Raw genomic sequence first — 113,243 nt, forward strand, 5'->3', positions numbered from 1 at the left:
CAGCAGTGCGAAGGGCACCGGCGCCGGCGCGAAGGCCTTCAGCGCCAGGTGCAGCATGACGATGGAGTCCTTGCCGCCGGAGAACAGGATCACCGGCCGCTCGAACTCCCCCGCCACCTCACGGAAGATGTGCACCGCCTCGGACTCCAGGGCGTCCAGGTGCGACAGGGTGTACGGGTTCCCGGTGGTTCCGGTCAGTGCCGCGACAGTGGTGTTCACGCCAGTCCCCTCTCGACGAGCAGTGCGGTGAGCACCGCGGCGGAGTCCTCGACGGTGTGGTCCTGGGTCTGCAGCCGCAGGTCGGGCGTCTCGGGTGCCTCGTACGGGTCGTCGACCCCGGTCAGTCCGGATATCTCGCCGGCGGCCTGCTTGGCGTACAGCCCCTTGACGTCGCGTACCGAGCAGACCTCGACCGGGGTGGCGACATGGACCTCCAGGTAGGCGGTCCCCTCGGCCTGGTGACGCTTGCGGACGGCCTCACGGCTGTCGGCGTAGGGCGCGATGACCGGGACGAGGACCTTGACGCCGTGCGAGGCCAGCAGTTCGGCGACGAAGCCGATGCGCTGCACGTTGGTGTGCCGGTCCTCGCGGCTGAAACCGAGGCCCGCGGAGAGGAACTCGCGGATCTCGTCGCCGTCCAGCACCTCGACCCGGTGTCCGTCACCGCGCAGCCGCTCCGCCAGCGCGAAGGCGATCGTGGTCTTGCCCGCGCTCGGCAGACCCGTGAGCCAGACGGTGGCTCCGGTGTCTGTCACGCTCATCTGCTTCTCCCGATAGGTCTGGTCAGTCGTCATCAGCCGTGCAGTCCGCACTCGGTCTTCGCCGTGCCCGCCCAGCGGCCGGCCCGCGCGTCCTCGCCCTCCAGCACCCGGCGGGTGCACGGGGCGCAGCCCACGGAGGCATACCCATCCATGAGCAAAGGATTGGTCAGGACTCCGTGCTCGGCGATGTACGTTGCCACGTCTTCCTGTGACCACTTGGCGATAGGGGAGATTTTCACCTTCTGCCGCTTTTCGTCCCAGCTCACGACGGGGGTTCCCGCCCGGGTCGGGGACTCGTCGCGACGCAGGCCGGTGGCCCAGGCGTCATAGGCCGTGAGGCCTTCCTCCAGCGGCTTGACCTTGCGCAGGGCGCAGCACAGATCGGGGTCGCGGTCGTGCAACCGGGGCCCGTGCTCGGCGTCCTGCTCGGCCACCGTGCGGCGGGGAGTGAGCGTGATGACATTCACATCCATGACGGCGGCGACCGCGTCCCGGGTGCCGATGGTCTCCGGGAAGTGGTAGCCGGTGTCGAGGAACACCACGTCCACCCCGGGGGCGACCCGGGAGGCGAGGTGCGCCACGACGGCGTCCTCCATGGACGAGGTCACGCAGAAACGCGGCCCGAAGGCCGCGACGGCCCAGCGCAGGATGTCCTGCGCGGACGCGTCCTCCAGGTCGCGGCCGGCCTGTTCGGCCAGCTCCCTCAGCCCGGCGGCGGTACGTGCCTGAGCCGTGGTCATGTGCCTACCCCTTCGTCGGCGTCGCGCCGCAGGCCCTTGGCCAGCAGCCCGAGGAACGAGAGGCGGAACGCGCGGTTGCACGCGCCGCATTCCCACGCGCCGTGGCCCTCCTCGGAAGGCCGCAGGTCCTCGTCCCCGCAGTAGGGGCAGTAGAAGGGCGCCGCACGCTCACTCACGGCGTCCCTCCGTTCGCTTCTCCGCCCGCGCGGCGCAGAGGTGCGGCTGTCGTCGTTGTCCGCGGCCCGGTGGCCGCGCGTGCGTCGCTCACGGCGTCCCTCCGTTCGCTTCTCCGCCCGCGCGGCGCAGAGGTGCGGCTGTCGTCGTTGTCCGCGGCCCGGTGGCCGCGCGTGCGTCGCTCACGGCGTCCCTCCGTTCGCTTCTCCGCCCGCGCGGCGCAGAGGTGCGGCTGTCGTCGTTGTCCGCGGCCCGGTGGCCGCGCGTGCGTCGCTCACGGCGTCCCTCCGTTCGCTTCTCCGCCCGCGCGGCGCAGAGGTGCGGCTGTCGTCGTTGTCCGCGGCCCGGTGGCCGCGCGTGCGTCGCTCACGAAAGCGCCTCCTCGGTGGCCCGTGCCGCCCACGTGGCGAAGCGTTCGCCGTTCTCGCGTTCGGACTGGAAGCGCTTGAGGATCCGCTCCACGTAGTCGGGGAGTTCGTCGGCGGTGACCTTCAGGCCGCGGACCTTGCGGCCGAGGCCGGCCTCCAGGCCCAGGGCGCCGCCCAGGTGCACCTGGTAGCCCTCGACCTGGTTGCCGTCGGCGTCCAGGACCAGCTGGCCCTTCAGGCCGATGTCGGCGACCTGGATACGGGCGCAGGCGTTGGGGCAGCCGTTGACGTTGATGGTGAGCGGCTCGTCGAACTCCGGCAGGCGGCGCTCCAGTTCGTCGATGAGCGAGGCGCCGCGCGCCTTGGTCTCGACGATGGCGAGCTTGCAGAACTCGATGCCGGTGCAGGCCATCGTGCCGCGCCGGAAGCTCGACGGGGTGACCGTGAGGTCCAGCGCCTCCAGGCCCGCGGCCAGGGATTCCACGCGCGACTCGTCGACGTCGAGCACGATCATCTTCTGCTCGGCGGTGGTGCGCAGCCGGCCCGAGCCGTGCTCCTCGGCCAGTTCGGCGATCTTGCTGAGTGTCGCGCCGTCGACCCGGCCCACGCGCGGGGCGAAGCCCACGTAGAAGCGGCCGTCCCGCTGGCGGTGGACGCCCACGTGGTCGCGCCACTGGGCGACCGGCTGGGCCGGGGCCGGGCCGTCGACCAGCTTGCGCTTGAGGTAGTCGTCCTCCAGGACCTGGCGGAACTTCTCCGCGCCCCAGTCGGCGACCAGGAACTTCAGCCGGGCGCGGGTGCGCAGCCGGCGGTAGCCGAAGTCACGGAAGATCGAGATGACGCCCTCGTGGACGTCCGCGACCTCCTCCAGCGGCACCCAGGCGCCGAGCCGGACGCCGAGCTTCGGGTTGGTGGACAGGCCGCCGCCGACCCATACGTCGAAGCCGGGACCGCGGTCCGGGTGGTCCACGCCGACGAAGGAGACGTCGTTGATCTCGTGCGCGACATCGAGCAGCGGCGAGCCGGAGACCGCCGTCTTGAACTTGCGGGGGAGGTTGGAGAAGGCCTTGTTGCCCACGATGCGGGCATGGATCTCATCGATGGCGGGCGTGCCGTCGATGATCTCGTCCTCGGCGATGCCGGCCACCGGCGAGCCGAGGATGACCCGCGGGGTGTCGCCGCAGGCCTCGGTGGTGGACAGCCCGACGGCCTCCAGCCGCCGCCAGATCTCCGGGACGTCCTCGATCCGGATCCAGTGCAGCTGGATGTTCTGCCGGTCGGTGATGTCGGCGGTGCCGCGCGCGAACTCCTGCGAGATCTCGCCGATGATCCGCAGCTGTTCGGTGGTCAGCCGGCCGCCGTCGATACGGACCCGCAGCATGAAGTACTTGTCGTCCAGCTCCTCCGGCTCCAGGATCGCGGTCTTGCCGCCGTCGATCCCGGGCTTGCGCTGGGTGTACAGGCCCCACCAGCGCATCCGGCCGCGCAGGTCGGCGCTGTCGATGGCGTCGAAGCCGCGGTGGGCGTAGATCGTCTCGATGCGTGTCCGCACATTGAGACCGTCGTCGTCCTTCTTGAACTGCTCGTTGGCGTTGAGAGGCGTGAGGTGCCCGACGCCCCACTGACCCTCGCCACGGTGGCGGCTCGCCTTGCGGCGGGCAGCGGCGGCTGCGGGCTTCTCAGGGGTGGTGGCCATGGCGATGCAGTCCTTCTGACAGGCTGGATTGGTCTGTGGTAGCGCTGAAGCACCCTATGGCCTGCGAAATCACGCGGCGAGGCACTCACGCGTCCGCGGCGGCGGGGGCGGTGACAGCGGCGGCAGCGATGCTTACCGGTGCGTTCAGCTCACCGGACAGATGGAACTGGACATACGACCGAGGTCGACGTGCAGCCGACCTACCAAGGCGATTCCAGTGCGCGACATGACGAAAGCGTGTCACGGGGGTCTCGGGGGAGTCCACCGGCTTCCAAGATGTGGACGCTCACATCTCGACTGCTGAGACGACGCGGCTTGTCACCCCGGGTCGCCGCCCCCGTGCGGCCGGCCGTCGCGATCACCACCCGCTCGTCGGCTTCTCCTCCTCTTCCGCCACCGCGGTGTCGAACACGCGGAAGCCGCGCTTCTGGTAGTTCCCCAGCGCGTGCGGCCCGTCCAGGCTGCAGGTGTGCACCCACACCCGCGCCGTGGTCTCCCGGTCGCCGGGCCAGCGGTCCGCGAGGTCCCAGGCGCGGGCGATCCCGTACGACAGCAGATGGCCGCCGATCCGCCGCCCCCGGAAGTCCGGCAGCAGCCCGAAGTAGGAGATCTCGACCTGTCCCTTCTCCTGCGGGTCCAGCTCGATGTACCCGGCCGGGGTGCCCTGCTCGTACGCGACCCAGGTCTCGGCACCGGGCCGGCCGAGGAAGGCCTGCCAGCGGTCGTACGTCCACGGCAGCCGGTCGGTCCACGCGCAGTCGGCGCCCACCGACGCGTACAGGAAGCGGCTGAACCGCGGGGACGGCCGCTCGGCCCGAACGATCCGCACCTGCGGCGGGGCCTGCGCGGCGGACGGTACGAGATCGGAGGGCGCGGTCTGTTCCAGGGACCAGGTGGTCACGGTGACGGTGTGGCTCATGGCCTCACCCAATCACGGGCCGGGGGGCTCCTCGCGGGCGAGGCGGACCGCCGGGGCACTGGAGTGGGGGAGGAGGTCCATGGGGCGGGAGGGACGCAGCAGATCCACCGAGACGGCGTCGGCGAAGCGGTAGGGGCGATGGGCGAGGATGCCCGCCAGGGTGCGGCGCAGCCGTGACAGCTCGGCCCGGACGGTGACCGCGCGGCTGGCGTCGCCGAAGAGGTCCCGGGCCAGTTCGGCAGCCGTCCGGCCGCCCCGGTGGACGGCCAGCACGAACAGCAGCTCGGCATGGCGCGGGCTGAGCTCGTGCGACCAGCCGCCGGCCGCCCCGGAGACGGTGACCGACCAGTCGTGCGGCCGGCTCACGTCCACCACCACCCGGCTCGGCGCGTCCGGCAGGTCCCCCGCCCCGGCCCGGATCAGCCAGCCGCCCGGCAGCGGCTCCAGGGTGCACAGCCCCAGCGAGGGCAGCCACACCGGCCCCGCCGCCGGCGCGGTGGGCAGCGCCACCCGCTCCAGCGCGGGCATACCGGTCACCGCCGCCGTCCAGCCGTTGAAGTCCACCACCACCGCCCGGCCGGTCACCCGCGCCAGCAGTGGCGCGGCCAGCGACCGCAGCCTTTCGACCGACGCCCAGTGCAGGGCGCGCAGCTCCCCCTCGGCGACCCGGGTCACCGCCGTGACCAGCGACAGCGACGCCGGGTGCACGGTGGCGGCGGGACCGCTGATGTTCACCGCCCCCAGCAGCCGCCCGTCGCGCGGGTCGTGCAGCGGGGCGGCGGCGCACGTCCAGCGGTGGTGGGCCCGTACGAAGTGCTCGGCGGAGTGCACCTGCACCGGCCGCCGGGTCACCAGGGCGGTGCCGATCGCGTTCGTACCGACTGTGGTCTCCGCCCAGGAGGCGCCCTCGGCGAACCCCAGCCGGTCCGCGCTGCGGCGGATCGCCCTGCTGCCGTCCCGCCACAGCACCCGGCCCTCGGCGTCCGAGACGACCATGATGTGCCAGGCCACGTCCGCCACCGACACCAGCCCGTCGCGCAGCGCCGGCAGCACCGCCTGCAGCGGCGAGGAGTGCCGGCGCTGCTCCAGCTCGTCCGCCGACAGCAGCCCGGTGTGGCTGCCGCTGTCGGGGTCCACCCCGTGGTCCACGGCCCGGGTCCAGGAGTCGCTGATCACCGGGCGCGGGCCGGTCGGGGCCGCCGCGCCGCTCAGCGCGGCGTGCCGCGCGTTCGCCAGCAGCTGCAGGGACCTCCGTCGCTCCTGGGCGGACAGCGGTCCCAGGTCGTTCTCTGGCTGGCTCATGGCGCTCCTGCGTGCTTCTACGCGCTGTGCTGCGCAGCTGTGCCGAGGTCGTGCTTCGTACCGCACTGCCCATGGTGCCGCCGCCCGCCGCCCGCCGAAGGGTCAACGGCCACATTCCGTTGCAACGGTCTGCAACGGTTGCGCATCGTCGTACGCCCGGCGGACAGTGACGCCGCGCCACGCCACTCACCAGGTGAGCGCACGAACCCCCGAGGAGGCCACCGCCCGTGTCGCCCGTCCCCCCGCGCGTTGTCGTGGTCGGCTGCCCGGACGACGAGCGCGCCAGCCGCGCCTCCCGGCTGGCGAGCGCCTTCCGCGTCCCGCACCTGCGCTTCGGCGACCACCCGGCCGCCGTGCCGGACGCGGCCCGCGGATATGTCATCGACGGCTTCCCCGACTCCGTCGAGGGGCTCCAGGAGCTGCTGTCCCTCCCCGCCGACCTGGTGATCCATCTGCGGCCGCCGCGCGGCCGCCAGGACACCGGGCCGGGCCGGGTCCTGGAGTACCACGAGGCCCGGGGCGCGCTGGCCGGCTTCCCGCCGGACGCCGACGACGAGGACATCATCATCGCCGTCGAGGCGGCGGCGCGGACCCGCGACCGCACCGGGCCGCGCGCACGGCTGCACCGCTGACGCGTCACGGCCGGGGTACCCGAGCCAGGGGTGGCGCCGAGTCGGCGCGGCGCCGCCCCTTTTCCTTCGTGGGCCGGTCAGACCGGCCGTGCCCGGTCCACGATCGCGCTCAGATCCAGGGTGTGGGGCAGCGTGCCGAACGACATCCCCCAGTCGCCGCCGAGGCGCGACGCGCAGAAGGCGTCGGCGATCTCCGGGGGGCTGAAACGGACCAGCAGCGACCCCTGGAGGATCAGCGCCATGCGCTCCACCACCCGGCGGGCGCGGGCCTCGATGCCGTCGAGGTCGGCGAGTTCGGTGAGCAGCGACTTGATCGCGCCGTCCAGCCGGTGGTCGGCGCCCCGGGCCAGGCCGATCTCGGTGAGGAACGCGTTCAGGGCCGACGGCTCGCGCCGCAACGCCCGCAGCACGTCGAGCGCCTGGACGTTGCCCGACCCCTCCCACACCGAGTTGAGCGGTGACTCACGGAACAGCCGGGGCATCCCCGACTCCTCCACGTAGCCGTTGCCGCCCAGGCACTCCAGGGCCTCGGCGGTCAGCGGCGGACAGCGCTTGGTGATCCAGAACTTCGCCACGGCCACCGCGATCCGCCGGAAGTCCCGCTCCTGCTCGGTGCCGGTGTCGTACGAGGCCGCCAGCCGCAGCACCGTCGTCGTCGCCGCCTCGGACTCCACGGCCAGGTCCGCCAGGACGTTGCGCATCAGCGGCTTGTCGATCAGCGGGCCGCCGAACGCCGACCGGTGGGCGGCGTGGTGGACGGCCCGGGCGACGGCCTGCCGCATGACGGCGGCCGAGCCGACGGCGCAGTCCAGCCGGGTGGCGGCGACCATCTCGATGATGGTGGCCACCCCGCGCCCCTCCTCACCGACCCGGCGGGCCCAGGTGCCGTCGAACTCCACCTCCGAGGAGGCGTTGGAGCGGTTGCCCAGCTTGTCCTTCAGCCGCTGGATCGCGAAGACGTTGCGGGTGCCGTCCGGCAGTACCCGGGGGAGCAGGAAGCACGTCAGGCCGCCGGGCGCCTGCGCCAGCACCAGGAAGCCGTCCGACATCGGCGCCGAGCAGAACCACTTGTGCCCGGTGAGCAGATACGTCCCCTCCTCCGCCAGCGGCTCGGCCCGGGTGGTGTTCGCCCGGACGTCCGAGCCGCCCTGCTTCTCGGTCATCCCCATCCCGAACAGGGCCCCCGGCTTCCCGCCCGGCGGCAGCAGCTCCGGCTCGTACGCCCACGAGGACAGCCGGGGCTCCCATTCGGCGGCCAGCGCCGGATCCGCCCGCAGCGCCGGCACCGCGGCGTGCGTCATCGACACCGGGCAGCCGTGGCCGGCCTCGGCCTGCGACCACACCAGGAACCCGGCCGCGCGCCGGAGGTGTCCGTCGGGACGCGACCAGGCGTCGGTCAGCCCGGCCGAGACGGCGTGGCCCAGCAGCCGGTGCCAGGACGGATGGAAGTCCACCTCGTCGACGCGGTTGCCGTAGCGGTCGTGCGTGCGCAGCACCGGGGAGTACGTGTTCGCCTCCTCGCCCCAGCGCTGCGCCTGCGCGGAACCGGCCGCGCGGCCCAGCTCGCCCAGCTCCTGCTCGATGCCCGGCAGTGTCGCGGCTGACGCGTGCCGGGCGATCCCCTCGGTGAGGGCGTCGTCGGCGGCGTAAACGTCGTACGCGACCAGCGGCGGAACCTGGTTGATCACGGTGTGAGTACGAGTCCCCATGCCCTATACCGTAAGGATGTGAGCGCAGCCGAAGAAACACCTGAGCGGCCACGGGGTCGTCTCCACCGGGCACGGGCCCTGTACCGGAACGTGTCGAAGCGCAAGGTGGCCTGGCTGCTGCTCAAGGACACCGTCAACTCCTGCGTGGAGTACCGCATTCTGGGCCTGGCGGCCGAGGCGGCCTTCTTCGTGCTGCTGTCCCTGCCGCCGCTGCTGCTGAGCATGGTCGGCGCGCTCGGCTATCTCGACGAGATCATCGGCACCGACACCGTCGACAGCATCCGCCGCAACATCCTGTCCGCGGCCGGCACCGTCATGTCGGAGCACGGGATGCGCCAGGTGGTCAGGCCGCTGGTGCAGCACGTCTTCAGCGGCGGCCGGCCCGACCTGATCTCCATCGGGTTCATCATCGCCCTGTGGTCGGGCTCGCGGGCCGTCAACGTCTTCGTCGACACCATCACCGTGATGTACGGCCTCGACGGCAAGCGCGGCATCGTCTCCACCCGGATGCTGGCCTTCCTGCTCTACGTCGTCGCCCTCCTGGTCGGCGCGGTGGTCATGCCGCTGCTGGTGGTCGGCCCCGACGTGGTGGTGGAGCTGCTGCCGTGGAGCGAGGTCGTCATCCGGGTGCTGTACTGGCCGGTCGTGCTCGTGCTGTCCATCACCCTGCTCACCACGCTCTACCACGTGTCGGTGCCGGTGCGGTCGCCCTGGCTGGAGGACCTGCCCGGGGCGCTCATCGCCCTGCTGATGTGGGTCCTGTGCAGCGTGGTGCTGCGGGTCTACCTCGACCGCACCGTCGAGGGGCCGTCGATCTACGGATCGCTGGCCGCCCCGATCGCCATCCTGCTGTGGATCTTCGTGTCCGCCTTCGCGGTCCTGGTCGGTGCCGCGGCCAACGCCGCCGTCGACCGGGTCTGGCCCTCCGTGGCCACCGCCGCCGCCCGTGCGGAGAACGCCCGGGTCCGTGAGCAGGCCGCGGCCGCCGTCCTGGCCGAGGCCGCCGCCCGCCGCGCCGCGGAGACCGCCGGCCCCGACGACGAGGTCGGCCCCGACGAGCCCCCGGCCGAGTTCCCCGAACGCTGGGCCGGTTTCCTGCCCCACGAGGACCTGCGGTCCCGGCTGCGCGGCAGGCGGCCGACCAAGCCCAAGTAGCCCCGGAGCCCCCGCTCCGTGGCGGCCACGCCAACGGCAGAACCCGGCGGCGGTCTCGATCGAGTCGGACACGCCGCCGGGTTCCTGCCCCTCAGGGGCGGATGCCGCTCCGTGCGGTCAGGCGCAGTTCTTGCCCTTGTTGATGCAGTTGGTGGCGCGCTGCATCAGCTGCTTGCTCATGACCTCGATGAAGTCGTCGTGGTCGGTGATGGCCTTGTGCTGCTGTGCCTGGAAGCCGTCGACCGCGTAGTTGGCGCCGGCCGGGACGGTGTAGGTGAGGCGCATCGTGAGCTTGGGGATGGCCACGAACGACTGCGGGCAGGCGCCGGTGGTGGCATCGGGGAAGACCACGTGCGTGCGGTGGTTGGCGCTGTCGGTGTTCTTGCCGTCCCAGCAGCTCTGGAAGGCGAAGGTCCGGACGACCTTGCTGCCGCTGGGGCACAGCGGGTACTTGTCGGTCAGCTGGACCTTGTTCTCGAAGCCGGTGCAGCTCCAGTGGGCGTTGGCGTTGGCCGTGCCGTTGGTGACCGCCTTGGCGTCACCGGTGATGATCCGCAGGAACTGGGGCATCGCGGTGACCTTGGAGACCGGGCTGCCCTTGTACGTGATGGTGGCGGAGTTGGGCACCAGGATCGCGCCCACGTTGCCCTCCTTGCCGCCGCCGAGGTCGGAGTCGGCGTCCGCGCCGACCTTGGTGAGGTCACGCACGACGGGCCAGTAGTACGCGGACTGGTCGCCGTTGGTGCAGCTGGTGCCCTGGGCGAGCAGCGAGTCGTTGGTGGAGGCGCCGCTGACGTCCTTGTTGCCGACGTAGTCGTGGACGTGCTCCGCGCCGTCGACGACACCGGGGGCGACGATGACGTTGTCGGAGTTGTGCTGGCCCGCCTTGTTCGTGCCGCAGCGGGTGGTGAACGTACCGGTGGACGCGCCGGCCTGGTTGCGGACCTTGCTGACGTTCGGCTTCACCGTCGTGATGTCCACGAAGTCGGCGTCCACGGGCCCGGCGGGCCGGTTCTGGCCGGCGGCCTGGTCGCCGCCCGTGCTGGCGGAGGCGGCGGCGGACGCGGGCGCCGAGGCGGCGGCCGACGCGGAGGCCGACGCCGAGGCCGAGCCCGCGGCGGCGGACAGGCTGCACGCGGCGAGCGAGTCCAGGCCGGTCGGCTTGGCGGCGTTGCGGCCGATCGCGATGGCGATGCGGTCGATCGTGGACACCCGCTTGTCCTTCAGCGGGCCCAGGATCGCGTTGTTGACGAAGTTGGCGCCGCCCTGCCCCTGAGTGGACACCAGTCTGGCGTTGGCCTCTTTGATCTGCGTTTCCAGCAGAGCGAGATTGCGGTCCACCTCGGCCTTGGCCTGGGAGGGGATCGCCGGCAGGGACGGTGCTACGGCCGGGCAGACAATCTGCTGCGTGGCCGCCTTGGTCGTCCCGCTCTGCGTCTGATTCTGGTTCTGACCCGCCATGGCAGTGCCCACCACGGCCGCGGCGACCACGGCGCCACCGACTGCGGCGACGATAACGACCCGTCGTTGGAACAGACCCGGTCCGGCGTGCGACATCTGATCTCCTTGTTGCTGACATGACTGCAGTCGCGCCCGTCCAGGCCCCTGCGACGGACAAGTGCGCTGACCCCCACTGCCCCGAGTACGGCTCCCTGGCTGGCCGCGTTCAATCAAACCTGTGAATTTCTTTCCGTTGTCCTCACCCGGCCGCCACGGCTCCCGCCCGGGCCGGCCGCGCCGGGCCCTGTCCGTACTGACAAGTCGGCGCTGCGGGTGACACAGTGGGGTGATGCGCCCCAGTCCTCCGCCGCACTCGCAAGATCCGGCGATCACCGCTTCCGAGGTGGCTGGTCTGCTGGCGGTGCTGTGGGGAAGAGCGCAGGTCAAGGTCCCGACCGGCGCCATCTCCCCGTCGCAGCTGCGGGCGCTGCTGGTGATAGAGCGGCTGGAGGGCAGCAACCTCAGAACCCTGGGCGAGGCCCTGGGGTCGGGTCCCCCCGCCACCAGCCGGCTCTGTGACCGGCTGGAGGCCGCCGGACTGCTGGAGCGCCGGCTCAGTACCGCCAGCCGACGCGAGGTCGAGCTGTATCTGAGCAGGCCGGGACGAGTGCTGCTGGACGAGGTGCGCGACCGTCAGGTGGACGAGGTGCGTCCGGTGCTGGAGGCGATGTCCCCCGAGGACTACGTACACCTGGTGAAGGGGCTGACCGCGTTCCGTGACGCGGCGGCCGCCGGGGTCGAGGGAGCGGCCGTGACCGCTCCGGACATGCCCGTGGCGCGCCCTGCCTGATGCCGCCGGAACGGATCCGGCCGTGATCGGCATACGAACCATACATGAGCTGATGGCAAATGTTGTCAGAAGACAACTGATCGCCTTAGTCTCGTCACGGACGCATCCGGCGGCCCACGGGCCAGGAGGCCCTGTGGCGAGAGGAGACACGCAGCCATGGGGACCGGCCCCGAATCCGCCCTCGTGACGGGCGGCGGCGATCCCCTGCGGCCAGGTCCACCGCGTCCGCGGACCGTGGACGCCCGTGGGGTGGCCCCCTCGTACCCGCTGTGGGACGGGGAACTGCCGACCGTGCTGCTCATCGAGGACGACCCGGCGGACGCGCTGCTCGTCGAGGAACTGGTGGCCGACAGCGGCGTGGCCATCCGGCTGCGCTGGGCCCGGTCGTTCGCCGACGCGATGAAGGCGCTCGACGCCGAGGTCCCCCACTGCATCCTGCTCGACCTGCACCTGCCCGACGCCCAGGGCCAGGACGCCCTCGAACGGCTGCTGGAACGGGCCGACGTCTCCGCGGTGGTGGTGCTGACCGGACTCGCCGAGGAACAGGCGGCGCTCTCGGCGGTCGCGGCCGGCGCCCAGGACTACCTGGTCAAGGGCCGGGTCGAACCCGGCCTGTTCGTACGGGCGATCCGCTACGCGATCCAGCGCAAGCTCACCGAGCGGGCCGCCTCGGCCCTCCAGGCCGGCCAGCTGCGGGCCCAGGAGAACGCCCGGCTGGAGCGCGGACTGCTGCCCACCCCGCTGCTCGTCGACAACGACGTGGACGTCTGCGCCCGCTACCGGCCCGGCCGGGCGCAGGCACTGCTCGGCGGCGACTTCTACGACGTCGTACAGACCCCCGACCGGGCCACCCACGCCCTGGTGGGCGACGTCTCCGGGCACGGCCCCGACGAGGCGGCCCTCGGCGTCTGCCTGCGGGTGGCCTGGCGGTCGTTCGTCCTGGCGGGCGCCCGCGGGCAGCACCTTCTCGAACTGCTGGAACGCATGCTGGTCGCCGAGCGGTCCGGGCCGGAGATCTTCGCCACCCTGACCTCACTGACCCGCCCCCGGGGAGGCGGACACGTCGAGCTGATGCGGGCGGGCCACCCCGGGGTGCTCGTGCGCTCTCCCGGGGGCGGGGTACGGCTGGAGGAGGTCGCCGGCGGCCCCGTGCTGGGGCTGCTGCCCGGCACGGCCTCCTGGCCCGTGACCAGGGTGCCGCTCGCCGAGGGCGGGGGAGTCCTGATGTTCACGGACGGACTGATCGAGGGACGGACCGGGGAAGGTCCGGAACGTCTGGGCGAACGAGGACTGCTCGACATCGCCCGGGAGCACGCCCACCACCCGCCCGCCGTCTTCGTCGACAGCCTGATCCGTGCCGCCCAGGCCCTGGCCGCGAGCAGCGGCGGACTGGCGGACGACGTGGCGGTCCTGCACCTCGAATGGAAAAGCAGCACGTGACATCGGAAGAGCGCCGGACGAACCCGCCGGCCCGACCCGTGATCCGGGGACTGACCGTACGGGCCTGGTTCCTGCTCGCCCTGGCGGCCCTGGGCACCGTGACCCTGGCCGCCGCCGGGCTGGGCGTGACCGTACAGCTGCGCACCACCAGGGCGACGGACCACCTGGTCGACGACATCGCCCCGGCCCGGACCGAGGCGTACCAGCTGGAGTCGGCGCTGCTGGACCAGGAGACCGGCGTCCGCGGCTACCTCCTGACCGGCGACCAGAACCTGCTGGAGCCGTACGAGCGCGGGCTCCCCGCCCAGAAGCGGTCACGGGCCCGGCTGACCCGGCTGCTCGACGGCTCCGCGGCCTCCCGCGCCGACCTGGCCGCCCTGGACGTGACCGTGAAGGCCTGGCACGGCGACTTCGCGTACCCCGCCGTCGCCACCGGGCCGGACTACGGCTCCGCGGTCTCCGTCACCCGGGGCAAGAAGGAGTTCGACCGCATCCGCGTGCGGCTCAACACCCTCCACCAGGACCTCCGGCAGGAGCAGACCGACGCCCGCGCCGTCGTGGCGCACTCACGTACCCGGCGCGACGAGGCGTTCCTGGCCGTCCTGGTGATCTTCCTGCTGACCGGCGCCGCCATCAGCGTTCTCCTGCAGTTCGCGGTCCTGCGCCCGCTGTCCGCGCTGCGCGGCGCGGCCCGGCGGGTGACCGACGGAGACCTGGAACACCACATCCGCGGAAGCGGCCCCTCCGATCTGCGGGCCGTCTCCCACGCGGTGGAGGACATGCGGCTGCGCGTGGTCAGCGAGCTGAGCACCTCCCGGCGCAACGAGGCCGAACTCGCCCGGCAGGCCGCCGAACTCGACGCCCAGGCCGTCGAACTGCGGCGCTCCAACGCCGAACTCGAACAGTTCGCCTACGTCGCCTCCCACGACCTCCAGGAGCCCCTGCGCAAGGTCGCCTCGTTCTGCCAGCTCCTGGAGAAGCGGTACGCGGACAAGCTCGACGACCGCGGACTCCAGTACATCGCCTTCGCGGTGGACGGCGCCAAGCGCATGCAGACCCTCATCAACGACCTGCTCACCTTCTCCCGGGTGGGCCGCGTCCAGGAGCACCACGGCCCCGTCGACCTGGACGCGACCGTGAACCGGGCGCTGCGCAACCTGGCCGCCGCCGCCGAGGAGAGCGGCGCGCGCGTCGAGCGGCCCGCCGGACTTCCCCGGGTGGCCGGCGATCCCACCCGGTTCGCGATGGTCTGGCAGAACCTGATCGGCAACGGCATCAAGTTCCGCCACGAGGACCGGGCGCCGCGGATCGGCATCGCCGTGGGACCCGACCCGGAGGCGGACGGCTTCTGGCGGTTCACGGTCACCGACAACGGCATCGGCATCCCCGCCGAGTTCGCCGAGAAGGTCTTCGTGGTCTTCCAGCGGCTGCACAGCCGTGACAGCTACGAGGGCACCGGGATAGGCCTCGCCCTGTGCCGGAAGATCATCGAACACAGCGGCGGACGCATCTGGGTCGACCCGGAACACACCGACGGCACCCGCCTGGCCTTCACCCTGCCCGTCCTGCCCGATCCGCCCGCCACCGGCGCGGCGGACTCCCGCGAAGACTAGGAAGCGCGACGTGAACACTGCACAGCCCCAGCCGGTCGAGGTACTCCTGGTCGAGGACGACGCGGGCGACGAACTGATGACCCGCGAGGCCTTCGAGGACAACCGGATCGGCAACACCCTGCACGTCGTACGCGACGGCCTGGAGGCCCTGGACTTCCTCTACCGCCGCGAGCCCTACACCGACGCCCCCCGCCCGGACCTGGTCCTGCTGGACCTCAACCTCCCCAAGTACGACGGCCGGCAGGTGCTGGAGCAGATCAAGTCCGACCCCGAGCTCAAGCACATCCCGGTCGTCGTCCTCACCACCTCCGCGGCCGAGGAGGACATCCTGCGGAGCTACAAACTCCACGCCAACGCCTATGTGACGAAACCGGTCGACCTCGACCAGTTCATCCTGGCCATCCGCCAGATCGACGACTTCTTCGTCACGGTGGTCAAACTGCCCCGCACCTGACGCCCCTGCGGTTTTTTCCACGAGCCCCGAGACCGATCAAAAAGGCAGAATCACGTTGACAGACTTTCTTGCCGTGGAGCGCGCTCTGCGCGGGGCGGCACCGCACGCGCTGCTCGACACGGTGCGCTCCGCCCTCGTCGAGCACTACGCGGCCGCGCACGTCGAACTGCTCATGGCCGACTACGGCCTCTCGGCCCTCCAGCCGGTCGTCGCCCCGAACGAGGACGTCACGTCACTGCCCGTCAACGACAGCCCCCAGGGCCGGGCGTTCGGCAGTCAGGAGCCGTACGGGCGTTCCGCCGCTCCCGGAGAGGCCGTGGACCTGCACCTGCCGGTGACCGTGCGCGGCGACCGGCTGGGCATCCTCAGCGTGCGCCTGCCCGAGCACAGATGCACGCCCCGGACCGTCGACGAACTCGGCGACCTCGCCGAACTCCTCGGCCACGAGATCCTGGTCGCCGACCGCGACACCGACCTCTACCTCCAGGCACGCCGGGTGGGACGCCTCACGCTCGCCGCCGAGATGCAGTGGCAGCTGCTGCCCGGCCGGGCCTGCGCCCGCCAGGAGTACGCGATCGGCGCCCAGCTGGAGCCGGCCTACTCCATCCGCGGCGACAACTTCGACTGGGCCGCGACGGACGACACCCTCACCCTCACCGTCACCAACGGCATGGGCGAGGGAATCCAGGCGTCGCTGCTGACCAACCTCGCGATCAACGCGCTGCGCAACGCGCGTCGCGCCGGAATCGGTATCGCCGACCAGGCGGCCCTGGCCGACCAGGCGCTCTACGCGCAGTACCGGGGCGCGGAGTACGTGTCGACCCTGCTGCTCGCCTTCGACATCCCCACCGGCCAGGTGCAGGTGGTGGACGCCGGATCCCCGCAGCTCTGGCGGCAGCGCGGCAGGACGGTGGAGCACATCTCCTTCGAGGCGCAGTTCCCGCTGGGCATGTTCGACGAGACGCCCTATGTCACCCAGGATTTCTCGGTGCTCCCCGGCGACCGGCTCGTCTTCGTCAGCGACGGCGTCTACGCGGCCGCCACCCGCGGCGGCGAGGCCTACGGCGAACGGGCGCTCGCGCGCTCCATCCAGGCGGCCGGCCTGCTGCCGGCCGCCACCGTGCCGAGGGCCGTCCTGCGGGAACTGCGGACCTTCCGCGACATCGACGTGGACGCCGAGGACGACGCGCTGGTCGTCTGTCTGGACTGGACCGGACGGCCCGGCACCGGCCAGGAGCACGTCAGGCGGTGAGCCGCACCGCGGTGCCGGAGGACCCGTCCGGCACCGGCTGCTCCATCCGCTCCACCAGAAGATCGTCCAGCCGGCGCTCGGCGGCGCGCAGCGCGTCCCGCACCGTGCGGGTCCCGGTGGACACGCACAGCGTGTAGCTGACGTCCTCCAGGCGGCGACGGCACTCCGGCGAGCCGTTCCGTGCCCGCAGGACCTCAAGGGCCCGGTACTCCTCCACGAGCTTGCGCAGCACCACGGGATGCGCCATCAACACCGTACGTACCTCCACCGTCGAAAGACCGTCCGTTCTCGTCAGGGTGTGCCGTGCCGCGCGGGTCGCGCGGCGCCGCGCGGGCCTACTCCGTGGTGAGCAGCCCGGCGCGCAGCTTGGCGAGGGTCCGGGACAGGATGCGCGACACGTGCATCTGCGAGACACCCAGCTCGGCCCCGATCTGGGACTGCGTCATCTCGCAGCCGAAGCGCAGCTCGACGATGCGGCGCTCCCGCTCGTCCAGCTTGCTCAGCAGCGGCGCCAGCGCGTGGAAGTTCTCGACGGCCTCCAGGGCCGGGTCCGGCGCGCCCAGCACATCGGCGAAGGTCCGGCCCTTGGGGTTGGCCTGGCCGTCCTCACCGGAGTCGGCGGGCAGGTCCAGGGAGCCCGCGGTGTAGCCGTTGGTGGCGACGATGCCCTCGGTGACCTCTTCCTCGGTCAGGTTCAGGTGGGCCGCCAGCTCCTTGACCGTGGGGTTGCGGTCCAGCTGGGAGGCCAGTTCCTCCTTGGCCTTGGCCAGTTCGACGCGCAGCTCCTGGAGCCGGCGGGGGACATGAACGGCCCAGCTGGTGTCACGGAAGAAGCGCTTGATCTCGCCCACGATGTAGGGGACGGCGAAGGAGGTGAACTCCACCTCGCGCGACAGGTCGAAGCGGTCGATCGCCTTGATGAGGCCGATCGTGCCGACCTGGATGATGTCCTCCATCTCGCCGCTGCCCCGGTTGCGGAAGCGGCTCGCGGCGAAGCGCACGAGGGAGAGGTTCATCTCGATCAGGGCGTTGCGCGCGTACTGGTATTCGTGCGTGCCCTCTTCGAGGACCTGGAGCCGGTCGAAGAACAGCCGCGAGACGCTGCGTGCGTCCTTGGGTGCCAGCTTGGCGGGGGCCTCGATCCAGGGAAGTTCACCCACTGTCTCCGGTGCCTGCGTGACGGAGACGGATACCGCTTCCGCCCGCACCGTGTCAGTGGTCTGCGTGAACGTCGCTGCCATGACGGACCCTCCCTGGTAGTCATCCCCTGTACGTTGCCCCGCCTTTCCCCGATCCCGGGTTTTATGCGGACGGCTTAGGTCACGAAGTCATAACGTCGTGATTCAGGGGTTCCTCCGGGGTTCGCAGACTTCGGCGACCGGCTTCTTTTGGCCGCGCCGTGGCCGGGTATGCGTAGATCGTTACTGACCACCGAGGACACCTGCTACGGGGTGAAGCCATGTACCACCCGGACGTGATCGACGAACACACCGACGGCGACGGCCACGGCGGCGGTGACCGCCTCCCCGAGAGCACCTGTCGCCCCGGCCGGTCGTTCGAGGCACGGGAGGCGGCCGCGCGCTTTCTCGCCAGGCTCCGTCCCGCGCCCTCCGCGGAGGCCGGCCAGAACCTGCTGCTCGTGGTGTCGGAACTCGTGACCAACGCCATCCGGCACGCCGGCGGCGCCACCGTCCTACGGCTGAGCGCCGACTCCCACAGCCTGCGCGTGACGGTCGAGGACCCCAGCCCCGCTCTGCCCCGGCAGCGCACCCCCGACCTGACCGGCCGCACCGGCGGCTTCGGCTGGCCCATGGTCCAGCACCTGACCCGATCGGTGAGCGTGCACCCCGGGCCGTACGGCGGCAAGGCCGTCCAGGCCGTGCTGGCACGCTGAGAGCCGGCGCCCCGAGCCGCCGGCGCTCACCGCTCCCGCAGCCACTGCCCCGCCGCTCGGGGCGAGTCGAACCGTACGACGCTCAGCGGCGCGAACCGCGGATCGTGAACGCGCCGCCCGATCTCCGCCCGCCGGGCGCCGTGCTGCGACCAGGCCCACCACGCGGGATGCTCCCGGCTGAACCAGCCGGACAGGGTCTCCACGTTCCCGCCGAAGATCCGCTCCCGCAGTACCGTCCTGCGCAGCGACCTGCGCAGGATCCGCGGCATGACCACGGTTCTCGGGTAGTCCAGCCACACCACGGTGTCGGCCCGCGTCCACAGCAGATCCCGGACTTCCGGATACCCGAACGAGTCGAACACCCATCCCGGCCCGTCCGCGATCCCGGCCACCCGCTCCCGGAACCCCGGCTCCGACGCCCACCCCGGCCCGGTGAATTTCAGCGCGTCCATCTCATGGAACGGCAGCCCGAGCCGTCCGGCGAGCGACCGCCCCAGGGTGGTCTTCCCCGCCCCGCTGATACCGGCCACGAGAACGCGTTTCACCCGCGCACCCTACGGGACGGCCCTCAGCGTCCCCCGGACGCCCGCAGTTCGAGCACCCGCACCCCGTACACCGGAAGCGGTACGGAGTCCGCGGGCTCGCCGTCGAGTCCGTACAGCGCGCCGCCGCCGGCCACCACGGGCACCACGGTGAGCTCCTCGCGGGCCTGGCTGACCAGCCAGACGAAGGTGCGCCCGTCCTCGTGCTCCAGGTGGTCCACGGCCACCCGCGGGTCCGCCACCGTGACCGGCCTGCGCACCCCGGCGAACGCGCCCAGCGCGTCGTACAGCGTGGCCGTGTCCTCCGGGTTGACCCGGGGGGTGACCGCGGCCATGTGCTCCACCGGGTAGGTGCACAGCACCGTGCGGCCTTCGCCGACGCGGCGCAGCAGCAGCGCGGGGCGGCCGCGGCCGTCGACCGCGAGCACCTCGGCGTCGGTCGGCACCACCGGAAGGAAGGCCCGGCTGCTCTCCGTGCCGGCGGTCCGGAACGACAGCCGGGCGCCCTCGGGCAGGTTGCCGAACGGACGGGTGAAGGTGAAGGTCACCTCGTCGTCCTCGATCGGGTTGACCAGCCCGTACTCCAGCTGGTGCTCCACGCCGAACATCTCGTCGAGGTGGGCGTACCAGGGGCCGCGCTGCTCGTCGTGGTAACCGGGGCAGTAGGAGACGTACACCGTGGCGCCGGCCCGGGCCCGGTCCTCCAGCTCGTACCAGGTGGGGGACAGCAGCTGCTTGGTGGAGGGCACCAGGTACAGCAGGGCCTCGCCGGGCAGCCCGTCGCTCTCCCGGGTGACGGCGGGCGCGAGGCCCGCGAGCCGCCCGGCGACCCATGACTGGCGTGCCGTGCGGTAGATGTGGTCGGCGTCCTCGGGACGGGTGAAGGGGTAGGCGGTGTCGAGGTAGGAGGAGACGACCAGCGCGGTGTCGGTGGCGGACCGCCGGGTGCCGCCGAAACCGATCCGCTCCAGCAGGGCCGAGAACTCCTTCAGTTCGCGCAGTTGCGGCTTGGCCCGGCCGTCGGAGTCGGTGAGACCGAAGTGCATCTCGAAGGCGTGGTGCGAGTACGGGGGCTGGTGGCGCAGGTTGTCGTAGTCGGTGTTGTTCCAGGCGATCCAGCCGGTGGCGCCGGCCAGCAGACTGTTGTGCAGGACCTGCCGGTAGTAGTGGGCGGCGTTGGCGCCGGAGACGAAGTCGGAGCTGACGCCGAACTCCTCCAGGACGACCGGCCGTCCGAAGGTGCCGGTGAGCTCGCAGACCCAGGCGGCGGCGTGGTGCTGGCGGACCGGGTCGTCCTCCATGCGGTAGACGTGCGGGCCGAGGAAGTCGCAGATCTCGGCGGTGTCGCGGACCGAGAAGCCGTTGTCGTGACCGGTGTTCTCACGGCCCCAGGCGCCCTCGCCGAGCGACAGCGGCTGGGTGCCGCCCGCCGCCCGTACGGCGTCGGCGATGATCTGCGCCCAGGAGGAGACGGCCTCGCGGTCCTGGGTCCGGTCGCCGTAGATGGGCATCTCGTTGGAGACCAGCCAGCCCGCGACCGCCGGGTGGTCCTTGAAGCGGCGCACCATCTGGCCGGCGAACCAGGCCTGACGGGCCACCATCCAGACGTCGGAGTACAGGTCGCGGCCGCCGCGCCAGGACGGATCCCAGTTCTCGCCGGACATGTGGCCGACGATGAAGGTCGGGATGGTGGTCATGCCCTGGGCGTGGTGCCGGTCGAGGAAGTCGGCGAACAGGGCGCACTTCTCCTCGTCCACGGTGTACGGGGTGGGCATGAAGTCCGGCCAGTAGTAGAAGGACCGGGTGCAGTTCAGCCCGTGGTCGCTCAGCGCGCGCAGTTCCTCCTCGACCACTTTCGGGTCGTAGGAGCGCCACATCAGCGGGCCTCCGGTGCGCGACCAGTAGTTGGCGCCGAGCCAGGTGACCGGGGTTCCGGCGGAGGTCAGCCGGACGGAGGTGCGCTGCATGGGCGGGGTCCCTCTTCTGGAGTGGCGGCGGGTGCGCGGCCGGGCGCGGGGGCGGCGGACACGGGAGGAACACACCGTGCGCCGGGGGCTCCCGGACGGCGGGGACGATGGAACCACTGCACCGGTTTAGTGTCAACCCGTCACGGCGCGCTTAACCGGTTTCGTAAACCCGTTTATCCGGTGCCCCGATGAGGAATCCCTGGTCATCGCCGAGATGCCTTGCCTTACAGGGCCCTGATGCCCCGTCGGCCGCGAGCTCCGGCCGGCCATGGGGCCACAAAACCGGTTCAGCTGAAAACGTCACCTCGACCGGCAGACTTCCAAAGATCGATTGAGATATTTGTTTTCGGACTGTTGACACGGCATTACGCGCACTCTAATTATTGGCCCACACCGACGGCGGTGACCGCCGATCGGCCGCACGGTCCGCCGCACCGCCCCGGCACCATCCCGGCGTCAGCACAGCGCCGGCACAGCGCCACCGCCGCACCACCGCCGCACCACCCGGCTTCGGTCCGCAGGGCCCCTCAGGCCTGCGCCGACATCGTTGTCACACCTCATCCGCCCACCGATCAGGGGATCAGATGAACGTCACGAGACCGGCCCGGCGACGCCTCCTCGCCCTCGGCGCGGTACTGGCCCTGGCTGCCTCCACCGCCACCGCGTGTGGCGGAGGTTCGTCCTCCGACGCGGCCGCCACCGGCATGGTCACCGTCACGGGCAGCACCGGGAACTTCACCCGGAACTTCAACCCGTTCTCGCCGAACGCCCAACCGGGCACGCACGGCATGGTCTACGAGCCGCTGTTCCTGTTCAACGCGGTCAAGACCGGCGACATCCAGCCCTGGCTCGGCAAGTCGTACACCTGGGCGGACAGCGGCAGGACGCTGCACATCAAGATCCGGACGGACGCGACCTGGAACGACGGGAAACCCTTCACCAACAAGGACGTCGCCTACACCTACCGGCTGTCGCTCGAGAACAAGGACTTCAACAGCTACGCCCTCCCCCTGACCTCGGTCACCACCGACGGTCCGGACGGCGTCACCCTGAAGTTCTCCCGGTCGGCCTACACCAAGGAGTACTTCATCCTCGGCAAGGCCGACCAGCTGCCGGAGCACGTCTGGTCGAAGATCCCCGACAGCAAGAAGAAGACGGCCCTCAACAGCACCCCGGTGGGGACCGGCGCCTGGACCGTCAAGTCGGTCGCCGCCTCCTCGATGGACCTGCGGGCGCGCAAGGACTACTACATCGAGGGCAAGCCCAGCATCAAGACGCTGCGCTTCCTGTCCTTCAGCGGCAACAACAGCTCCAACGCCGCCATCTCCTCCGGCAAGGTGGACTGGGCCGGCGCCTTCATTCCCAGTGTCGACAAGAACTACCTGGCCAAGGACAAGAAGTTCGAGCTGGTCAACATCCCGCTCGCCGTCACCTTCTTCGTGCCCAACATCAACAAGGGCCCCACCGCCGACGTGAACGTACGCAAGGCCGTCAGCGCCGCGCTCGACCGCGACTTCATGAGCAGGACCGTCTACAGCGGCCAGGCGGGCCCGACCAACCCGATGGCGCTCCTGTCGCCGAACTACCGGTCGGTCCTCGACCCGTCGCTGAGGAACGCCACCTTCGGGACCGGCCAGGCGAAGGTGGACGCGTACCTCAAGGCGTCCGGCTACACCAAGGGATCCGGTGGCATCTACGCCAAGGACGGCAAGAAGCTGTCCATCACGCTGGAGACGGTGGCCGGCTGGACGGACTACATCAGCATCGCCCAGATGGCCAAGCAGCAGCTGGCCAAGGCGGGCATCGAACTGACCGTACGGGCCGAGGCGTACGCGCAGTGGGTGGCCAACCAGTCCTCCGGCAAGTTCGACATGCTGCTCAGCAACTACGGCTACACGCCGGTGCCCTACGCCTACTACGACCAGCTGCTCGACAGCCGGATCGCCCCGAAGGACGGGCAGAGCGAGACCATCGGCAACTACGGCGGCTACTCCAGCCCCGAAGTGGACGCCGCCCTCGACGCCATCGCCTCGACCACGGACCTCGCCGAGCAGAAACCGTACTTCTACAAGATCCAGCAGGCGTTCATCAGGGACATGCCGCTCATCCCGCTGTTCAACGCGCAGAACGAGCAGGAGTTCAACGGCAACCACGTCACCGGATACCCCACCAAGGACAACCCCTACGCCGGCTCCGCCATATGGCTGTCCCCGGACAACGGCTGGGTCGCCGCCCGGCTCCGGCCGGTGACCGGCTCGAAGAAGTAACGCGGCGCCTGACACCCGCCCCTCGCCGCCTCCCCAGGCGGGGGGACGGGGCACGCGCCGGTCCCCGGCCGACCCGGCAAGGAGTACTCCGGCATGCGGTACCTACTGAGAAAACTCGGGTTCTACGCGATCGCCGCCTGGGTGGCGGTCACCCTCAACTTCGCGCTGCCCCGGCTGATCCCCGGCGACCCGGTGCAGCTGATCATGGCGCGCCAGAGCCAGCAGGGCCCGGTGCCGCCGGGCGAGAAGGCGGCGCTGGCGAAGATGCTGGGGCTCGGCCACGGCAACATCGCCGTCCAGTACTGGGACTACCTGGTGGCGATGGGCCGGCTGAGGTTCGGCCTGTCCGTCACCTTCTTCCCCACCCCGGTGGCGTCGGTGCTGCGCTCCTGCGTGCTGTGGACCCTGCTGCTGGTCGGCGTGTCCACCCTGATCAGCGTCGTGATCGGCATCACCATGGGCACGGTCGCCGGCTGGAAGCGCGGCACCTGGCTGGACTCGCTGGTGCCGTCCACCACCTTCCTGGCGGCCATCCCGTACTTCTGGCTGGCACTCCTGCTGCTGTACGTGCTGACGCAGGTGTGGCCGGTCTTCCCGCAGAACGGCGGCTACGAACCCGGTCTCACCATCGGTCTGAACGGGGCGTTCATCCACTCCGCGGTGCAGCACGCGATGCTGCCCGCGCTCACCATCGTCGCGAGCTCGGTGGGCGGCTGGCTGCTCGGGATGCGGAACATGATGGTCTCCACGCTGTCCGAGGACTACGTGTCCGCGGCCGAGGCCAAGGGACTGCGGTCCCGTACGGTCATGATCGGCTACGCGGCCCGCAACGCGGTGCTCCCGTCGGTGGCCGGATTCGCCATCTCCCTCGGGTTCGTGGTCAGCGGCTCGCTGGTCATGGAGATGGTCTTCTCCTACCCGGGCATCGGCTACACCCTGTTCCAGGCGGTCAGCAACAACGACTACCCGCTGATGCAGGCCGTCTTCCTTGTCATCACCTTCGCCGTGCTGTCGGCCAACTTCCTGGTCGACATGGTGTACGGCTTCGTCGACCCCCGTACGAGGCAGGCCCGATGACCACCGCCGACATCACCTCGACCCTCCCGCCCGGCACCGCCCCGCGGCCCTCCGGCGGCACGGACCGGTCCCGGACACGCGACGCGTGGCGGACCGTACGCCGCTCCCGCCGGCTCACCGCCGGCTTCGCGATCATCGCGGTGTTCGTCCTGGTGGCGGTCTTCGGCCCGTACCTCACCGGCGACCCGGACACCTTCAGCCAGGACCTGTCCCAGGGACCGTCCGGCGCCCACCTGCTGGGCACCACCCAGACCGGGCAGGACGTCCTCGCCCAGCTCGTCGCCAGTACCCGGGGTTCGCTGCTGGTCGGCGCGGGAGCCGCGCTGCTGGCTACGGCCGTGTCGATCGTGATCGGTATCGGCGGCGGCTTCCTCGGCGGCTGGGCCGACGAGGCGCTGTCGCTGCTCAGCAACGTGTTCCTGGTGATCCCCGCCCTTCCGCTGGTGATCGTGATCGCCTCGTACGTCAGGGGCAGCAGCCAGTTCGCGACGATCGGCGTCATCGCGCTGACCAGCTGGGCCGCCTCCGCGCGGGTGCTGCGGGCCCAGACACTGAGCCTGCGCAGCCGGGACTACGTCCTGGCCGCCCGGCTGTACGGGGAGCGGCGCTGGCGGATCGTGCTGGTGGAGATCCTGCCGAACGAAGTGGCCATCATCGTCTCGCAGTTCATCTTCGCGGTGATCTTCGCGATCCTCACGCAGGCGGGCCTGGCCTTCCTGGGCCTCGACGACCCGTCGGCCATGACCTGGGGCAACATGCTGTACTTCGCGCAGAACGCCGAGGCGCTGGCCGGCGGTTCCTGGTGGTGGTTCGTCCCGCCGGGCCTGTGCATCGCGGTGCTGGGCGCCGCCCTGTCGCTGATCAGCTTCGGCCTCGACGAGGTCCTCGACCCCCGGCTGCGCGTGCACCGCCCGCGCGGCGCGAGGAAAGGCAGGACCGCCCGATGATCGACACCGCCGCCGGCCCGGCCGCCGATCCCCCGGGCTCCACCGCCCAGGACATCGTGCTGCGCGCCGAGAACGTCCGGGTGGAGTACGACGGTGAGCGCCCCACGCGCGCCGTCCGCGGAGTCAGCTTCGAACTGCGGCGCGGCGAGGTGCTGGGCATCGCGGGGGAGAGCGGCTGCGGCAAGTCGACCCTGGCGTACGCCGTGACCCGGATGCTGAAGCCTCCGGCGCGGCTGACGGGCGGCAGCGTCGTCTTCCGGGACCGCGCGGGCCACGAGACCGATCTGCTGGCCCTGGAGGGCGAGGAACTGCGCACCTTCCGCTGGAACCGGTTGTCGATGGTGTTCCAGAGCGCCATGAACGCGCTCAACCCCGTCACCACCGTGGGCAGGCAGTTCGACGACATCTACCGCGCGCACCGGCCGGACATGACGAGGGCCGGACGCGCCGAACGGACGCGGGCCCTGCTGGAGATGGTCGGCATCGACGCGGCCCGGGCCAGGGGCTACCCGCACGAACTGTCCGGCGGCATGCGGCAGCGCGTGGTGATCGCCATGGCACTCGCCCTGGAGCCCGACGTCGTCATCATGGACGAGCCCACCACCGCGCTGGACGTCGTGGTGCAGCGGGAGATCCTCGACGAGATCGAGCGGCTGCGCGAGGAGCTCGGCTTCAGCGTCGTCTTCATCACCCACGACCTGGGCCTGCTGCAGGAGATCAGCGACCGCCTCGCGGTGATGTACGCGGGCGAGATCGTCGAGTACGCCCGGGCCGAACGGCTGACCGAAGCCGCCCACCCCTACACCCAGGGACTCCTGCGCTCCTTCCCCGACCTCGCCGGCGAGCGCCGGGAACTGCGCGGCATCCCCGGGTCACCGCCGGACCTGCGGGGCGAGCCGGCCGGGTGCGCCTTCGCCGACCGCTGCGAGTACGCCTTCGAGCCCTGCCGCACGCTCACCCCGCGGCTGCTCGGCCTCGGGCACCAGGCCGATCCCTGGCGGGCCGCCTGCCACCTGAACGATCCCGCCCACCGCACCGAAGGACGGCCGCAGTCATGAGCGCGCTCGAAGTCCGCGACCTGGTCGTCGAGTACGCCCAGTCGCACGGCAGGCCCTACCGGGCCGTGGAGAGTCTGTCCTTCTCCCTGGAGGCGGGCCGGACCCTGGCCCTGGTCGGCGAGAGCGGCAGCGGCAAGTCCACCGTGCTCAAGGCGCTGTCCCGGCTGGTCACCCCCGCCTCGGGCAGCATCGCGCTCGGCGGCCGGGAGAAGGTCCGGGCCAGGGAGTACCGGCGCGCGGTCCAGATGGTCTTCCAGGACCCCTTCGCCTCGCTCAACCCGGCCCACACCGTCGACCACCACCTGCGCCGCCCGCTGCTCGCCACCGGCCGCGCCACCGGCGGCGCCGCGGCCGACGCCGGGGTCGCCGGACTGCTGCGCCAGGTCAATCTCACCCCGGCCGCCGACGTCGCCCGCAAGCGACCGCACGAACTGTCCGGCGGCCAGCGGCAGCGGGTGGCCATCGCCCGCGCGCTGGCCCCCGACCCGGACGTACTGCTCGCCGACGAACCCGTGTCCATGCTGGACGTGTCGATCCGGCTGGAGATCCTCAACCTGCTCGACGACCTCAAGCGGCAGCGCAACCTGGCACTGCTCTACGTCACCCACGACCTGGCCACCGCCCGGCACTTCTCCTCCGAGATCATGGTGATGTACCGGGGCCAGGTCGTGGAACGCGGCCCCAGCGACGAGGTCATCCTCAACCCCCGCCACCCCTATACCCAGTTGCTGGCCGCCGCCGCGCCGAGGACCGGCGCCACCCGGGAGGAGATCCGCGCCGCCCGCCAGGTGCGCAAGGACTCCCGTGCCCGGCGCGACGCCGAACGGCGGGAAGTGGTGGTCGGGGAGGGGTGCCGGTTCCGTCCGCGCTGCCCGTTCGCCACCGACGACTGCGCCCGCCGGCCGCCCGAGGCACTCGTCGGCGGCGGCCATCGCGTCCTGTGCTGGCTGTACGCTGACGCCGAGGCCGAGGCCGAGACCGACGACGCCGGTGTCGAGCCCGCCCGGCGATCGAGGACGCGACCCGCCACCGGACGGACCCCGTGAGCGAACCCGGTCACCGCCCCGGAGCGGCTGCTCGGACGTACCGGATCAACGGCCGGTCCCAGGAGGGGAGACCCAGGTGAAGCGCCTGACCATGGCGGACATCGCCCGCCGGGCGGGTGTGACCAAGAGCGCGGTGTCCTTCGCCCTCAACGGCAAGCCGGGCGTGTCGGAGGCCACCCGCGGGCGGATCCTGGCCATCGCCGAGGAGCTGGGCTGGCAGCCCAGCAGCGCTGCCAGGGCCCTGTCCGACGGCCGTGCGGGCGCCTACGGACTGGTGGTCGACCGCCCCGCCCGGACGCTGGGCGTCGAGCCGTTCTTCATGCGGCTGATCTCCGGTATCCAGGCCGAACTGTCGGGAAGCGGCATCGCGTTGCTGTTCACCCTCGCCGAGGACTCCGCCGACCAGATCGCGGTGTACCGCGCGTGGTGGGCCAGCCGGCGGGTGGACGGGGTGTTCCTGGTGGACGTGGCCGTCGGCGATCCCCGGATCGCCGCGCTGGAGGAACTCGGACTGCCCGCCGTGGTGCTCGGCAACCCCGCCGGTGCCGGAAGCCTGCCGACGGTGTTCAGCGACGAGGCCGAGGGCGTCCGTACGGCGCTGGCACACCTGGCCGCGCTCGGACACCGCACGGTCGCCCGGGTGGCCGGGCCGAGCGCCCTGCTGCACACGCGGATACGCGCCGAGGCCTTCGACACCGTCACCGCGGAGTTCGGTATGCGCGGCCTCATCGTGGAGGCCGACTACACGGGCGAGCAGAGTGCCGCCGCCACCCGCGCCCTGCTGGAGAGCGAGGACCGGCCGACGGCCATCCTCTACGACAACGACGTGATGGCGGTCTCCGGGCTGAGCGCCGCCCGCCGGATGGGCGTCCGGGTGCCCGACGACGTCTCCATGGCGGCCTGGGACGACTCCGCGCTGTGCGAGCTGATCGAGCCCGGACTCACCGCGCTCCGGCACGACATCGCCGACTACGGCGCGCAGGCCGCCCACCAGTTGCGGGAGTTGGTGGCCGGCAACGAGATCGGCCATCTCCAGGTCGCCGGGCTGAAGCTGGTCGAGCGGGGCAGCACCGGCCCCGCCGCCCGGGGCCCCGCCCGACCCACGGGCTACCAGAGCAGGGGAAGGGTGGCGAGGTAGTCGTCGAGCAGGCCGGAGATGATCCGGTGGTCGTTGAGCGAGGGGTGCCAGTCGCAGCCGAGGCGGTCCAGGCCCGGATCGTCGTAGTACCAGTAGCGGACCCGGTCGTCGCCCCGCCGGTCGCGCTCCTGGACGACGCGTCGCGCGGTTCGGGCGAACGCGGTGGTGTTGGACAGGTAGGTGGCGCTGACCACGATGAACGTCCCGGGCCCGTACCGGGCGCGCAGCTTGTCGAGGAAGGCGTGGTAGGCGGTCTCGTAGGCGGCGGCCAGCTCGTCCTGCGTGGTCCAGCGCTCGCCCGGGTTGAGGGGGGTCGAGAAGTCGTTGATACCCAGGCCGATCACGACGACCCGGGGCCGCCAGGTGCGCGGCTTGCGCCAGACGTCGCCGTCGACGTTCAGCAGGGCCCGGTCGTAGTAGGTGCGGAAGTCGGTACCGGGGCTGCCGCCGTTGTAGTTGCGGACCATGCCCAGGCCGGAGTAGGCGTTGAGCTGGTAGTCGGCGTCGAGGCGTCGGGCGGTGAGGGCGCCGAAGGCGAGGTCGGCGTTGCTGTTCCGGCTGACTCCTCCGTTGGCCGAACAGTCACGCGTGCCGGAGGCGTTGCCGTAACCGGCGGTGAAGGAGTCGCCGATGAACTCCAGCTGCCTGCTCCGCGCCCGGGGGCCGGCGAGGACCGCGCCTCCGGGCGCCGCGACGAACCCGCCGAACCGGCCAGCGGCCCATGGGCTCTCCGTGCGTTTGACGAGCCGCACGCTGTGCCCGGTGTCGGGGAGGCTGTCGACCCAGTAGGTGGTCCGGCCCGGGGTCACCAGTGTGGCGGCGGTCGTTCCGTCGATCTGGAGGTCGTAGTCGTTGTCGGAGTCGTCGAGCACGATGCCGACACCGGTACCGCGGAACCGGCCTTCGAAGTAGACGCCGGGCCAGCTGTACCGCACGGACCCGGTGGCGGTCCGCCTGACCCGGCCCGCGGTGTGGAACCGGGCCCACGCGCCGGATGCCTGCGAAGGGGAGGCGACGGCGGTGACGACGCCCGCGGCGGCGGCCGTGACCAGTGTCCTTCGGGAGAAACGACGACGCGTCCGCATACGGCCATCCTTCGGTGGGGGGTGGTGGGAGCGCTCCCACCTCTATTGAAGGTGGCCGCCGCACACGTCTTCGTCAACCCCTCGCGAAGGGCCGGGACCGGCCGGACCGGCGCCGGCCGTGGTGTGTTCGCGCAGCGCGGCCCGGGTGAGGGTACTCGCGGTGTGCACGGCGCTGGAGATGGCGTCTTCGGGGTCCAGCCCGCACAGGTCGGTCAGGGTGAAGAGGGCTTCGGCGCTGACGACGACGGCGAGGTCGTTCTTCAGCTGGGCCAGGGCGGCGGCGCCGAGGGTGCCGGCCAGGGGGGCGAGCGCGTGGTCGATCAGGCCGAAGCGCAGCGCGGGGCGTGCGTTGGTGGCCGCCGGCCGGGTGATGGTGGCGGCGATCATGGCGCGGGTCGCGCCCTGGTAGGTCAGGACCAGGCGCAGCAGATGCTCGGTCGCGGCGGCGACGCGTTCGACCGGGTCGCGCGAGTCGGCGACCGCTTCGAGTGCCTGCTCCGGGGTGGGCCACTGCCCGCTCATGGCCTCCTGCAGCAGGCTGGCCAGGTCGGGGAAGTAGCGGTAGGCCGTGGCCTCGGACACCAGGGCGGCCTTGGCGACCTCGGGCATGGTCACCTCGCGGCCGGTGCGCATCAGATCGACCGCGGCCTGCAGGATCGCGGTCCGGGTGCGGAGTTTCTGGTTGCTGCGGCCGGTCGTGCTCTGCGGTGCCATCGGTTCGCCCTTCCCCTTGCTGTGTGAGGCGCTGTACGAGGCCACAATAGCGACCTGACTCCTACGATGAGAGACTACTTGCACGTTTTCGGGCAAGTGCCCCTGCGGTCAGGCCGGTTCACTCCCGCGCTCCGACCGGCGTGACCGGTCGTGACGCGCGACGCGCGACGCGTGACGCGCGACGCGCGATGTGCGATGCGCGGTGCCGGCCGGAGCTCTCCTCGCGGAAGAGCGCGAGGCAACCCCCTTCGTGAGAGTGGGCTTGCATGAACGAGCGCGGGCCGTCTATGCTCACAATAGTTGACTCTCGCAAAGAGAGTTGACCGCAAGCGGTGTGGGGCCCAGCACCCCGACATGCGCTCGCAGCACCACCACCGGTATCAACGACAAGGAAATCCGCCCCATGACTGTCTCCGCCCCCACCAGCACCACCCGCACCGTCAACGTCCGCGGTGGCCTGACCATCACGGTCCAGGAGTACGGTGACGCCGCCGCCGGCCACGGCACCGGTGTGCTGGTGCTGCACGGCGGCGCCGGGCCGCGCTCGGTCGCCGGATTCGCCGCCGCGCTCTCCCAGCACGCCTATGTGATCGTCCCGACCCACCCCGGCTTCGACGGCACACCCCGGCCCGACTCGACCGACTCCGTCGCCGACCTGGCCGTGGCCTACCTGGACCTGATCGACGAACTCAACCTGGACGCGGTCATGGTGGCCGGCAACTCGGTCGGCGGCTGGATCGCGGCCGAGATGGGGCTGCGCGACAACCGCGGCCGGATCAGCGCGCTGGTCCTGCTCGGCGCGACGGGCATCACGCCCGAGCCCCCGCTGGAGATCGCCAACCCCGCGACCCTCGGACCGGTCAGGACCGGCGAACTGGCCTTCCACAAGCCGGAACTGCGCCTCGACCCGGCGTCGTTGAGCGAGCAGCAGAAGGCCGCGATGGCCGCCAACCAGCGCACCCTGGCGGTCTACGCGGGCGACCCGTTCTGCCACGACCCGAAGCTGCGCGGCCGTCTGCACCGGGTCACCGTTCCGGTGCTGGTGCTCGCCGGTGAGCAGGACGGGATCGTCTCGCCGGCGTACGGACGCGCCCTGGCCGACGCCTTTCCCCGCGCCACCTTCCGGTCCGTCCCGGAGGCCGGGCACTTCCCGCAGATCGAGCAGCCGGCAGTGGTCCTCGGGGCCATCGGCGACTTCGTCGACACCGAGGTCAAGCCCGAAGGCTGACCGCGGCCGGCCGCCGCGCCCCGCTGAGCACCGCCTCCCCGGGGCGCGGACAACACGCCTCCGGGGGACGGATCATGACGGCGCCGGACCCCGCTGCCCGGCGCGGGGTCCTCGTACCGGCCGTCTGCTGCCCGAGCCCGCTGCTCTCCGTGCTCGGCACCACCACCACGGCGAACGTCGCGCTGCCCGCCATGGGGCGTCACCCCGAAGTCCCCGCGCCCTCTCCCACGCCGTGCCGACGCCCGGCTGTCGGCGCGCCCCGGCCTCCGGTCAGCCGGCGGCGAGGAGTTCGAGCGTGTCGATCACGCGGTTCGAGAAACCCCACTCGTTGTCGTACCAGGCGACCACCTTGATGTGGCGGCCGTCGACGCGGGTCAGAGCCGAGTCGAAGATCGACGAGGCCGGATTTCCCGTGATGTCGGACGACACGAGCGGATCGTCCGAGTACTCCAGTACGCCGGCGAGCGGCCCCTCCGCCGCGGCGCGGTACGCCGCCAGCACGTCCTCGCGCGTCACGTCGCGGGCGACGGTCGTGTTGAGTTCGACGATCGATCCCACCGGAACCGGCACGCGGATCGAGTCGCCCGACAGCCTGCCTTCGAGGTTCGGCAGCACGAGGCCGATCGCCTTGGCGGCGCCCGTCGTGGTCGGCACGATGTTGACAGCGGCCGCGCGGGCGCGGCGGGCGTCGCGGTGCGGACCGTCCTGGAGGTTCTGCTCCTGGGTGTAGGCGTGCACCGTCGTCATGAAGCCGTGCTCGATGCCGGCGAGATCATCGAGCACCGCGGCCAGCGGTGCGAGCGCGTTGGTCGTGCACGAGGCGTTCGAGACGATCGTGTGCGCGGCCGGGTCGTACGCGTCGGTGTTGACGCCGAACGCGAGCGTGACATCGGCGCCGTCCGCCGGCGCGCTGATGAGTACCCTTTTCGCGCCCGCGTCGAGGTGGGCGCGGGCGGCCGCGGCCGAGGTGAAGCGGCCGGTCGCCTCCAGCACGATGTCGACGCCGAGCGCGGCCCACGGCAGCCGCGCCGGTTCGCGCTCGGCGAGCACCGCGATGCGGCGGCCGTCGACGACGAGGGCGTCCCCGTCGACCTTCACCGGGCGACCGAGCCGGCCCGCCGTCGTGTCGTAGGCGAGCAGCCGGGCGAGGGTGGCGGGCTCCGTGAGGTCGTTGACGGCGACGACCTCCAGGTCGCTGCCGCGTTCGAGCAAGGCGCGCAGCACATTGCGTCCGATGCGGCCGAATCCGTTGATGGCGATGCGAGTCATGAGTGGTGGTCCCTTCGGGTTCACATCAGGTTCTCGCGCGGCATCAGCGGGTGACAGTGGCGGGATTGCCACGGTCCGAAAGGATCGCGCCACGGTCGCCACATGGTGGCGGTGGACTACTCACCCCGGGCGAAGGTGCGCCGGTACTCGCTCGGCGTGGTGCCGAGGATGCGCTGGAAGTGCAGCCGCAGATTCGCACCGGTGCCCAGACCGACGTCGGTGGCGATCTGCTCGACACTCCGCTGCGAACGCTCCAGCAGCTCGCGGGCCACGTCGATGCGGGCGCGCATGACCCACTGCATCGGTGTGTACCCCGTGTCCTCGGCGAAGCGTCGAGAGAACGTGCGCGGCGACACCGCCGCATGCCGGGCGAGCACTTCGAGGGTGAGGGGCTCACCGAGCCGGTGCAGCGCCCACTCCCGGGTGGCGGCGAACCGCTCGCCGAGCGGCTCGGGCACGCTGCGCGGCACGTACTGCGCCTGACCGCCGCTGCGGTAGGGGGCCGCCACCAGGCGCCGGGCCGCGTGGTTCGACGCGGACACCCCGAGATCGCCGCGCAGGATGTGCAGGCACAGGTCGATGCCCGAGGCGGCGCCCGCCGACGTCAGCACGCTGCCCTCGTCGACGAACAGAACGTTCTCGTCGACCCGGACGAGCGGATGCTTCGCCGCGAGTGCCCGCGTGTAATGCCAGTGCGTCGTGGCGCGCTTGCCGTCGAGCAGGCCCGTGGCAGCGAGCGCGAAGGCGCCCGTCGAGATGGCGGCGAGCCGCGCTCCCCGGTCATGGGCGGCGATCAGCGCGTCACCCACGGCCTGCGGAGGGTCGTCGCGGTCCGGAAACCGGTAGCCGGGGACGAAGACGATGTCAGCCCACTCAAGCGCCCGGAGGCCGTGGGCCACGTAGTACGACAGGCCGTCGCCGCCGGCCACAAGACCGGGCGCCGCGCCGCACACCCGCACTTCGTACGGCATACTCGCGCGGGTCGTGAACACCTGTGCGGGAATACCGACATCCAGAGGCTTCGCACCTTCGAGCACGAGGACCGCGACGTGATGCGGGGGCGGGGGTGGCACGGGGAAGAGGCTACCGGCAGACGGCTGCCGGTATGCCGGCCCGATTTGCCAGGACAACAACAACGCGCACGCCGACTGTGTCCGGAGCAATGGACCTCGTCCAAGAGGTCCGAGGGCCAGGTGCTGGCGGCCGACGTCGATCACGCCGTGATCGCGGTGTCGCTGGCGGCTAGCAGCAGCGGGCGTCGCTTCGGGCCGGACCGCTCGTCAACACCCGTGTGATGAGCCGGTCGTCGCTGGGGCTCGGCCCGGGGCCGGCTGTCGTTAATTCGGTGGCGCCGCGTTCCGGTGCGGGGCTATGGTCCCGTCTACCAGGAGGCGGCGGTGTGCCGCTCCCGGGAGAGTGTCGTCGGTTCGTCGAGGACGCAGGAGGTGAGGATCTGATGACTGTCACGGTGACGGGCGCTGCCCGCATTCAGGAGTTCATCGTTTCCACCTCTGTGGCCTCCGGCTGACACCACACACTTCCGCGCGCCGAGCGCGCGTTGCCGGGGCCACCCTTTGAAGGGTTTCCCCTTGTTCGACACTTCTTCCGCATCAGCTCCTCAGCACGCCCTGGCCCGGTATGGCTGGGACGAGGACCGGGATGCCGAATTCACTCCTTACGCGGACCGTGGCCTGGTGCCCGGCCGTGTCGTGCGGGTCGATCGTGGCCTGTGCGATGTCGTCACCCCGGACGGGACGGTGCGGGCGGACACCGGGCCGGTGACGCCCCGGGATCCGCTTCGGATCGTGTGCACCGGGGACTGGGCGGCGGTCGATCCGGCCGCGGGCGCCGGGCCGGTGGTACGGGCGCTGCTGGAGCGGCGTACGACATTTGTGCGCTCGACCTCGTCCAAGAGGTCCGAGGGCCAGGTGCTGGCGGCCAACGTCGATCACGCCGTGATCGCGGTGTCGCTGGCGGCCGAACTCGACCTGGGACGGCTGGAACGCTTCCTCTCCCTGGCCTGGACGAGCGGGGCGCAGCCGCTGGTCGTGCTCACCAAGGCCGACCTCGTCGAGGAAACCGAGCACCTGCTCGCGGACGCCGAGGGCGCGGCGCCCGGCGTGGCGGTGTTCGTGGTGAGCGCCGAGACGGGGGAGGGGATCGATGTGCTGGCGGCGGTGCTGGCCGGCACGACCTCCGTACTGCTCGGGGTGTCGGGGGCGGGCAAGTCGACGCTCACCAACGCTCTGACCGGCCGTCAGGTCCAGGAGGTGCAGGCGAACCGGGACAGTGACGGCAAGGGCCGGCACACCACGACAACCCGGGATCTGATCCCGCTGCCGGGGGACGGCGGCGGGGTGCTGATCGACACGCCGGGGCTGCGCGGGGTCGGCCTGTGGGAGGCCGAGGCCGGGCTCACCCAGGCCTTCTCGGACATCGAGGGGCTGGCCGCCGACTGCCGTTTCCACGACTGCTCGCACAGCGCCGAGCCGGGCTGCGCGGTGCTGGCCGCCCTGGAGGACGGGGCACTGGCGCACCGCCGGCTCGACAGCTACCGAAAGCTGTTGCGCGAGAACGCCTGGATCGCCTCACGCACGGACCACCGGATGCGGTCGGAGATGCGCCGTGAGTGGAAGATGCGCTCGGCGGCCGGGCGTGAGATGTACGAGCGCAAGCGCGGCGGAGGTCACCGCAAGGCGTACTGAGCAGGGCAGGGCAGGGCAGAGCAGTCAGGGGCCTCGGGGGCCTCAGTGGTGCCGGGTGGCAGGTGGTGTCACCCGGCACCGTTGTGCCGGTGGCGCCGCCGGAACGGCAGCGGGCTTCCCTCGTGCCAGAAGGTGTAGATGACGGTGCCGGCCCCGAGCGCCACGATCACGACGCCGAGAATCACCGAATAAACCATGAGCTGACCCCTCCTTCGACCCTATGAGTCGTTCACCACGCCTTCACGATCGATTTCAATACGTGACCTTCCCGGGGGTGTCCCCTCCCAACCGTCGCGGGGGGACATCAGCAGTTAACAACTGCCGCAAGGGTTACCCCGCTTATGGGCAGGGGTTCCGCTGCCTAGCGTTGAGGCCGTTCCCCCAAGTCCCCCCACTCCCTTCCGGAGGACGCCTTGACGTCTCGTACGAGACCACTCGCAGGTCTGCTGGCCGTTTCCCTCCCCGTCGTCGCCGCACTCGCCGCCGCCCCCGCCTTCGCGGCCCAGGCGGACAGCCGGGTCGCACTGCGCGGCGATGTCATATCCGCTGTGAGCCACTCGGCCGAGACCGGCACGGTCTCCTCGGGCAAGCAGGTGCCCGTCACGGTCAGCCTGACCCCGCGCGACCAGAAGGGACTCGACGCCTTCATCGCGAAGGTGGGCGACAAGAAGTCCCCGCAGTACAAGCACTACTTGACGGTCCCCCAGTTCGCCGCTCGCTACGGCGCGACCGCCACGACCATCGGCAAGGTCTCCCGGTATCTGCGTTCGCAGGGCCTGACCACCGGCAAGATCTCGAAGAACCACCTCACCATCGGCGCCAGCGGCACCGCCGCCCAGGTCGAGAAGGCCTTCGGCACCACCCTCGCCAAGTACCGCGAGAAGGGCAGCGATCACTCCTACTTCGCCAACACCTCCGCGCCCCGGCTGCCGGCCGGCATCGCCGCCTCCGTCTCCGACGTCTCGGGGCTGAACAACTACGCGAAGTACCACCACAACAGCCAGGCCAGGGTGACCCCGAAGGCCACCCCCAAGGTCGCCGCGGGCCTGAACCCGACCACGGCCAAGAAGGCCTACAACCTCACCTCCACCGTCTCGGCCGGTTACAACGGCAGCGGAGTGACGGTCGGCCTGCTGGAGTTCTCGGCCTTCAAGCAGTCCAACATCACGTACTACGACAACTACTACGGCATCAGCACCGGCACCCCCACCGTGCGCACCGCCGGCGGCGGCACCACCGACCTGTCCGGCCAGGGCGAGGTCGAACTCGACATCGAGGTCGTGCAGGCCATCGCGCCCGGCGCCACCATCAAGGTGTACGAGGCCCCGAACAGCGACGCCGGTGAGACCGCCGTGTACTCGGCGCTCGTCAGCGACGACGTGCCGGTGGTCTCCATCAGCTGGGGCATCTACGAGTCCGGCGAGACGGCCTCCAACCGCACCGCGCTGAACACCGACTTCCAGGAGGCCGCGGCCCAGGGCCAGTCCGTCTTCGCCGCTTCCGGCGACAGCGGCTCCGACGACGCCGGCACCGGCGGCAAGTCGGTCGACTTCCCGGCCTCCGACCCCTACGTCACCGGCACCGGCGGCACCACGCTGACCACCTCCTCCGGCACCTGGAGCAAGGAGACCGCCTGGTCCGGCTCCGGCGGCGGCGTGTCCTCGATCTTCGCCCGCCCCAGCTTCCAGACCTCCTCGGAGAACAGCAGCTCCTACCGCGGCGTCCCGGACGTGGCCGCCGACGCCAACCCCAGCTCCGGCTGGGCGGTCTACTCGGCCGGCGCCTGGGCCGAGTACGGCGGCACCAGCGCCGCGGCGCCCAACTGGGCGGCCTTCACCGCCATCCTCGATGACGAGGCCGACGCCACCGGCGGCTACGAGCTGGGCTACGCCAACTCCACCATCTACGCCCTGGCGACCTCCTCCAGCTACAGCTCGGCCTTCCACGACGTCACCAGCGGCAGCAACGGCGGCTACAGCGCCGCCACCGGCTACGACAAGGTGACCGGCTGGGGCTCGTACAACGGCGCGAACTTCATCGCCGCGGAGCTCTAGCCCGACCGCGGTACCCCACCCCAGGAGCAGCAGCCCCGGCCGGTTCACCGGCCGGGGCTGTCCGCGTGCGTGAGGGCCTCCCACGCCACGAACAGCTCGTCGGTCCCGGCGGCACCGGTGCCCCCATCTCGTACCGCGCGTGGAACTCCAACGCCGCCCGCAGCCGTTCGTGGATCTCGCCCCACAGGTCCAGGCCCTGGTGGAAGGCGGTCTCGGCGATGTGCGCGGTGGCCGCCAGCGAGTACCCCACATGCCGGAAGTCGCGGCAGGTCTCCTGGGCGATGCCGTCCGGGTACTCCCGCTGCCCGAACCAGTACGCGGCCGTCTCGTCCGGCGTACGGATCGAGCTGCCCGTCGGAGCGAGATGGACGTAGGCCCGCACCCGGTCGCGGAAGCGGCCGACCGCCTCGTCGAAGGCCCGCCGGTCGTGGCCGCGTCCTCCATCGTCAGGTCCCAGTTGCCGTTGAAGTCCGGGGGCCCCGGCGTGCGCGCGGTCCCGGGTGATGTACCACAGCAGCGCCTGTGTACAGGCGGCCGGCGCGTCCTCGCGCTCCTCGACGCGGCCGCCCCCCGGCCGGTTGTCCCCGGGGCACACGACCACGTCGCGGGAGTGCGGGGTGTAGCCGGCCGACCCGTAGCGGCCGGCTACGCATCGCCTCGAAGGCCGAGGTCCAGGGCTGCCGCCGGGCGCGGACCCGGCGGCGGGATGCGCGGCACCCGGCGCGGCGGGGTGTGCGGTGGAGCGCGCCGGGGCGGGGGCGGCGGTCGGCCGCGGTATGACAAGCAGCGGCGCGACGAGCGCTGCGCGGGCAAGGCGGGCGGGACGGACGGCACGCGGTCCGGGACGGACGGCACGCGGTCCGCGCATGGGACCCTCCGGGGGCGAGTTCGCCATCGCGGCGTCGCCCGGCCGCGGCCGCCCGCGCAGAATCTGATACGCCGTTCAGGCCGCGGGTAGGAATGGACCGTGGTCATTCCCGTACACGACATCAACCCGCTGCGCAGGACGCCCTGGATCACCTACGCCCTCATCGTCCTCAATGTCGCGGTCTTCCTGCGCACGCCGGGCGTGACCTCGTTCACCGGCGGGACCACCCTGGACGCCCTCTGCCACCAGCAGGCCTTCGTCGAGCACTGGGGCGCGGTGCCGCGCGAGATCGTCCAGGGCCGGATGCCGCGCCTGGTGCCCACCGGCGCCACCGCCGGCGGCGTCGCCGGGCCCGGCTGCCTGCTCGGCCCGCCCGGCTACAGCAAGTCGCCCGCCCTGTCGGTGCTGACCGCCATGTTCGTCCACGGCAGCTGGACCCATCTGCTCGGCAACATGCTCTTTCTGGCGATCTTCGGCAACAACATCGAGGACCGCCTCGGCCGCCTCCGCTACCTGCTGTTCTACCTGGTGTGCGGTTACGCGGCCGCCTACGGCTTCGCCCTCGCCGACCCCTCGTCCTCCGTGCCCCTGGTCGGCGCGTCCGGTGCCATCGCGGGCGTACTCGGCGCGTACCTCGTGCTCTACCCCCGCGCCCCGGTCTGGGGTCTGGTCCCCTTTCTCTTCTTCCTCCCCCTGCGGCTGCCCGCCTGGGTCGTCCTGGGCATGTGGTTCGTCCTCCAGGCCTTCTACTCCGCCGGTTACGGCACCTCGGAGGCGGGCACGGTCGCCTACCTGGCGCACGTCGCCGGGTTCGCCGTGGGCGCTCTCCTGGCCGTCCCGCTGCGCGCCGGCACGCCCCCGCCGCCCACCGTCAGACCGGTCCGCCGCGGGCGATGACGTCCGCGTACCAGCGGGCGCTGTCCTTGGGCGTACGCCGCTGGCTCGCGAAGTCCACGTGCACCATGCCGAAGCGCTTGCTGTAGCCGTACGCCCACTCGAAGTTGTCCAGCAGCGACCACAGGAAATAGCCCCGCACATCGGCGCCGTCAACGATCGCCCGGTGCACCGCCGCCAGATGCGACCGCAGGTACGCCACCCGTTCCGGGTCGTGCACCGCGCCCTCCGGATCGGCGTAGTCGTCATAGGCGGCGCCGTTCTCGGTGACGATCAGCGGTACGCCCGGCAGGTCGTCCCGCAGCCGCACCAGCACCTCGTACAGGCCGTGCGCGTCCACCGGCCACCCCATCGCCGTACGCGGGCCCGGGGCCGGCAGGAAGCGGACGTGCCCGCCGGCGGCCGGCCAGGGGGAGGGCGCCGGATGGCTGCCCGCCGCGACCACGGTGGGCGTGTAGTAGTTCAGCCCCAGCGAGTCCAGGGGCCGGGAGATCTCGGCGAGGTCCCCGTCGCGTACGAACGACCAGTCCGTCAGCGGCGCGGTGTCCGCCAGCAGATCCTGCGGATACCGACCGCGGAACACCGGGTCCAGGAACACCCGGTTCGCCAGCGCGTCGATCCGGCGGGCCGCGTCCCGGTCGGCGGCGGAGTCCGTGAGCGGCCGCACCGCCGCCGGGTTCAGCGTCAGCGACACCTCGGCGCCGGCCGGCAGCCGGTCCCTGAGCACCCCCGTCGCCAGCCCGTGCGCCAGGTTGAGGTGATGCGCGGCGCGCAGCGCGGCCACCGGATCCGTACGGCCCGGCGCGTGCACACCCTCGCCGTAGCCCAGGAACGCGGCACACCAGGGCTCGTTGAGCGTCGTCCAGGACGTCACGCGGTCACCCAGGGCGCCGGCCACCAGCCCCGCGTACTCCGCGAACCGCTCGGCGGTCTCCCGCTCCGGCCAGCCGCCCGCGTCCTCCAACTCCTGCGGCAGATCCCAGTGGTAGAGGGTGAGCACCGGACGGATGCCCCGGTCCAGCAACTCGTCGACGAGCCGCCGGTAGAAGTCGAGCCCCTTCTCCACCGCCGGACCGCGCCCGGTCGGCTGCACACGCGGCCACGACACCGAGAAGCGGTAGTCGGTCAGGCCCAGCTCCGCCATGAGCGCGACGTCCTGGGGCATCCGGTGGTAGTGGTCGGCCGCGGTGTCCCCGGTGTCGCCGTTGCGCACCTTGCCGGGGGTCCGGCTGAACGTGTCCCAGATCGACGGCGTGCGGCCGTCCTCGCTCGCCGCGCCCTCGATCTGGTACGCGGCCGTCGCCGCCCCCCAGCGGAATCCGGGCGGAAAACCGGGGGCGGCTCCGCGGGGGCGGGGCTCGGCCCGGGAAACGGTGGTCATGGGGCTCCTTGAGGTGTGGGGGAGACGTGGTGCGCGACGCCCGGCCGGTCAGCCCTTGACCGCGCCCTGCATGATGCCGCCGACGATCTGCCGGCCCAGCAGCCCGAAGACCAGCAGCACCGGGAGCGTGCCGAGCAGCGTGCCGGCCATGATCACCGACTGGTCGTGCACATAGCCGCCGCCGAGCTGGCGCAGGGCGACCTGGACGGTGGGCTGCTGCGAGGTCAGCGCGATGATCGGCCAGAAGAAGTCGTTCCAGGAGGCCATGAAGGTCAGCATGCCGAGCACCGCCATGCCGGGACGGGCGATCGGTACGACGATGCTCCAGAAGATCCGGGCGGTGGACGCGCCGTCGACGCGTCCCGCCTCGATCAGCTCGTCCGGCAGGGTCTGGAGGAGGTACTGGCGCATGAAGAACACCCCGAACGCCGACACCAGCCCGGGCAGGATGACCGACTGCAGCTGGTTCACCCAGTGCAGCTTCGCGATGAGCATGAAGAGCGGGATGACGCCGAGCTGCGGCGGGATCATCATCGTCCCGACGGTGAGCGCGAGCAGCGCGTTGCGGCCCCGGAAGCGCAGCTTGGCGAAGGCGAAGCCGGCGAGCGTCGAGCAGAGCACGGTGCCGACGGTCACCGAGCCGGAGACGATCAGGGAGTTGAGCAGGGCCCTGCCGATGTCGGCCTGCTGCAGGACCTGCTGGAAGTTGTGGACGAGGTTGCCGCCGGGCAGCAGCGCGGGCGGCGACTGGGCCAGCTCCGCGTTGGAACGGGTGGCGGCGACGATCGTCCAGTAGAAGGGGAAGGCGGAGAAGAGCGCGGCCACGATCAGGATCACATAGGCCAGCACACCCCCGTGGTGCTGGCGGCCGGCCCGGCGGCCGCGCAGCGCCCTTGGCAGGGTGACACGGGCTCGCGGGGCGGCGGCGGTGACGGGGCGTGGCGGGGCCGTGGTCATCGGGAGTCCTCCTTACTGCCGCGGTGCCGGGCGATCGCCGCGTTGACCAGGACCAGCAGCACGATGAGGACGAACATCACCCAGGCGATGGCGGCGGCCCGGCCGAGGTGGAAGAAGCCCCAGCCCTGCTCGTACATGTAGAGGCCGAGGGTCTGGTACTGGTGCGAGATGCCGCCGGAGACGCTGTTCTCCAGCAGCAGCGGCTCGCCGAAGAGCTGGGTGGCGCCGATCGTGGACACGACGACGGTGAAGAGCACGGTCGGCCGCAGCCCGGGCAGGGTGACGTGCAGGAACTGCTTGAAGCGGGAGGCTCCGTCCAGCTCGGCGGCCTCGTAGAGATCGCCGGGGATGGACTGCATCCCGGCGAGGTAGATGAGCGCGTTGTAGCCCGTCCACCGCCACGTCACGATGGTCGACACCGCGATCTGCGAACTCCAGGTGCCGGACTGCCAGTCCACGGGGTGGACCCCGACCAGGCTCAGCACCCAGTTGACGAGTCCGTAGTCCCGGCCGAAGAGCTGCGCGAAGACCAGGGTCGCGGCGGCCACGGAGGTCGCGTACGGCAGGAGCATCGTGACCCGGAAGAAGGTGCGGCCGCGCAGCCGGTAGTTGAGCAGATGGGCGAGGCCGAGGGCCATCAGCAGCTGGGGGACGGTGGAGATGACGCCGATGGTGAAGGTGTTGCGCAGCGCCGTCCAGAAGTAGTCGTCGGTCAGCAGGGCCGTGTAGTTGTCCAGGCCCCGCCACTCCATCTCGCCGGGGGTCTGCAACTCGACGCGGTAGAGGGAGACATACGCGGTGTAGAGCAGCGGGAACAGCCCGAACGCGGCGAACAGGGCGAAGAAGGGCGCGACATACGCGTAGGGCGAGAGGGCACTGAGGATGCGGCGCGGCGGGCGCGGCGCGGGGGCGGCGGCCGTGGCGGCGAGGGTCATGGCGGAGCCTTCGGTCGGGGCCTTCGGTCGGGCTTTCGGCCGTGACTTCCGGCCGGGCTTTCGGTCTTTCGGCCGGGCTTTCGGTCGTGACTTCCGGTCGGCGGGGTGCCGGGCCCGGCACCGGAGGGGGAGAGGGGAGGTGCCGGGCCCCGGCGGGCGGGCCGTGATCAGCCGAGGGCGTTCCTGACGCCCTTCTCGGCGTGCGACCAGGCGGTCGCCGACGACACGCCCTTGCGCTCGACCTCGCCGAGGGCGTTGGTGATCTGGGTGTTCACGTCGTTGTCGTGGACGCCGAGGATCTGCACCGGGGACTGCTCGGCCGCCTCACCGAAGATCCGGCCGATGGGCGCGTCGCTGAAGTACGCGTCCGTGACGTCCTTGACGGCGGCGATGGCCCCGGTGTTGGAGGGGAAACTGCCCTGCTTCTTGAAGAGCTTGGCCTGCTGCTCCTTCGCCGTCAGCCACTTGACGAGGGCGAAGGCCTCCTTGGCGTGCGCCGTGCCCTTCGGGATGGCCAGATACGAGCCGCCCCAGTTGCCGGCGCCGCCGGGCAGGGTCGCCACGTCCCACCTGCCCTTGCCGCTGTCGCCGGCCTGGCCCTTGATGTAGCCGAGCATCCACGCCGGGCAGGCGATGGTGGCGAAGCTGCCGCTGCTGAAGGCCTGGTTCCAGGCGGGCGTCCATTCGGCGAGCCTGGCGCTCAGACCGTCCTGCGCGGCCTGTACCGAGGTGTCCCAGGCGGTCTTCACCGCGGGGTTGGAGGCGTAGACCAGCTTGCCGGAGGCGTCGTAGTACCGCTCCTTCTGCTGGCCGTTGATGACGGAGTACAGGCTGGCGACGCTGTCCGTCCAGTAGCTTTTCGCCGCCGCCTTGGCCTTGTACTGCTTGCCGAGGGCGAGGTAGCCGTCCCAGGACGCCCACTTCTTCGCCAGCTCCTCACGGTCGGTGGGCAGCCCGGCCTTCTTGAACAGGTCGGTGCGGTAGCACATCGCCTCCGGGCCGACGTCCGTGCCGAGGCCGAGGGTGCGGCCGTCGGAGGTGGTGGCCGCCGACCACTTCGCCGGTGCGAAGTCGGACTTGAGGTTCTTGGCGCCGAGGCCGTTGAGGTCCTCGAACTTGTCCGCCTGCTGCTGCGTCACGGCGGCGATCCGGCCGACCTCGATGCCCTGGACGTCGGCGAGACCCCCGCCCCCGGCCAGCCGGGTCTGGAGGGCCTTCCAGTAGTCGGCCTCGTTCTCGGTGCTGCTCTCCTTGATGGTGACGCCGGGGTGGAGCTTCTCGTACTCCTTGTACAGCCCGGCCTCCTTGTAGCCGAACGTACCGAACAGGTCGACGGTGAGGGTGACCTTCCCCCCGTCGGCGCCGTTGGCGGAATCCCCGGACGAGCCGGATCCGCAGGCAGCGAGCAGGGCCCCGGCGAGCGCCACCGCCCCGAGTCGGGTGGCGGCACGTCTGGCGGCTCGGGCGATCGGCATGGAAGCCTCCCATGGCTTCAAGGATGGGCATGGAGCGAGTTCTTGAGAGCGCTCTCAAGCGATGCAGAGGAGATTGCCCGCCGCTGTGGCCGCCGTCAAGAGTCGAACGCGTAACGTTCCGGTCGGGGCGGCGGAACGGGGGGGGGGGGGGGCTCTTCCAGGGGGTGACGGGTTTTTTGTGCCAGTTTGATGGCGTATTAGCTTTGAGAGCGCTCTCAAGGCCACGGAGTCCGGTTCCCGTCGAAGCACCTCCTCCCGCAGCGGTGACATCAAACGGTCGGGAAGGAAGAGAAATGGGCAGAAGAAAGTCGCAAAAGTGCGTCCTCCGCCAACTCCCGTGAATTCCCAGGTGCGTTACGGGCGGGCTGATAGAAATACCACCTGGCGTGACGGGCCGGTCGATTGTGCGATTCGCCGTGCGCCGAATGCCGGATCGGTTTGACGGGTGTGACAGGGGTGGAGCGATGCCGGAAATAAGCGCGTCCGGCATCCGGTGCGCCCGGGGGCGACCGTGACGTCCGGGCCCGCGGCGCTGTCCGAGTCCGCGCCGGCCGACCACCCGGCACCGGGACTGCTCGGCCGGGCCCTGGCACGGTGCGGGCGGGACGGACGCTCGGGCGTACTGCGCGTGGTCGGAAGCCCCGGCGGGGTCTTCCACCTGACCCGCGGCGACGTGGTGGCGGTGGAGAGCCCCGGGGCGCCCGGGGTCGGCACGCTGCTGCTTCGCTCCGGCAGAGTCGGCGAGGACGAGTGGCTCGCGGCCCATGACGCGAACGGCGACGGGCGTTGGCCCGGATCCGCCCTCGTGGAACAGGGCTGCCTCGGGGTGGCCGAGCACGAGGTGCTCTGCCTGGTCGCCGCCCAGGACGCCGCCTTCGCGGTCATCGCGGGCCGGATGGACGACTGCGTCTTCCTGGGCGACGGCCCCGACGGGCCGCCGCCCTTCGCCGGCCGGGCGATCGCCCCTGAGCTGCTGCTGGGGGAGGCCCGGCGCCGGCTGGAGGCCCTGGCCTCGCTGCCGGCGCGGATCTCACCGGAGCGGGAGCGGGTGGTCGCGCTGCCCCGGGACGCGGACGCCGAGGACGCGCTCAGCGGGGGCCGCCGCGCCATCCTGCTCTGCGCCAACGGCCGCCGCAGCGCCCGGGACATCGCCTTCACCCTCGGGCGCGGTGTGTATTCGGTGACGGTCGAGGTCTCCCGGATGCTGTCCGAGGGGCTGGTGGAGATCGCCGCCCCCGAGCCCGTCACAGCCGCCCCGCCGGTGACGGCCCCCACTGTCGGGGTGGCCCCCGCGGCCCCGGCGGCCCCGGAGCCGCTGCCGCTGGGGCCGCGCTCCGGTCCACCGGAACAGCCGTCGCAGCCGTCGCAGCCGTCGCAGCCGGATCTGCCGGGCCGGCGGCCGGTCACGCCGGAAGGGCTGCCCCAGCGGTTGCCGGGAGCCAGCGGCATCCACGAGGCGCTGGCCCCGGTACGGCATCCGGGGAGCTGGAAGGGACTGCTGCGGCCGCGCGGGAAAAGGCGGCCGGACGAACCGGAACTGGAACCGGAACCGGATGTGGATCAGGAATCGAATCCGGCAGCGGAACCGGATCGGTGAGGGTGTTTCGCCATGCGGGAAACCATCGTGAAAGGAACTGGTGTGCATGAACCACAATGTGCCGGCCCGTGAGACGCCTTCGGCGGGAGACCGTGCGGCCGAATACGTGATCGGTGACGCCGCGCCGACAGCCGTACCCGGCGACGGGGGAATCGACGCGATCCCGGTCCGCTCCGGAGAACCGCCGCGGTGAGCCCGGACGGCCCGGACGGCCCGGACGGCCCCGACACTCCTGCCGGCCCCGTCGGCCCTTCGCCGGCGGACCCCACCCTTTCCCCCATCGATCTCGGGAGCCTCATGAGCACCACCGGAAAACGCACGCAGAATCTGTCGGACCGGGTGATGCTGCTGGTCAAGAGCCTGCGGCAGGAAGTACCCGAGTGCCTGGCCTCGGGCGTCGTCGACATGGCCACCGGCATGCTGCTGTCCTTCGACACCAATGACAGCCATCCCCCGGAGGTGCTGGACCTCCTGGCCGGGGCGACCCTTGACATCTTCCAGGGGCGCAACGTCACGATGATCGAGGATGTCTTCAAGGAGCGCCGCGGCATCAGCAGCGATCAGCACTACTTCCAGGAGATCCTGGTCAACAGCGACAACCTGACGCACCTGTTCGTCCGCAACAACCACAACGAGGACGTGGTCGCGGTCGTGGTCTGCCGGCGTTCGGTGAACGTCGGCATGCTCTTCGCCCAGACCCGTCGCGTGATCAAGGAGTACGGCGGGCTGTGAACGGCCCGGTCACGCGCTGGCGCGCCGCACCAGGCGCGTCGGCGTGATCACCGAGGAGAGCGGGCGGCCGGTGCCGTCCCCGGAGGGTTCCAGGCCGCGCAGCAGCAGGCGGACCATCAGCCGGCCCATGCCCTCGATGTCCTGGCGGACGGTGGTCAGTGGCGGATCGGTGGCCTCGGCGACGGTGGCCATGTCGTCGAAGCCGACGACGGCGACGTCTTCGGGTACGCGGCGGCCCCGCTCGCGCAGCACGCGCAGGGCGCCGGTGGCCATCAGGTCGGAGGCGACGAAGACCGCGTCCAGGTCGGGCGCGCGGTCCAGCAGCAGGGCCATCGCGCGCTCGCCGCCGGCGGCGGAGAAGTCCCCTTCGGCGACGAGGCGGGAGTCGGAGTCGAGCAGGATGTCGTGGTAGCCGTCGAGGCGGTCGACGGAGGCGGTCTGGTCCAGCGGGCCGGTGATGGTGGCGACGCGTTCGCGGCCGAGGGAGACCAGGTGGCGTACGGCGTCCCGGGCGCCGCCGCGGTTGTCGGAGTCGACGTAGAGGATGCTGCGGTCGCCCTCCGCGCCCGACCAGCCGGGGCGGCCGCCGAAGACGGTGGGCAGACCGATCCGGCGGATGATGCCGGGCAGTGGGTCGTCGGCGTGCAGGGAGAAGACCAGCGCGCCGTCGACATGGCCGCCGCCGAGGTAGCGGCCGAGCCGGTCGTAGTCCTCGGTGCCCTCGACCAGGAGCAGGACGAGCTGGGAGTCGTGGGCGGTGAGTTCACGGCTGATGCCCAGAAGCTGCTGGGCGAAGAAGGGGTCGGTGAAGACCCGGGTCTCCGGCTCGGCGACGATGACGGCGACGGCTTCGTTCCTGCGGGTCACCAGGGTGCGGGCGGCCTGGTTCGGTACATAGCCGAGTTCGGCGACCGCCTCCTGGACCCGTTCCACCAGGGGTGCCCGCACACCCGCGCCGCCGTTCACCACGCGGGAGGCGGTGGCCCGGGAGACCCCGGCCCGCTCGGCGACGGCTTCGAGCGTCGGGCGTGGCGCGGCGGTACGGTCGGTCACGTCGGGCTCCCCTCCGGATCTCCGGGACGAGGACAGCGTATCCCGTGGCCAGAGGGAGAGAGAGCGCTCTCACCCGTCTCGCCCGCCTTTCCCCCATCGGCCGCCGGATCAGCGCACGGCCAGGCCCTCGGTCAGCGCACCGGGAAGCCGAATCCGTAGCCGTGCTGCTTCAGCCAGGGCAGCAGTTCGCGCAGCGCGGCCACGGTCTGGGCGCGGTTGCCGCCGCCGTCGTGGAAGAGGATGGTCGGGCCGTTGGAGACCTCGTTCTTGACGGTGGCGACCAACGCGGCCGTGCCGGGGCGTTCGAAGTCCTTGGAGTCGACGTTCCAGCCGAGCGGCCGCATGCCCTGGGCGGCGGCCAACTGGCGGCTGTACGGGGTGAAGGCGCCGCCCGGGGCGCGGTAGTAGAGCGGCTTCACCCCGCCCGAGGCGGCGGTGATCTGCCGCGCGGCCCGCAGCACCTCCCGGGACTGGTAGCCGGTCGATCTGGTGGCCATGCCCGTGTTGTGCGAGACGGTGTGGTCGCAGAGCCGGTGCCCGGCCGCCACCACCTGCTTCACCAGCGCGGGATGGGCGGCGGCCTGCGGGCCGATCATGCAGAAGACCGCCTTCACCCCGTTGTCCTTGAGGACCTTGAGGATCCGCGGGGTCCAGACCGGGTCCGGGCCGTCGTCGATGGTGATGTTGACGGCGTGCGCGCCGTGGTCGGAGGCGTGGGCGATGTCCATGTTCACGCGCGGGGCGGGCAGTTGCGGGTCCGGGGTCGAGGTCTGACCGGGAATCGGACGGGCCGGGGAGGTCTTTCCCGCCCCGGCGTGCGCGGGGGCCTGCGTGGCGCGAGGGGTGCGCGGAGCGGTGGGCGTGGCGGCGTGATCCTCGCCGGCCTGCGCCGTCCACACCGATGCCAGGGTGGCCAGGCAGGCCACCGCCGTCATGGCCGCCACCACCGCGATCCGCTCGCGCCGGTGGGTCCCCCGTATGCCGCTGTTTCGTGCCATGTCGCCCGCTCCCGTGTGCTCTCCGTGCTGGTGTCGCTCAGGAGAGGACGGATGGGAACGCGGTATGGATCCTTCCGCGCGGCTCTGTTACCGAGCTCGCACAAACGGCCGGACGACGCAGTCGTGGGCCGTTGACCGTGGGGCCGTTGACCGTTTGCCGTTGGCGGTACGAGGGTCAGCTCGCCACCAACGCGCCCAGCCAGGCCCCCGCCACCAGCAGGCAGCCGAACAGCTCGACCAGCAACCCGAGACCGACCGCCCGCATCGCGGTGCGCGTCGAGGCCCACGCCCCGCCGTGGCTGCCCAGCCGGACCCGCTCGAAGGCGTACAGCCCGCCGACGAAACCGATGACCGCCCCGGCCACCGGCACCACGAAGAAGCCCCCGATGGCCGACGCCCCGGCCGTGAACAGCGCCTGCCGCGACACGCCCGCGTCCCGCATCGAGCGGGGCGGCAGCAGCAGTTCGAGCACGAGATTGAGCAGCAGCACCCCGGTCGCCGCGGCCAGCACGCCCCACGACAGCGTGGTGTGCTCGCTGCTCGCCCACCACAGCACGGCCGCCCAGCACGCCAGGGGACCCGGTACTCCCGGCACGAGCACGCCCAGCAGGCCGAGCAGCATCACGACGCCGACCAGGGCGAGCTGTGCGGTCCCCATGCGCCCACTGTGCCGGAAGGGCGACCACCGCGGCCCCTGGTTTTTCCCCCGCCGTCAAGGCCCTCACCGGCCCTCACCGGCCCTCACCGGCCCTCACCGGCCGTCGCGGGCCACCCAGCCGAGCTCGTAGGCGTGCCAGCCGAGCTGGAGCCGGGTCGTGACCTCGGCGATCTCCATCAGCCGCTTCACCCGGCGCTGCACCGTACGCAGCCCCAGGTCCAGCTGCTTGGCCACGCTGGCGTCGGTCAGCCCGGCCAGCAGCAGCGACAGGATCTGCAGATCGACGCCGTCCGGGTCGCCCCGGTGCTCCTCCGCCGGCAGCCCGACGGCATCCAGGCGCAGCGGCACGGCGTCCCGCCACACCGCCTCGAACAGTCCCATCAGGGACTCCAGCAGCCCGCTCGCGTGCACCACGAGGGCCGCCGGGCCGACGGTGTTGCGGGCGATCGGCACCATCGCCAGCGAACGGTCCGCGACCACCAGCTTCGTCGGCACCCGCTCGATCACCCGCACCTGTTCGCCCCGGCCCAGCGCCGCCGTCAGCTCGGCCATGCCGGACGCCCCGGCGATGACCTCGCGTTCGACCACCACCCGGTACGCGACCCCGCGAGCCGACGCCTGTTCCTCGGCGACGTTCTCCACCCCCGTCACGGCCACCGGAACGCCGGTGACGAAGGCGCAGACCTCCTTCTCCGCGCCCAGCTGCAGCTGCGTGAAGCGGTTGGCGACCGCGCTCGCCCCGGTCACCACCTCCACCAGGTCGTGGACCTGCGACTCCTCCGCCTCCGCCCGGTACTCCTGGGCCAGCAGCGAGGCCGCCAGCTCCGCCTGCTCCAGGCCGTGCCGCCGCTGGGTCAGCAGTGCGGCCAGCGCGACCGCCGGGGGAGCCGCCACCCAGCGGCCCGAAGGGGCCGAGGAGGCCGTGGACTGGGCGACCAGGCCCTGCCGTTCGAGCAGCCGCAGCGCGCGTACGGTGACCTCCTCCGGCAGGCCGAGCCGGTGCGACAGATCACCCGCCTCGGCCGCGCCGAGCCCCACCAGGACGCGGTAGGCCGACTCCTGGTCCTCGTCCAGTCCAATGGCGCCGAGCACGGCCACCCCTTCCGGTGCTTGGGCGATCAAGAAATGGCGGAAATGAGCCATGGCGCAATCCCGCCGCCGACATCATCGCTGTTCGAACCCATGTCCTGGCAAGGTAGCTCTACCAAATCGTCCGACGTGCGGCCCGTGGAGGGGGCCGGCCGCCCGTCGGGCCATTGGCGTTTCCTGGTTTCCTCCCGCGTGTCGCGGTGGACAATAGGGGCATGAGCCAGCAGGGGGAGACCGGCCACCGTCAAGAGGACGAGTGGTGGGGGCAGTTGTACGGCGAGCGCGCGGAGCCGGCCGCTCCGGACCGGGGCGACACGGTCGACGACCGCTACGCCTCGGCTCTCGGCGCGATGGGCGCCGAAGGCGCCGGGAGCGGGCAAGCCGCCCGGAGCGGGCAGGGCACCCACCTGCCCCTGGACGCCCAGGATGCCGGGGGCGCCCAAGGTGCGAGCGGCACTCTGAGGGCGCAGGGCACGCACCCTGCGCAGGGCGCCCAGGACGCCCAGGACGCCCAGGACGTACAGGGCCCGCCCGTCGCGCACGACGCCGGGAATGCGCAGGGCGGTCAGGATTCGCACGTCGCGCAAGGCGTGAGCGACGCTGCCGGGACGCAGGGCCCGAGTGCCGCCCAGGGCGCGAGCGGCACCGTGGGGGCGCAGGGCGGCCGGGATGCCCAGGGGTCGCCGGTTGCCCACGGCACCTGGAGTTCGCAGGGTCCGCCCGCCGAGCCGGGCGCGCGGGATGCCTCGGGTGCGCAGGGCCTGCCTGTCGCGCAGGGCGCGAGTGACACCGGAAGTGCGCAGGGCGCGCACGTCGTCCAGGCCGAGCAGAACACCTCCGCCGCGCGGGATGCGCAGGGCGCCCACGATGTCCGGGATGCGCGGGGCTCGGGTGTCGCCCAGGGCGCGAGTGACACCGGAAGTGCGCAGGGCGCGCATCCTGCGCAGGGCGCGCACGCTGCCTGTGATGCCGTGCAGGGTGCGCCCGCCCACGACGCCTGGGATGCGCAGGGGCCGCACGGTGCGCAGGGCGGCCAGGGTGTGCCCGCCGCGCGGGGCGCGGAGAGCGTGCCGGGGCTGCGGCCCTGGCAGTATCAGGGGGCTCCGGCCGGGCCTACCGCGTCGGGTGACGGGCCGTGGGGCGGCGTTCCCGTGGAGCCACCGCCGCCGGCTCCGGGGCCCACTCCGGGGCTGCCGCCCGGGTGGGCGCCGGCCGAGACGGGCCCGGGGCGTCCGGCGGGAGCGGCCGGGGCCGGGTACGTCGGCGACGGGCCGCCCACGTACGAACCCGAGCCCTCCGCCTGGCCGCTGGCCGATCCCGGGCGCCTGGACGACCTCGTTCCCGACACCGTCCTCGACGGCGCGCAATACGGCGTGCTGACGGTGCGCAGCGCCTCCGTGCGCGGGGACTCGGCCCGCTACCGCGGCGAACCCCGGCGCGACGCGCTCCTGGCGGCCCGTTTCGGCGCCGGTGACGACGCCCTGCTGCTGCTGGCGGTCGCCGGCGGTCCGCGCGCCTCCGACGTGGCCCACCGCGCCGCGCAGGACGCGTGCCGGTGGATCGCCGGCGCGGTCGGCCGCAGCCACGGCCGCCTCGCCGAGGATCTGCGGGCCTCCCGCCGGGGCTCGCTCAAGTCGGGCCTGCACCGGCTCACCGACCGCTGCTACGGCCGCCTCCGTGCGCGGGCCGGCGAACTCGCCCTCGACCCCGCCCAGTACACCGCCTCCCTGCGCTGCCTGCTGCTCCCCGCCGACCCGGAGTGCCGGACCCGGCTCTTCTTCGGCGCGGGGGAGGGCGGCCTCTTCCGCATCCGGGCCGGCGAGTGGCAGGACCTGGAGCCGCTGCGCTCCGACGACGGCGAACCCGAGGACCGCATCCCGGGCCAGCCCGCCATACGCTTCCGCTTCCGCGCCTCCGTCGCCCAGCCCGGTGACACCCTGCTGCTCTGCAGCGGGGGCCTCGCCGAACCCCTTCGGGGCGAGCCGGGCCTCACCGCCCATCTGGTACGCCGCTGGGGCAGCGGACGGCCGCCCGGCCTGGCCGCGTTCCTGGGCGACACCCAGACCCGCGTCAAGGGCTACGCGGACGACCGTACGGCGGTCGCCGTCTGGGAGGGCTGAGCTTGTCGTTCAACCTCTGAGGCTTCGCGCATCGCTGATGCGGGATGGCGCTTCCTGGAGCCACGTGGTCTTCCCGGGCCGGGCAGTGCAGGTGCGGACGGAGGTTTCCGAAACCCTCGGCGGACGCGGGCTGGGGTGAGTCGTGCGGGCTCGGTCGGCCTCTCCCGGGGGCGGCGGCGATCGGTCGTGGCTCACGCGTGAGCCGGTGCTGGGTATGGGCGGCGATGACGAGCCACGTCCAGCGGTCACCAGCTTCGGGGGTACGGAGCTTGGGACGGGTCCAGCCGAGCGTCTGCTTGATCATGGGGAACGTGTGTTCCAGGTCGAACCCGCACAGGAACGCCTGCCGGCGCACGCTGCGCGTCGTTGCCGCCGGGCAGGCGGTCGGCCTGAAGGTGAATCAACGTGCTCTCGATGACGGGGAGTTCACCGGCGTGGTCGATCCATGCGGACCTTGCCGTCAGGCGGGGGCGGACGTGGTCCCAGACCATCGCGAGGGCGGTTCCGTACCGGCCGGTGACCATCCGGCGGACCTGGGCGGCGGTGACCTCGGCGACGTCGTCGCCCGGACCCAGGCGCACGGCGTCCAGCAGCTGGCACCAGGAGGCGTGACCGCGTCGGTGCTCGGCCACCAGGGTCAGGTCCACCGGCACCCTCACCGGCCTGTCCGCACACAGCAACCCGTCCACCAGCTCGTACCGTTCGTCCCCGCGCGCGGTCGGACAGTGTTCAGTCAGCTGGCGGAGCATCGGCGAGACTCACAGCGGGGCAGCCGAGTATCGCTGTCAGCACGCGACGTTGGCGCTTTGTCAGAGAGGCCAGGAAGACCGCCGCGTCGGCATTGGTCTGGTCACAGAGGGTGGCTGCTTCACGGACCTTTCCGTAGCTCAGGAGAGTCCGCGAGGAATAGGGCAGGGCCATCTTCCCGGCCCCGCCGTCCGAGACACCACGCCGTTGCACGATACGACCCGCGACCCGTGCACCGCGCTTCGTCACCTCCTGGGCCGCCGTGTCCATCAACGCGGCAAAGTCCTTCTGCCTGCCGGAGAAATAGCCAACGATCACGACGTCAGCACCCTCGACGGCCAAGGTCGGAGCCCGGTGCCGGGCCCGCACCAGCCCCACGCGGCGAACCGGTCGCCGGTCGCGCCTTCGATCCTGATGCATGACCTGCAGGCTGGACGCGCTGCCGCCTGCGGCGATACGAGTTATCCCTCCACGCGGTCCGCCTGTGTGCGCCGGCACGGGCGATCACGTTGGGCGACCCGGTGAAGGAGTTCCGTAACCCTGGGGCGGGTCGGCGGACGTCGTCCGGTGCCGTGCCGATCGCAGGGCGTCGGAAGGTCCTCGCAGCGGAGCCCCCGCCCGGCCGCCAGGCCGGGGGAGCGGTGGGCGCCCGGCCGGGGTCGGGACGCAGGCTCTGAAGCCGCCGGGGGCGGTGGCACCGGCCTCCGAGGCAAACGAGGCCCACCCCGTAACGCCCGGCAGGGGTGAAGGGTTTGCGGGGTATGACGAAACACGTGCGCCCCGGCGGACTCACCCGGCGCAGGCTGCTCGGTGGGCTCGCCACGCTGACGCCTGCCGCCGCCCTGACCGCGGGGGCCGGCTCCGCCTCCGCGGCGACCCCGGATCCCTATGCCGCCCTCGGCGCCGACGTGGTCACCGAGTTCCGTACGGCGTGGGACGCGTACCGCCAGGTGGCCTGGGGACGGGACGAGTTGCGGCCGGTGAGCGGACAGGGCTCGGACTTCTTCATCCCGGGCGGCACGCTGGGACTGACGATCGTGGAGTCGCTGGACACGCTGTACCTGATGGAGCTGGACAGCGAACTGGACACGGCCGTCTCCTGGGTCAGGAACGACCTCCGGCTGGACCAGCGGGCGCCGGTGCAGGTCTTCGAGGCCATCATCCGGCTCGTCGGGGGTCTGCTGTCGGGGTACGCGGCCACCAAGGAGTCCGTGCTCCTGGACCGGGCCCGCGAGCTCGCCGACCGGCTGCTGCCGGCCTTCCGGAAGTCGGCGACCGGGGCGCCCTACCGGTACGTCAACCTGGCCACCGGTGAGGTCGGCGGGGCCGAGGCGCCGCTCGCCGAGATCGGGACCTGCATCGCGGAGTTCGGGGAGCTGAGCCGGCTGACCGGGGACCACACGTACTACGACGCGGCCAAGAGGGCGTTGCGGGCGGTCTACGAGCGCCGCTCGCGGATCGATCTGGTGGGGACCACCCTCAATGTCGAGACGGGGGAGTGGGTCGGCCGGACGGCGACCCTCGATCCGCCGGTCGACTCGTTCTACGAGTATCTGTGGGACGGCTGGGAGCTGTTCGGGGACAGGGACCTGCGCGCCTGGTACGACCGGCTGACGGCGGCGGTCTTCGAGCGGCTGGCCGAACGGCGGGACGGGCGGCTGTGGTTCCGGCAGGCGGACATGCACACCGGGCGGCCGACCGGCCACTGCCAGTCGGAGCTGACCGCCTTCTACGCGGGGCTGCTCGCGCAGAGCGGCCGGCTGAGGGACGGGGAGCGCTGTCACGACGCGTGGGCGGGGGTGCTGGAGAAGTTCCGGCTGCCGCCGGAGTACCTGGACTACCGGACGATGCGCGCGCTGAGCCCGGCGTATCCGCTGCGCCCGGAGTACGTCGACTCGTGTCTGTTCCTGTGGCTGGCGACGGGCCGGGACCGCTACCGGGCGCGGGCCCGGGATATGTACGCCCGGCAGCGGCGGTACTGCAAGGTGGCCCGCGGGTACACCGTGGTCGACAACGTGACGACGCGTCCGATGCGGCTCGGTGACCTGACGCCGGGGTACTGGTACAGCGAGAACATGAAGTACTACTACCTGCTCTTCGCGAAGGCCGCCCGCTTCGACTACCGGGACAACTACCTGAGCACCGAGGGCAATGTGCTGCGGGGGCTCAGGTAGCGGTCACCACGGGCTCGTGACGGACCGGGAAGTTCACCGAGTTGGCGATGAAGCACACCCGGTGGGCGTCCTCGTGGAGCCGGGCGGCGGTGTCGGCCAGGGCGGCGTCGGCGATCTCGACGTGCGGGCGGAGCACGACCTCCGTGAAGTGGCCGCCGCCGTCCGGGGTCTGGGTCATGGTGCCCTCGGCCCGGTCGGTGTAGGCGGTGACGACGACCCCCGCGACGGCGCAGACATGCAGGTAGGACAGCATGTGGCACTGCGCGAGCGCGGCCAGCAGCAGTTGCTCGGGATTCCAGCGGGCGGCATCGCCGCGGAAGGCGGGGTCGGCGCTGCCGGCGATGGGCGGCACCCCGTCCGCAGTAATGTCATGAGCACGGTCGTAAGCGCGGTATCCGCTGGTGCCGGTACCGCGGTTGCCGGTCCAGGTGACGGTGGTGGCGTACGCGTGCGCCTTGGTGATGTCGGGCATGACTGGACAGCGTAGAGGCTGGGCATGCATCCCGCGAGAATGTTCGATGGGGGTACGACGGACACGGCCGGAGCGAAGCCGATGGAGCGTCAGCCTGCGGAGGCCGCTCAGGGGCGGCAGCTCCGCCGATTATTGCGCCACGCCGACCTTCCGGCGGTGGCGGAGGTGCGCAAGGTGCTGCGGGAGGCACTGCGCGGCTGGGGGGTGCCCGGACTGGCCGACACCGCCGAGCTGCTCACCAGTGAGCTGGTGACCAACGCGCTCCAGCACACCGAACACGGCGCCGAGCTGACCGCGACGCTCTCCGCCGAGGCGCACCGCTGCCACCGACTGCGCGTGGAGGTACGGGACTTCGTGTCCCGGCATCCGAAACTGCGGGCCCCGGGGGACCAGACGACGTCCGGGCGGGGACTGCTGCTGGTCCAGGCACTCGCCGACGCGTGGGGCGTGCACACGGAGGGCACCGGCAAGGTGGTGTGGTTCGAGCTGAGCATCGACGCGGCCTGAGAACGGGCGGCCGCCCGCGCGGCCCTGTTCTCGTACGACGAGAGCGGCGCGGTCGGCAAGGTCTCGGTGGACATCGCCTCGTGACGTCCGGTCGGTCGCCTGTTGCCTTCGCCGTAGTCGTACGAGAACGGGGCCGTGACCGGGGAACGCGCGGGCCCCGCCGACCAGATGGTCGCCGGGGCCCGTGGAACGGATTTCGCGGTGCCGGGATGTCAGCCGTACTGGCGCTCCAGGTCGGCCAGCTTGCGCTCCAGCGAGTCGAGCTTCGGCAGGGTCATGGTGTCGTCCTCCGCCGTGAGGTCGATGGTGGTGGAACCGGTGGTGCGCGGCGACTCACCGCGTACCGGCGACAGAGCCGGACGGGAGCGCATGGGGAGTTCGGCTGCGTCCGGCGAGGAGGTTTCTATAGCAGGCTCCGCGTTGGTCTGGCCGCTGCCGGAGGATCCGGCGGGCAGCTCGACCTGACGTCCTCCGCCACGGTTCCAGATGCGGTGCTGACGGCTTATCGCCTTGACCCGGGCGCGCTCCAGGCGCTCGTGGTCGCGGCGGCGTATCGCGTCCTGCTCCTTGCGGGCCTTGTCCTCGCGGACCTCCTCGACCGCCTCGTCCAGGGTGCGGACGTTCTCCAGCAGCATCAGCGACCAGGCGCCGTACGTCTCGCGGGGCGCGCGCAGCCAGCGGACCATGCGGATCTGCGGCAGCGGACGCGGGACGAGCCCCTGCTCGCGCAGGGCGGCCCGGCGGGTCTGCTTGAGGGCCCGGTCGAAGAGGACGGCAGCGGACAGCGACATGCCGGCGAAGAACTCCGGCGCGCCCGCGTGGCCGCCACCGCGCGGCGCGTGGACCCAGTTGAACCAGGCCGCGGCGCCGGCGAACAGCCAGACCAGCATGCGCGAACCCAGGGCCGCGTCGCCGTGGCTGGCCTCACGTACGGCGAGCACGGAGCAGAACATGGCCGCGCCGTCCAGGCCGAACGGCACCAGGTACTCCCAGCCGCCGGTCAGGCCGAGGTTCTGCTCGCCGAACCCGACCAGGCCGTGGAACGACAGCGCCGCGGCGACCGAGGCGCACGCGAAGAGCAGGACGTACGAGGCGCTGCCGTATATGGCTTCCTTCCTGCGGCGGCGATCCTCCGACCGCTCCCACGAGTCCCCTGAGTCCTCTGTACGGGTCTGGCGGTTCCGCAGGTAGAAGACCGCGACGGCAGCGGCGACCGCCAGGCCCACGGCGCCCGAGAGCGTCCAGTCCAGCGATATGTCTGTAAGTCTCATCGTGCGAAATCCTAGCGTCCGTACCGTCGCGCTCAGGCCGCGAGACGGCGTACGCGCGACATCTTGGCGAACGCCTCGGGCGCGTGAAGCGGTTTCGGGACAAGAGAACGCCAACGGAGGGGTGGCGTGGTGCGAGGCAGACAGAATACTCGAACTGAGGCTCTTGTTTAGAACAGTTGCGTTAGCTGTGTGTGAGATTTGTGTTCACACGGTCCGCGGACAGGTCGCGCAAGTCTCCTGACCCGGCAGTGTGTAGTAGAGGCAGCAGGAGATCCGGTCCCGCATCCGGTCCGGATCGTTGTCGCGGAAACCGGCGCGGCCGACGAACGGCAGGGTGGACCCCGGGAGCAGCAGGGAGAGTTCGGCGATCGCCCGCTCCTCCTCGCCGAGCAAGTGGCCGACGTACCAGAGCCCTTCGGTGATCTCGTCGGTGGCCATCCCCCACAGGGCGCGGGAACCGCGCCGGCTGCGGGGCCGGAACGCGTCCAGCAGGGGCGCCAGATGGCCGGCGACGGCGGTGCGCAGCGCGGCCCGCAGCCCTTCGGGGTCCGGGACGGCCGTGGCGTCCGGGAGGCCGGCGGCCGGATCGTCGGGCAGGCAGCTGAAGCCGCGCGGACGGACCGTCATCCGGCCCTCGGCGCGGTGGAAGGAGACGTCGTCGACGGTGAGGTGCGGCACCCGCCGGGCCAGGAACCAGGGGACCGTGAACAGCAGGCAGGCCGGCCAGGCGTAGCGGTGCAGCCCGAAACCCGCGATGACGTCGGGGCGGGCCCGGCTGCCGTGGTCGCGGAGGATCTGGGCGTCGTCCCAGGCGAGGAAGGAGTCGAGTCCGGCGCCCCCGTCGGCGAGTTGGCGGGCGGTGATCCATCCCTCGCCCGTCCGTGGCTCCTCCTCGGTCACCCGGAGATCGGGGAGGACGGCGGCGAGGCGGGTGTAGGCGCCGGCCAGTGGGGAGACGGAGGCGGCAAGGTGCATGGAGACCGTCCACGAGGGCATCGAGAGCGAGGTAAGGCTTACCTTATCCAGTAGAATATGCGTTTACTCACTCGGAGCTGCTCCATTGGAGTGGTCCAATAGAAACGGCGCGCCGCGCAGCGACCCGCGTGCCCCACATCCCTACGAAGGAGCCCCCCGTGGAGTACGGCCCCCGCGCCGCCCGGCGCCCCGCGCAAAGCGCCGCGCTGCCGCCGGGCGGGGCCGAGCAGGTGCGGGGCGGGCATCCCTGCGCGGAGCCGCCGGGCGTCCCCAGGCCGCGCCGTATGCCCGAGCGGCACTCCGTACGCGACCAGGTCCTCGCCGCCCTGCGCAGCGCCCTGGTCACCGGCGAACTGGAGCCCGGCGTCGTCTACTCCGCCCCCGCCCTGGCCGAGCGCTTCGGGGTCTCCGCCACCCCGGTGCGCGAGGCGATGCAGCTCCTCGCCAGCGAGGGCGCAGTCGAGGCCATGCCCAACCGGGGCTTCCTGGTCACCGAACGCAGCACGCGCGAGTGCGCCGAACTGGCCGAGGTCCGCGCCCTGATCGAGGTACCGGTGATGCTCCGGCTGGCCCGGACCGTGCCCGCCGACCACTGGGAGCCCCTGCGGCCGTACGCCGAGGCCACGGTGGCCGCCGCCGCGCTGGGCGACCGCGCCGGCTACGCGGAGGCCGACCGGGCCTTCCACCGTGCCGTCCTCGAACTCTCCGGCAACCGCCAGATCGTCGCCGTCGCGGACGAACTGCACCGCCGCGCCCAGTGGCCCGTGACCGCCCGCCGGACGGGCGCGGTGCGCGCCGAGCTGATCGCCGACGCCACCGAGCACGCCCGGCTGCTCGACGCCCTGCTCACCGGGGACCTGAGGACCGCCGAGTCCCTGGTGCGCAAGCACGTCGCCGGTTCCTGGGCCTCCTAGGCCTCCGGCCGCGCGTCCTCAGTCGCCGGACGGGCCGGTGTCCAGCGCGTCGGCCAGCCAGACGGGCACTCCTCCCAGCAGGTGGAACAGCCGGGCCGCCTCGGCGTGCAGGCGGGCCGCCGCGGCGGGGTCGGGGTCGACCCCTGCCAGCGACACCAGGGCCGGGGCAGCGCCGATCAGATAGCCCAGCTCGGTACGGATCCGCAAGGACTCGGCGAAACCGTGCCTGGCCTCGGCCAGTTCGCCGTCCCGGGCGGCGAGCCCGGCCAGATGACGCCAGGTGAACGAGGTCAGCAGGGCGTCGCCCCGTGCCACCGCCCCCGCGTGCGCCCTGCGGTACGCGGCCCGCGCGGCCGCCGGGTCGTCGGCCAGTTTCTCCGCCACCAGGCCCCGCCGGTAGTCCAGCAGCGGCCGCCCCGGCGCCCCGGGGGTCAGCAGCGCCGCACTGCGGCTCAGCGCGGCACTGGCCTCGTCGGCCCGGTCCCGTACGGCGAACTGTGTCGCCAGGCACGCCAGGTGCCCGCGTTCGCAGGCCGCCTCGCCGCGTTCGTCGTCGGTACGGGCCAGAGCCTCGGCGATGCGCAGCGCGTCCTCGGCCTCCTGCCAGCCGGTGAGGGTGAACAGGCACTGTTCGGCGAGCAGCGCGGCCCGGGCGAGGGCGGGGCCGAAAGCGCTCTGCGCGTACGGGGCGAGCAGCAGGGCCGCCTCCGTCCAGCAGCCGCGTGCGCGTAGCCGCGCTGTGCCGGGCGGCTCCTCCTGCGTCGTGTGCGGTGCCACCTGTGCCTCCGACATGGCGGTCTCCGCCACATGCCCTCCCAAGCGCGTCATCGAGCCGGTGGCGGAAGTTCAGCACGGCACGGGGTGCCGCGCCAAGAGGGCTGCGCGTGCGGAACGATCAACTCATGCGCAGGGCGAGGAAGAAGTCGAGTTTGTCCTCCAGCCGCGACAGGTCGCGGCCGGTGAGCTGTTCGATGCGACCGATCCGGTAGCGCAGGGTGTTGACGTGCAGATGGAGCCGGGTCGCGCAGCGGGTCCAGGACCCGTCGCACTCCAGGAAGGCCTCCAGGGTCGGGATCAGCTCGGCCCGGTGCCGCCGGTCGTAGACCCGCAGGGGGTCCAGCAGCCGGGCGGTGAAGGCCCGCCGTACGTCGTCCGGGACGAAGGGCAGCAGCAGCACGTGGGAGGCCAGCTCCTCGTGCCCGGCGACGCAGACGCGCCCGGCGCGCGCGGCGGCGACCCGGCGCGCGTGGCGGGCCTCTTCGAGGGCGCCGCGCAGCGCCTCGGCGGAATGGACGGTGGCACTGACACCGATGGTGAGGCGGCCATCGCCGTCGAGGCCACGGGTCAGAGGGGCCTGGAGGGCGGCCAGGAGGCCGCCGGCGGTCAGTTCGGTGCAGGCGGGGCCCTCGGGGACGCCCGGCGCGCCGGAGGGGCCCGTGTGGACCGCGTGGCCGATGTGGCCCGCCTGGCCGGCATGGCCTGCCTGCACCGTGTCGTTCGTGGCGCCGGTGGAGGAGAGCGGGACGAGGGCCATGGCCTCGTCCCCGCTGTGGGCCACCGCGATGCGGTCGGTGGGGTCCGGGCCGGCCGCGAAGGGATCGATGAGGGCCTCCTCCAGCAGCGCCTGGGCGACGGCGCCCCCGGACAGCTCGGTGCCGGTCCACTCGACGCGCGCGACGACGACCTGCCAGTGCGGCGCGGCGCCCAGCCCGGGCACCAGCACCGGCGCGGCCACCCGCAGCCGCGCCGCGACCTCGGTGGGCGGGGCACCGGCCTGCACCAGTTCCAGGACCTCCTGGGCGAGACGGCGCCGGACCGTGCGCGCCGCCTCCCGCCGGTCCCGTTCGACCGCGATGAGCTGGGTGACGCCCGCCAGCAGGTCGAGCCGTTCGGCCGGCCAGTCACCGGCGTCGGCCTCGACCGCCAGGAACCAGTCGGACAGCAGGGTGGCCCGGGGGTCGTCGTCGGGGTCGCCGCCGCGGATCGGGAACAGGGAGTACGTACGTCCGCCGGTGAAGGTGCGGTGCGGGGACGGGCGGGCCGTCCGGGCGGCCGCCAGGTGCTCGCCGGCCAGCTCGGCGCGGACCGCCGGGGCCAGCGGGTGCGGGCCCCCGGCGATCCTGCGGCCGGTGGTGGACAGCACCCAGGCGCGCAGGTCGAGGTCGCTGCCGAGCAGGTCGAGGACGGCGTCCGGGCCGCCGCCGGCCGGGCCGGAGGACATCAGGCGGCGGTGCCGGTCGACGACGGCGGCCAGGTCGCCGGCCCGCTCGGTGGAGACCTGCCGTACGACGTGCTCGGTGATGGACGCGAAGGCGACGTCCTCGGAGACGGAGAACAGCGGCAGCCGGTGCCGGGCGCAGGCCAGCACCAGGTCCTCGGGGACGGCGCCCAGCTCGGCCTCACCGGCGGCGAGACCGGCGACCCCGGCCGCTGCGAGAATACGGACAAAGCGTTCCGAGTCCTGCGCGGAGTGCCGCCAGGCGAGACCGGTGAGCACCAGTTCGCCGCCCGCCAGATAACGGCTCGGGTCGCGCAGGTCGGTGGTCATGACGCCACGGACCGTGCGGTCCAGCTCCTCCTCGCCGCCGAGCAGCCGGAGGCCCAGTGCGTCGGTGTCCAGCAGTGCGCGCAGCCGCATCGTGTGTCGCCTTGTCTCGAACGGGTCCCTGGCCTGGTGCAAGGGCTACCAGGGTCGCGCCCGCTTCGTTCCATCGGTGTTGCCGGGCGGATGCCGTGATGTTTCGTATCCCGTCCTTTCAGAGGAATCTACAAGACATGGGGCCTGGCCAGCCAAGTGCTTCATGCAATCGGTGACTGCGCCCGAACGGGCGCACGGCGGTGTACTGGGCCTGTCACGTGTGAACAGGACCCGGAGAGCCCCGAAGCCCCGCCCCGAGAGCCCCTGTCGAGATCCGAGGAAGAGAGCAGCGCCCATGGACTTCCTGCGTCCCGCCAGCTGGGAGGAGGCGCTCGCCGCGAAGGCGGAGCACCCCACCGCGGTTCCCATCGCGGGTGGCACCGACATCATGGTCGAGATCAACTTCGACCACCGCCGTCCGGACGTGCTCCTGGACCTGAACCGGATCGGTGAACTCCAGGAGTGGGAGACCGGCGAGGAGACCGTACGGCTGGGCGCCTCGGTGCCGTACACCCGGATCATGGAGCACCTGCGCAGCGAGCTGCCGGGCCTGGCTCTGGCCTCGCACACCGTGGCGTCCCCGCAGATCCGCAACCGCGGCGGCGTCGGCGGCAACCTGGGCACCGCCTCCCCGGCCGGTGACGCGCACCCCGCGCTGCTGGCGGCGGGCGCGGAGGTCGAGGCGGAGTCCGTACGCGGCACGCGCATGATCCCGATCGACGACTTCTACGTGGGCGTCAAGCGCAACGCGCTCGCCCCCGACGAGCTGATCCGGGCCGTGCACATCAGGAAGGCGGACGGCCCGCAGCAGTTCTCCAAGGTCGGCACGCGCAACGCCATGGTGATCGCGGTGTGCGCGTTCGGCCTGGCGCTGCACCCCGGGACCCGCACCGTCCGTACCGGCATCGGCTCGGCCGCCCCGACCCCGGTCCGCGCGAGGACCGCCGAGGAGTTCCTGGCCGCCGCGCTGGAGGAGGGCGGCTTCTGGGACAACGGCAGGATCATCCCGCCGGCCGTCGCCCGGCAGTTCGCCGAGCTGGTGTCCGGCTCCGCCAGCCCCATCGACGACGTGCGCGGCAGCGCCGCGTACCGCCGTCACGCGCTGGGTGTGATGGCCCGCCGCACCCTGGGCTGGACCTGGGACGAGTACCGTGGCAATGAGAGGAACGTACGATGCGCGTGACCTTCACCGTCAACGGCCGCCCGCAGCGGGCCGACGACGTCTGGGAGGGCGAGAGCCTTCTGTACGTGCTCCGCGAGCGCATGGGCCTGCCGGGCTCCAAGAACGCCTGTGAGCAGGGCGAGTGCGGCTCCTGCACGGTCCGCCTGGACGGCGTGCCGGTCTGCTCCTGCCTGGTCGCCGCGGGCCAGTGCCAGGACCGCGAGATCGTCACCGTCGAGGGCCTGGCCGACCTGGCCCGGGAGCGAGCCCGCGGTACGGGTGCCTGCGGCACCAAGGACAGCGGCAGTGGCACCAAGGGCGCCGGCACCGGCACCGAGGACACCGGCACCGGCCTCGACGAGGCCCGGCATTGGCAGGCCCGCCCCGCCGGCGAGGGCGTGGAGCTGTCGCCCGTCCAGCGGGCCTTCGTCGACGCCGGCGCCGTCCAGTGCGGCTTCTGCACCCCCGGCCTCCTCGTGGCCGCCGACGAGCTGCTGGAGCACAACGCCCGGCCCACCGACGCCGACATCCGGGAAGCCCTGTCGGGCAACCTGTGCCGCTGCACCGGCTACGAGAAGATCCTCGACGCCGTCCGCCTCGCCGCCGCCCGACAGGAGGCCTGAGCATGCCCGCCAGCGGCATCCCCACCCGCATCACCCAGGGCACCCACGGCGCCCAGGGCACCCGGACCAAGGGCGGCATCGGCGAGTCCACGCTGCGCCCCGACGGCACGCTGAAGGTCACCGGCGAGTTCGCGTACGCCTCGGACCTGTGGCACGAGGACATGCTGTGGGGCCACACCCTGCGCAGCCCGCACGCCCACGCCGAGATCGTCGCCATCGACATCTCGCAGGCGCTCGCCCAGCCCGGCGTACACGCCGTCCTGACCTACGAGGACCTGCCCACCGGGGTCAGGAACTACGGCCTGGAGATCCAGGACACCCCCGTCCTGGCCCACGGCCGGGTCCGCCACCACGGCGAGCCGGTGGCGCTGGTCGCCGCCGACCACCCGGAGACCGCCCGCCGCGCCGCCGCGAAGATCAGGGTCGAGTACCGGCCGCTGCCCGTCGTCACCGACGAGGCCTCCGCGACCGCGCCCGGCGCTCCGCTGCTCCACGAGGGCCGCGACGACCATCACGCGGCCCATTCCCCGCACCCCAACATCGTCCACCGTCAGCCGATCGTGCGGGGCGACGCCGACGCGGCCGCCGCGCGCGCCGACGTCGTCGTCACCGGCGAGTACGAGGTCGGCATCCAGGACCAGGCCTTCCTCGGCCCCGAGTCCGGCCTCGCCGTGCCCGCCGAGGACGGCGGCGTCGACCTGTACATCGCCACCCAGTGGCTGCACGCCGACCGGCGCCAGATCGCCCCCGTCCTGGGCCTGCCCGAGGACAAGGTACGGATGACGCTGTCGGGCGTCGGCGGGGCCTTCGGCGGCCGCGAGGACCTGTCGATGCAGATCCACGCCTGTCTGCTCGCCCTGCGCACCGGCAAGCCCGTCAAGATGGTGTACAACCGCTTCGAGTCCTTCTTCGGACACGTCCACCGCCACCCCGCCAGGCTCTGGTACGAGCACGGCGCCACCCGCGACGGCAGGCTCACCCACATGCGGTGCCGCATCGTCCTGGACGGCGGCGCCTACGCGTCCTCCTCCCCGGCCGTCGTCGGCAACGCGGCCTCGCTCAGCGCCGGCCCCTATGTCGTGGAGAACGTCGACATCGAGGCGATCGCCCTCTACACCAACAACCCGCCCTGCGGCGCCATGCGCGGCTTCGGCGCGGTCCAGGCCTGCTTCGCCTACGAGGCCCAGATGGACAAGGTCGCCGCCGAACTGGACATGGACCCGGTGGAGTTCCGCCGGATCAACGCCATGTCCCAGGGCACGGTCATGCCGACCGGGCAGCGCGTCGACTCCCCGGCCCCCGTCGCCGAACTGCTGCGCAGGGTCAAGGCGATGCCGATGCCGCCCGAGCAGCAGTGGCTCGCGGCCGGCCGGACCGCCGACGTACGCGCCCTGCCGGGCGGGCTGTCCAACACCACCCACGGCGAGGGCGTGGTGCGCGGCGTCGGTTACGCGGTCGGCATCAAGAACGTCGGTTTCTCCGAGGGGTTCGACGACTACTCCACGGCCCGGGTCCGGCTGGAGGTGATCGGCGGCGAGCCGGTGGCCACCGTCCACACCGCGATGGCCGAGGTCGGCCAGGGCGGCGTCACCGTCCACGCGCAGATCGCCCGCACCGAGCTCGGCGTCACCCAGGTCACCATCAACCCGGCCGACACCCGGGTGGGTTCGGCCGGCTCGACCTCCGCCTCCCGGCAGACGTACGTCACCGGCGGCGCCGTCAAGAACAGCTGCGAGGCGGTCCGCGAGCAGGTCCTGGAGATGGGCCGGGCCCGGTTCGGCACGTACCACCCGGCGTGGGCCACCGCCGAACTGCTGCTCGAAGGCGGCAAGGTGGTCACCGACGGCGGCGAGGTGCTGGCCGACCTGGCCGACGTGCTCGGCGACGAGGCGGTCGACATCGAGCTGGAGTGGCGGCACCGCCCCACCGAGCCCTTCGACCTGCGGACCGGACAGGGCTTCGGCCATGTCCAGTACTCCTTCGCCGCGCACCGGGCGGTCGTCGAGGTCGACACCGAACTCGGCCTGGTCAAGGTCATCGAGCTGGCCTGCGCCCAGGACGTCGGCAAGGCCCTGAACCCGCTGTCGGTCCTCGGCCAGATCCAGGGCGGCACCACCCAGGGCCTGGGCCTGGCCGTGATGGAGGAGATCCTCGTCGACCCGGTCACCGCCAAGGTACGCAACCCGTCCTTCACGGACTACCTGATCCCCACCATCCTGGACACCCCGCCCATCCCCGTCGACGTGCTCGAACTCGCCGACGACCACGCCCCGTACGGGCTGCGCGGCATCGGCGAGGCCCCGACCCTGTCCTCCACGCCCGCCGTCGTCGCCGCGATCCGGGCCGCGACCGGGCTGCCGCTCAAACGCGTCCCGGTACGCCCCGAACACCTCACCGGTACGTAGCCGTGGACCGCGCCGCCCGCGCCCGTCCGTGCCCGCTCCGCACGTCACGCAAGGGAGACACCCACGATGCTGGACATCGCTGACGAGCTGCGACGCTGGTGCGAGCAGGGGCGCCCGTTCGCGGTCGCGACCGTCGTCACGGTCGGCGGCAGCGCCCCCCGGCAGCCGGGGGCGGCGCTCGCCGTCGACGCCGGGGGTACGGCGGTCGGCAGCGTGTCCGGGGGGTGTGTCGAAGGCGCGGTCTACGACCTGTGCCAGGAGGTCCTGGAGACCGGCGAGGCCGTCCTGCACCGCTTCGGCTACTCCGACGACGACGCCTTCGCCGTCGGCCTGACCTGCGGCGGTGTCATCGACATCTTCGTCCAGCGGGTGTCGGGACAGCCGGAGTTCACCGCCGCCCTGGCCGCGGCCACCGCCGGGGAGACGGCGGCGGTGGCCAGGGTCGTGGAGGGCCCGGCCGCCCTCCTGGGGCGCGGGCTGCTGGTCCGCCCCGACGGCTCGTACCGGGGCACCCTCGGCGATCCAGCCCTGGACCGTACGGTCCGCGGCGAGGCCGGCGCGCTGCTCGAAGCGGGCCGCACCGCCACCGTCCGGATCGGCGCCGACGGCAGCCGCTGCGGCGAGCCCCTGACGCTGCTGGTCGAGTCCAGTGTGCCGCCGCCGCGCATGCTGGTCTTCGGCGCCATCGACTTCGCGGCCGCCGTCGTGCGCATCGGCGCCTTCCTCGGCTACCGGGTGACGCTGTGCGACGCCCGCCCGGTCTTCGCCACCGCCGCCCGATTCCCCGACGCCCACGAGGTCGTCGTCGACTGGCCGCACCGCTACCTGGACTCCACCGAGGTGGACGGCCGCACCGTGGTGTGCGTCCTGACCCACGACGCCAAGTTCGACATCCCCCTGCTGGAACGCGCGCTGCGCATGCCGCTCGCCTACGTGGGCGCCATGGGCTCGCGCCGCACCCATGAGGACCGGCTGCGCCGGCTGCGCGAGGCGGGGCTGGGCGAGCTCGAACTCGCCCGTCTGCGCTCACCGATCGGGCTCGACCTGGGCGCCCGCACCCCGGAGGAGACCGCCCTGTCCATCGGCGCCGAGATCGTCGCCAACCGGCGCGGCGGCACCGGTGTGCCCCTCACCGGCGCCCACACCCCCATCCACCACGACGCGGCCCCGCGCCGCGGGCGCAAGCGGGTCAGTCACGCGGCGTGAGGGGTCCCGGCAGTTGCTGCTCGGCCCAGATGACCTTGCCCTCGGGGGTGTACCGGGTGCCCCAGTGCTCGGCGAACTGGGCGACCAGGAAGAGCCCCCGGCCGCCCTCGTCGGTGGTGGCGGCGTACCGCAGGTAGGGGGTGGTGCTGCTGGAGTCGGAGACCTCGCAGACGAGGGTCCGGTCCAGCAGCAGCCGGACGCCGATCGGACCGGTGGCGTACCGGATCGCGTTGGTGACCAGCTCGCTGAGGATGAGCTCGGTGGTGAACGCCAGCTCGTCCAGGCCCCAGTCGGCCAGCCGGCGCGACACCAGGGACCGCGCCCGGCCCACGGCCGACGGGTCGGCGGGAACGTCCCACATCGCGATGTGGTCGGCGTCCAGCCGCCGTGTCCGGGCCACCAGCAGGGCGATGTCGTCGCCGGGACGGTCGGGGAGCAGGGCCTCCAGCACGGCGACGCAGGTGTCCTCGGGGGAGCGTCCGGGGTGGCCGGACAGAGCGGCACGGAGCATGCCGAGGCCGACGTCGATGTCGCGGTGCCGGGATTCGACCAGGCCGTCGGTGTACAGCACCAGGAGGCTGCCCTCGGGCAGGTCGAGTTCGGCCGTCTCGAAGGGCAGGCCGCCCACGCCGAGCGGCGGTCCGGCGGGCACGTCGGGGAACTCCACGCTGCCGTCGGGCCGCACGAGGGCGGCCAGCGGATGCCCGGCGCGGGACAGGGCGCAGTGCCCCGACACCGGATCGTAGATCGCATACAAACAGGTGGCGCCCGCGACGGTGAGCCCGGGCGGCGCCGCGCCGCCGCCGGTGTGCCCGGCGGCGGGAACACCGCCGTCCTCGTCTCCGGCCCCGTCGGCGGCGACGGCGGGACCCGCCTCGTCCTGGTCGAGCCGGCCGACCAGCTCGTCGAGGTGCCCGAGCAGCGCGTCGGGCGGCAGGTCGAGGGTCGAGAAGTTGTGCACGGCGGTGCGCAGCCGCCCCATGGTCGCGGCGGCCAGCAGCCCGTGCCCGACCACGTCGCCGACCACCAGCGCGACCCTGGCGCCCGGCAGCGGGATCACGTCGAACCAGTCCCCGCCGACCCCGGCCTGGGCCGGCAGATAGCGGTGGGCGACGTCCAGGGCGCTCTGGTCGGGCAGCCCGCGCGGCAGCAGGCTGCGTTGCAGGGTCACCGCCATGGCGTGCTCGCGGGTGTAGCGGCGGGCGTTGTCGATGCAGACGGCGGCCCGGGCGACCAGTTCCTCGGCCAGCGACAGGTCCTCCTCCTCGAAGGCCTCCGGCTTCTCCGACCGCCAGAAGTTCACCATCCCCAGCAGCATGCCCCGGGCCTGCAGCGGGACCGTCATCAGCGAGTGGATGCCGTAGTCCATGACCCGCCGGGTGCGCACCGGGTCCTGCCCGTGCCAGTTCGCGGCGGCGTGCAGCTCCGGTACGAGTACGGCGTTGCCGCTGTCGAAGGCGCGCCCCTGCGGGGTGCCCGGGGCCCAGGCGATCAGCCGGCCGCGCGGGTAGAGCGGGTGGTCGTCGCGGATGCCCCGCACGGCGACCCGGCGCAGGCGGGCCCCGTCGCCGGCCCGGGGCTCCTCGCCGCGCAGCACCGGCTCCAGCAGGCCGACGGTGACGAAGTCGGCGAGCCGGGGGACCGCGACCCGCGCCAGTTCCTCGGCGGTGGTCACCACGTCCAGCGTGGTGCCGATCTCCAGGCCGGCGTCGTACAGCAGCCGCAGCCGGGTCTGCGCCGTCTCGGCCCGGCCCGACACCACCCGCAGTTCGGTGGAGTCGCGCAGGGTGGCGACGCTGCCCGGCGGGCCGCCGTCGCGGTCCGTGGGCCGGTTGTTGACGGCCAGCAGCCGTCCGCCGACCATCAGCACCTCGTCGGTGGCGACCCGGCCGGACGCCAGCAGCTCGGTGGCCTGCGGATTCAGGCCCAGCGCGGTGACCGGGCGGCCCTCGGCGTCCGCGGGCAGTTCGAGCAGCCGCCGGGCCTCGTCGTTGGCGAGCAGCAGGCGGCGTTCGCCGTCGCCGTCCTCGCCGGCGACGATGAGCACGCCCTCGCGCACGGCGTGCAGCACCGCGTCGTGGTGCTCGTACATCCGGGTGATCTCCTGCGGGCCCAGGCCGCGGGTCTGGCGCAGCAGCCGGCTGCTGACCGCGGCGGTGCCCGCCGTGGCCAGCGCCAGACAGGCCGCCGCGGCGCCCAGCAGTACCGGGAGCTGGTGGTCCACGACGCCCCGCACCTTGCTGAGGGTGATCCCCGCCGAGACGATGCCGACGACCTTGCCGTGGGCGTCCAGGACGGGCACGGTGGCCTGCACCAGGGGGCCTATGGTGCCGTTGACCCGCTCGACGACGTAGTGGCCCCTGAGTACGGGCGCGATGTCGCCGACGAACTTCTTGCCGATCCGGTCCGGCTTGGGGTGGGTGTAGCGGATGCCGTCGGTGTCCGTCACGACGATGAAGTCGACCCCGGAGACCTTGCGGGCGGCCTCGGTGAGCGGCTGGAGCTGTGCCGAGGGGTCGGGGGAGGCCAGCGCCCGGCGGATCCCCGGTGAGTTGGCGAAGGTCTGGGCGACGGCCCGCGACCGGTTCTCGGCCTCCAGCTGCGTGTCGTGGTTCGCCTGCAGGACGAGCGCCGCCACCGCGCCCGCGCCGAGCAGCAGCACGACCACGACCTGTAGCACGAAGACCTGACCGGCGACGCTGCGTACCCGGCCCCACAGCCGGACCATACGCCCATGTCTACACTGCCCGGTGCGATGAGGCGACCGGTACGACCGCCCCGGCCTACGGTGGCGTCATGCACACGACCATCGACCGTCGTACGCTCAACCGGGCGCTGCTGCAAAGACAGCTCCTGATCAGCCGTTCCCCGATGAGCGCCCTGGCGGCGGTCGAACACCTGATCGGCATCCAGTCGCAGGCCCCCGACTCCGCGTACGTCGGGCTGTGGACCCGGCTCGACGGCTTCGCCTTCGACGACCTGGCGCGGCTGCTGGCGGACCGCGACGCGGTACGGCTGGTGCTGATGCGCGGCACGGTGCATCTGGTGAGCGCCCGGGACGCGGCCGTGCTGCGGCCCCTGCTCCAGCCCATGCTCGACCGTACGCTGGCCGTCAGCTCCTGGGCCCGGGGGATCAGGGGCGTGGACCGTGCCGAGGCGACGGCCTTCGGCCGGGCCCTGCTGGAGGAGCGCCCGCGCGACCCGGCCGAGCTGAGGGAACTCCTCGCCGACCGCTGGCCCGGCGCCGACCCCGCCTCGCTGGTCAACGCCCTGCGCAGCTGGCTGCCGCTCGTCCAGCTGCCGCCGCGCGGTCTGTGGGGGCGCGGCGGCCGGCCCGTCTACACCACCGCCGAGCACTGGACGGGTGCCCCGCTCGGCGAGCCCGATCCCGGCGCGGTCGTCCGGCGCTATCTGGCGGCCTTCGGACCGGCGTCGGTCGCCGACGCCCAGAAGTGGTCCGGAATGACCGGGCTGCGGTCCGTCTTCGCCGGCCTGGACCTGCGGACGTACCGGGACGAGAACGGCCGCATCCTGTACGACCTGCCGGACGCGCCCGCGCTGCCCGACCCCGGCACACCGGTCACGGCGCGCTTCGTCGCCGAGTTCGACAACCTGCTGCTCTCGCACGCCGACCGCTCACGCGTCCTGGCCGACGAGCACCGCCCCCGCGTGATGACCGTCAACGGCATCGTCCGCGGCACCGTTCTCGTCGACGGCTTCGTGGGCGGCACCTGGCGCGTCGAGCGCACCCGTGGCTCCGCCGTCCTGGCCGTGACGCCCTTCGCCCGGCTCTCCCGCGCCGACCGTGCGGCGCTCGACTCGCAGGGCGCTCTGCTGCTGCGGGCCACCGACCCGGACGCCGCGCACGCCGTCGCCTTCGCCTGAGGGCTCCCCGCCGCCGCGCCGCCGCCGCGCGGGCGGTGCTGCCCGGCGTCGTGGATCACTCATTCACCGTAACCGTGGAACAGACCTCTTCGATACCGCTCTCCACCGCTGTGACCTGCGCGTATTCGGCCCGAATCGATGGGTGCGCACGCTGTGTCACCGGCCGCTGGCGACCCGCCTGGCTTGCGGGCGGACGGGCCAGGGGGCTGGCTGGGGTCACGGCGCACACCGTAACCGGTCGGCCCCGCGGGACCGGCGGACCCCGTCAGTACTTCGAAGAGGAGCAGCGCACAATGATATCCCTCAAGCGTTACGCGGCCGCTGTCGCCACCGCGGCGGCGGTCGCCACGATGGGCATGGCCGCGACCCCGACCGCCACCGCAGCCACCATCGGGTCCAAGCCGGTGGCCGTCCGTCACACGGGCCCCATGACCTCGGGGTTCTGTGCGTCACTGACGACTCAGCTGAACATCCAGCTGCAGCTCGCCGCGGCGGCGCTGGCCGCGGTGCAGCCCAACATCGTGGCGGCCCAGGTCGCGGTGGCCGCGGCGCAGACGATCACCGCGCAGCTCCAGGCCCACTTCTGCCTGCCGCCCGTCAACGTGCTGGTGGCGACACAGCTGAACGCCGGCCTGCAGGACCTGCACTACACCCTGATCGATGCCGATCCCGATGTGATCGAGGCCGACTCCAGGCTGAACGTCCTGCTCAACGCCAGCGCCGGCATCGCCATCAACCTCTGACCGCGCGACCGCACCGGGCCACCGGCAGGTGAATTCGCGGGCGGGGATTGGATGGGGGGCGCGGTGAGCTGCTCGTGGCAGCTCGCCGCGCCCCCCGGCATAACCTGACGGATGGTCAGGAGTTGATCTGCGTCGTCACCAGCGACGAGAAGGTCGTCAGCCGGGTGTAGACGCCGGGGTAGCCGGCCTCGGCGCAGCCCTCACCCCAGGAGGTGATGCCCGCCAGGACGCCCCCGATGAGCAGCGGGCCACCGCTGTCGCCCTGGCAGGTGTCCACGCCGCCGGAGGTGTATCCGGCGCAGACCATGTCGGTGGCGACGAAGTCGGAGCCGTAGGCGCTCGTGCAGCTGGAGTCGGACACGGTCGGGACGGTGGCGGTCCGCAGCTGGTTGGACGAGCTGCCGCTCTCCGAGGTGGTGCCCCAGCCCAGTATCCGGGCGGTGGTGCCGGCCGCGTAGACGCCGGTCTGCGAGGACGACACATACGAGGCCGTGGTGTACGGCATCGAGGTGGACAGGGTGAGCACGGCCACGTCGTCGCCGTTGGTGGCGTCGGTGTAGTCGGGGTTGATCCAGATCTTGCCGACCTTGCTGACGGTGCCGTTCGTGCCGTTGAGATACGTACGGCCGCCGACCACCCGGACGCTGCTGGTGGTCTCGCCGACCATGCAGTGGGCGGCGGTGACGACCTTCGTGGCCGAGACCAGGGTGCCGCCGCAGAACTGGTTCTGCGAGGCGTCGGTGATCTGCATCATGAAGGGGTACGTGGTGGTCGTCGTGGTGGAACCGCCGACGATATCGGCGTGCGCATCGGCCTGGGCGGCGGGTGCGCCGGTCAGTAAGGCGAAAGCGGTCGCCGCGGTCGCGACGGCCGCGGCGACGGCCTTTCCCGCACGGGTGGAGCGAATCATCCGTACTCCTCAAAAGCTGCCGGTGGGGGGAGCGCGCGGCCCTGCGGGTGTGGGGGGAATGCGGTGGGAGCACCGTGCGCACGGCACGGCTGCCTACGGCGCCGTTGCCGTCAACTGCCGTGATTGAAGAGGAAGTTGTTCTTGGTGCGATCCTCAAGGTAAGAGCAGTCGCACCAAGGTCCCAATGAGGGAAGGCCCTTGTGGCGACCGGCTAGGGATAACCCTCGGTTACCCCTGCTCCGCCGCCTTGTGACGGGTCGTCAGGTCTGTCGATGGCGCCCCACCCGCGCCCCGCCGCCACGACCTGCCCCGCGCGATCAGCCGGCCGCGCGGCGCCGCGCGGCGAGACGGACGATGTCCACCCGCGAGCGGATTCCCAGCTTCCGGTAGACCCGGGTGAGTGTGGCCTCGACCGTCTTGACGCTGATGAAGAGCGTCGCCGCGATCTCCCGGTTCGTCGCGCCCTCCAGGACCAGCGCCGCGACCTGCCGCTCCATCGCGGCCAGCGTGCTGAAGTCCGGGATGCCCTGGCCGCCCTGGGACTCGGCCGTCGCGGCGCCGCGCTCCGCCGCCTCCGGTGCCGGGGCCCCGGCCGGAGCGGCGCCGACCAGGTGCAGCCAGGGCAGCGCCTTGGCGCGCTTGAAGATCCGCGCGGCGTCATGGAGGGCGGTGCGGGCGGCGGCCGGGTTGCGGCGTTCCCGCTCGACGCGCGAGAGCGCGAGCGAGGCCCGGCCCTCCTCCAGTCCGTAGCCCAGCACGCCCAGCCGCTGCCGGGCGGTGGTCAGCAGGGCGGCGGCGCCGTCCAGGTCCCCGCGCGCGGCCCGCACCAGACCCTCGGACCGGTCGAGGACGGCCAGGATGCTGGCCCGGCCCAGCCTGGTCGCCGCGACCCGGGTGGTGTCGATGACGTCCTGCGCCTCGTCCAGCTCGCCCACGTACACCAGCGCCTCGGCGAGGTCGCCGTGCCAGCGGTCACGCGAGGGGTCGGTCACCCCCATCTCCCGCTCCAGTTCGCGGACCCTGCGCAGGGTGCGTACCGCCCCGTGGTGATCCGCGCCGATCAGCTGGGCGTGGCCCAGCGCGTACAGGGCCCGGGAGAGGTAGGACATGTCGCCGTCGGCCTCGGCCCGCCGCACACCGTCCTGGGCGAGCGAGACGGCCCGTTCCACACTTCCGCCCGAGGCCTCGGCCAGCGCCGCGACCTGGAGCGCCGGGCACTCGCCGAGCCCGGTGTCCTCCATCAGCCGCAGGCCCTCGCGGGTCAGCTCCAGGGCCGCGCCGCAGCGGCCGGCCCGCAGCTCGTTCTCCGCGAGCCCCCGGGCGAAGGCGATCTCGCTCTCCACCGCGCCGCGCCGCCGGGCCTCGCCGAGCAGCCAGGTGATGGTCACCCTCGCCTCGTCGAGCTGGTCGCTCATCTGCAGATACCGGAACCTGATGTACTGCGGCCCGTTGTGGTCCACGGCGACCTGCGGGTCCTGCGGCTCGGCGGTGGCCAGCGCCAGGGTGGCGGCGGCGTTCGGGTGCCCGGAGAGCGCCTCGTTGAGCGCCTGGAAGCCCAGCGCCAGCAGCTCGGTCTTGCGGTCCCCGGCCTCGGCCGCCAGTACGGCGGCCCGGCCGGCCTCGGCGGCGGCCTCGGCCATGGCGCCGTCCACCAGCAGGGCGCGCCAGGCGAGTTCGTACCGTACGAGGGCCTGCAGGCCCGGGTCGTCGCCCGCGTCGGCCAGCGCCTGCGGATACGCCTCGTCCACATCGGAGAGGGCGTGCTCGACCGAGGCGATCACCACGATCCAGGCACGGACCCGGTCGGCGGGCCGCACCGAGCTGTCCAGCACCTCGCGCGCGACACTGCGGGCCAGGTCCGTCTCACCGGCCCGCAGCGCGTGGTCGGCGGCGTCGAGCCGGCGCAGGTTGACGGTGTCCACGGAGCCGTCCGGGGTGTGGCGGGCGGCCAGCAGCGCGAGCTGGGCGGCGACCGCCGGCGCGCCGCGGTCCGCGGCCACGGCCGCCGCCTCGGCGAGGCCGCCGGCGACCCGTTCGTCCTTGCCGGGGGTGGCCAGCGCCAGATGCCGGGCACGTTCGATGACGTCGGAGGCGGCGGCGCCGAGCGCGGCGTGCGCGGTGCGGCGGTGCTCGGGCAGCGCCTCGGCGTACAGGGCCGCGGATATCAGCGGGTGCGCGAACCGCACGACCCCGTCCTGGTCGGTCTCGACCAGTCCCAGGGCCGAGGCCACCGAGATCTCGGCCTCGGCGTTGCCCCGGCCCGCGCTGCGCAGCAGCGACAGGGTGGGGCGGGCGCCGGCGCTGGCGATCAGCAGGGTGCGGCGGGTGTCGGCGGAGAGCATGCCCAGCCGGTTGAGCACCAGCGTACGGAGCGAGGTGGGCACCGGCAGCGGCTCACCGGGCCGGGGCGGGGTCTTGCTCTCGGCCAGCGCCCGGCCCAGTTCCAGCGCGAAGAGCGGATTGCCGCCGCTGGTGCGGTGGATGTCCCGCACCACCGCCCGCGGCAGGTCGCTGTGGCCCCGTTCGGACAGCAGCTCGGAGACCTGGGCCCGCGACAGCGCGGGAATGCGCAGCGTCAGTGCCTGCGAGGGGAAGGCGCGGACATAGCGGTCGTGGTGGTCCTGCGGATCCCCGTCGGTACGCACCGCGCCGATCATCCGCACCGGCAGCCCGCTCACCCGGCGGGCCGCGAACGCCAGCAGCTCCGCGCTCGCCGGGTCCATCCACTGCAGGTCGTCCGCCACGATCAGTACCGGTCCCCGGGCGGCCAGCGCGCGCAGCACCGACAGCACGGCCAGCCGCAGCGCGAGGCCGTCACGCTGCTCCGAGGACTCGCTGCGGCCGGTGAGCGCCGATTCGAGCGCGGCCCGCTGCGGGGCGGGCAGGGTGTCGGCCACCTCGCCGGCGACCAGCCCGAGCAGATCGACCAGGGCGAGGAACGGCAGATGTGATTCCGATTCCGTCGCCGAACATCTCAACACCGTGGTTCCGTCCCCGGCGAATTCCGCGCCGAGCATACGCACAATGACGGACTTGCCGATACCGGCCGGTCCGTACAGCAGGACGCTGCCCCCCTGGGACAGCTGCCCCCGAGCCCGCGAAAGTACGTCGCTGCGCCCGATCACCTGGTCAGGACGGGTTCTGGCCGGCACGCCGAAGCCTTGCTCCACGGTCGCCGCTCCCTCCAGTGTCGTGTTCGGACAATGGTATGCAAAGGAACTCGTCGTGCGGACGACTACACAGTGCTGTGATGTGCGGCTCAGCTGTGATTTCTCCGTGAACGAGGGGAAACCGGACCCGGTACCGCCCGGTGAATGACGGCATAACCCCTGTCCGGCGGCAAGTCGGGAAATCAGCGGTATGGGGTGTGGAGACCGCCCCCGGAGGCCGTCCGGGTACCCGCTGGTCCGATCGGATGATCCCGTGTTCGGCTGCGTGTCGTGCACACCCTTTGGGTGGATATCTGTCAGATCGTCATTCCATATGACGGTATGAAAAGACCGTCCCGTCCGATCAAGGAGATCACGTGAACGCACGCTCGGGGACGATCGCCCTCGCTGCCCTGACCATCGGAGGTGCCGCGCTGCTCACCGCCGCGCCCGCCTTCGCCGCGCCCGGTGACAACGGCGTCGTGGACATCCGGGAGGTCGGGGCCGGCGCCGCGCCCGCCGCACCTGCCGTACCGGCCGCGCCCGTGGACCCGGCCGCTCCCGCCGCTCCCGGCGCGCCCGCAGCGCCCGTGGACCTGGCCGCGCCCGCCGCGCCCGCGGACCTGGCCGCGCCCGCCGCGCCCGCGGACCTGGCCGCGCCCGCCGCGCCCGCGGACCTGGCCGCGCCCGCCGTGCCGGGGCAGGCCGAGACCAGCGTCTGCAACTTCTACCTCGACGCCAGCGGCTTCGAGACGGTGACCCAGGCGGACTGGCAGATCACCTCGGACCCGGCGCAGCCCGGCGGCGCGACCCGCTCCGGCAGCATCGCGCTGACGGCGGGCGCCGGTGTCACGGCCGCCGTGGCGCCGCAGCTGCCGAACGGCACGTACAAGCTGACCTGGAACTTCCAGGGACAGGAACAGACCGGCAAGGAGAAGTCCTTCCGGATCGCCTGCCCCGGCGACTCCGGCGGGCCCGACCAGCCCGGCCTGAGCCAGCCTGCCTCGGCCGCCCAGGTCGCGGCGCTGTCACCGGCCTACGACGGCGGGAACTCCGGCGACGGCGGCGGCTGGGGCGACGACAACTCCGGCAAGGGCGGCTGGGGCAACGACAACTCCGGCGGTGGCGGCTGGGGCGACGACGACAGCTGGGGCGGCGACAACCGCGGCTGGGGCGGCCGGCGTCACCACCACCGGTACCACTACTGGCCGCAGAGCGGTCCGCACACCGGCGTCGGCGGTTCCGTCGCCGCCGCGAGCAGCGGTGAGATCGCCGCGGGCGGGGCCCTCGCCGCCGGCGCCGCCGCAGGCGGTGGCCTGCTGGTGATCCGCGCGGCACGCCGTCGCCGCAACCGGACAGCCTGACCGACCCGTGGTTGCCGCCGCCTCTTCCTCCCTTTCCGGCGGCGGCAACCCGGCCCGGTGGTGGCACCATTGCCGCTGAGCGGTCCGCGACGAGGAGGACGACACCATGGCGGCAACCAGCGCGACGGACGAATTCCGGGCGGCCCGGGACTTCCTGCTGCGTCATCGCGAGGACTACGCCACCGCCTACGCGGGCTTCGACTGGCCCCGCCCCACCCACTTCAACTGGGCGCTGGACTGGTTCGACGTGATCGCCGAGGGCAACGACCGGCCCGCGCTGTGGATCGTCGAGGAGGACGGCGACCGGACCCTGCTGAGCTTCGCCGAACTGTCCGCCCGCTCCGACCGCGTCGCCAACTGGCTGCGCGCGCGGGGCGTCGGTGCCGGCGACCGGATCATCGTCATGCTCGGCAACCAGGCCGAACTCTGGGAGACCGCGCTCGCCGCGATGAAACTGCGCGCCGTCGTCATCCCCGCCACGCCCCTGCTCGGCCCCGCCGACCTCGCCGACCGCGTCGAACGCGGCAGGGCCCGCCATGTGATCGTACGGACCGGCGACACCGCCAAGTTCGATGCCGTGCCCGGCGGTTACACCCGGATCGCGGTCGGCGGCGGGACCCCCGCCGGCGGTGGATGGCTGGCCTACGAGGACGCTTACGACAGCCCGCGCCCCTTCCGGCCCGAGGGGCCCACGGCGGCGGACGAGCCGCTGATGCTGTACTTCACCTCGGGCACCACGGCCAGGCCGAAACTGGTCGAGCACACCCATGTGTCGTACCCGGTGGGCCATCTGGCGACGATGTACTGGATCGGGCTCAGGCCCGGCGACGTCCACCTCAACATCTCCTCGCCGGGCTGGGCCAAGCACGCCTGGAGCAACCTCTTCGCGCCCTGGAACGCCGAGGCGACCGTCTTCATCCACAACTACACCCGCTTCGAACCCCACCGGCTCATGGCCGAGATGGACCGCGCGGGCGTCACCAGCTTCTGCGCCCCGCCCACCGTCTGGCGGATGCTCATCCAGGCCGACCTGAGCGCGCTGCGCACCCCGCCGCGCGAGGCGGTGGCGGCCGGGGAACCGCTCAACCCCGAGGTGATCGAGCACGTCCGCCGGGCCTGGGGACTGACCATCCGCGACGGCTTCGGCCAGACCGAGACCGCCGTCCAGGTCGCCAACTCCCCGGGCCAGCCCCTCAAGACGGGTTCCATGGGCCGCCCGACGCCCGGGTTCACCGTCGCGCTGCTCGACCCGAGGACCGGCGAGCCGGCCGACGAGGGCGAGATCAGCGTCGTACTCGCCGGGCCCGGCGGCCGTCCGGTCGGCGTCATGACCGGCTACGCCGGCGACCCCGACCGGACCGCGGAGGCCATGGCCGGCGGCTACTACCGCACCGGCGACATCGGGTCCCGCGACGCCGACGGCTACATCACCTACGTCGGCCGCTCCGACGACGTCTTCAAGGCCTCCGACTACAAGATCTCGCCCTTCGAGCTGGAGAGCGCCCTGCTCGAACACGAGGCCGTCGCCGAGGCCGCCGTCGTCCCCGCCCCCGACCCGCTGCGCCTGGCGGTGCCGAAGGCGTACGTCGTACTGGCCGAGGGCTGGAAGGCCGACGCCGACACCGCCCGCACGCTGTTCGCCCACTCCCGCGCCGTCCTGGCACCGTACAAGCGGTTGCGCAGGCTGGAGTTCGGCGAACTGCCCAAGACCGTATCCGGCAAGATCCGGCGGATCGAGCTGCGCGAGCGGACGGCCTCGGGCGACGTCACCGCGGAGTACCGCGAGGAGGACCTCAGCTCCTAGCGGCCAGGCACAGTACGTACTTGGAGGAGCCGTACTCCTCGTAGTACGAGGCGGTGGCCTCGGAGAAGGCGCCGCAGCCGGAGTCGCTCGTGGTGTTGTCGAGCTTGCCGACGATCTCGTACTGCGCGTCCGAGGAGGAGCAGTCGGTCACGGACATGCTCGGGTCGGCGAAGGTGCCGGAGTTGTGGACGCAGTCGCCGACGTCGGCGTACTCGGGGTCGTTGCGCACCCCGGTGACGATCAGTGAGACCAGCAGGACGATCGCCGCGACCGGTATCAGCAGGAGCAGGGCGGCCGGCCGGCGCAGGATCGGCTTTCCGGGATCCATGGGGATGCCGGGGGCGCCGGGCAGCGGCTCCGCGAGGCGGTTGATCTTCGCGCGGGCGCCCAGGTTGACCAGCATGGTGATCGGGTTGATCACCACCGAGAACATGCCCCACCAGCCCTGCCAGAGGCTCCTGGTGGTCATGCCGCGGTGGGTGGCGATGCCGCAGCGGCGGCAGAACGGACCCTTGAGGCTGAGCATGCGCATCACGATGATCAGGCCCTGGTGGCCCCGGATGGTCGCCTCGACGGCGGGCACCGAACCGCAGAAACGGCAGTTCGGGCCGTAACCCATGGCCGGCGCGGGCTGCTGCGCATAGCCGGGCGCGGGCGGTGCCGGCGGCGCGTAGTACGGGGCGGCGGCCGGGGCGTGACCCGGGGCGTGACCCGGGGCGTGGCCCGGGGCGTGGGCGTGGCCGGGGGTGTGGCCCGGGGCGGGGGCCCCTTGCGGCGGAATCGGCGGAACCGGCCGGGCGTAAGGGTTCTGCGGAACGGGTGGCTGAACGGGCGGTGTGGACACAGAAGTTCCCCGTTGTCGGTGGTGATGTTGAGCTGATCCGAAAACGGCACCCTAGTGCCTTCCGTCTCGCCGCCGCGCGCGGGGCCGGTTCAACCCACCTCACCGAGCGGGCCGGCCGCCTAGAACGGGCCGAACAGCCAGTTCCCCGGCGCCTCGGGATCGGTACCGATGAAGTACGCCCGGATGGCCGCCACCAGCTCGTCCGTGCGCAGCGTCCCGTCGCCGTCGGTGTCGATCCGCGCGAAGGCCGCGTCGACCACGGACGGCGGCGTGTTGAAGGCATGCTGCAGGACCTTGAACTCCTCCCGCCGCACCCAGCCGTCACCGTCGGTGTCACACAGCGCGGCGACGGCCTCGGCGGCCGGATGGAAGACCGGGTCGAAGCCGGGGCCCTCGATGAAGGCCTTGGTCATGCCGTGCTCGTACTCCTCGGAGGAGATCCTGCCGTCACGGTCGGTATCGGCGTACGCGGCCAGCTCCGCCCAGACGGCGTCCAGCCGCACCGCGACCGCCCTTCCTTTGGGCGAGGTGGGGGACTGCCCGAAACCGTGGATCAGCCGCGCGCCGACGTCCTGGAGGTCGGCGCGCTCGGCGTATCCGTTGTCGTCCGTGTCCAGGCGGCGGAAGGAAGTGGCGAGCTTGCGCTTCAGAAGGGCCGTAGACATCGCTGGGTTCCTGACGTAGTCGTAGTCCAGACGTATGGGACAGGGGATCGTCTCGATCCTCCCCCGGGCGCGTCGGACGCGCGACCGGAGTGACTACGAAGCGTGACGCCTAGGGATGTGCCCGCGGGTCGCTGCGGATCAGCGAATCCGCCGCGTCATTGACCGGCTGCGGGGTGCCGGTGAGATCCATGACGAACAGCGGTACACCCAGTTGGTCGGCGCGCATCCGGGCGTCGTGCGCATAGCCGGCCAGGGAGAAGAACGCGCCGGCGGTGTCCTCGTTGAGGCAGTTCAGCCAGAGGCACTCGATGTCGCGCAGCGCGGTCGGCTGGGTCGTCGGGTCGATCTGCGCCACGACGCCCTCGCCGCGCAGGTCCACCCCGTTGGCGACGCGGTCGGAGGCGATGCGCACCCCGCAGTAGCCGAGCCACTTCAGATACTGGGCGGCGGCGGTGAGCGCGTCCCGCGCGGTACGGATCGTCACCGGGTTGAAGGGGGCGCGCGGCGGGTGCGGGTCGGCCGGCGGGGGCAGGGCGGCGGGTCGCAGAGCGGGGTCCGGGATGTCCGTGCGCCCGCCGAGGGCCCGCCGGTCGACCGGGAGCCGGACCACGGCGCCGCACTCGCAGCCGAACTCCGGTTGCGGCCACTGGTCGTTGCGGCCGCAGTCCGGGCAGCGCATCCCCACCCAGGACTCGTCCCAGGAGCGGTGCCGGACCTGGACCGGCACGCCCCCGCGCAGCAGCGGCAGACACAGCGGGGCGCCGCAGGCGCAGGGGAATACGGGGGACGAGTACGCGTGCGGGCGGCGGCAGGCCGGACAGCGCACGGGCACACTCTCTGCCATGTTTCGGCTCTCCCGGTCACCGGTGGGGCGTCGTTCCCACCATGCTCCCCCATCCGGGGCCGGTTGTGCACGGCGGGAGGTCCGCTTCGTCGGCTCTTGTCGTGCGCAACTCCGCCTCGAAGCGGGCCGGTTCGCGGTCGGGCCGCCCCGGCCGGGGAGCCGGCGTCGGTCGGCGCCGAGCGCGGGGCGCCGGGTCGGAGGCCGTCGGCGGAGCTCACCCGGGAGCCGCTAATCCGTATGACGGAAACAAATTTCCGCGCAATGGAAGAATGGGGGAGTCGGGCGGTGGCTGTCCGGGGGGAGGCCCCGGGCCGGAGGCCGAGCGGTTAAGTTGATGATGTGCGATTGAGGCTGGAATTCACGACCGAGCCGTTCGACCTGGACGAGGCACCGGGCCATGCGCTGGTGGCCCGGGAGGTCGTCCGGGCGGCAGACCTGGAGGCCGTCGACGTCGGCCCCTTCGGCAACACCGCCGAGGGTTCGGTGGACCAGGTGGTGGCCGCCGTCGGCGACGTGCTGCGGCGCACCCTGGACGCCGGGGCCACCCGGATCTCGCTCCAGGTCAACGTCATCGGGAAGGACGATCGATGACCTCGGCCGCGGAACACCCCTTCACCGCCGCCATCAGACCGCTGGCCGACGCCCTGGGCGCGGAACTGGTCGCCCCCGCCGCCGCGCGCGCCGACGACGTCGTCCTGAGCTGGGAGGGCGAGACGGTGATCGCCGTACGCCTGCCCCGCCTCGCGGACTCCCTCGACCACATCCTGGCCGACCTGCGGCGCCGGCACGGCCGCGAGCTGTCGGAGCTGGACCGCAAGGAAAAGCAGTCGGTCGTGCGGCTGCTGGAGGAACGCGGGGCGTTCTCCGTCCGGCACGGCGTCGAGACGGTCGCCTCGGCCCTCGGGGTCAGCCGCTTCACCATCTACAACTACATGAACCGGGAGAACGCGGCCCGGGACGCACAGGCGCGGGCGGAGGGGGAGTAACAGGTGGCCGGCCGGAACCTCCGGGAAGCCGGCCGTCCCGCGATCTCCCCCATCCGCGGTCTTCCATCTCACGGCGATCATGGCTGGTACGCCCCGGGGCCGGCGCGAGCGCCTCACGGCAGGCTGAGCTCCTTACGGGCCCCCGCCACCCAGCGCAGCACGCCGTGGGCGTCGGTGCCCTCGGCCAGCTCTGTCGCCTCCTTGAGCAGCGCCGCCGCGTCATCGCGCCGCTCCTGCTGGGCGGCCAGATACGCCAGGCCGATCAGGTTCGCCGCAACCCCCGGCAGGAACCCCAGCTCCCGGCGGAGGCGAGTGGACTCCTCGAAGTGCGCACGGGCCTGGTCCAGGCGGCCGGCCATGTGGTCGGCGAAGCCCAGGTGCCGCAGCGCGTAGGACATCGTCAGCCGGTCGCCGGCCCGGGTGGCGAGGGCGAGGGCGCGTTCGAAGGCGGGCACGGCGGTCCCGGTGTCGTCGCGGACCACCTGGTGGAAGGTGCCGACCCAGAACACCGCCTCGCCCTCGCCCCGCACGTCGCCGAGCCGCCCGTACAGCTCCGCCGCACGCTCGAAGAGCTCCAGCTCCCGCGCGTCCTCGATCCGCTCCTCCAGGAAGCGGGCGTGGATCACCCGGCCGCGGGCCAGTGCGAGGTCCGCCTCGATGCCGTCGAGGCTCCGGTCGGCGGACGCCAGTGCACTGCTGTCGCCGCCGAACACGGCACGTTCGTAAAGGAGTTGAGCTTGCTCGATTCGCTCGTCGGCAGTCATGCCGCGATCGTATCGACCGCGCGCCGGAGCATTCGGCCGCGCCGTAACGGCGCATTGGGTCCTGCTCCTCCGGCGCGGCTGAGCGGCCCGTCCACGTGCGCGGATCGTCAGGCTGCAGGGCATGCGGTGCACTCCCGAGGCGGCCCGGCCGTGGATGGCGGCGAACCGACGGCCGGCAGCCCGCGCGGTGGGCCCGCGACGGCGGCGGAAGCCGGACCCGCACCTTCACCCCGGAGCTGCGACGCGCCGTAACCGGAAGTTTTCAACAAAGTGTTGACGCGATGTGCCGGGCCCTCCTAGCGTGCGGTTGTGACTTCCAGCGCTCCGCCGGGTCTGGCCCGGTTCAACACCGCCGCCCCGCAGGACGCGGCCCGGCTGCTGCACGAGGTGTGCGCCAGCCGGAGCTGGGGCGCCGCGGTGGCCGCCGGCCGCCCCTACGACAGCCCCGACGCGCTGCTGGCCGCCGGCGACGCCGCCACGGCGGGCCTGACCGCCGCCGACCTGGCCGAGGCCATGGCCGGCCACCCGCCGATCGGCCGCCCCCGGCCCGGCGACCCGGTCTCGGCGCGGGAGCAGAGCGGCGTACACGACTCCGTCCGCGAGGAACTGCTCGGACTCAACCTCGCGTACCAGGACCGGCACGGCCATGTCTTCCTGATCTGCGCCACCGGACGCACCGGCGACGAGATGCTGGCCGCCCTCAGGGAACGGATCGGCAACGACACCGCCACCGAACGCGAGATCGTCCGCACCGAACTGGGGAAGATCAACCGCATCCGGCTCGCCCGTCTCCTGGAGGAGATCCCGTCATGACCTCCGTGTCCACCCACATCCTGGACACCAGCACCGGCCGCCCCGCCGCCGGTGTCGCGGTCCGGCTGGCGGTACGCGACGGATCCGGCGCCGCCTGGACGGACCACGGCTCCTCCAGGACCGACGCCGACGGCCGCTGCAAGGACCTGTTGGAACCGCCGGAAGGCACCACACACGTACGGCTGCGCTTCGACGTCGAGCCGTACCTCACCCATGACCAGCAGCAGGCCGAAGACCAGCGGAACAGCGCCCGCGCAGGGGACGGCGGAGCCTTCTTCCCCGAGGTGACGGTGGTCTTCGCCGTCGCACCGGGCGAGCACTACCACGTACCGCTGCTGCTCAACCCGTTCGGCTACTCCGTATACCGAGGGAGCTAGCACCCACATGCCCACCCATCTCGGCCAGAACCAGTACGGCAAGGCGGAGAACCGCGTCGTGCGGATCACCCGCGACGGCACGGTCCACCGCGTCAAGGACCTCAATGTCTCCGTCGCCCTCTCCGGCGACATGGACGAGGTCCACTACTCGGGCAGCAACGCCAACGTCCTGCCGACCGACACCACCAAGAACACCGTCTTCGCCTTCGCCAAGGAGCACGGCGTCGAGTCGGCGGAGGCCTTCGGCATCCACCTCGCCCGGCACTTCGTCACCAGCCAGGAGCCGATCACCCGGGCCCGGATCCGGATCGAGGAGTACGCCTGGGAGCGCGTCACCGAGGAGCACTCCTTCGTGCGCAAGGGCCAGGAGACCCGCACCACCGAGGTCACCTTCGACGGCCGGGACTGGCAGGTCGTCTCCGGGCTCAAGGACCTGGTGGTCATGAACACCACCGACTCCGAGTTCTGGGGGTTCGTCAAGGACCCGTACACCACGCTCCAGGAGGCCCACGACCGTATCCTCGCCACCGAGGTCACCGCCCGCTGGCGCTACAACTGGACCGGCGACGACCAGAGCGCCCCGCCGTGGGAGACCTCGTACGAGCAGATCCGCGAGCACCTGCTCCGCGCCTTCGCCGGCACCTACTCGCTCTCCCTCCAGCAGACCCTGTACGCCATGGGCTCACGGATCATCGAAAGCCGCCCCGAGGTGGACGAGGTCCGGCTCCAGCTGCCCAACAAGCACCACTTCCTGGCCGACCTCGCGCCGTTCGGCCTCACCAACGACAACGAGGTCTACTTCGCGGCCGACCGCCCGTACGGCCTCATCGAGGGCACCGTGCTGCGCGACGGCGCGCGGCCCCGTATCCCGGTCACGGACTGAAAGGCGCCCACGGTATGACAGAGCGCATCGTCATCGAGAACTGCGCGGTCGCGACGGTCGACGCGGCCGGCACCGAGTACGCGACCGGGCACGTGGTCGTCGCAGGCAACCGCATCGAGTCCGTCGGCGCGGGCCCCGCCCCGCGGACCGGGGGCGACGTCCGCAGGATCGACGGCACCGGCCATCTGCTGACCCCCGGCCTGGTCAACACCCACCACCACTTCTACCAGTGGATCACCCGGGGCCTGGCCACCGACCACAACCTCTTCGACTGGCTCGTCGCCCTCTACCCCACCTGGGCCCGCATCGACGAGCGGATGACCTACGCCGCCGCGCAGGGATCGCTCGCCATGATGGCGCGCGGCGGCGTCACCACCGCCATGGACCACCACTACGTCTTCCCACGCGGCTGCGGCGACCTGTCCGGCTCCATCATCCGGGCCGCCGCCGAGATCGGCGTGCGCTTCACCCTCGCCCGGGGCTCCATGGACCGCGGCACCTCCCAGGGCGGCCTCCCGCCGGACTTCGCCGTCGAGACCCTGGACGGCGCGCTCGCCGCCACCGAGGAGACCGTCGACCGGCACCACGACCCCTCCTTCGACGCGATGACGCAGATCGCGGTGGCACCCTGCTCACCGTTCTCGGTCTCCACCGAACTGCTGCGGCAGGGCGCCGAACTGGCCCGGCGCAAGGGCGTCCGCCTGCACACCCACGGCAGTGAGACCGTGGAGGAGGAACAGTTCTGCAAGGAGCTGTTCGGCATGGGTCCCACCGACTACTTCGAGTCCACCGGCTGGCTCGGCGAGGACGTGTGGATGGCCCACTGCGTCCATATGAACGACTCCGACATCGCCGCCTTCGCCCGGACCAGGACCGGCGTCGCCCACTGCCCCTCCTCCAACGCCCGCCTCGGCGCCGGCATCGCCCGCGTCCCCGACATGCTGGCCGCCGGCGTCCCCGTCGGCCTCGGCGTCGACGGCACCGCCTCCAACGAATCGGGCGAACTGCACACCGAACTGCGCAACGCCCTGCTCATCAACCGCCTCGGCGCCCACCGCGAGGCCGCGCTCACCGCCCGTCAGGCGCTGCGGCTCGGCACCTACGGCGGTGCGCAGGTGCTCGGCCGGGCCCGGGAGATCGGCTCCCTCGAACCCGGCAAGCTCGCCGACCTGGTGCTGTGGAAGCTCGACACCATCGCCCACGCCTCCATCGCCGACCCGGTCAGCGCCCTGGTTCTCGGCGCCGCCGCCCCGGTCACCCTCTCGCTGGTCAACGGCAGGCCCGTCGTCGAGTCCGGCCGCCTCACCACGGTCGACGAGGACGCCGTCGCCCGCTCCACCCGCGCCGAGGCCCGGCGCCTCGCCCGCATGGCGTGACACGACCGGGGAGACGATGACGGGATGAACGAATCGGGACGGGTGGAGGCGTTCAGCGACGGGGTGTTCGCGATCGCGATCACGTTGCTGATCCTGGAGATCAAGGTGCCCGCGGGGGAGGGCGACCGTCTGTGGGCGGCGCTCGGGGACCAGTGGCCCTCCTATGCCGCGTATGTCGTCAGCTTTCTCGTCATCGGGATCATGTGGGCCAACCACCACACGGTTTTCGGGTATGTCGCGCGGGTCGACCGGACGCTGCTCTTCCTCAACCTGCTGCTGTTGCTGGTGGTGGCCGCGCTGCCGTGGCCGACCGCGTTGCTGGCGGAGTATCTGAGGGAGGAACACGCGTCGCATGTCGCCGCGGCGCTGTACAGCGGGTTCATGGTGGCGCACGCGGTGACGTTCGGGCTGCTGTGGTGGTGGCTGACACGGACCGGGCATCTGTTCGACGCGCGGGTCGATGTGGAGGCTGCCAGGGCGACGCGGGGGCGGTTCGCGCTGGGGAACCTGGTCTATCCGGCGCTGGTGGGGCTGTCGTTCGTCTCGGCGCCGCTGACGCTCGCGCTGCACGGGGCGATGGCGGTGTACTACGGCTTCAACCAGTTGCCCGTCCCCACCAAGGCGGTGGCGGACGGCGAGGCGGCCCGGTGAAGCGCCCGGCCGGGCCGCTCGGCTCGCAGGGGCGGCGTCAGCCGGTCAGCTGCTCGTACGCGGGCAGCGTCAGGAAGTCGACGTAGGTCTCGTCGAGGGCGGTCCGCAGCAGCAGGTCGTGGGCCTGCTGCCAGGAGCCGGCCGCGAAGGCCTCCTCACCCGTCTCGGCGCGGATGGCGGTGAGTTCGGCGGCGGCGAGGCGGCGGACGAGGCCGGCGGTCGCCTTCTCGCCGTTGTCGGCGAAGACCACGCCCGCGTTGATCCACTGCCAGATCTGGGAACGGGAGATCTCGGCGGTGGCGGCGTCCTCCATGAGGTTGAAGATGGCGACGGCGCCCATGCCGCGCAGCCAGGCCTCGATGTAGCGGATGCCGACCTGGACGGCGTTGCGCAGGCCCTCGTACGTGGGCCTGGCGGTCAGGGAGTCGACGGCGAGCAGCTGCCCGGCGGTGACGTGGACGTCCTCGCGCAGCCGGTCCTTCTGGTGGGGGCGGTCGCCGAGGACGGCGTCGAAGCAGGCGCGGGCTACCGGGACCAGGTCGGGGTGGGCGACCCAGGAGCCGTCGAAGCCGTCGGCGGCCTCGCGGTCCTTGTCGGCCCTGACCTTCTCCAGGGCCACCGCGTTGACCTCGGCGTCGCGGCGGGAGGGGATGAAGGCCGCCATGCCGCCGATGGCGTGGGCGCCGCGCTTGTGGCAGCTGCGGACCAGCAGTTCGGTGTAGGCGCGCATGAAGGGGGCGGTCATCGTGATGGCGTTGCGGTCCGGGAGGACGAACCTCTCGCCCGCGTCACGGAAGTTCTTGACGATGGAGAACAGGTAGTCCCAGCGGCCGGCGTTCAACCCGCTCGCGTGGTCGCGGAGTTCGTGGAGGATCTCCTCCATCTCGAAGGCGGCCGTGATGGTCTCGATCAGGACGGTGGCGCGGACGCTGCCCTGCGGCACGCCCACATAGTCCTGGGCGAAGACGAACACGTCGTTCCACAGCCGGGCTTCGAGGTGCGACTCGGTCTTGGGGAGGTAGAAGTACGGGCCCTTGCCCCGGGCGAGCAGCCGCTGCGCGTTGTGGAAGAAGTACAGGCCGAAGTCGACCAGGCCGCCGGGGACGGGTTCGCCGTCTACGGTGAGGTGGCGCTCGTCCAGGTGCCAGCCGCGCGGCCGGGCCACCACGGTGGCCAGCTCGGCGTCGGGGCGCAGGGCGTAGAGCTTCCCCTCGGGGGAGGTGAAGTCGATGCGCCGCTCGTAGGCGTCGATCAGGTTGATCTGGCCGCCGATGACGTTGTGCCAGGTGGGGGCGGAGGCGTCCTCGAAGTCGGCGAGCCAGACGCGGGCGCCGGAGTTGAGGGCGTTGACGGTCATCTTGCGGTCGGTGGGGCCGGTGATCTCGACCCGGCGGTCGGCGAGGGCGGGCGGGCAGGGGGCGACCTGCCAGTCCGCCGCGCGGATCCCGGCGGTCTCCGGCAGGAAGTCCAGCGTGCCGGTGCGGGCGATCTCGTCGCGGCGCCGCGCGCGGCGGGCGAGCAGTTCGGCCCGGCGGGGGGCGAAGCGGCGGTGGAGTTCGCCGAGGAAGGCCAGTGCCTCGTCGGTCAGTACCTCCTCCGCGCGTTCGACGGAGGGTACGGTCTCGGCGACGACGGCAGACATGACGGTGTTCTCCTTGCCCGGCGGCCTAGGCACGAGGTGCCGAGGTTCGAGTGATTCTGCTGGGTGGAGCATAATTTCTGCATGGTGGAAGTTCAACGGTCCGCAGGAGGGTCGGTGAGCCGGTGCAGGTCCTCGGGGGTGTCGATATCGGCGGGCGCCGCGATGTCCCCGCACTCCACGAGCGTGATCTCCCGCTCGTGCCGCTGCAGATAGGAGCGTGCCCCCCGGTCGCCCACCGCACTCGCCGCCGCCCCCGCCCAGTGGTCCGCCCCCAGCAGGATCGGATGCCCCCGCCGCCCGTCGTACGCGGCTGCCGCCAGGCTCCCCGGCGACACGTACGCGGCCGCCACCCGGGCCACCGCCGCCGCCCCGATCCCCGGCTGGTCCACCAGGGCGACCACCACCGCCAGGGCGCCCGTCCCCGCCAGTGAGGCGAGCCCCGCGCGCAGCGACGAGCCCATGCCCTCGGCCCAGCCGGGATTGACGGTCACCACGCAGCCGCCGAGTTCGGCGCGGGCCCGTACCTCCTCGGCCGCCGCGCCCAGCACGATGTGCACCGGCCTGCAGCCGCCGTCGCGCAGGACGCGCGCCGCGGACTCCACCAGCGGGCGACCGGCGTACTCCAGCAGCGCCTTGGGCCGCCCGCCGAGCCGGCGCCCGCCCCCGGCCGCCAGCAGCAGCCCGGCGATGTGTTCGGTCATGCCCCCTGCATACCAGGGAACCCCGCCGGGACGGCCGTCCGGCCGCCGGGGCGGCGCCGGTCATCCGGCTGGATGTTGCCAAGTGGTTTCAAAATCAATGAAGTTGAACGGATTTCGCTTTCCGTATGGCGGGCCGCGCGCTCCGTCGCGTTTACTGTCCTCCCCGCGCTCCGCGAGGGAGCCGGACGGTTGCGCGAACGGCAGGGGGCATAGCTGTGGGGAATATCCCGTGGTGAAGGACCGGAGCGGAACGAGCTCCGCGTTGTACGGCGGGAGGAGCGTGGACCCGAGAGTCGAGGCACTGCGTGCCTCCGTTGCCCGGCTCAACCGGGAACTCGCCGGTTACCCGGCCGAGTGGCCCGACCGGAGCATCGCCGAGGAGGAACTCGCCGTCCTGGACGCCGAAACGGCCACCGGGGCCCCGGAGGCCGAGCGGCTGCGGCGCTCCCTCCTGGCGCTCGCCGGCGCGCTGGGCTCGGTGAGTGCGCTGGGGAGCGCGCTCACGGAGGTGCGGCGGTGCATCGAGCTGTTCGGGGGGCCGAAGCTGGGCGAGGACTGAGCCGGTGGTCCCGGGCCCTCAGGCCGTGCCGTTGCTCGCCAGTGCCCGCGACAACTGCCGGGCGACGTCCTGCAGCACCGGCACGATCTTGTCGGTGGCGGCCTCGGTGACCCGGCCGGCCGGCCCGGAGATGGAGATGGCGGCCGCCGTCGGGGAGTCCGGCACGGTGACCGCCAGACAGCGGACGCCTATCTCCTGCTCGTTGTCGTCGACGGCGTAGCCGAGGCCGCGGATGCGCTCCAGCTCCACCAGGAAGACGTCGGGCTCGGTGATCGTCTTCTCGGTCGCCGCCGGCATGCCGGTGCGGCCGAGCAGCGCCCGTACGTCCTCCGGCGGCACCTGGGCAAGGAGGGCCTTGCCGACGCCCGTGGAGTGCGGGAGGACGCGCCGGCCGACCTCGGTGAACATCCGCATGGAGTGGCGCGAGGGCACCTGGGCCACGTAGACGACCTCGTCGCCGTCGAGGAGGGCCATGTTGGCGGTCTCGCCGGTGGCCTCGACCAGCTCGGCGAGGTACGGCCGCGCCCAGGTGCCGAGCAACCGGGAGGAGCTCTCGCCGAGACGGATCAGGCGCGGACCCAGCGCGTAGCGGCGGTTGGCCTGCTGGCGTACGTAACCGCAGTCCACCAGGGTGCGCATGAGGCGGTGGATGGTGGGCAGCGGCAGGCCGCTGCTGCCGGACAGCTCGCTCAGGCCGACCTCGCCGCCCGCGTCGGCCATCCGCTCCAGCAGGTCGAAGGCGCGTTCAAGGGACTGCACGCCCCCGGTGCGGTCTGACGGCACATGCGTTCCTTTCCAGGCTTTCCCGGCGGATGGCGGATGCCGGGCAGCCTACCGGCCGCCGTGCGCACCGTGGTCTCCGCCGGGTGTGCTGCCGCGGAGAGCCGCGGCAGGTGTTGCGAAAAGCGTATTCCGCCTGGTGGAATCAGCCAAGAGGCGGCCCGCACCCGGCTCGGCGGCCCCTTGACGGGCCGTGCGACCGCATCCAAGATTTCTTCAACGAAATGTTGAAGTCAGGGTTCAGGAGGCCGTGCATGCCCGACGCAGTCGAGACCGTGCTGCGCTCGACCAGGGTCGTCACCCCCGAAGGGACCCGCCCGGCGACCGTCACCGTCACCGCCGGCACGATCACCGGCGTACTCCCGTACGAGGCATACGCCACGTACGAGGCGACCGCCGCCGGCGTACGGCTGGTGGACCTGGGCGACGACGCCCTGCTGCCCGGCCTGGTCGACACCCACGTCCACATCAACGACCCGGGCCGCACCGAGTGGGAGGGGTTCGCGACCGCCACCCGCGCCGCCGCGGCCGGCGGCGTCACCACGCTGATCGACATGCCCCTCAACAGCATTCCGCCGACCACCACCACCGCTCACCTGGACCTCAAGCGCGACACCGCGCGCGGCCGGGTCCACGTCGACGTCGGCTTCTGGGGCGGGGCCGTCCCCGGCAACGTCAAGGACCTCCGGCCACTGCACGACGCCGGGGTCTTCGGCTTCAAGTGCTTCCTCCTGCCCTCCGGCGTCGACGAGTTCCCGCACCTCGCCCCGGCCGAGCTGGCCGGAGCGATGACGGAGATCGCCCGCTTCGACGGCCTCCTCGTCGTGCACGCCGAGGACCCGCACCTCATCGACGGAGCCGCGCAGCCCGAGGGCCGCAAGTACGCCGACTTCCTCGCCTCCCGGCCCCGGGACGCCGAGAACACCGCGATCGACGGCCTGATCGCCCTCGCCGCACGACTGGACTGCCGGGTGCACGTCCTGCACCTGTCCTCCGCCGAGGCGCTCCCGCTGATCGCCGCCGCCAAACGCGAGGGCGTCCGCCTCAGCGTCGAGAGCTGCCCGCACTACCTCACCCTGACCGCCGAGGAAGTCCCGGACGGCGCGACCGAGTTCAAGTGCTGCCCGCCCATCCGCGAAGCCGTCAACCAGGACGCCCTGTGGCAGGGACTGGCCGACGGCACCATCGACTGCGTCGTCTCCGACCACTCGCCCTCCACCGCCGACCTCAAGCACTTCGACACCGGCGACTTCGGCCGGGCCTGGGGTGGCATCTCCTCCCTCCAGCTGGGCCTGCCCGCCATCTGGACCGAGGCCCGCCGCCGCGGCCACACCCTCGACGACGTGGTCCGCTGGATGGCCGCGGCCCCGGCGGCGCTCGCCGGGCTCACCGGGACCAAGGGCGCCATCGCGGCCGGCCACGACGCCGACTTCGCCGTCCTCGCCCCCGACGAGACCTTCACCGTCGACCCGGCCGCGCTGCACCACCGCAACCGGGTCACCGCCTACGCCGGCCGCACCCTGAGCGGCGTCGTACGCGCCACCTGGCTGCGCGGCCGGCAGATCGCCGACCACGGCGCCCCCACGACCGAACCCTCCGGCCGACTGATGGACAGGGAGACCAGGTGACCCCCACCGCCCGCTTCACCGGCGACGCCCAGCCGTACGCCGGAGGCGATCCGTACGCCGACTACCGCAGCGCGGAACTGCCCTTCACCGGCCTCGTCGACCTCGCCGACCGCCGGCTCGGAGCCGGGGTCGTCGCGGCCAACGACGAGTTCTTCGCCGAGCGCGAGAACCTGCTCCTCCCCGAGCGCGCGGAGTTCCGCAGCGAGCACTTCGGCCACAAGGGCCAGATCATGGACGGCTGGGAGACCCGCCGCCGCCGGGGCGCCGACGCCGGCACCCCGCACCCGGCCGACACCGACCACGACTGGGCGCTGATCCGGCTCGCCGCCCCCGGCGTCGTCCGGGGCGTCCTGGTCGACACCGCCCACTTCCGGGGCAACTACCCGCAGCAGATCGCCGTCGAGGGCACCTCGGCCCCGATGTCGGCATCCCCCGCGGAACTGCTGGCCGACGGCGTCGACTGGACCGAGCTGGTGCCCCGTACCGCCGTCGGCGGCCACGCCGCCAACGGCTTCGAGGTCACCGCCGCCCGCCGCTTCACCCACCTGCGGCTCAAGCAGTTCCCGGACGGCGGCATCGCCCGGCTGCGGGTCCATGGCGAGATCGTCCCCGACCCGGCGTGGCTCACCGCCCTGGGCACCTTCGACCTGGTCGCCCTGGAGAACGGCGGCACCGCCGAGGACGTCTCCGACCGCTTCTACTCCTCCCCGGTCAACCCGATCCTCCCCGGCAGGTCCCGCCGGATGGGCGACGGATGGGAGACCCGCCGCCGCCGCGACAAGGGCAACGACTGGGTCCGCTACCGGCTCGCCGAACAGGGCGTGATCCGCGCGGTCGAGATCGACACCGGCTACTACAAAGGGCAACTCCGCCGGCTGGGCCACCCTGTCGGGCCGCGACGGCGAGACCGGCGACTGGTTCGAGATCCTGCCCCGCACCCGCCTCCAGCCCGACACCGTCCACCGCTTCGTCGTCGACGCCCCCGCCGCCACCCACGTACGGATCGACACCTTCCCCGACGGCGGCATCGCCCGGCTGCGCCTGCACGGCTCACTGACCACCGAGGGCGCGGCCCGGCTCGCCGCACGCTGGCGGGAGCCGGGCGGAACCGGAGCAACGGGTCCGGTCGTTCCACCCGCATGAAAGGTCTGCTGCTGCGGCTCTCGGCGCTCGACCCCGACGCGGCCGCCGCGCTGCGGGTGATCGCCCACTACGAGGCGCTGCTCGGCGCCGGCCGGCTCGACGCCGAATCGCTCGTACGCTCCACCGCCGCCCTCGCGGAATGCCCGGCCGGCCTCGAACTGGACGGCAGGACCGTACGGTTCGGGCCTGCCGGGACCGCGCAGCCGCAAGCGGTCGCGGGGGAGCGGGCCGGCGGAGTGGAGTTCGCGCCGGGCGAGGAGGGCAGCCGGGGGCGGGTCTGGCTGGAGCGCGAGGGAGACCCCGGGCCCTTCGACGACCTCGTACTGGAGTGGATGGCCATCGCGGCCGGTGTGCTGGCCGGCCACGAGCAGGACACGCCGCCGCAGCGGCATGTGGCCGACCCGGCGCTCGTGGAGCTCGCGCTGTCGGAACGCGAGGCGGTCGAGGACCGGTCCCGGGCCCTGCGGCTGCTCGGCCTCGACCCGGGCCGCCCGCTGCGCGTGGTGGCGGTCGCCGGGCTCGCCGCCGTCGCCACGCTCGGCCGCCACGAGCTGCGGCCCGGCGTACGGGTGGCCAGCGTCGGCCCGCTCGCCGTGGCCCTGGTCCCCGGCACCGAGTCCTCCGCAGGCGACCTGCGGGCCGTGGTCGCCGCGCGGGGCGCCGAGGACGTACGGATCGGCGTCGGCGGCAGCGCCCCGGCCCTGGACGCCGGCACGTCATGGGCCCAGGCCCGGCTGGCCCTCCGGTTCGCCGTGGCCGGGGCACCGGGGGAGGCCGTCGTGGACCACGACGAACTCGGCGCGGTGGCCCTCCTCGCCGACATCCCGGTGGAACGGCTCCGCGCCCAGCCCGACGTACGGGCCCTCGCGGCCCTGGCCGGCACCCGGGGCGGCGAACCCGCCCTCACCGCCCTCGCAGCGTTCTGCCGTGCCGGCACGCTCCGCCAGGCCGCGGCCGACCTCCACCTCCACCACAGCTCCGTCGCCGCCCGCCTGGCCCAGGTCGAATCCGCCCTCGGCTGGCACCTCGCCGACCCCCGCGACCGCTTCCGCGCCCAACTCGCGCTGCACGCCATGCGGCTCGCCTCCGGCGAGTGAGGGTGCGCCCGGTTTGTCGCCGGGGGGTCGGTGCCGCCGTCGGGGCCCTCCCCCAGACTCCGTCCGGGGGTACCCCCACCTCAGCGCTCGAACGCCAGGCCAACAGTGTTCGGTGCCGTAAGCCGGTTCTCGTCGCTTGCGGGGGCACCCCGACGTCGTCCCTTCCCGGGCCGGTGGCTTCTTCTGTGACGAAGCACCGCTGAGCGTTGGCCGCGAGGAGACCTGGGAGGGGGCGTACCGGGGTGCTCCCCGCAAGCGACGAGCGAGGATCCCGGGTCCGACTCGAAAGTGCCCGCATCGCGAGCGCTGAGGAGAGCATCGCGGTGCGACACCGACCCCCCACCGCCGCTAACGAAGCGCTCGGGCCAGGACGGCCAGCGCTTCCGCGATCTCGCGCTGGGAGACCTCGGCGTGGGCGATCATGCCGGATCCGTGGAACGTCCCGGGGAAGAGATGCAGCTCGACGGCGACGCCGGCGGCGAGGAGGGTGCGGGCGTAGTCGATGCCCTCGTCGCGCAGGGGGTCGAACTGCATGACGGAGACGTACGCGGGCGGCAGCCCGGCGAGGTCGGCGGCGGTGGCGCGGGCGGGGGCCGCGTAGAGGGGGACGCCGTCCGTGCCCGGGGTGCCGGGGCCGAGGTAGGAGTCCCAGCTGATGACGGCGTTGGGGCGGTTCCACAGCGGGGTGTCGGTGAAGGCCCGCATGCTGGGGGTGTCCAGGCGGTCGTCGAGTTCGGGGATGCCGAGGTACTGGAAGCGGACCGCGGGGCCGCCTCGGTCGCGGGTGAGGAGGGCGAGCCCGGCGGCCAGGCCGCCGCCCGCGCTGGAGCCGAACAGGACCACGCGGTCCGGGTCCGCGCCGAGTTCGGCGGCGTTCTCGGCGACCCAGGACAGGCCGGCGTAGCAGTCCTCCAGCCCGGCGGGGTACGGGTGTTCGGGGGCGAGCCGGTAGTCGACGGAGATGACGAGCGCGCCCAGTTCGCGGCTGAGGAGCACGTTGTGGCCGTGGTCGAGGTCCGGGGTGCCGAGGATGAAGCCGCCGCCGTGGATGTCGTAGACCACCGGCAGGGGGCCGGGTGTGGCGGGCCGCTGCGGGCGGTAGCAGCGCAGGAGGATGTCGGGGGCGCCCTCGGGGCCGGGGACGTGGAGGTCGGTGACGTCGACGCCGTCGGTGTCCACGTCGGCGTTGAGGACGGTGATCATGCCGGCCATCTCGTCCCGGGCGGCGGTCAGGTCGGACACCGCCGCCGTGGGCATCATCGCGAGGGCCGCGGCCAGTTCGGGGTCGAACGGGTAAGTGGTCATGTGTCGTCCAGTCCTTTGATCGGACGCACTGCCGCGCCCTCGACGTCACCGTGTCACGGTACGTCGTCGCAGGTCACCCGACAGGTGTCGGGGAACGGGCCGCCCCCGCCCGACAGCCGTGCGGGGGCGGGGCGGGGGCGGGGGACGGACTCAGCCCAGGTCGGTGTGGACGGCCTTGGCGACCCGCTGGATGGTGGTGATCCCGTAGTCCATGGTCTTGTCGTCGTGCGTCAGGACGACAAGGCCGTAGTCGTGGCCGCCGCCGGTGAAGGCGCCGATGCTGTGCACCCGCCACTGGTGGGTGGCGCGGGAGAGCCAGCCGTTCTTGACGTGGACGGTGGCGGTGCTCGGGGCGCCGTAGGGGACGCCCCAGCGCTGGTCGGAGACGACCTTGTTCATCAGGCCCAGCTCGTAGCTGCGCGAGCTCTTGGTCAGGACGGTGCTGGAGGAGGTCAGCAGCCGGAGGAGCTTGACCTCGTCGTCGGCGGTGATCTGGGTGAGGCCCCAGTAGCCGTCCGCGCCGGGGGTGGTGTGGGTCATCTTCGCCAGGTCGAGGAAGTGCTGGACGCCCTTGACCTTGACCTGCTTCCACAGGGTGGTGGTGGCGTTGTTGTCCGACTTGGTGATCATGGCCGTGGCCAGCTTCTTCTCGGTCGCGGTCAGCGACCGGTCCGCTTCCTGGGCCTGACGCAGCAGCGCGGCGAGCACTGTGGCCTTCACCACACTGGCGGAGTCGTAGTGACTCGTGGAGCGGTAGGTGCAGGTGGTGCCGCTGGTGCGGTCGTAGAGGGCAATCGAAACGGTGCTGCTGCGGTTCTTCAGGGCTGCCGTGATGTCGGTGGTCAGCTTCTTGGCCAGACCCGAGGTCACTGAGGTGCACGTCACCTTCGGTGTGGCCGCGCTCGCGTCGCCGGCCGCGGCCACGGCGAGCAGGGAGCCGGCGGCCAAAGCGGCGAGCACAGGGGGTATTCGCATACAGAAGCCGTCCCGTTCAGTCATGTATTGGCCAGAGCCTATGAACGGGATACTTCACCAGATGGAACGGTTGTACGGCTACCCCTGACTGCCGAATTGGTCAGGGGAGGAGGGTCTTGCGGGAGACCGGGTGCAGGGCCTCCGCCCAGCGCTGGGGCATGGGGACGGGCCTGGGCAGCGGCGTGGGCCGGGGCGCGGCGGCCCGGGCGAGGCGGACCCGGCCGCCGATCTCGACCTCGCCGTCCCGGCCGGGCGCGGTGAGGATCTGCGAGCCGGGACCCTGCACGATGTTGAGCGCGCGGTCCAGGTGGTCGGTGAGCAGCAGGGCCGGACCCCCCGACGCCTCGCTCTCGGCGATCGTGTCGCCCTGCCCGGCGAAGCCGCGGGCCCTGACCCGGCCCGAGGTCTCGTCCTCCCAGGCCCAGGCGTACAGCGGGCCCTCGGCGGCCGTCGGCACGGGCAGCGCGTCCACCTCGGCCGGTGTGGCGTACTGCTGCAGGGTGCACGGCAGCGCCCACTCCGCGTGTCCGGCGATCCAGGTGAACTCCCCGTCGTGGCGTGCGAACACCTCGCCCGCCGGGGCGACCAGCACATCGAGGTCGAGCAGCCAGGCGGCTCCGACCAGGGCGTGCCCGGCGAAGGCCAGCGGACCGCCGGGGGCGTACAGGTCGACGACCCCGCGCTCGGGGTCGTCGACGAACGCGGTCCGGCCGTGGCCGAGCCGCGCCGCCAGCGCCTGCCGCTCGGCGGCCGTCCGTACGGCCGAGCCGTCACGCACCACGCCCAGCTCCTGGCCATGCCGGCCGTCGGGCCCGCAGAACACCCGGAGCACGTCGAGTACGACGGGTCGCGCGCGGGCCTCAAGTCGATCGGTCACCCCCGTATTGAAGCACCGGACGCCCGTCCGGCAAGAGCCTGTTCCCAGGATCGCCGCAGGTGATGTACGGCATGCGCCCCCCCGCGCCGACGCGCGCGTCTACGCACCGCCCCGGTGGCGTTGCGGTTTGTGCGCCGTTTCGGCGCTCGCGCACACGCTGTCGGTGGCAGCCGCTAGCTTGGGGTGAAGTGACCGTACAGGGAGAGGACGGCGATCGGCCGTGTACCGCTGGGAAATCACCCGGGCCGCGCTGGCCCAGCGGGTAGTCGCCGTCATCCGCAAGGACAGCTACGACCAGGCCGCGGCGGCGGCCGACCATCTGCTGTCGGCGGGGCTCACCACCATCGAGTTCTCGCTGACCACACCGTTCGCGCTCGAAGCGGTCACCACGCTCGTCCGTGAGGTCGGCGATGACGCGATCATCGGTGCCGGCACGGTCCTGGACGGTACGTCGGCCCGGATGGCGGTCGACGCGGGCGCCCGCTTCCTGGCCTCGCCGAGCCTGGACGAGGAGGTCATCCGCACCGGTCACCGCTACGGCGTGCCGGTCTTCCCTGGGGTCGGTACGCCGACCGAGATCGTCCGTGCCCTGGAGCTGGGCGCCGACGCGCTCAGGCTGTTCCCGGCCTCGGCGCACGGCCCCGGCTGGCTGGCGGAGGTGAGGGCTGCTCTTCCGCAGGCCGCGATGGTGCCCGCCGGCGGGATCACCGTCGACAGCGCCCCGGAGTGGATAGCGGCCGGGGCCGCCGCCTGCGGCATGGGGAGCGAGCTGACCGACGGCGACCGGGACGTGGTGGTCAAGCGGGTCGCCGATCTTCTCGGCCGTCTGGAGGAGGCCGCCGGCGGCGATCGTCCGCAAGACTGACGCGGGCGCCGGCCGGCCGCGTTACGGTGCGGGGATGGAAACGGTGGATCTGACGGTCTACGGCGACGAGTTCACTGCCGACCCATACCCGGTCTACGCCAAGCTGCGCGCGCAGGGCCCCGTGCACCATGTGCGCACCCCGGACGGGGGAGAGCTGTGGCTGGTCCTCGGCCATGAGGAGGTGCGGGGAGCGCTCACCGACCCCCGGCTGGTGAAGGACGCCAGGGTGATGGGCTGGGGGTCGCTGGAGGAGCAGCTGATCGGCCCGCATCTGCTGAGTGTCGACCCGCCCCAGCACACCCGGCTGCGCAAGCTGGTGGCGCGGGAGTTCACGATGCGCCGGGTCGAATCGCTGGGTCCGCGCGTCCAGGGCATCACCGACGGTCTGCTCGACACGATGCTGGCGAGCCCCGACGGCCGCGCCGATCTGGTGGACGCCCTGGCGTACCCGCTGCCGATCACCGTGATCTGCGAGCTGCTCGGCGTGCCCGATCTCGACCGGGCGGCCTTCCGCCACTGGTCGAACGAGGCGGTCGCGCCCAGCAGTCCCGAGGCGGAGAGCAAGGCGATCGAGGAACTGGCCGCGTATCTGGCCCAGTTGATCGAGGACAAGCGCCACTCGCCGGGTGACGACCTGCTGAGCGCGCTGATCCGCACCACCGCGGAGGACGGCGACCGGCTGTCCCCCCCGGAGCTGGGCGGGATGGCCTTCCTGCTGCTCATCGCCGGTCACGAGACCACCGTCAACCTCATCTCCAACGGGGTGCGTGCCCTGCTGGCCCATCCCGACCAGCTCGCCGCGCTCCGGGCCGACCCGGGGCTGCTCGACGGCGCGGTCGAGGAGATGCTCCGCTACGACGGTCCGGTGGAGACCTCCACGTTCCGCTTCACCGCCGAACCCGTGGAGATCGCCGGCACCGTCATCCCGGCCCGCGAGGCCGTCCTGGTGGTGATCGCCTCCGCCGACCGGGACCCCCGGCAGTTCGACGACCCCGACCGCTTCGACATCCGCCGTGACGCCCGGGGTCACCTCGCCTTCGGCCACGGCCTGCACTACTGCCTCGGTGCCCCGCTGGCCCGGATGGAGGGCCGGATCGTGCTCGGTTCGCTGCTGCGGCGCACCGCCACGCTGGAGCTCGACACCGAGCCGGCCGCGCTGAAGTGGCTCCCCGGGCTGCTGATGCGCGGGGTGCGCGAGCTGCCGGTGCGGTTCACTCCTGTCGGGTGATCGCCGTGTCCGGGGCGTGGTTGGATTCTCCGGTACGCCCGCACATCGCCTGACCTGCCGGAGGTCCCCGTGTCCGTCGTCGCCGTCCCGGGATCGAAGTCGATCACCAACCGGGCGCTGTTCCTCGCGGCCGCCGCCGACGGGACGACCACGCTGCGGCGTCCGCTGCTCTCCGATGACACCGAGGCCTTCGCCGAGGGCCTGCGCGGTCTCGGCTACGCCGTCGAACGCGGCGGCGCCGAGTGGCGGGTGACCGGCCGCCCGGCCGGCCCCGCCGTCTCCCCGGCGGAGGTCTACTGCCGCGACGGCGCCACCGTGGCCCGCTTCATGCCCGCCCTCGCCGCCGCCGGCCACGGCACCTTCCGCTTCGACGCCTCCGCCCAGATGCGCCGCCGCCCGGTCGCCCCGCTCACCGAGGCGCTGCGGTCCCTGGGGGTGGACATCCGGTACGAGGAGGCCGACGGCCATCTCCCGCTGACCGTCGTCACCGACGGCGTCAAGGGCGGTGAACTGGACCTCGACTCCAGTCTGTCCTCGCAGTTCCTGACCGCGCTGCTGCTCACCGGCCCGCTGACGGCCGAGGGGCTGCGGATCCGCGTCACGGGGCTGGTCTCGGCCCCGTACGTGGAGATCACCCTGGCGATGATGCGCCGCTTCGGCGCCGAGGTGGTCCGCGACGGCGACGTCCTGGCCGTCGCGCCCACCGGATACCGGGCCACGGCGTACGACATCGAGCCCGACGCCTCCACCGCCAGTTACTTCTTCGCCGCCGCCGCCCTCACCGGCCGTGAGATCACCGTTCCGGGCCTGGGTACCGGCGCCCTCCAGGGCGATCTGGGGTTCGTGGACGTCCTGCGCCGGATGGGCGCCCGTGTCGACATCCGCCCCGAGGGCACCACGGTCGCTGGCACCGGCCGGCTGTCCGGCGTCACCGTCAACATGCGGGACATCTCCGACACCATGCCCACCCTGGCCGCGATCGCGCCCTTCGCCGACGGGCCGGTCCGGATCGAGGACGTCTACAACACCCGCGTCAAGGAGTGCGACCGGCTCGAAGCCTGCGCCGGTAATCTGCGCCGCCAGGGTGTCCGGGTCGACACCGGCCACGACTGGATCGAGATCCACCCGGGCGCCCCGGCCGGCACCGAGATCGCCTGCCACGGCGACCACCGCATCGCCATGAGTTTCGCCGTCGCGGGGCTGCGGATTCCCGGTGGTGTCACCTTCGACGAGCCGGGGTGCGTGAAGAAGACCTTCCCCGGCTTCCACGAGGCCTTCGCGGAGCTGCGCCGCGACTGGGGGCTGTAAGCCGTGCAACCCATGTGAGCCGGGGCCCCGGGGCCGACGGCGGCCGGATTGGTCCAGTCCAATCCCTTGACGCGGTCGCATCAAGGGCAGCACTCTGTGGGTGCATTGGTCTGTACCAACCAGCCGACTCCGTCCCCACCGGAGGACTTCCGTGCGCCTCGCTCCCCGCAGACTCACCAGCCTCGCCGCCGCCTGTTCGGCCGCCGCCCTCGCGGTGGCCGCGCTGACAGCCGTCGTCGCCACCGGCCAGACCGCCAGCGCCGCCACCCTCGGCAGCAACTGGTACGCCGCCGCGCCCTACCTCATGCCGCTGGAGAACAACCCGCCCGACCCCGGCGCGGTCATGGACGCCACCGGCCTCAAGGCCTTCCAGCTGGCCTTCGTCCTCGCCCCCAACGGCGGTGGCTGCTCACCCACCTGGGACGGCACCTCCGCCGTCTCCTCCGACACCGCCGTGGCCGGCGTCGTCTCCGCGATACGCGCCAAGGGCGGCGACGTGTCCGTCTCGGTCGGCGGCTACGGCGGCACCAAACTCGGCCAGACCTGCGGCACTCCGGAGGCCACCGCGGCCGCGTACCAGCAGGTCGTCACCAAGTACGGCCTCAAGGCGATGGACTTCGACCTCGAAGAGCCGGAGTACGAGAACAGCACCGCCATCCACAACGAGATCGGCGCCGCCAAGATCCTCCAGGCGAACAACCCCGGGCTCTACATCTCCGTGACCACCGCCGGCACCGCCGACGGCACCGGCTGGTTCGGCAAGCAGATGCTCAACGAGGCCAAGTCGCAGGGCTTCACGCCCAACAACTTCTCCATCATGCCCTTCGACGGCGGCTTCGCCGGCGCGGCCGCCCAGACCGCCGCCCTGACCAACTTCAACTCCGTCCTCCAGTCCACCTTCGGCTGGAGCGCCGCCACCGCCTACGCCCATGAGGGCTTCTCCGGGATGAACGGCCGCAGTGACACCGGCGAGTACTTCTACCAGGCCGACTTCCAGACCGTCCTGGACTACGCCACCAGCCATGCCATGGCCCGCTTCACCTTCTGGTCCGTCAACCGCGACCGCCAGTGCTCCCCGCCCGACAACAACGGCACCACGTCGGGCACCTGCAGCAGCGTCACGCAGTCGGCGTACGACTTCACCAAGTACTCGGTGAGGTTCGCCGGCGCGACCCCGCCCACCGGCACGCCCACCGCGACCCCCACCCCGACCGGCGGCAGCTGCACGGCGGCGGCCTGGAGCAGCACCGCGATCTACACCGCGGGCAACGAGGTCTCCCACAACGGCCACAAGTGGAAGGCCAAGTGGTGGACCCAGAACGAGGAGCCCGGCACCACCGGTGAGTGGGGCGTCTGGCTGGACGAGGGCGCCTGCTGAGCCGGTGAGCCGCTGAGCCGCTACGCGCTGAGCCGCTGAGCCGTCCGCTACGCCGCCGTGCCGGCGGCGCCGTCGAGGACCTTGTCGAGGAAGAGGGCCAGGTTCGAGCGGGTACGGGCGATCCTCTCCTCCAGGGTGAGGGTCTCCTCGAACCGGCGCACCAGTACGGAGGTCTTTTTGCCCCGGACGTACAGGGAGCACGCCAGGTCGGCGCACATGTAGATGCCGACCGTGTTGCCCTGGCGTCCGGCGGCGCCGGCCCGGGGGGCCGTGAGCAGATCGACGCCCGACCCGGCGTGCGAGGTCACGCAGACCGAGCACAGGCTCGTCCTGATCAGGCTCCGGCGGGCGGCCGGCGCGCTGCGCAGGGTGAGACCCACCGGGGCGCCGCCGCGCCCGGTGACCAGGTATCCCCGGTCCGGGGCCCCGGGGTCGCGCCAGCCCAGGAAGTCCAGGTCGGCCCAGGGCAGCGCGTCCAGCCCCCGGGGCAGGCTCAGCCTGCGGGCCTCACCTTTGGAGCAGTTCGCGAATGATCCGCGGATCTCGTTCTCGTTGAGCGGGTCCATGGTGCCGGAAGCTAACACCGCCGGGATCGGCTGTCGCGGGAATTATCCCGCCGTGGCGCCGGCCGGCCGCTCCCGGGCCGCCGCGTCCAGTGCGGCGGCGCTGTCGGCGATCTCCGCGACGGGCACCGGCCGCCGTTCGCGCCGTGAGACCTCGCAGGCCTCGGCCACCAGCAGGGCGGAGAGGGCTTCGCGGCCGTCGCAGGGGTTGGCCAGCTCACCGGCCACGACCCGCAGGAACGCGGCGAGTTCGGCGCGGTAGGCGGGGCCGAAGCGGTCGAGGAACCCGGTCCAGGGGTCGGGGACCCCGGGGGCGGAGCCGGGTTCGACGGAGGTGACGGGGGTGCGCGGCCCGACGCCGACGGCGAGGGTGTCGGCGGTGCCGCAGAGCTCCAGCCGGATGTCGTAGCCGGCGCCGTTGTAGCGGGTGGAGGTGGCGGTGGCCAGCGCCCCGCCGTCCAGGGTCAGCAGTACCGCGGCCGTGTCGACGTCCCCGGCCTCGGCGAAGAAGGCGGCGCCGCCGTTCGCCCCGGCCGCGTAGACCTCGGTGATCTCGTGGCCGGTGACCCAGCGCAGGATGTCGAAGTCGTGGACCAGGCAGTCCCGGTAGAGCCCGCCGGAGAGCGGGATGAACTCGGCCGGCGGCGGGGCCATGTCGCAGGTGAGGGCACGGGCGGTGTGCAGCCGGCCGATGTGCCCGGCGCGTACGGCCTCGCGGGCGGCCCGGTAGCCGGGGTCGAAGCGGCGCTGGAACCCCATCTGGAGCACGGTCCCGGCGTCCTCGACCTCGCGCAGGGCGGCCATGGTGCCGGCCAGGTCGACGGCGACCGGCTTCTCGCAGAAGGCGGGCAGTCCGGCCCGCGCGGCCCGCCGGACGAGCCCGGCGTGCGCGGAGGTGGCGGAGGTGATGACGACGGCGTCCACCGCGCCGGGTGCGAAGGCCTCGTCCACGGAGCCGAGGGCCCGTGCCCCGGCCCCGAGCCGGCCGGCGGTCTCCGCGGCCCGCGCCGGGTCGGCGTCGGCGATCAGCAGCTCGCCGACATCGGGATGGTCGTGCAGGGTCGCGGCATGGAAGGTACCGATGCGGCCGACGCCGAGCTGTGCGATGCGCATGGAGTGGGACACCCTTCCGTGGAGGTGGCGGCGCGGGCGGGGGAGCGGGGGAGGCGGCTCCCCGCCCGCGCCGGGGGCGGGCCGTCTGTCACCAGGAGGCGTGCCGGATCACGCGGGGGCCGGGAGCGGTCTCACGGTCTCAGTCCCGGTACAGCGCGGGGCGCTCGATCATCTCGACCTCCACCCGGCGGCCCTCGGTCTGGGCGCGTACGCCGGCCTCGCACACGGCGGCGGCCGCGTAACCGTCCCAGATGCTCGGACCGGTGACCTCGCCGCGGCGGGTGGCGTCCACCCAGGCCTGCACCTCGCGGTCGTACGCCTCCTCGAAGCGCTCGACGAAGTCCGGGGCGATGGTGCCGCCCCAGCGGCCGGCGGTGTTGACGAGCAGGTCGTGGACGTCGCCCATGCGGGCCGTGCCGTTCTCGCACACCGCCTCGGCCTGCACCTGGTAGCCGAAGCCGCAGCTGACGTTGATCTCGACGTCGACCAGCGCGCCGCCGTCCGTCTCGAAGATCACGAACTGCGGGTCGTCCAGGCCCTCGGGGGCGTTCCCGGACGCCTTCGGGCGCAGCACCGTGACCGCGGTGATCTCCTGCTCCAGCAGCCAGCGCGTCACGTCCATCTCGTGCACGACGGAGTCGTTGATGAGCATGGCGCTGGTGAAGCCGGGCGGTACGGAGGCGTTGCGGTGCCGGTTGTGCAGCATCAGCGGACGGCCCAGTTCACCCGAGACCAGCAGGGCCTTGAGCTTCATGTACTCCCGGTCGTAGCGGCGCATGAAGCCGACCTGCACCCGGCGGTGGCCGAGCCGCTGCTCCGCCTCCAGTACCCGCAGCGCGGAGGCGGCGTCGGGGGTGAGCGGCTTCTCGCACAGCACCGGCAGGTCCGCCTCGAAGGCGGCCAGCAGCGCGGCCTCGTGGGCCGGGCCGGGCGAGGCGATGAGTACCGCGTCCACCTCCGGGTCGGCCATCGCCTGGGCCGGGTCGGTGTAGGCGGCACAGCCCTCGATGCCGTCGGCGACGGCCTTGACGCGCTCGGCGTCGATGTCGACCACGGCGGCGACCCGGGCGCCGCTGATCACGTCCGTGAGGCGGCGGACGTGGTCGGCGCCCATGCGACCGGTTCCGATGACGGCTACGCCGAGCGTTCCGTGGCTGGTCATGTGATTCCTCGTATCGGTGGTGCGGGTGCGGGTGCGGGTGTCCGGGTGGCCGTGCTGGGAGGGTGGCGCGCTACGCACCGCAGGAGCGCAGGAACTTGCGGGTGCGCTGGGCGATCGGCAGCGGCTGGTCCGGCGGGCACGGGTACATGTCCTGCTCGACGATGGCGAACAGGTCCACGCCCAGGTTCTGCGCGGCGGCCAGCACCGGTTCCAGGGCCGGTACGCCGCTGGGCGGTTCGCACATCACGCCGCGCCGGACCGCCGGGCCGAAGGGGACGCCGTTCGCCACGACGTCGGCCAGGATCTCCGGGTCGACCTGCTTGAGGTGCAGATAGCCGATCCGCTCGCCGTACGTCTCGATGAGCTTGACGCTGTCGCCGCCGCAGTAGGCGTAGTGGCCGGTGTCCAGGCAGAGGTTGACCAGGTCGGAGTCGGTCGCGTCGAGGAACTGCTCGACGTGGCTCTCGGTGTCGATGTGGGTGTCGGCGTGCGGGTGCACGACGATGTCCAGCCCGTAGGTGTCGCGGACCTGCCGGCCGAGCCGCTCCATGCCGGTGGCCAGGTTGTGCCACTGCTCGGCGGACAGTTCGGGGGTGTCGATGATCTCCGCGGTCTTGTCGTCACGCCAGAAGGACGGGATGACCACCAGGTGCCGGGCGCCCATGGCCTGGGTGAGCGCGGCGACCTCGCCGACGTGCTGCCAGGTGGCGTCCCAGACCGCCTCGCCCTTGTGCAGGGAGGTGAAGACGGTGCCGGCGGAGACGGTCAGCCCCCGGCTGGAGGTCTCCTCGGTGAGCCGGGCCGGGTCGGTCGGCAGGTAGCCGTACGGGCCGAGTTCGATCCAGGAGTACCCCGAGTCGGCGACCTCGTCGAGGAAGCGCTGCCAGGGGACCTGCTGCGGGTCGTCGGGGAACCACACGCCCCAGGAGTCGGGGGCCGAGCCGATCCGGATCCGGTCCAGAGCGGGTGAGGGGGCGGTCATGAGGAGGGCTCCTCTCGCCGGTCTTCGCTGACCGGGGCACAGGTGGATCAGTGGATCGGTCTCGGTGGTGCGCCGGGGACCGGGACGTCCGCGAAGCTCCACCGGTTGAAGCTTCGCGGTCCGCCGGGCGGCCGTCAATACTTAGTCCTGACATTCGGACGTCATGTCAGCGGTTGTCGTACTGTCAGGACGCCGTGCCGCCGGCCCTGCCGTCGGTCTCACTGCCGGTCCCGTCGGCGGTCCTGTCGCGGGTCCTGTCGCCAGTCCTGTCGCCAGTCCTGTCGTGGGTCCCGCTTCCGGCGGCGGGCTCCGCGATGTCCTCCAGCTCGGGCAGCTCCTCCACGTCCACCCCGCGCACCTGCGCCAGCTCGTGCTTGAGCGCGGCCAGCTCGGCGCCGCCTGCCATGTGGTTGGTCAGCTCCTCCAGGCTCACCTCGCTGCGGGCGGCGCTCAGTTCGAGGGTGCCGAGCCGCAGTACGGTGAAGTGGTCGCCGACCATGTAGGCGTGGTGCGGGTTGTGGGTGATGAAGATGACCCCCAGCCCCCGGTCGCGGGCGGCCGCGATGTACTTCAGCACCACCCCGGACTGCTTGACCCCGAGCGCGGCGGTGGGCTCGTCCAGGATCAGGACACGGGCGCCGAAGTAGACGGCGCGGGCGATGGCCACGGACTGGCGCTGACCGCCGGACAGGGTGCCGATGGGCTGGTCCAGGTCGTCCAGGACGATGCCCATGGCCCGCAGCTCCTGGTCGGCGGTCTTCTTCATGGCGGCGATGTCGAGCCGGCGCACCGGCCAGGGGCCGCGCGTCACCTCCGAGCCGAGGAAGAAGTTCCGCCACACCGGCATCAGCGGCACGGTGGCCAGGTCCTGGTAGACGGTGGCGATACCGAGGTCCAGGGCCTCCCGGGGGGTGTTCAGACGCACCGGCCCGCCGTCGATCCGGTACTCGCCCTCGGTGTGCTGGTGCAGCCCGGAGACGATCTTGATCAGGGTGGACTTGCCGGCCCCGTTGTCGCCCAGGACGCAGGTCACCCGGCCTGGCCGGACGTCCAGGTCCACGCCGTGCAGGGCGCGGATGTTCCCGTACGACTTGCCGACGGCCCTGAGGGAGACGACGGGGACGTCCGGCTGAGCCGCGGTGCTCGCTCCGGTCTTCGCTTCGGTCATGGCGTTCACCTCCTCGTCGCCTGGCGGCGGACCAACAGATTGACCAGCGTGGCGACCAGCAGCATCACGCCGAGGAAGAACTTGAACCAGTCGGGGTTCCAGTTCGCGTACACGATGCCCTGCGAGACCATGCCGAAGATGAAGGCACCGATCGCCGAGCCGATCGCCGAGCCGTAGCCGCCGGTGAGCAGGCAGCCGCCGATGACGGCCGCGATGATGTACAGGAACTCGTTGCCGACGCCCTCGCCGGACTGCACGGTGTTGAACGAGAACAGCAGGTGCATACCGGTGAACCAGGCGCCGAAGCCGACCGCCATGAACAGCGCGATCTTGGTGAAGGTCACCGGCACGCCGACCGCCCGCGCGCTGTCCTGGTTGCCGCCGACCGCGAACGTCCAGTTGCCGAACCGGGTCCGCAGCAGAATCCAGGTGGCCAGCGCGGCGAAGACCAGCCACCAGATCACGGTGATCTTCAGATCGACCCCGCCGATGCGGATCTCCGAGGCGAAGACCTTCTTGGCCTGGCCGAAGCCGTCCATGTCGGCAATGCCGTCGGTGGCGACATTGCCGGTGAAGATCTTGGTGACGGCGAGGTTGGCGCCCTGGAGCATCAGAAAGGTGGCCAGGGTGATCAGAAAGCTCGGCAGTCCGGTCCTGACCAGCATGTATCCGTTGAGCGCCCCGATGCCCAGGGAGACCGCCAGGGCGACGACCACGCCGACCCAGACGTTCATGCTCAGCTGGAAGGCGAAGATGCTGGCGGTCAGGGCCGAGGTGGTCACCGCGACGCCGGCGGAGAGGTCGAACTCGCCGCCGATCATCAGCAGCGCCACCGGCAGCGCCATGATGCCCATCACCGAGGCCTGGTAGAGCACCGTGGCCAGCGAGCCCGCCTCCCGGAAGGACGGCGCCACCGCGAAGAAGAACAGGTAGACGCCGACGGCCGCGATCAGCGCGCCGATCTCCGGGCGGCCCAGCAGCCGCCGCAGCAGGGAGCGCCCGGCTGTCCGGCCGTCCGCGTCGGGGGCGGGGGCCGGCGGCGAGGAACTCGCCGCCGGCGCGGCAGTGTGAGCCATGGTCACCGGGTACCCTTCGCGGCGAACTTCGCGACGGTGTCGACGTTGTCCTTGGTGACGAACGCCGGACCGGTCAGCACCGGCTGCACGCCGCCGCCGCTGTAGTTGCCGTTGAACTTGTACAGCCACAGGGAGTCGACCGCGAGGTAGCCCTGCAGGTAGGGCTGCTGGTCGACGGCGAAGTCGATGGTGCCCGCCTGGATGGCCTTGACCAGGTCCTTGTTGAGGTCGAAGGTCGCGACCTTCGCCTTGCTGCCCGCGTCCGACACCGATCCGACGGCGGTGAGCGCCGTCTGGGCGCCCAGCGTGACCACGTAGTCGACGGACGAGTCCTGCTTGAGCTTGGCGGTGACGGTCGACTTCACGGAGGGCTGGTCGGTGCCGTTGACGTAGAGGTTCTCGGTCTTGCCCTTGAACGTCTTCCTGACGCCGGCGCACCGGGCTTCGAGGGAGACGTTGCCCTGCTCGTGGATCACACAGAGGGCGTGCTTGGCCCCGAGCGTGTTGAGCTTCTCGCCGAACGCCTCGCCTGCGACGCTCTCGTCCTGGCCGAAGTACTCCAGCAGACCCTGGCTCTTCCAGTTGTCGAGGCCGGAGTTGAGGCCGACGACGGGGATGCCGGCCGCCTCCGCCTTCTTGACGGCGTCCTTCATCGCGTCGGGCTTGGCCAGGGTGACCGCGATGCCGTCGACCTTCTGGTCGATGGCGTTCTGGATCAGGTTGGCCTGGGTGGCGGCGTTGGGATCGCTGGAGTAGACCAGGTCGATGTTGTCCTTGGCGGCAGCGGCCTTGGCGCCCTTGCGCACCAGGTCCCAGAAGGTGTCGCCGGGGCCGGCGTGGGTGATCATCGCGATCTTGATACGGGCGGTGTCGGCCTTGCCCGCCGATCCGCCGCCCGAGGATGTCTCGGCCTGCTTGCCGCCGGAACTGCTGGAGCAGCCCGCGAACAGCAGGGCTGCGGCACATGCGGCGGAGACGGCGGTGATCCTGCGGGTTCTGGTACTGCGTTCCATCGGTCCTGCACCTCGCTGCGTTGAGAGGGGGGATCGGAAGTCGTACGTTGACGCGGCCGTTGCAGAACGGGAGCAAACTCCTCGGCCGGACGCCTGTCAAGATTTTGTAAGGACATCAATTCATCTCGACGTAACGACGCAATAACGTCAAGTGGCACACAGACTCTGAACGTTCGAATGTAAGGACATACTGTTGACAGCGCTCTCCTGGCGCGGCTAGACAGAGGGCGACACGGACAACAAGGAGCGCAACCCATGACCGAGCCGTACGACCTGATCACGATGGGCCGCATCGGGGTGGATATCTACCCGCTGCAGACCGGAGTGCCCCTGCCTCAGGTGGAGACTTTCGGGAAGTTCCTCGGCGGGTCCGCCACCAATGTGGCGGTGGCCGCCGCCCGGCTCGGCCGCTCCGCCGCCGTGATCAGCCGCACCGGCAACGATCCCTTCGGCGAGTACTGCCACCAGGCGCTCAAGGGCTTCGGCGTCGACGACCGCTGGGTCACCCCCGTCGACGCCTGGCCGACCCCGGTCACCTTCTGCGAGATCTTCCCGCCGGACGACTTCCCCCTCTACTTCTACCGGCTGCCCAAGGCCCCCGACCTGGAGATCCGCCCCGGGGAACTGGACCTGGACGCGATCCGCGCCGCCCGCATCTTCTGGATCACCGGCACCGGTCTGTGCGCGGAGCCCAGCCGCACCGCCACGCTCACCGCGCTCCGCGAGCGTGCCAGGAGCGGGATCACGGTCTTCGACCTCGACTGGCGGCCCATGTTCTGGAAGGACCCCGCCGAGGCCCGCCCGTTCTACGCCGAGGCCCTGAAACACGTCACCGTCGCCGTCGGCAACCTCGACGAGTGCGAGATCGCCACCGGAGTACGCGAACCCCGCGCCTGCGCCGAGGCACTGCTCGCGGCCGGCGTGGAACTGGCCGTGGTCAAGCAGGGCCCCAAGGGCGTACTCGCCGTGCACCGCGACGGCACCACCGCCGAGGTCCCGCCGGTCCCGGTCGAGGTGGTCAACGGCCTCGGCGCCGGCGACGCCTTCGGCGGCTCGCTCTGCCACGGCCTGCTCGCCGGCTGGGAGCCCGCGCGGATCATGCGGTACGCCAACGCGGCCGGCGCCCTGGTCGCCTCCCGGCTCGCCTGCTCCTCCGCGATGCCCACCGAGTCCGAGGTCGAGGACCTCCTGCGAGAAGAGAGCAACCGTTGAGCATCAGCATCTCCGACCTCGTGAGGGTGCGGACCCGGCACCCGGAGGCGATCGGCGAGGCGGCGGCCCGCCGCGTCCGCCGCCCCCTGATCGGCGACAGCGGCCGGCTGATGATCGTCGCCGCCGACCACCCGGCACGCGGCGCGCTCGCCGTCGGCGACCGCAAGTTCGCCATGGCCAACCGCGCCGACCTGCTGGAACGGCTCTGCGTGGCCCTCGCGCGGCCCGGCGTCGACGGGGTGCTCGCCACCGCCGACATCCTGGACGACCTGCTGCTGATCGGTGCCCTCGAAGGCAAGGTCGTCATGGGCTCGATGAACCGGGGCGGCCTGTCCGGCGCCGCCTTCGAGCTCGACGACCGCTTCACCGGCCACCGACCCCAGGACATAGCGCGCCTGAACTTCGACGCCGGCAAGCTGCTGATGCGGATCGACTACCAGGACCCCGGCTCGCTGACCACCATGCTCTCCACCGCCCGTGCCATCGACGACATGGCCGAACGGCGGCTCCCGGTCTTCGTCGAGCCGTTCATCTCCCGCCGTATCGACGGCAAGGTGGTGAACGACCTCAGCGCCGAAGCCGTCACCAAGTCCATCGCCATCGCCTCCGGCCTGGCCGGCACCTCCGCCTACACCTGGCTCAAGCTCCCCGTCACCGACGACGTCGACGAGATGGCCGGGGTCATGGAGACCTCGACCCTGCCGGCCGTCCTGCTGGGCGGCGAGGTCGGCAGGGAACAGGACGCCGCGTACGAGAAGTGGCGCAAGGCGCTGCGCCTGCCCACCGTCCAGGGGCTGGTCGTCGGCCGCTCGCTGCTCTACCCGGCGGAGGGCAGCGTCGAGACCGCCGTCGACACGGCCGTCGGACTGCTGTGACGGACCGGACGGAGAAAGGGGAGGCTCGGACCATGACCACCGGCACCGAAAACCACCTGGCGGCGGGCAGGGCCGCGGACGGCCCGTACGCCGTCGACATCGACCCCGAGCGGGCCGGCTGGGACCACTCGTCCCTGCGGGTCCTCGAACTGCGGCCCGGCGGGTGGCACGACTTCGCCACCGGCGACAGCGAGTGGATCGTCATCCCGCTCGCCGGCTCGTGCACCGTCGCCGTCGGCGGCGAGACCTTCCGGCTCACCGGCCGGGAGTCCGTCTTCACCGGCGTCAGCGACTTCGCGTACGTCCCCCGGGACGCGCACGTCTCCATCGCCAGCGAGGCCGGCGGCCGCTTCGCCCTGACCGGCGCCCGCTGCGAGCGGCGGCTGCCCGCCCGCTACGGTCCCGCGTCGTCGGTCCCCGTCGAACTGCGGGGGAGCGGCAGTTGCTCGCGCCAGGTCAACAACTTCGGCGCCGCCGGGGTCTTCGAGTGCGACAGGCTGATCGCGGTCGAGGTCGTCACCCCGGGCGGCAACTGGTCCTCCTTCCCGCCGCACAAGCACGACGAGGACCGGGAGGGCGAGTCGCGGCTGGAGGAGATCTACTACTTCGAGATCGCGCGGGCCCACGGCCGGGCGGGCCTGGGCTACCAGCGGGTCTCGCCGTCCGGCAACGGCCGGGGCACCGACGTCCTGGCCGAGGTCCGCGACGGCGACGTCGTCCTGATTCCCGACGGCTGGCACGGCCCGTCGATGGCCGTCCCCGGCCACGACATGTACTACCTCAACGTGATGGCGGGCCCGGGCGCCGAACGCGCCTGGCTGATCTGCGACCACCCCGACCACGCCTGGATCCGCGAGACCTGGCCCGACCTGCCCGTCGACCCCCGCCTGCCCCTCTACACCGCCCCCGAGAGGTCCTGATGAGCCGCAACTCCACCCGCCGCCTGACCGTCGCCCAGGCGCTGGTGCGGTTCCTGGCCGCCCAGCACACCGAACGGGACGGCATCCGCCACCGGCTGATCAGCGGCACCTGGGGCATCTTCGGCCACGGCAACGTCGCCGGGATCGGCCAGGCGCTCGTCGAGGCGCAGGACGTCATGCCCTACCACCAGGGCCGCAACGAGCAGTCCATGGTGCACGCCGCCGTCGGCTACGCCCGCCAGCTCAACCGGCTCTCCGCCCAGGCCGT

Annotated in this window: 105 protein-coding genes and 2 pseudogenes (2 of these 107 cut by a window edge); 52 read left to right on the forward strand and 55 right to left on the reverse strand. The window is 72.2% G+C overall.

Annotation, left to right across the window (positions count from 1 at the left end):
• From cysD to RWE79_RS30515, 8 genes are all read right to left on the reverse strand, one after another.
• Positions 1–219, reverse strand: the start of a protein-coding gene (gene cysD / locus RWE79_RS30480) for a sulfate adenylyltransferase subunit CysD (protein WP_475943288.1). 720 nt of this gene lie to the left of the window's left edge; the window shows 219 of its 939 coding nt (coding positions 1–219); it begins with the start codon at positions 217–219; the stop codon falls past the left edge of the window.
• Complete coding sequence (gene cysC / locus RWE79_RS30485) at positions 216–794, reverse strand: adenylyl-sulfate kinase (RefSeq protein ID WP_475943289.1); 579 nt, start codon at positions 792–794, stop codon at positions 216–218. Before cysC ends, cysD begins: the two co-directional genes overlap by 4 nt.
• Complete coding sequence (locus RWE79_RS30490) at positions 794–1,501, reverse strand: phosphoadenylyl-sulfate reductase (protein WP_475943290.1); 708 nt, start codon at positions 1,499–1,501, stop codon at positions 794–796. Before RWE79_RS30490 ends, cysC begins: the two co-directional genes overlap by 1 nt.
• Complete coding sequence (locus tag RWE79_RS30495) at positions 1,498–1,677, reverse strand: hypothetical protein (protein WP_475943291.1); 180 nt, start codon at positions 1,675–1,677, stop codon at positions 1,498–1,500. Before RWE79_RS30495 ends, RWE79_RS30490 begins: the two co-directional genes overlap by 4 nt.
• A gap of 364 nt (positions 1,678–2,041) precedes the next feature.
• On the reverse strand, positions 2,042–3,739 hold the full coding sequence (locus RWE79_RS30500; RefSeq protein WP_475943292.1) for a nitrite/sulfite reductase: 1,698 nt from the start codon (positions 3,737–3,739) through the stop codon (positions 2,042–2,044).
• 144 nt (positions 3,740–3,883) lie between these two features.
• A complete protein-coding gene (locus tag RWE79_RS30505; RefSeq protein WP_475946193.1) occupies positions 3,884–3,967 on the reverse strand; it encodes a putative leader peptide in 84 nt (27 codons plus the stop codon).
• A 130-nt stretch (positions 3,968–4,097) separates the two neighbouring features.
• A complete protein-coding gene (locus RWE79_RS30510) occupies positions 4,098–4,658 on the reverse strand; it encodes a GNAT family N-acetyltransferase (protein ID WP_475943293.1) in 561 nt (186 codons plus the stop codon).
• Positions 4,659–4,670: 12 nt separating this feature from the next.
• The gene (locus RWE79_RS30515) at positions 4,671–5,960 is read right to left on the reverse strand and encodes a GAF domain-containing protein (protein ID WP_475943294.1); all 1,290 of its coding nucleotides are present in this window, start codon (positions 5,958–5,960) and stop codon (positions 4,671–4,673) included.
• A gap of 227 nt (positions 5,961–6,187) precedes the next feature.
• On the opposite strand from RWE79_RS30515, the gene RWE79_RS30520 reads away from it, so the two are divergent.
• Complete coding sequence (locus tag RWE79_RS30520; protein WP_475943295.1) at positions 6,188–6,592, forward strand: hypothetical protein; 405 nt, start codon at positions 6,188–6,190, stop codon at positions 6,590–6,592.
• A 77-nt stretch (positions 6,593–6,669) separates the two neighbouring features.
• On the opposite strand, the gene RWE79_RS30525 is transcribed toward RWE79_RS30520, so the two are convergent.
• The gene (locus RWE79_RS30525) at positions 6,670–8,301 is read right to left on the reverse strand and encodes an acyl-CoA dehydrogenase family protein (protein ID WP_475943296.1); all 1,632 of its coding nucleotides are present in this window, start codon (positions 8,299–8,301) and stop codon (positions 6,670–6,672) included.
• Between the two features lie 18 nt (positions 8,302–8,319).
• On the opposite strand from RWE79_RS30525, the gene RWE79_RS30530 reads away from it, so the two are divergent.
• Positions 8,320–9,456 (forward strand): YihY/virulence factor BrkB family protein, encoded by a 1,137-nt coding sequence (locus RWE79_RS30530; protein ID WP_475943297.1) that lies wholly within the window; start codon positions 8,320–8,322, stop codon positions 9,454–9,456.
• Positions 9,457–9,573: 117 nt separating this feature from the next.
• Here RWE79_RS30530 and RWE79_RS30535 read toward each other — a convergent pair whose 3' ends face one another.
• On the reverse strand, positions 9,574–11,013 hold the full coding sequence (locus RWE79_RS30535) for a DUF1996 domain-containing protein (protein ID WP_475943298.1): 1,440 nt from the start codon (positions 11,011–11,013) through the stop codon (positions 9,574–9,576).
• Positions 11,014–11,245: 232 nt separating this feature from the next.
• On the opposite strand from RWE79_RS30535, the gene RWE79_RS30540 reads away from it, so the two are divergent.
• The 5 genes from RWE79_RS30540 (at position 11,246) to RWE79_RS30560 (ending at position 16,505) form a co-directional block, all read left to right on the forward strand.
• Complete coding sequence (locus tag RWE79_RS30540) at positions 11,246–11,746, forward strand: MarR family winged helix-turn-helix transcriptional regulator (protein ID WP_475943299.1); 501 nt, start codon at positions 11,246–11,248, stop codon at positions 11,744–11,746.
• A 156-nt stretch (positions 11,747–11,902) separates the two neighbouring features.
• A complete protein-coding gene (locus RWE79_RS30545) occupies positions 11,903–13,186 on the forward strand; it encodes a PP2C family protein-serine/threonine phosphatase (protein ID WP_475943300.1) in 1,284 nt (427 codons plus the stop codon).
• Positions 13,183–14,799: an ATP-binding protein gene (locus tag RWE79_RS30550; RefSeq protein ID WP_475943301.1), complete on the forward strand. Its 1,617-nt coding sequence runs from the start codon at positions 13,183–13,185 to the stop codon at positions 14,797–14,799. Before RWE79_RS30545 ends, RWE79_RS30550 begins: the two co-directional genes overlap by 4 nt.
• Before the next feature lie 10 nt (positions 14,800–14,809).
• Positions 14,810–15,253: a response regulator gene (locus RWE79_RS30555; RefSeq protein ID WP_475943302.1), complete on the forward strand. Its 444-nt coding sequence runs from the start codon at positions 14,810–14,812 to the stop codon at positions 15,251–15,253.
• A 55-nt stretch (positions 15,254–15,308) separates the two neighbouring features.
• On the forward strand, positions 15,309–16,505 hold the full coding sequence (locus tag RWE79_RS30560; RefSeq protein WP_475943303.1) for a PP2C family protein-serine/threonine phosphatase: 1,197 nt from the start codon (positions 15,309–15,311) through the stop codon (positions 16,503–16,505).
• Here RWE79_RS30560 and RWE79_RS30565 read toward each other — a convergent pair.
• Positions 16,495–16,758 carry a DUF5133 domain-containing protein gene (locus tag RWE79_RS30565; protein ID WP_475943304.1) on the reverse strand — a complete coding sequence of 88 codons (264 nt, stop codon included), beginning with the start codon at positions 16,756–16,758 and terminating at the stop codon, positions 16,495–16,497. The genes RWE79_RS30560 and RWE79_RS30565 overlap by 11 nt on opposite strands.
• An 82-nt stretch (positions 16,759–16,840) precedes the next feature.
• Positions 16,841–17,746, reverse strand: a complete 906-nt coding sequence (locus RWE79_RS30570; protein ID WP_475943305.1) for an RNA polymerase sigma factor SigF — start codon at positions 17,744–17,746, stop codon at positions 16,841–16,843.
• Positions 17,747–17,964: 218 nt separating this feature from the next.
• Between RWE79_RS30570 and RWE79_RS30575 the strand changes: the two genes are divergently transcribed.
• Complete coding sequence (locus RWE79_RS30575) at positions 17,965–18,399, forward strand: ATP-binding protein (RefSeq protein ID WP_475943306.1); 435 nt, start codon at positions 17,965–17,967, stop codon at positions 18,397–18,399.
• Positions 18,400–18,425: 26 nt separating this feature from the next.
• Here the strand turns inward: RWE79_RS30575 and RWE79_RS30580 are convergent, their stop codons facing one another.
• Together RWE79_RS30580 and RWE79_RS30585 are read right to left on the reverse strand one after the other, a co-directional pair.
• Positions 18,426–18,944 carry an AAA family ATPase gene (locus tag RWE79_RS30580; protein WP_475943307.1) on the reverse strand — a complete coding sequence of 173 codons (519 nt, stop codon included), beginning with the start codon at positions 18,942–18,944 and terminating at the stop codon, positions 18,426–18,428.
• A 23-nt stretch (positions 18,945–18,967) separates the two neighbouring features.
• The gene (locus RWE79_RS30585; protein ID WP_475943308.1) at positions 18,968–20,908 is read right to left on the reverse strand and encodes a glycoside hydrolase 5 family protein; all 1,941 of its coding nucleotides are present in this window, start codon (positions 20,906–20,908) and stop codon (positions 18,968–18,970) included.
• Positions 20,909–21,492: 584 nt separating this feature from the next.
• Here RWE79_RS30585 and RWE79_RS30590 point away from each other — a divergent pair.
• The 6 genes from RWE79_RS30590 to RWE79_RS30615 all read left to right on the forward strand — a co-directional run bounded on the left by RWE79_RS30590 (position 21,493) and on the right by RWE79_RS30615 (position 28,441).
• Positions 21,493–23,175, forward strand: a complete 1,683-nt coding sequence (locus RWE79_RS30590) for an ABC transporter substrate-binding protein (protein WP_475943309.1) — start codon at positions 21,493–21,495, stop codon at positions 23,173–23,175.
• 93 nt (positions 23,176–23,268) lie between these two features.
• The gene (locus tag RWE79_RS30595; protein ID WP_475943310.1) at positions 23,269–24,252 is read left to right on the forward strand and encodes an ABC transporter permease; all 984 of its coding nucleotides are present in this window, start codon (positions 23,269–23,271) and stop codon (positions 24,250–24,252) included.
• Positions 24,249–25,199: an ABC transporter permease gene (locus RWE79_RS30600; RefSeq protein WP_475943311.1), complete on the forward strand. Its 951-nt coding sequence runs from the start codon at positions 24,249–24,251 to the stop codon at positions 25,197–25,199. The genes RWE79_RS30595 and RWE79_RS30600 overlap by 4 nt, the downstream gene beginning before the upstream one ends.
• Positions 25,196–26,257: an ABC transporter ATP-binding protein gene (locus RWE79_RS30605; RefSeq protein ID WP_475943312.1), complete on the forward strand. Its 1,062-nt coding sequence runs from the start codon at positions 25,196–25,198 to the stop codon at positions 26,255–26,257. Before RWE79_RS30600 ends, RWE79_RS30605 begins: the two co-directional genes overlap by 4 nt.
• Positions 26,254–27,303 carry an ABC transporter ATP-binding protein gene (locus RWE79_RS30610; RefSeq protein WP_475943313.1) on the forward strand — a complete coding sequence of 350 codons (1,050 nt, stop codon included), beginning with the start codon at positions 26,254–26,256 and terminating at the stop codon, positions 27,301–27,303. The genes RWE79_RS30605 and RWE79_RS30610 overlap by 4 nt, the downstream gene beginning before the upstream one ends.
• A 76-nt stretch (positions 27,304–27,379) precedes the next feature.
• Complete coding sequence (locus tag RWE79_RS30615) at positions 27,380–28,441, forward strand: LacI family DNA-binding transcriptional regulator (RefSeq protein WP_475943314.1); 1,062 nt, start codon at positions 27,380–27,382, stop codon at positions 28,439–28,441.
• Here the strand turns inward: RWE79_RS30615 and RWE79_RS30620 are convergent.
• A complete protein-coding gene (locus RWE79_RS30620; protein WP_475943315.1) occupies positions 28,411–29,526 on the reverse strand; it encodes an SGNH/GDSL hydrolase family protein in 1,116 nt (371 codons plus the stop codon). The two genes, RWE79_RS30615 and RWE79_RS30620, sit on opposite strands and share 31 nt — an antisense overlap.
• Before the next feature lie 42 nt (positions 29,527–29,568).
• Entirely contained in the window at positions 29,569–30,240 is a 672-nt protein-coding gene (locus RWE79_RS30625; protein WP_475943316.1) for a TetR/AcrR family transcriptional regulator, read from the reverse strand.
• Between the two features lie 403 nt (positions 30,241–30,643).
• On the opposite strand from RWE79_RS30625, the gene RWE79_RS30630 reads away from it, so the two are divergent.
• Positions 30,644–31,468, forward strand: a complete 825-nt coding sequence (locus RWE79_RS30630; protein ID WP_475943317.1) for an alpha/beta fold hydrolase — start codon at positions 30,644–30,646, stop codon at positions 31,466–31,468.
• A 270-nt stretch (positions 31,469–31,738) separates the two neighbouring features.
• Here the strand turns inward: RWE79_RS30630 and gap are convergent, their stop codons facing one another.
• A complete protein-coding gene (gene gap / locus RWE79_RS30635; RefSeq protein ID WP_475943318.1) occupies positions 31,739–32,737 on the reverse strand; it encodes a type I glyceraldehyde-3-phosphate dehydrogenase in 999 nt (332 codons plus the stop codon).
• A gap of 116 nt (positions 32,738–32,853) precedes the next feature.
• Entirely contained in the window at positions 32,854–33,810 is a 957-nt protein-coding gene (locus RWE79_RS30640) for a GlxA family transcriptional regulator (protein WP_475943319.1), read from the reverse strand.
• 516 nt (positions 33,811–34,326) lie between these two features.
• Between RWE79_RS30640 and rsgA the strand changes: the two genes are divergently transcribed.
• Positions 34,327–35,442: a ribosome small subunit-dependent GTPase A gene (gene rsgA, locus RWE79_RS30645; RefSeq protein ID WP_475943320.1), complete on the forward strand. Its 1,116-nt coding sequence runs from the start codon at positions 34,327–34,329 to the stop codon at positions 35,440–35,442.
• A gap of 68 nt (positions 35,443–35,510) precedes the next feature.
• On the opposite strand, the gene RWE79_RS30650 is transcribed toward rsgA, so the two are convergent.
• Positions 35,511–35,639, reverse strand: coding sequence for a hypothetical protein (locus tag RWE79_RS30650; RefSeq protein ID WP_475943321.1), 129 nt, complete (start codon positions 35,637–35,639; stop codon positions 35,511–35,513).
• 216 nt (positions 35,640–35,855) lie between these two features.
• On the opposite strand from RWE79_RS30650, the gene RWE79_RS30655 reads away from it, so the two are divergent.
• Positions 35,856–37,496, forward strand: a complete 1,641-nt coding sequence (locus RWE79_RS30655; protein WP_475943322.1) for a S53 family peptidase — start codon at positions 35,856–35,858, stop codon at positions 37,494–37,496.
• Here RWE79_RS30655 and RWE79_RS30660 read toward each other — a convergent pair.
• The gene (locus tag RWE79_RS30660) at positions 37,477–38,364 is read right to left on the reverse strand and encodes an alginate lyase family protein (RefSeq protein ID WP_475943323.1); all 888 of its coding nucleotides are present in this window, start codon (positions 38,362–38,364) and stop codon (positions 37,477–37,479) included. The genes RWE79_RS30655 and RWE79_RS30660 overlap by 20 nt on opposite strands.
• A gap of 99 nt (positions 38,365–38,463) precedes the next feature.
• On the opposite strand from RWE79_RS30660, the gene RWE79_RS30665 reads away from it, so the two are divergent.
• A complete protein-coding gene (locus tag RWE79_RS30665) occupies positions 38,464–39,261 on the forward strand; it encodes a rhomboid family intramembrane serine protease (RefSeq protein WP_475943324.1) in 798 nt (265 codons plus the stop codon).
• Here the strand turns inward: RWE79_RS30665 and RWE79_RS30670 are convergent.
• The 4 genes from RWE79_RS30670 to RWE79_RS30685 form a co-directional block, all read right to left on the reverse strand.
• Positions 39,236–40,639, reverse strand: a complete 1,404-nt coding sequence (locus RWE79_RS30670) for a GH1 family beta-glucosidase (protein WP_475943325.1) — start codon at positions 40,637–40,639, stop codon at positions 39,236–39,238. The two genes, RWE79_RS30665 and RWE79_RS30670, sit on opposite strands and share 26 nt — an antisense overlap.
• 48 nt (positions 40,640–40,687) lie before the next feature.
• Positions 40,688–41,596: a carbohydrate ABC transporter permease gene (locus RWE79_RS30675; RefSeq protein WP_475943326.1), complete on the reverse strand. Its 909-nt coding sequence runs from the start codon at positions 41,594–41,596 to the stop codon at positions 40,688–40,690.
• On the reverse strand, positions 41,593–42,531 hold the full coding sequence (locus tag RWE79_RS30680) for a carbohydrate ABC transporter permease (protein WP_475943327.1): 939 nt from the start codon (positions 42,529–42,531) through the stop codon (positions 41,593–41,595). The genes RWE79_RS30675 and RWE79_RS30680 overlap by 4 nt, the downstream gene beginning before the upstream one ends.
• A 167-nt stretch (positions 42,532–42,698) precedes the next feature.
• Positions 42,699–44,006 carry an ABC transporter substrate-binding protein gene (locus RWE79_RS30685; RefSeq protein WP_475943328.1) on the reverse strand — a complete coding sequence of 436 codons (1,308 nt, stop codon included), beginning with the start codon at positions 44,004–44,006 and terminating at the stop codon, positions 42,699–42,701.
• Between the two features lie 511 nt (positions 44,007–44,517).
• Here RWE79_RS30685 and RWE79_RS30690 point away from each other — a divergent pair.
• From RWE79_RS30690 to RWE79_RS30700, 3 genes are all read left to right on the forward strand, one after another.
• Positions 44,518–45,603: a MarR family transcriptional regulator gene (locus RWE79_RS30690; protein WP_475943329.1), complete on the forward strand. Its 1,086-nt coding sequence runs from the start codon at positions 44,518–44,520 to the stop codon at positions 45,601–45,603.
• A gap of 46 nt (positions 45,604–45,649) precedes the next feature.
• Positions 45,650–45,796, forward strand: a complete 147-nt coding sequence (locus RWE79_RS30695; RefSeq protein ID WP_475943330.1) for a hypothetical protein — start codon at positions 45,650–45,652, stop codon at positions 45,794–45,796.
• A 104-nt stretch (positions 45,797–45,900) separates the two neighbouring features.
• A complete protein-coding gene (locus RWE79_RS30700; RefSeq protein WP_475943331.1) occupies positions 45,901–46,335 on the forward strand; it encodes a hypothetical protein in 435 nt (144 codons plus the stop codon).
• Between the two features lie 9 nt (positions 46,336–46,344).
• On the opposite strand, the gene RWE79_RS30705 is transcribed toward RWE79_RS30700, so the two are convergent.
• From RWE79_RS30705 to RWE79_RS30720, 4 genes are all read right to left on the reverse strand, one after another.
• Entirely contained in the window at positions 46,345–47,388 is a 1,044-nt protein-coding gene (locus RWE79_RS30705; protein ID WP_475943332.1) for a LacI family DNA-binding transcriptional regulator, read from the reverse strand.
• 131 nt (positions 47,389–47,519) lie between these two features.
• The gene (locus tag RWE79_RS30710; RefSeq protein ID WP_475943333.1) at positions 47,520–48,386 is read right to left on the reverse strand and encodes a polysaccharide deacetylase family protein; all 867 of its coding nucleotides are present in this window, start codon (positions 48,384–48,386) and stop codon (positions 47,520–47,522) included.
• 175 nt (positions 48,387–48,561) lie between these two features.
• Positions 48,562–49,044: a DUF456 domain-containing protein gene (locus tag RWE79_RS30715; RefSeq protein WP_475943334.1), complete on the reverse strand. Its 483-nt coding sequence runs from the start codon at positions 49,042–49,044 to the stop codon at positions 48,562–48,564.
• A gap of 93 nt (positions 49,045–49,137) precedes the next feature.
• Entirely contained in the window at positions 49,138–50,136 is a 999-nt protein-coding gene (locus tag RWE79_RS30720; RefSeq protein WP_475943335.1) for a helix-turn-helix domain-containing protein, read from the reverse strand.
• A 212-nt stretch (positions 50,137–50,348) separates the two neighbouring features.
• Here RWE79_RS30720 and RWE79_RS30725 point away from each other — a divergent pair, with 212 nt between their 5' ends.
• Positions 50,349–52,253 (forward strand): protein phosphatase 2C domain-containing protein, encoded by a 1,905-nt coding sequence (locus tag RWE79_RS30725; protein WP_475943336.1) that lies wholly within the window; start codon positions 50,349–50,351, stop codon positions 52,251–52,253.
• Here RWE79_RS30725 and RWE79_RS30730 read toward each other — a convergent pair.
• Positions 52,204–52,978: pseudogene (locus tag RWE79_RS30730) on the reverse strand (hypothetical protein); the annotation flags it as partial. The gene RWE79_RS30725 and the pseudogene RWE79_RS30730 overlap by 50 nt on opposite strands.
• Before the next feature lie 4 nt (positions 52,979–52,982).
• Positions 52,983–53,420: a hypothetical protein gene (locus tag RWE79_RS30735; protein ID WP_475943337.1), complete on the reverse strand. Its 438-nt coding sequence runs from the start codon at positions 53,418–53,420 to the stop codon at positions 52,983–52,985.
• Between the two features lie 341 nt (positions 53,421–53,761).
• On the opposite strand from RWE79_RS30735, the gene RWE79_RS30740 reads away from it, so the two are divergent.
• Complete coding sequence (locus RWE79_RS30740) at positions 53,762–55,174, forward strand: glycoside hydrolase family 47 protein (RefSeq protein WP_475943338.1); 1,413 nt, start codon at positions 53,762–53,764, stop codon at positions 55,172–55,174.
• On the opposite strand, the gene RWE79_RS30745 is transcribed toward RWE79_RS30740, so the two are convergent.
• The gene (locus RWE79_RS30745) at positions 55,167–55,646 is read right to left on the reverse strand and encodes an OsmC family protein (RefSeq protein ID WP_475943339.1); all 480 of its coding nucleotides are present in this window, start codon (positions 55,644–55,646) and stop codon (positions 55,167–55,169) included. The two genes, RWE79_RS30740 and RWE79_RS30745, sit on opposite strands and share 8 nt — an antisense overlap.
• An 81-nt stretch (positions 55,647–55,727) precedes the next feature.
• Between RWE79_RS30745 and RWE79_RS30750 the strand changes: the two genes are divergently transcribed.
• Positions 55,728–56,153 (forward strand): ATP-binding protein, encoded by a 426-nt coding sequence (locus RWE79_RS30750; protein WP_475943340.1) that lies wholly within the window; start codon positions 55,728–55,730, stop codon positions 56,151–56,153.
• Positions 56,154–56,365: 212 nt separating this feature from the next.
• Here the strand turns inward: RWE79_RS30750 and RWE79_RS30755 are convergent, their stop codons facing one another.
• Positions 56,366–57,424 carry a DUF2637 domain-containing protein gene (locus RWE79_RS30755; protein WP_475943341.1) on the reverse strand — a complete coding sequence of 353 codons (1,059 nt, stop codon included), beginning with the start codon at positions 57,422–57,424 and terminating at the stop codon, positions 56,366–56,368.
• A 204-nt stretch (positions 57,425–57,628) separates the two neighbouring features.
• A complete protein-coding gene (locus tag RWE79_RS30760; RefSeq protein WP_475943342.1) occupies positions 57,629–58,420 on the reverse strand; it encodes a (2Fe-2S)-binding protein in 792 nt (263 codons plus the stop codon).
• A 137-nt stretch (positions 58,421–58,557) separates the two neighbouring features.
• Here RWE79_RS30760 and RWE79_RS30765 point away from each other — a divergent pair, with 137 nt between their 5' ends.
• Complete coding sequence (locus RWE79_RS30765) at positions 58,558–59,313, forward strand: GntR family transcriptional regulator (protein ID WP_475943343.1); 756 nt, start codon at positions 58,558–58,560, stop codon at positions 59,311–59,313.
• An 18-nt stretch (positions 59,314–59,331) separates the two neighbouring features.
• On the opposite strand, the gene RWE79_RS30770 is transcribed toward RWE79_RS30765, so the two are convergent.
• A complete protein-coding gene (locus RWE79_RS30770; protein WP_475943344.1) occupies positions 59,332–60,105 on the reverse strand; it encodes a hypothetical protein in 774 nt (257 codons plus the stop codon).
• A 103-nt stretch (positions 60,106–60,208) separates the two neighbouring features.
• Entirely contained in the window at positions 60,209–61,951 is a 1,743-nt protein-coding gene (locus RWE79_RS30775; RefSeq protein ID WP_475943345.1) for a PucR family transcriptional regulator, read from the reverse strand.
• Positions 61,952–62,246: 295 nt separating this feature from the next.
• On the opposite strand from RWE79_RS30775, the gene RWE79_RS30780 reads away from it, so the two are divergent.
• The 4 genes from RWE79_RS30780 (at position 62,247) to RWE79_RS30795 (ending at position 67,347) form a co-directional block, all read left to right on the forward strand.
• Positions 62,247–63,134, forward strand: a complete 888-nt coding sequence (locus tag RWE79_RS30780; protein ID WP_475943346.1) for an FAD binding domain-containing protein — start codon at positions 62,247–62,249, stop codon at positions 63,132–63,134.
• A complete protein-coding gene (locus RWE79_RS30785) occupies positions 63,125–63,736 on the forward strand; it encodes a (2Fe-2S)-binding protein (protein WP_475943347.1) in 612 nt (203 codons plus the stop codon). Before RWE79_RS30780 ends, RWE79_RS30785 begins: the two co-directional genes overlap by 10 nt.
• Positions 63,737–63,738: 2 nt before the next feature.
• Entirely contained in the window at positions 63,739–66,141 is a 2,403-nt protein-coding gene (gene pucD, locus RWE79_RS30790) for a xanthine dehydrogenase subunit D (RefSeq protein ID WP_475943348.1), read from the forward strand.
• A 66-nt stretch (positions 66,142–66,207) separates the two neighbouring features.
• Positions 66,208–67,347, forward strand: coding sequence for an XdhC family protein (locus RWE79_RS30795; protein ID WP_475943349.1), 1,140 nt, complete (start codon positions 66,208–66,210; stop codon positions 67,345–67,347).
• On the opposite strand, the gene RWE79_RS30800 is transcribed toward RWE79_RS30795, so the two are convergent.
• Positions 67,331–70,075, reverse strand: a complete 2,745-nt coding sequence (locus tag RWE79_RS30800) for a SpoIIE family protein phosphatase (protein ID WP_475943350.1) — start codon at positions 70,073–70,075, stop codon at positions 67,331–67,333. The two genes, RWE79_RS30795 and RWE79_RS30800, sit on opposite strands and share 17 nt — an antisense overlap.
• 68 nt (positions 70,076–70,143) lie before the next feature.
• Here RWE79_RS30800 and RWE79_RS30805 point away from each other — a divergent pair, with 68 nt between their 5' ends.
• Both RWE79_RS30805 and RWE79_RS30810 read left to right on the forward strand, forming a co-directional pair.
• Positions 70,144–71,232 (forward strand): winged helix DNA-binding domain-containing protein, encoded by a 1,089-nt coding sequence (locus RWE79_RS30805; protein ID WP_475943351.1) that lies wholly within the window; start codon positions 70,144–70,146, stop codon positions 71,230–71,232.
• Between the two features lie 293 nt (positions 71,233–71,525).
• Positions 71,526–71,975 (forward strand): hypothetical protein, encoded by a 450-nt coding sequence (locus tag RWE79_RS30810; protein WP_475943352.1) that lies wholly within the window; start codon positions 71,526–71,528, stop codon positions 71,973–71,975.
• 115 nt (positions 71,976–72,090) lie between these two features.
• Here RWE79_RS30810 and RWE79_RS30815 read toward each other — a convergent pair whose 3' ends face one another.
• Positions 72,091–72,885, reverse strand: coding sequence for a S1 family peptidase (locus RWE79_RS30815; protein ID WP_475943353.1), 795 nt, complete (start codon positions 72,883–72,885; stop codon positions 72,091–72,093).
• 317 nt (positions 72,886–73,202) lie between these two features.
• Positions 73,203–76,055 (reverse strand): helix-turn-helix transcriptional regulator, encoded by a 2,853-nt coding sequence (locus RWE79_RS30820; protein ID WP_475943354.1) that lies wholly within the window; start codon positions 76,053–76,055, stop codon positions 73,203–73,205.
• A gap of 356 nt (positions 76,056–76,411) precedes the next feature.
• Here RWE79_RS30820 and RWE79_RS30825 point away from each other — a divergent pair, with 356 nt between their 5' ends.
• Both RWE79_RS30825 and RWE79_RS30830 read left to right on the forward strand, forming a co-directional pair.
• The gene (locus tag RWE79_RS30825) at positions 76,412–77,398 is read left to right on the forward strand and encodes a hypothetical protein (protein WP_475943355.1); all 987 of its coding nucleotides are present in this window, start codon (positions 76,412–76,414) and stop codon (positions 77,396–77,398) included.
• A 106-nt stretch (positions 77,399–77,504) separates the two neighbouring features.
• Positions 77,505–79,202, forward strand: coding sequence for an AMP-binding protein (locus tag RWE79_RS30830; RefSeq protein WP_475943356.1), 1,698 nt, complete (start codon positions 77,505–77,507; stop codon positions 79,200–79,202).
• Here the strand turns inward: RWE79_RS30830 and RWE79_RS30835 are convergent.
• The 3 genes from RWE79_RS30835 to RWE79_RS30845 form a co-directional block, all read right to left on the reverse strand.
• Complete coding sequence (locus RWE79_RS30835) at positions 79,192–80,046, reverse strand: LppU/SCO3897 family protein (protein ID WP_475943357.1); 855 nt, start codon at positions 80,044–80,046, stop codon at positions 79,192–79,194. The genes RWE79_RS30830 and RWE79_RS30835 overlap by 11 nt on opposite strands.
• Positions 80,047–80,165: 119 nt before the next feature.
• A complete protein-coding gene (locus RWE79_RS30840) occupies positions 80,166–80,711 on the reverse strand; it encodes an EF-hand domain-containing protein (RefSeq protein ID WP_475943358.1) in 546 nt (181 codons plus the stop codon).
• Positions 80,712–80,820: 109 nt separating this feature from the next.
• Positions 80,821–81,555, reverse strand: coding sequence for a hypothetical protein (locus tag RWE79_RS30845; protein WP_475943359.1), 735 nt, complete (start codon positions 81,553–81,555; stop codon positions 80,821–80,823).
• Positions 81,556–81,894: 339 nt separating this feature from the next.
• Here RWE79_RS30845 and RWE79_RS30850 point away from each other — a divergent pair, with 339 nt between their 5' ends.
• On the forward strand, positions 81,895–82,146 hold the full coding sequence (locus tag RWE79_RS30850; RefSeq protein ID WP_475943360.1) for a YkoF family thiamine-binding protein: 252 nt from the start codon (positions 81,895–81,897) through the stop codon (positions 82,144–82,146).
• The gene (locus RWE79_RS30855) at positions 82,143–82,541 is read left to right on the forward strand and encodes a helix-turn-helix domain-containing protein (protein WP_475943361.1); all 399 of its coding nucleotides are present in this window, start codon (positions 82,143–82,145) and stop codon (positions 82,539–82,541) included. Before RWE79_RS30850 ends, RWE79_RS30855 begins: the two co-directional genes overlap by 4 nt.
• Before the next feature lie 113 nt (positions 82,542–82,654).
• Here RWE79_RS30855 and RWE79_RS30860 read toward each other — a convergent pair whose 3' ends face one another.
• Positions 82,655–83,305 carry a tetratricopeptide repeat protein gene (locus tag RWE79_RS30860; RefSeq protein ID WP_475943362.1) on the reverse strand — a complete coding sequence of 217 codons (651 nt, stop codon included), beginning with the start codon at positions 83,303–83,305 and terminating at the stop codon, positions 82,655–82,657.
• A gap of 309 nt (positions 83,306–83,614) precedes the next feature.
• Here RWE79_RS30860 and uraD point away from each other — a divergent pair, with 309 nt between their 5' ends.
• From uraD to RWE79_RS30885, 5 genes are read left to right on the forward strand one after another with little or no spacing between them, the layout of a single operon-like run.
• Positions 83,615–84,118 (forward strand): 2-oxo-4-hydroxy-4-carboxy-5-ureidoimidazoline decarboxylase, encoded by a 504-nt coding sequence (gene uraD / locus RWE79_RS30865; RefSeq protein WP_475943363.1) that lies wholly within the window; start codon positions 83,615–83,617, stop codon positions 84,116–84,118.
• Positions 84,115–84,495, forward strand: coding sequence for a hydroxyisourate hydrolase (uraH, locus tag RWE79_RS30870; RefSeq protein WP_475943364.1), 381 nt, complete (start codon positions 84,115–84,117; stop codon positions 84,493–84,495). The genes uraD and uraH overlap by 4 nt, the downstream gene beginning before the upstream one ends.
• Before the next feature lie 7 nt (positions 84,496–84,502).
• Positions 84,503–85,378 (forward strand): factor-independent urate hydroxylase, encoded by an 876-nt coding sequence (gene pucL, locus RWE79_RS30875; protein WP_475943365.1) that lies wholly within the window; start codon positions 84,503–84,505, stop codon positions 85,376–85,378.
• Between the two features lie 14 nt (positions 85,379–85,392).
• Positions 85,393–86,754 (forward strand): 8-oxoguanine deaminase, encoded by a 1,362-nt coding sequence (locus RWE79_RS30880; protein ID WP_475943366.1) that lies wholly within the window; start codon positions 85,393–85,395, stop codon positions 86,752–86,754.
• Positions 86,755–86,778: 24 nt separating this feature from the next.
• Positions 86,779–87,405: a TMEM175 family protein gene (locus RWE79_RS30885; RefSeq protein WP_475943367.1), complete on the forward strand. Its 627-nt coding sequence runs from the start codon at positions 86,779–86,781 to the stop codon at positions 87,403–87,405.
• 37 nt (positions 87,406–87,442) lie between these two features.
• On the opposite strand, the gene aceB is transcribed toward RWE79_RS30885, so the two are convergent.
• Both aceB and RWE79_RS30895 read right to left on the reverse strand, forming a co-directional pair.
• Positions 87,443–89,047, reverse strand: coding sequence for a malate synthase A (gene aceB, locus RWE79_RS30890; protein WP_475943368.1), 1,605 nt, complete (start codon positions 89,045–89,047; stop codon positions 87,443–87,445).
• A 92-nt stretch (positions 89,048–89,139) separates the two neighbouring features.
• A complete protein-coding gene (locus tag RWE79_RS30895; RefSeq protein WP_475943369.1) occupies positions 89,140–89,748 on the reverse strand; it encodes a nucleotidyltransferase family protein in 609 nt (202 codons plus the stop codon).
• 280 nt (positions 89,749–90,028) lie between these two features.
• On the opposite strand from RWE79_RS30895, the gene RWE79_RS30900 reads away from it, so the two are divergent.
• Positions 90,029–90,307, forward strand: coding sequence for a DUF5955 family protein (locus RWE79_RS30900; protein ID WP_475943370.1), 279 nt, complete (start codon positions 90,029–90,031; stop codon positions 90,305–90,307).
• 18 nt (positions 90,308–90,325) lie between these two features.
• On the opposite strand, the gene RWE79_RS30905 is transcribed toward RWE79_RS30900, so the two are convergent.
• On the reverse strand, positions 90,326–91,090 hold the full coding sequence (locus tag RWE79_RS30905) for an IclR family transcriptional regulator (RefSeq protein WP_475943371.1): 765 nt from the start codon (positions 91,088–91,090) through the stop codon (positions 90,326–90,328).
• A 251-nt stretch (positions 91,091–91,341) separates the two neighbouring features.
• Here RWE79_RS30905 and allB point away from each other — a divergent pair, with 251 nt between their 5' ends.
• The 3 genes and pseudogenes from allB to RWE79_RS30920 all read left to right on the forward strand — a co-directional run bounded on the left by allB (position 91,342) and on the right by RWE79_RS30920 (position 94,955).
• A complete protein-coding gene (allB, locus tag RWE79_RS30910) occupies positions 91,342–92,715 on the forward strand; it encodes an allantoinase AllB (RefSeq protein ID WP_475943372.1) in 1,374 nt (457 codons plus the stop codon).
• Positions 92,712–93,858, forward strand: a pseudogene (gene alc, locus RWE79_RS30915) (allantoicase). The gene allB and the pseudogene alc overlap by 4 nt, the downstream one beginning before the upstream one ends.
• Before the next feature lie 332 nt (positions 93,859–94,190).
• On the forward strand, positions 94,191–94,955 hold the full coding sequence (locus RWE79_RS30920; protein ID WP_475946195.1) for a PucR family transcriptional regulator: 765 nt from the start codon (positions 94,191–94,193) through the stop codon (positions 94,953–94,955).
• Positions 94,956–95,303: 348 nt separating this feature from the next.
• Here the strand turns inward: RWE79_RS30920 and RWE79_RS30925 are convergent, their stop codons facing one another.
• The 3 genes from RWE79_RS30925 to RWE79_RS30935 form a co-directional block, all read right to left on the reverse strand.
• Positions 95,304–96,260 (reverse strand): alpha/beta hydrolase, encoded by a 957-nt coding sequence (locus tag RWE79_RS30925; protein WP_475943373.1) that lies wholly within the window; start codon positions 96,258–96,260, stop codon positions 95,304–95,306.
• Positions 96,261–96,410: 150 nt separating this feature from the next.
• The gene (locus RWE79_RS30930; RefSeq protein ID WP_475943374.1) at positions 96,411–97,235 is read right to left on the reverse strand and encodes a serine hydrolase; all 825 of its coding nucleotides are present in this window, start codon (positions 97,233–97,235) and stop codon (positions 96,411–96,413) included.
• 100 nt (positions 97,236–97,335) lie between these two features.
• A complete protein-coding gene (locus tag RWE79_RS30935; protein ID WP_475943375.1) occupies positions 97,336–98,112 on the reverse strand; it encodes a PhzF family phenazine biosynthesis protein in 777 nt (258 codons plus the stop codon).
• Between the two features lie 220 nt (positions 98,113–98,332).
• Here RWE79_RS30935 and RWE79_RS30940 point away from each other — a divergent pair, with 220 nt between their 5' ends.
• From RWE79_RS30940 to RWE79_RS30955, 4 genes are all read left to right on the forward strand, one after another.
• Complete coding sequence (locus tag RWE79_RS30940) at positions 98,333–98,977, forward strand: bifunctional 4-hydroxy-2-oxoglutarate aldolase/2-dehydro-3-deoxy-phosphogluconate aldolase (RefSeq protein ID WP_475943376.1); 645 nt, start codon at positions 98,333–98,335, stop codon at positions 98,975–98,977.
• A gap of 34 nt (positions 98,978–99,011) precedes the next feature.
• A complete protein-coding gene (locus RWE79_RS30945) occupies positions 99,012–100,205 on the forward strand; it encodes a cytochrome P450 family protein (RefSeq protein ID WP_475943377.1) in 1,194 nt (397 codons plus the stop codon).
• A gap of 69 nt (positions 100,206–100,274) precedes the next feature.
• Positions 100,275–101,513, forward strand: a complete 1,239-nt coding sequence (aroA, locus tag RWE79_RS30950) for a 3-phosphoshikimate 1-carboxyvinyltransferase (RefSeq protein ID WP_475943378.1) — start codon at positions 100,275–100,277, stop codon at positions 101,511–101,513.
• A 151-nt stretch (positions 101,514–101,664) separates the two neighbouring features.
• Entirely contained in the window at positions 101,665–102,891 is a 1,227-nt protein-coding gene (locus RWE79_RS30955) for a carbohydrate-binding protein (protein WP_475943379.1), read from the forward strand.
• A 47-nt stretch (positions 102,892–102,938) separates the two neighbouring features.
• On the opposite strand, the gene RWE79_RS30960 is transcribed toward RWE79_RS30955, so the two are convergent.
• The 7 genes from RWE79_RS30960 to RWE79_RS30990 all read right to left on the reverse strand — a co-directional run bounded on the left by RWE79_RS30960 (position 102,939) and on the right by RWE79_RS30990 (position 109,968).
• Positions 102,939–103,457, reverse strand: coding sequence for an FBP domain-containing protein (locus RWE79_RS30960; RefSeq protein ID WP_475943380.1), 519 nt, complete (start codon positions 103,455–103,457; stop codon positions 102,939–102,941).
• Positions 103,458–103,499: 42 nt separating this feature from the next.
• The gene (locus tag RWE79_RS30965; RefSeq protein ID WP_475943381.1) at positions 103,500–104,567 is read right to left on the reverse strand and encodes a Gfo/Idh/MocA family protein; all 1,068 of its coding nucleotides are present in this window, start codon (positions 104,565–104,567) and stop codon (positions 103,500–103,502) included.
• Between the two features lie 139 nt (positions 104,568–104,706).
• Complete coding sequence (locus RWE79_RS30970; RefSeq protein WP_475943382.1) at positions 104,707–105,729, reverse strand: Gfo/Idh/MocA family protein; 1,023 nt, start codon at positions 105,727–105,729, stop codon at positions 104,707–104,709.
• A 70-nt stretch (positions 105,730–105,799) separates the two neighbouring features.
• Positions 105,800–106,711, reverse strand: a complete 912-nt coding sequence (locus RWE79_RS30975) for a sugar phosphate isomerase/epimerase family protein (RefSeq protein WP_475943383.1) — start codon at positions 106,709–106,711, stop codon at positions 105,800–105,802.
• A gap of 184 nt (positions 106,712–106,895) precedes the next feature.
• Positions 106,896–107,879, reverse strand: a complete 984-nt coding sequence (locus RWE79_RS30980) for an ATP-binding cassette domain-containing protein (RefSeq protein ID WP_475943384.1) — start codon at positions 107,877–107,879, stop codon at positions 106,896–106,898.
• 5 nt (positions 107,880–107,884) lie between these two features.
• Positions 107,885–108,955: an ABC transporter permease gene (locus tag RWE79_RS30985; RefSeq protein ID WP_475943385.1), complete on the reverse strand. Its 1,071-nt coding sequence runs from the start codon at positions 108,953–108,955 to the stop codon at positions 107,885–107,887.
• A gap of 2 nt (positions 108,956–108,957) precedes the next feature.
• The gene (locus RWE79_RS30990; RefSeq protein ID WP_475943386.1) at positions 108,958–109,968 is read right to left on the reverse strand and encodes a sugar ABC transporter substrate-binding protein; all 1,011 of its coding nucleotides are present in this window, start codon (positions 109,966–109,968) and stop codon (positions 108,958–108,960) included.
• Between the two features lie 255 nt (positions 109,969–110,223).
• On the opposite strand from RWE79_RS30990, the gene iolC reads away from it, so the two are divergent.
• The 4 genes in view from iolC to iolD are tightly spaced (at most 32 nt apart) and all read left to right on the forward strand, a layout consistent with a single transcriptional unit that may run on beyond the window.
• Positions 110,224–111,180 (forward strand): 5-dehydro-2-deoxygluconokinase, encoded by a 957-nt coding sequence (iolC, locus tag RWE79_RS30995; protein WP_475943387.1) that lies wholly within the window; start codon positions 110,224–110,226, stop codon positions 111,178–111,180.
• A complete protein-coding gene (locus RWE79_RS31000) occupies positions 111,177–112,055 on the forward strand; it encodes a Cgl0159 family (beta/alpha)8-fold protein (protein ID WP_475943388.1) in 879 nt (292 codons plus the stop codon). The genes iolC and RWE79_RS31000 overlap by 4 nt, the downstream gene beginning before the upstream one ends.
• Before the next feature lie 32 nt (positions 112,056–112,087).
• Positions 112,088–112,975 (forward strand): 5-deoxy-glucuronate isomerase, encoded by an 888-nt coding sequence (gene iolB, locus RWE79_RS31005; RefSeq protein ID WP_475943389.1) that lies wholly within the window; start codon positions 112,088–112,090, stop codon positions 112,973–112,975.
• Positions 112,975–113,243, forward strand: the beginning of a protein-coding gene (gene iolD, locus RWE79_RS31010; protein ID WP_475943390.1) for a 3D-(3,5/4)-trihydroxycyclohexane-1,2-dione acylhydrolase (decyclizing). 1,606 nt of this gene lie beyond the right edge of the window; 269 of the gene's 1,875 nt are visible here — the first part of the coding sequence; it begins with the start codon at positions 112,975–112,977; its stop codon lies beyond the right edge, outside the window. Before iolB ends, iolD begins: the two co-directional genes overlap by 1 nt.

It is taken from the genome of Streptomyces sp. RLA131, from assembly GCF_056270125.1.

Bases quoted from the DNA above. Each gene is read 5' to 3' on its own strand.
- cysC (WP_475943289.1), bottom strand. From the start codon at position 794: ATGACGACTGACCAGACCTATCGGGAGAAGCAGATGAGCGTGACAGAC.
- RWE79_RS30490 (WP_475943290.1), bottom strand. From the start codon at position 1,501: ATGACCACGGCTCAGGCACGTACCGCCGCCGGGCTGAGGGAGCTGGCC.
- RWE79_RS30500 (WP_475943292.1), bottom strand. From the start codon at position 3,739: ATGGCCACCACCCCTGAGAAGCCCGCAGCCGCCGCTGCCCGCCGCAAG.
- RWE79_RS30505 (WP_475946193.1), bottom strand. From the start codon at position 3,967: ATGTCGCGCACTGGAATCGCCTTGGTAGGTCGGCTGCACGTCGACCTC.
- RWE79_RS30510 (WP_475943293.1), bottom strand. From the start codon at position 4,658: ATGAGCCACACCGTCACCGTGACCACCTGGTCCCTGGAACAGACCGCG.
- RWE79_RS30515 (WP_475943294.1), bottom strand. From the start codon at position 5,960: ATGAGCCAGCCAGAGAACGACCTGGGACCGCTGTCCGCCCAGGAGCGA.
- RWE79_RS30525 (WP_475943296.1), bottom strand. From the start codon at position 8,301: ATGGGGACTCGTACTCACACCGTGATCAACCAGGTTCCGCCGCTGGTC.
- RWE79_RS30535 (WP_475943298.1), bottom strand. From the start codon at position 11,013: ATGTCGCACGCCGGACCGGGTCTGTTCCAACGACGGGTCGTTATCGTC.
- RWE79_RS30540 (WP_475943299.1), top strand. From the start codon at position 11,246: ATGCGCCCCAGTCCTCCGCCGCACTCGCAAGATCCGGCGATCACCGCT.
- RWE79_RS30545 (WP_475943300.1), top strand. From the start codon at position 11,903: ATGGGGACCGGCCCCGAATCCGCCCTCGTGACGGGCGGCGGCGATCCC.
- RWE79_RS30570 (WP_475943305.1), bottom strand. From the start codon at position 17,746: ATGGCAGCGACGTTCACGCAGACCACTGACACGGTGCGGGCGGAAGCG.
- RWE79_RS30575 (WP_475943306.1), top strand. From the start codon at position 17,965: ATGTACCACCCGGACGTGATCGACGAACACACCGACGGCGACGGCCAC.
- RWE79_RS30585 (WP_475943308.1), bottom strand. From the start codon at position 20,908: ATGCAGCGCACCTCCGTCCGGCTGACCTCCGCCGGAACCCCGGTCACC.
- RWE79_RS30590 (WP_475943309.1), top strand. From the start codon at position 21,493: ATGAACGTCACGAGACCGGCCCGGCGACGCCTCCTCGCCCTCGGCGCG.
- RWE79_RS30595 (WP_475943310.1), top strand. From the start codon at position 23,269: ATGCGGTACCTACTGAGAAAACTCGGGTTCTACGCGATCGCCGCCTGG.
- RWE79_RS30600 (WP_475943311.1), top strand. From the start codon at position 24,249: ATGACCACCGCCGACATCACCTCGACCCTCCCGCCCGGCACCGCCCCG.
- RWE79_RS30605 (WP_475943312.1), top strand. From the start codon at position 25,196: ATGATCGACACCGCCGCCGGCCCGGCCGCCGATCCCCCGGGCTCCACC.
- RWE79_RS30610 (WP_475943313.1), top strand. From the start codon at position 26,254: ATGAGCGCGCTCGAAGTCCGCGACCTGGTCGTCGAGTACGCCCAGTCG.
- RWE79_RS30620 (WP_475943315.1), bottom strand. From the start codon at position 29,526: ATGCGGACGCGTCGTCGTTTCTCCCGAAGGACACTGGTCACGGCCGCC.
- RWE79_RS30625 (WP_475943316.1), bottom strand. From the start codon at position 30,240: ATGGCACCGCAGAGCACGACCGGCCGCAGCAACCAGAAACTCCGCACC.
- RWE79_RS30630 (WP_475943317.1), top strand. From the start codon at position 30,644: ATGACTGTCTCCGCCCCCACCAGCACCACCCGCACCGTCAACGTCCGC.
- gap (WP_475943318.1), bottom strand. From the start codon at position 32,737: ATGACTCGCATCGCCATCAACGGATTCGGCCGCATCGGACGCAATGTG.
- RWE79_RS30650 (WP_475943321.1), bottom strand. From the start codon at position 35,639: ATGGTTTATTCGGTGATTCTCGGCGTCGTGATCGTGGCGCTCGGGGCC.
- RWE79_RS30660 (WP_475943323.1), bottom strand. From the start codon at position 38,364: ATGCGCGGACCGCGTGCCGTCCGTCCCGGACCGCGTGCCGTCCGTCCC.
- RWE79_RS30670 (WP_475943325.1), bottom strand. From the start codon at position 40,639: ATGACCACCGTTTCCCGGGCCGAGCCCCGCCCCCGCGGAGCCGCCCCC.
- RWE79_RS30675 (WP_475943326.1), bottom strand. From the start codon at position 41,596: ATGACCACGGCCCCGCCACGCCCCGTCACCGCCGCCGCCCCGCGAGCC.
- RWE79_RS30680 (WP_475943327.1), bottom strand. From the start codon at position 42,531: ATGACCCTCGCCGCCACGGCCGCCGCCCCCGCGCCGCGCCCGCCGCGC.
- RWE79_RS30685 (WP_475943328.1), bottom strand. From the start codon at position 44,006: ATGCCGATCGCCCGAGCCGCCAGACGTGCCGCCACCCGACTCGGGGCG.
- RWE79_RS30695 (WP_475943330.1), top strand. From the start codon at position 45,650: ATGAACCACAATGTGCCGGCCCGTGAGACGCCTTCGGCGGGAGACCGT.
- RWE79_RS30700 (WP_475943331.1), top strand. From the start codon at position 45,901: ATGAGCACCACCGGAAAACGCACGCAGAATCTGTCGGACCGGGTGATG.
- RWE79_RS30710 (WP_475943333.1), bottom strand. From the start codon at position 48,386: ATGGCACGAAACAGCGGCATACGGGGGACCCACCGGCGCGAGCGGATC.
- RWE79_RS30715 (WP_475943334.1), bottom strand. From the start codon at position 49,044: ATGGGGACCGCACAGCTCGCCCTGGTCGGCGTCGTGATGCTGCTCGGC.
- RWE79_RS30725 (WP_475943336.1), top strand. From the start codon at position 50,349: ATGAGCCAGCAGGGGGAGACCGGCCACCGTCAAGAGGACGAGTGGTGG.
- RWE79_RS30735 (WP_475943337.1), bottom strand. From the start codon at position 53,420: ATGCATCAGGATCGAAGGCGCGACCGGCGACCGGTTCGCCGCGTGGGG.
- RWE79_RS30740 (WP_475943338.1), top strand. From the start codon at position 53,762: ATGACGAAACACGTGCGCCCCGGCGGACTCACCCGGCGCAGGCTGCTC.
- RWE79_RS30745 (WP_475943339.1), bottom strand. From the start codon at position 55,646: ATGCCCGACATCACCAAGGCGCACGCGTACGCCACCACCGTCACCTGG.
- RWE79_RS30750 (WP_475943340.1), top strand. From the start codon at position 55,728: ATGGAGCGTCAGCCTGCGGAGGCCGCTCAGGGGCGGCAGCTCCGCCGA.
- RWE79_RS30755 (WP_475943341.1), bottom strand. From the start codon at position 57,424: ATGAGACTTACAGACATATCGCTGGACTGGACGCTCTCGGGCGCCGTG.
- RWE79_RS30760 (WP_475943342.1), bottom strand. From the start codon at position 58,420: ATGCCCTCGTGGACGGTCTCCATGCACCTTGCCGCCTCCGTCTCCCCA.
- RWE79_RS30770 (WP_475943344.1), bottom strand. From the start codon at position 60,105: ATGTCGGAGGCACAGGTGGCACCGCACACGACGCAGGAGGAGCCGCCC.
- RWE79_RS30775 (WP_475943345.1), bottom strand. From the start codon at position 61,951: ATGCGGCTGCGCGCACTGCTGGACACCGACGCACTGGGCCTCCGGCTG.
- RWE79_RS30780 (WP_475943346.1), top strand. From the start codon at position 62,247: ATGGACTTCCTGCGTCCCGCCAGCTGGGAGGAGGCGCTCGCCGCGAAG.
- RWE79_RS30785 (WP_475943347.1), top strand. From the start codon at position 63,125: ATGCGCGTGACCTTCACCGTCAACGGCCGCCCGCAGCGGGCCGACGAC.
- pucD (WP_475943348.1), top strand. From the start codon at position 63,739: ATGCCCGCCAGCGGCATCCCCACCCGCATCACCCAGGGCACCCACGGC.
- RWE79_RS30795 (WP_475943349.1), top strand. From the start codon at position 66,208: ATGCTGGACATCGCTGACGAGCTGCGACGCTGGTGCGAGCAGGGGCGC.
- RWE79_RS30800 (WP_475943350.1), bottom strand. From the start codon at position 70,075: ATGGTCCGGCTGTGGGGCCGGGTACGCAGCGTCGCCGGTCAGGTCTTC.
- RWE79_RS30805 (WP_475943351.1), top strand. From the start codon at position 70,144: ATGCACACGACCATCGACCGTCGTACGCTCAACCGGGCGCTGCTGCAA.
- RWE79_RS30810 (WP_475943352.1), top strand. From the start codon at position 71,526: ATGATATCCCTCAAGCGTTACGCGGCCGCTGTCGCCACCGCGGCGGCG.
- RWE79_RS30815 (WP_475943353.1), bottom strand. From the start codon at position 72,885: ATGATTCGCTCCACCCGTGCGGGAAAGGCCGTCGCCGCGGCCGTCGCG.
- RWE79_RS30830 (WP_475943356.1), top strand. From the start codon at position 77,505: ATGGCGGCAACCAGCGCGACGGACGAATTCCGGGCGGCCCGGGACTTC.
- RWE79_RS30840 (WP_475943358.1), bottom strand. From the start codon at position 80,711: ATGTCTACGGCCCTTCTGAAGCGCAAGCTCGCCACTTCCTTCCGCCGC.
- RWE79_RS30845 (WP_475943359.1), bottom strand. From the start codon at position 81,555: ATGGCAGAGAGTGTGCCCGTGCGCTGTCCGGCCTGCCGCCGCCCGCAC.
- RWE79_RS30855 (WP_475943361.1), top strand. From the start codon at position 82,143: ATGACCTCGGCCGCGGAACACCCCTTCACCGCCGCCATCAGACCGCTG.
- RWE79_RS30860 (WP_475943362.1), bottom strand. From the start codon at position 83,305: ATGACTGCCGACGAGCGAATCGAGCAAGCTCAACTCCTTTACGAACGT.
- uraH (WP_475943364.1), top strand. From the start codon at position 84,115: ATGACCTCCGTGTCCACCCACATCCTGGACACCAGCACCGGCCGCCCC.
- pucL (WP_475943365.1), top strand. From the start codon at position 84,503: ATGCCCACCCATCTCGGCCAGAACCAGTACGGCAAGGCGGAGAACCGC.
- RWE79_RS30880 (WP_475943366.1), top strand. From the start codon at position 85,393: ATGACAGAGCGCATCGTCATCGAGAACTGCGCGGTCGCGACGGTCGAC.
- RWE79_RS30885 (WP_475943367.1), top strand. From the start codon at position 86,779: ATGAACGAATCGGGACGGGTGGAGGCGTTCAGCGACGGGGTGTTCGCG.
- aceB (WP_475943368.1), bottom strand. From the start codon at position 89,047: ATGTCTGCCGTCGTCGCCGAGACCGTACCCTCCGTCGAACGCGCGGAG.
- RWE79_RS30895 (WP_475943369.1), bottom strand. From the start codon at position 89,748: ATGACCGAACACATCGCCGGGCTGCTGCTGGCGGCCGGGGGCGGGCGC.
- allB (WP_475943372.1), top strand. From the start codon at position 91,342: ATGCCCGACGCAGTCGAGACCGTGCTGCGCTCGACCAGGGTCGTCACC.
- RWE79_RS30920 (WP_475946195.1), top strand. From the start codon at position 94,191: ATGGCCATCGCGGCCGGTGTGCTGGCCGGCCACGAGCAGGACACGCCG.
- RWE79_RS30925 (WP_475943373.1), bottom strand. From the start codon at position 96,260: ATGACCACTTACCCGTTCGACCCCGAACTGGCCGCGGCCCTCGCGATG.
- RWE79_RS30930 (WP_475943374.1), bottom strand. From the start codon at position 97,235: ATGCGAATACCCCCTGTGCTCGCCGCTTTGGCCGCCGGCTCCCTGCTC.
- RWE79_RS30945 (WP_475943377.1), top strand. From the start codon at position 99,012: ATGGAAACGGTGGATCTGACGGTCTACGGCGACGAGTTCACTGCCGAC.
- RWE79_RS30960 (WP_475943380.1), bottom strand. From the start codon at position 103,457: ATGGACCCGCTCAACGAGAACGAGATCCGCGGATCATTCGCGAACTGC.
- RWE79_RS30965 (WP_475943381.1), bottom strand. From the start codon at position 104,567: ATGCGCATCGCACAGCTCGGCGTCGGCCGCATCGGTACCTTCCATGCC.
- RWE79_RS30970 (WP_475943382.1), bottom strand. From the start codon at position 105,729: ATGACCAGCCACGGAACGCTCGGCGTAGCCGTCATCGGAACCGGTCGC.
- RWE79_RS30975 (WP_475943383.1), bottom strand. From the start codon at position 106,711: ATGACCGCCCCCTCACCCGCTCTGGACCGGATCCGGATCGGCTCGGCC.
- RWE79_RS30980 (WP_475943384.1), bottom strand. From the start codon at position 107,879: ATGACCGAAGCGAAGACCGGAGCGAGCACCGCGGCTCAGCCGGACGTC.
- RWE79_RS30985 (WP_475943385.1), bottom strand. From the start codon at position 108,955: ATGGCTCACACTGCCGCGCCGGCGGCGAGTTCCTCGCCGCCGGCCCCC.
- RWE79_RS30990 (WP_475943386.1), bottom strand. From the start codon at position 109,968: ATGGAACGCAGTACCAGAACCCGCAGGATCACCGCCGTCTCCGCCGCA.
- iolC (WP_475943387.1), top strand. From the start codon at position 110,224: ATGACCGAGCCGTACGACCTGATCACGATGGGCCGCATCGGGGTGGAT.
- iolB (WP_475943389.1), top strand. From the start codon at position 112,088: ATGACCACCGGCACCGAAAACCACCTGGCGGCGGGCAGGGCCGCGGAC.